The 115,343-nt window shown below is 59.5% G+C and carries 96 protein-coding genes, 1 tRNA gene, 1 pseudogene and 2 riboswitches (1 of these 100 running past the window's edge); of the genes and pseudogenes, 54 read left to right on the top strand and 44 right to left on the bottom strand.

Annotation, left to right across the window (positions count from 1 at the left end):
- Positions 1 to 30 precede the first annotated feature (30 nt).
- Together ACM6I5_RS08535 and ACM6I5_RS08540 are read right to left on the bottom strand one after the other, a co-directional pair.
- On the bottom strand, positions 31 to 462 hold the full coding sequence (locus ACM6I5_RS08535) for a hypothetical protein (protein WP_414883584.1): 432 nt from the start codon (positions 460 to 462) through the stop codon (positions 31 to 33).
- 171 nt (positions 463 to 633) lie between these two features.
- Positions 634 to 993, bottom strand: a complete 360-nt coding sequence (locus ACM6I5_RS08540; RefSeq protein ID WP_338012303.1) for a DUF6555 family protein — start codon at positions 991 to 993, stop codon at positions 634 to 636.
- A 51-nt stretch (positions 994 to 1,044) separates the two neighbouring features.
- Here ACM6I5_RS08540 and ACM6I5_RS08545 point away from each other — a divergent pair, with 51 nt between their 5' ends.
- Both ACM6I5_RS08545 and ACM6I5_RS08550 read left to right on the top strand, forming a co-directional pair.
- Positions 1,045 to 1,440, top strand: coding sequence for a hypothetical protein (locus ACM6I5_RS08545; RefSeq protein WP_017339260.1), 396 nt, complete (start codon positions 1,045 to 1,047; stop codon positions 1,438 to 1,440).
- A 150-nt stretch (positions 1,441 to 1,590) separates the two neighbouring features.
- Positions 1,591 to 3,591, top strand: a complete 2,001-nt coding sequence (locus ACM6I5_RS08550) for a peptidase U32 family protein (protein WP_414883585.1) — start codon at positions 1,591 to 1,593, stop codon at positions 3,589 to 3,591.
- A 75-nt stretch (positions 3,592 to 3,666) separates the two neighbouring features.
- On the opposite strand, the gene ACM6I5_RS08555 is transcribed toward ACM6I5_RS08550, so the two are convergent.
- Positions 3,667 to 5,346, bottom strand: coding sequence for a methyl-accepting chemotaxis protein (locus tag ACM6I5_RS08555; RefSeq protein ID WP_414883947.1), 1,680 nt, complete (start codon positions 5,344 to 5,346; stop codon positions 3,667 to 3,669).
- 424 nt (positions 5,347 to 5,770) lie between these two features.
- Here ACM6I5_RS08555 and ACM6I5_RS08560 point away from each other — a divergent pair, with 424 nt between their 5' ends.
- The 8 genes from ACM6I5_RS08560 (at position 5,771) to ACM6I5_RS08595 (ending at position 14,229) form a co-directional block, all read left to right on the top strand.
- Positions 5,771 to 6,982 (top strand): MFS transporter, encoded by a 1,212-nt coding sequence (locus ACM6I5_RS08560; RefSeq protein ID WP_031318982.1) that lies wholly within the window; start codon positions 5,771 to 5,773, stop codon positions 6,980 to 6,982.
- Between the two features lie 25 nt (positions 6,983 to 7,007).
- A complete protein-coding gene (locus ACM6I5_RS08565; protein ID WP_414883586.1) occupies positions 7,008 to 7,925 on the top strand; it encodes a LysR substrate-binding domain-containing protein in 918 nt (305 codons plus the stop codon).
- A gap of 80 nt (positions 7,926 to 8,005) precedes the next feature.
- Positions 8,006 to 8,713 (top strand): TetR/AcrR family transcriptional regulator, encoded by a 708-nt coding sequence (locus ACM6I5_RS08570; RefSeq protein WP_017339255.1) that lies wholly within the window; start codon positions 8,006 to 8,008, stop codon positions 8,711 to 8,713.
- Between the two features lie 307 nt (positions 8,714 to 9,020).
- Positions 9,021 to 9,503: a VOC family protein gene (locus ACM6I5_RS08575; RefSeq protein WP_414879809.1), complete on the top strand. Its 483-nt coding sequence runs from the start codon at positions 9,021 to 9,023 to the stop codon at positions 9,501 to 9,503.
- On the top strand, positions 9,500 to 10,720 hold the full coding sequence (locus tag ACM6I5_RS08580; protein WP_414879808.1) for an FAD binding domain-containing protein: 1,221 nt from the start codon (positions 9,500 to 9,502) through the stop codon (positions 10,718 to 10,720). The genes ACM6I5_RS08575 and ACM6I5_RS08580 overlap by 4 nt, the downstream gene beginning before the upstream one ends.
- A gap of 31 nt (positions 10,721 to 10,751) precedes the next feature.
- Positions 10,752 to 11,114, top strand: a complete 363-nt coding sequence (locus ACM6I5_RS08585) for a DUF485 domain-containing protein (RefSeq protein ID WP_017339252.1) — start codon at positions 10,752 to 10,754, stop codon at positions 11,112 to 11,114.
- A complete protein-coding gene (locus ACM6I5_RS08590; protein WP_017339251.1) occupies positions 11,111 to 12,766 on the top strand; it encodes a cation acetate symporter in 1,656 nt (551 codons plus the stop codon). Before ACM6I5_RS08585 ends, ACM6I5_RS08590 begins: the two co-directional genes overlap by 4 nt.
- 125 nt (positions 12,767 to 12,891) lie before the next feature.
- Positions 12,892 to 14,229, top strand: a complete 1,338-nt coding sequence (locus tag ACM6I5_RS08595; protein ID WP_414883587.1) for an OprD family porin — start codon at positions 12,892 to 12,894, stop codon at positions 14,227 to 14,229.
- A 233-nt stretch (positions 14,230 to 14,462) separates the two neighbouring features.
- Here ACM6I5_RS08595 and ACM6I5_RS08600 read toward each other — a convergent pair whose 3' ends face one another.
- Genes ACM6I5_RS08600 through ACM6I5_RS08610 form a run of 3 tightly spaced genes read right to left on the bottom strand, consistent with a single transcriptional unit; the run spans position 14,463 to position 18,450 of the window.
- Entirely contained in the window at positions 14,463 to 16,718 is a 2,256-nt protein-coding gene (locus ACM6I5_RS08600; protein ID WP_414883588.1) for a molybdopterin cofactor-binding domain-containing protein, read from the bottom strand.
- Positions 16,715 to 17,179 (bottom strand): (2Fe-2S)-binding protein, encoded by a 465-nt coding sequence (locus ACM6I5_RS08605; RefSeq protein WP_414883589.1) that lies wholly within the window; start codon positions 17,177 to 17,179, stop codon positions 16,715 to 16,717. The genes ACM6I5_RS08600 and ACM6I5_RS08605 overlap by 4 nt, the downstream gene beginning before the upstream one ends.
- Entirely contained in the window at positions 17,176 to 18,450 is a 1,275-nt protein-coding gene (locus ACM6I5_RS08610) for a c-type cytochrome (RefSeq protein ID WP_414883590.1), read from the bottom strand. Before ACM6I5_RS08610 ends, ACM6I5_RS08605 begins: the two co-directional genes overlap by 4 nt.
- A 240-nt stretch (positions 18,451 to 18,690) precedes the next feature.
- Between ACM6I5_RS08610 and ACM6I5_RS08615 the strand changes: the two genes are divergently transcribed.
- The 5 genes from ACM6I5_RS08615 to ACM6I5_RS08635 all read left to right on the top strand — a co-directional run bounded on the left by ACM6I5_RS08615 (position 18,691) and on the right by ACM6I5_RS08635 (position 23,713).
- Positions 18,691 to 19,608, top strand: coding sequence for a LysR family transcriptional regulator (locus tag ACM6I5_RS08615; RefSeq protein WP_414883591.1), 918 nt, complete (start codon positions 18,691 to 18,693; stop codon positions 19,606 to 19,608).
- 112 nt (positions 19,609 to 19,720) lie between these two features.
- Positions 19,721 to 20,365: a DsbA family oxidoreductase gene (locus ACM6I5_RS08620; protein WP_414883592.1), complete on the top strand. Its 645-nt coding sequence runs from the start codon at positions 19,721 to 19,723 to the stop codon at positions 20,363 to 20,365.
- 38 nt (positions 20,366 to 20,403) lie between these two features.
- A complete protein-coding gene (locus tag ACM6I5_RS08625) occupies positions 20,404 to 21,516 on the top strand; it encodes an alkene reductase (RefSeq protein ID WP_414879801.1) in 1,113 nt (370 codons plus the stop codon).
- 38 nt (positions 21,517 to 21,554) lie between these two features.
- Positions 21,555 to 22,691, top strand: a complete 1,137-nt coding sequence (locus tag ACM6I5_RS08630) for an FAD binding domain-containing protein (protein ID WP_414883593.1) — start codon at positions 21,555 to 21,557, stop codon at positions 22,689 to 22,691.
- A 122-nt stretch (positions 22,692 to 22,813) separates the two neighbouring features.
- The gene (locus ACM6I5_RS08635) at positions 22,814 to 23,713 is read left to right on the top strand and encodes a LysR family transcriptional regulator (protein ID WP_017339242.1); all 900 of its coding nucleotides are present in this window, start codon (positions 22,814 to 22,816) and stop codon (positions 23,711 to 23,713) included.
- Between the two features lie 30 nt (positions 23,714 to 23,743).
- Here the strand turns inward: ACM6I5_RS08635 and ACM6I5_RS08640 are convergent, their stop codons facing one another.
- Positions 23,744 to 25,171 carry an aldehyde dehydrogenase family protein gene (locus ACM6I5_RS08640; RefSeq protein WP_414883594.1) on the bottom strand — a complete coding sequence of 476 codons (1,428 nt, stop codon included), beginning with the start codon at positions 25,169 to 25,171 and terminating at the stop codon, positions 23,744 to 23,746.
- A 109-nt stretch (positions 25,172 to 25,280) separates the two neighbouring features.
- Between ACM6I5_RS08640 and ACM6I5_RS08645 the strand changes: the two genes are divergently transcribed.
- The gene (locus tag ACM6I5_RS08645) at positions 25,281 to 26,183 is read left to right on the top strand and encodes a LysR family transcriptional regulator (RefSeq protein WP_414883595.1); all 903 of its coding nucleotides are present in this window, start codon (positions 25,281 to 25,283) and stop codon (positions 26,181 to 26,183) included.
- 180 nt (positions 26,184 to 26,363) lie between these two features.
- Here ACM6I5_RS08645 and ACM6I5_RS08650 read toward each other — a convergent pair.
- Positions 26,364 to 26,789 (bottom strand): annotated as a pseudogene (locus ACM6I5_RS08650) (ABC transporter substrate-binding protein); the annotation flags it as partial.
- A 169-nt stretch (positions 26,790 to 26,958) separates the two neighbouring features.
- Here ACM6I5_RS08650 and ACM6I5_RS08655 point away from each other — a divergent pair.
- Positions 26,959 to 29,085 carry a TonB-dependent siderophore receptor gene (locus ACM6I5_RS08655; protein WP_414883596.1) on the top strand — a complete coding sequence of 709 codons (2,127 nt, stop codon included), beginning with the start codon at positions 26,959 to 26,961 and terminating at the stop codon, positions 29,083 to 29,085.
- A 272-nt stretch (positions 29,086 to 29,357) separates the two neighbouring features.
- On the opposite strand, the gene ACM6I5_RS08660 is transcribed toward ACM6I5_RS08655, so the two are convergent.
- Positions 29,358 to 29,445: transfer RNA gene (locus ACM6I5_RS08660), tRNA-Ser, on the bottom strand.
- Positions 29,446 to 29,568: 123 nt separating this feature from the next.
- Here ACM6I5_RS08660 and ACM6I5_RS08665 point away from each other — a divergent pair.
- Positions 29,569 to 30,240, top strand: coding sequence for a Bax inhibitor-1/YccA family protein (locus ACM6I5_RS08665; RefSeq protein WP_414883597.1), 672 nt, complete (start codon positions 29,569 to 29,571; stop codon positions 30,238 to 30,240).
- Between the two features lie 65 nt (positions 30,241 to 30,305).
- Here the strand turns inward: ACM6I5_RS08665 and ACM6I5_RS08670 are convergent, their stop codons facing one another.
- The gene (locus ACM6I5_RS08670; RefSeq protein ID WP_008028095.1) at positions 30,306 to 30,743 is read right to left on the bottom strand and encodes an Lrp/AsnC family transcriptional regulator; all 438 of its coding nucleotides are present in this window, start codon (positions 30,741 to 30,743) and stop codon (positions 30,306 to 30,308) included.
- Between the two features lie 135 nt (positions 30,744 to 30,878).
- Here ACM6I5_RS08670 and ACM6I5_RS08675 point away from each other — a divergent pair, with 135 nt between their 5' ends.
- Positions 30,879 to 31,769, top strand: a complete 891-nt coding sequence (locus ACM6I5_RS08675) for a DMT family transporter (protein WP_414883598.1) — start codon at positions 30,879 to 30,881, stop codon at positions 31,767 to 31,769.
- Between the two features lie 3 nt (positions 31,770 to 31,772).
- On the opposite strand, the gene ACM6I5_RS08680 is transcribed toward ACM6I5_RS08675, so the two are convergent.
- The 4 genes from ACM6I5_RS08680 to ACM6I5_RS08695 all read right to left on the bottom strand — a co-directional run bounded on the left by ACM6I5_RS08680 (position 31,773) and on the right by ACM6I5_RS08695 (position 38,000).
- On the bottom strand, positions 31,773 to 33,008 hold the full coding sequence (locus tag ACM6I5_RS08680; protein WP_414883599.1) for a hypothetical protein: 1,236 nt from the start codon (positions 33,006 to 33,008) through the stop codon (positions 31,773 to 31,775).
- Between the two features lie 91 nt (positions 33,009 to 33,099).
- Complete coding sequence (locus ACM6I5_RS08685; RefSeq protein ID WP_414883600.1) at positions 33,100 to 35,103, bottom strand: hypothetical protein; 2,004 nt, start codon at positions 35,101 to 35,103, stop codon at positions 33,100 to 33,102.
- A gap of 183 nt (positions 35,104 to 35,286) precedes the next feature.
- On the bottom strand, positions 35,287 to 36,330 hold the full coding sequence (locus ACM6I5_RS08690) for an FUSC family protein (RefSeq protein WP_414883948.1): 1,044 nt from the start codon (positions 36,328 to 36,330) through the stop codon (positions 35,287 to 35,289).
- Positions 36,331 to 36,374: 44 nt separating this feature from the next.
- Positions 36,375 to 38,000: an NADP-dependent glyceraldehyde-3-phosphate dehydrogenase gene (locus ACM6I5_RS08695; protein ID WP_017339205.1), complete on the bottom strand. Its 1,626-nt coding sequence runs from the start codon at positions 37,998 to 38,000 to the stop codon at positions 36,375 to 36,377.
- A gap of 186 nt (positions 38,001 to 38,186) precedes the next feature.
- On the opposite strand from ACM6I5_RS08695, the gene ACM6I5_RS08700 reads away from it, so the two are divergent.
- The 6 genes from ACM6I5_RS08700 (at position 38,187) to ACM6I5_RS08725 (ending at position 45,868) form a co-directional block, all read left to right on the top strand.
- Positions 38,187 to 39,074, top strand: coding sequence for a Dyp-type peroxidase (locus ACM6I5_RS08700; protein ID WP_414883601.1), 888 nt, complete (start codon positions 38,187 to 38,189; stop codon positions 39,072 to 39,074).
- Between the two features lie 16 nt (positions 39,075 to 39,090).
- Positions 39,091 to 40,059 (top strand): Gfo/Idh/MocA family protein, encoded by a 969-nt coding sequence (locus tag ACM6I5_RS08705; protein ID WP_414883602.1) that lies wholly within the window; start codon positions 39,091 to 39,093, stop codon positions 40,057 to 40,059.
- Between the two features lie 77 nt (positions 40,060 to 40,136).
- Entirely contained in the window at positions 40,137 to 40,754 is a 618-nt protein-coding gene (gene lexA, locus ACM6I5_RS08710) for a transcriptional repressor LexA (RefSeq protein ID WP_017339202.1), read from the top strand.
- Complete coding sequence (imuA, locus tag ACM6I5_RS08715; protein WP_414883603.1) at positions 40,754 to 41,371, top strand: translesion DNA synthesis-associated protein ImuA; 618 nt, start codon at positions 40,754 to 40,756, stop codon at positions 41,369 to 41,371. Before lexA ends, imuA begins: the two co-directional genes overlap by 1 nt.
- 7 nt (positions 41,372 to 41,378) lie before the next feature.
- Positions 41,379 to 42,794, top strand: a complete 1,416-nt coding sequence (locus tag ACM6I5_RS08720; protein ID WP_414883604.1) for a Y-family DNA polymerase — start codon at positions 41,379 to 41,381, stop codon at positions 42,792 to 42,794.
- Positions 42,770 to 45,868, top strand: a complete 3,099-nt coding sequence (locus ACM6I5_RS08725; protein WP_414883605.1) for an error-prone DNA polymerase — start codon at positions 42,770 to 42,772, stop codon at positions 45,866 to 45,868. Before ACM6I5_RS08720 ends, ACM6I5_RS08725 begins: the two co-directional genes overlap by 25 nt.
- A gap of 225 nt (positions 45,869 to 46,093) precedes the next feature.
- Here the strand turns inward: ACM6I5_RS08725 and ACM6I5_RS08730 are convergent, their stop codons facing one another.
- From ACM6I5_RS08730 to ACM6I5_RS08760, 7 genes are all read right to left on the bottom strand, one after another.
- On the bottom strand, positions 46,094 to 46,756 hold the full coding sequence (locus ACM6I5_RS08730) for a flavin reductase family protein (RefSeq protein ID WP_017339198.1): 663 nt from the start codon (positions 46,754 to 46,756) through the stop codon (positions 46,094 to 46,096).
- Positions 46,757 to 46,768: 12 nt separating this feature from the next.
- Positions 46,769 to 48,256: an amidohydrolase family protein gene (locus ACM6I5_RS08735; protein ID WP_414883606.1), complete on the bottom strand. Its 1,488-nt coding sequence runs from the start codon at positions 48,254 to 48,256 to the stop codon at positions 46,769 to 46,771.
- Positions 48,253 to 49,449 carry an amidohydrolase family protein gene (locus ACM6I5_RS08740; protein ID WP_414883607.1) on the bottom strand — a complete coding sequence of 399 codons (1,197 nt, stop codon included), beginning with the start codon at positions 49,447 to 49,449 and terminating at the stop codon, positions 48,253 to 48,255. Before ACM6I5_RS08740 ends, ACM6I5_RS08735 begins: the two co-directional genes overlap by 4 nt.
- A gap of 132 nt (positions 49,450 to 49,581) precedes the next feature.
- Positions 49,582 to 50,634, bottom strand: coding sequence for an extracellular solute-binding protein (locus tag ACM6I5_RS08745; protein WP_414883608.1), 1,053 nt, complete (start codon positions 50,632 to 50,634; stop codon positions 49,582 to 49,584).
- Positions 50,635 to 50,651: 17 nt separating this feature from the next.
- The gene (locus ACM6I5_RS08750; protein WP_017339194.1) at positions 50,652 to 51,440 is read right to left on the bottom strand and encodes an ABC transporter permease; all 789 of its coding nucleotides are present in this window, start codon (positions 51,438 to 51,440) and stop codon (positions 50,652 to 50,654) included.
- Entirely contained in the window at positions 51,437 to 52,354 is a 918-nt protein-coding gene (locus ACM6I5_RS08755; protein ID WP_017339193.1) for an ABC transporter permease, read from the bottom strand. Before ACM6I5_RS08755 ends, ACM6I5_RS08750 begins: the two co-directional genes overlap by 4 nt.
- 1 nt (position 52,355) lies before the next feature.
- Positions 52,356 to 53,441, bottom strand: a complete 1,086-nt coding sequence (locus ACM6I5_RS08760) for an ABC transporter ATP-binding protein (RefSeq protein ID WP_414883609.1) — start codon at positions 53,439 to 53,441, stop codon at positions 52,356 to 52,358.
- A 141-nt stretch (positions 53,442 to 53,582) separates the two neighbouring features.
- On the opposite strand from ACM6I5_RS08760, the gene ACM6I5_RS08765 reads away from it, so the two are divergent.
- The 3 genes from ACM6I5_RS08765 (at position 53,583) to uvrA (ending at position 59,308) form a co-directional block, all read left to right on the top strand.
- Positions 53,583 to 54,272, top strand: a complete 690-nt coding sequence (locus ACM6I5_RS08765; RefSeq protein WP_010460977.1) for a GntR family transcriptional regulator — start codon at positions 53,583 to 53,585, stop codon at positions 54,270 to 54,272.
- 142 nt (positions 54,273 to 54,414) lie between these two features.
- Positions 54,415 to 56,526, top strand: a complete 2,112-nt coding sequence (locus tag ACM6I5_RS08770) for an ATP-binding protein (RefSeq protein WP_414883610.1) — start codon at positions 54,415 to 54,417, stop codon at positions 56,524 to 56,526.
- Between the two features lie 145 nt (positions 56,527 to 56,671).
- Positions 56,672 to 59,308, top strand: coding sequence for an excinuclease ABC subunit UvrA (gene uvrA, locus ACM6I5_RS08775; RefSeq protein ID WP_414883611.1), 2,637 nt, complete (start codon positions 56,672 to 56,674; stop codon positions 59,306 to 59,308).
- Positions 59,309 to 59,389: 81 nt separating this feature from the next.
- On the opposite strand, the gene ACM6I5_RS08780 is transcribed toward uvrA, so the two are convergent.
- The 6 genes from ACM6I5_RS08780 to ACM6I5_RS08805 are packed head-to-tail and all read right to left on the bottom strand — an operon-like array spanning position 59,390 to position 64,817.
- Positions 59,390 to 61,333 carry a response regulator gene (locus ACM6I5_RS08780; protein ID WP_414879779.1) on the bottom strand — a complete coding sequence of 648 codons (1,944 nt, stop codon included), beginning with the start codon at positions 61,331 to 61,333 and terminating at the stop codon, positions 59,390 to 59,392.
- The gene (locus tag ACM6I5_RS08785; RefSeq protein WP_414879778.1) at positions 61,323 to 62,198 is read right to left on the bottom strand and encodes a sensor histidine kinase; all 876 of its coding nucleotides are present in this window, start codon (positions 62,196 to 62,198) and stop codon (positions 61,323 to 61,325) included. Before ACM6I5_RS08785 ends, ACM6I5_RS08780 begins: the two co-directional genes overlap by 11 nt.
- Positions 62,191 to 63,201, bottom strand: coding sequence for an ATP-binding protein (locus tag ACM6I5_RS08790; protein ID WP_414879868.1), 1,011 nt, complete (start codon positions 63,199 to 63,201; stop codon positions 62,191 to 62,193). Before ACM6I5_RS08790 ends, ACM6I5_RS08785 begins: the two co-directional genes overlap by 8 nt.
- A complete protein-coding gene (locus ACM6I5_RS08795) occupies positions 63,198 to 63,602 on the bottom strand; it encodes an anti-sigma regulatory factor (protein WP_253428672.1) in 405 nt (134 codons plus the stop codon). Before ACM6I5_RS08795 ends, ACM6I5_RS08790 begins: the two co-directional genes overlap by 4 nt.
- On the bottom strand, positions 63,599 to 63,961 hold the full coding sequence (locus ACM6I5_RS08800; protein ID WP_253428671.1) for an STAS domain-containing protein: 363 nt from the start codon (positions 63,959 to 63,961) through the stop codon (positions 63,599 to 63,601). The genes ACM6I5_RS08795 and ACM6I5_RS08800 overlap by 4 nt, the downstream gene beginning before the upstream one ends.
- A gap of 4 nt (positions 63,962 to 63,965) precedes the next feature.
- Complete coding sequence (locus tag ACM6I5_RS08805; RefSeq protein ID WP_414879777.1) at positions 63,966 to 64,817, bottom strand: STAS domain-containing protein; 852 nt, start codon at positions 64,815 to 64,817, stop codon at positions 63,966 to 63,968.
- 201 nt (positions 64,818 to 65,018) lie between these two features.
- Between ACM6I5_RS08805 and ACM6I5_RS08810 the strand changes: the two genes are divergently transcribed.
- Complete coding sequence (locus tag ACM6I5_RS08810) at positions 65,019 to 65,207, top strand: hypothetical protein (protein ID WP_017339189.1); 189 nt, start codon at positions 65,019 to 65,021, stop codon at positions 65,205 to 65,207.
- A 69-nt stretch (positions 65,208 to 65,276) separates the two neighbouring features.
- Here ACM6I5_RS08810 and ACM6I5_RS08815 read toward each other — a convergent pair whose 3' ends face one another.
- Positions 65,277 to 65,798 carry a DUF4142 domain-containing protein gene (locus ACM6I5_RS08815; RefSeq protein ID WP_414879776.1) on the bottom strand — a complete coding sequence of 174 codons (522 nt, stop codon included), beginning with the start codon at positions 65,796 to 65,798 and terminating at the stop codon, positions 65,277 to 65,279.
- Positions 65,799 to 66,014: 216 nt separating this feature from the next.
- Here ACM6I5_RS08815 and ACM6I5_RS08820 point away from each other — a divergent pair, with 216 nt between their 5' ends.
- Both ACM6I5_RS08820 and ACM6I5_RS08825 read left to right on the top strand, forming a co-directional pair.
- On the top strand, positions 66,015 to 66,257 hold the full coding sequence (locus ACM6I5_RS08820) for a DUF465 domain-containing protein (RefSeq protein ID WP_017339187.1): 243 nt from the start codon (positions 66,015 to 66,017) through the stop codon (positions 66,255 to 66,257).
- Positions 66,258 to 66,366: 109 nt separating this feature from the next.
- Positions 66,367 to 66,609: a hypothetical protein gene (locus ACM6I5_RS08825; RefSeq protein WP_414883612.1), complete on the top strand. Its 243-nt coding sequence runs from the start codon at positions 66,367 to 66,369 to the stop codon at positions 66,607 to 66,609.
- A 50-nt stretch (positions 66,610 to 66,659) separates the two neighbouring features.
- On the opposite strand, the gene ACM6I5_RS08830 is transcribed toward ACM6I5_RS08825, so the two are convergent.
- The 6 genes from ACM6I5_RS08830 to ACM6I5_RS08855 all read right to left on the bottom strand — a co-directional run bounded on the left by ACM6I5_RS08830 (position 66,660) and on the right by ACM6I5_RS08855 (position 73,261).
- Entirely contained in the window at positions 66,660 to 67,748 is a 1,089-nt protein-coding gene (locus tag ACM6I5_RS08830) for an SMP-30/gluconolactonase/LRE family protein (protein WP_414883613.1), read from the bottom strand.
- On the bottom strand, positions 67,745 to 68,890 hold the full coding sequence (locus ACM6I5_RS08835) for a sterol desaturase/SRPBCC family protein (protein ID WP_052909696.1): 1,146 nt from the start codon (positions 68,888 to 68,890) through the stop codon (positions 67,745 to 67,747). Before ACM6I5_RS08835 ends, ACM6I5_RS08830 begins: the two co-directional genes overlap by 4 nt.
- 106 nt (positions 68,891 to 68,996) lie before the next feature.
- Positions 68,997 to 69,860: a LysR family transcriptional regulator gene (locus ACM6I5_RS08840; protein ID WP_017339183.1), complete on the bottom strand. Its 864-nt coding sequence runs from the start codon at positions 69,858 to 69,860 to the stop codon at positions 68,997 to 68,999.
- 170 nt (positions 69,861 to 70,030) lie between these two features.
- Positions 70,031 to 71,878: an amidohydrolase gene (locus ACM6I5_RS08845; RefSeq protein WP_414883949.1), complete on the bottom strand. Its 1,848-nt coding sequence runs from the start codon at positions 71,876 to 71,878 to the stop codon at positions 70,031 to 70,033.
- 293 nt (positions 71,879 to 72,171) lie between these two features.
- Positions 72,172 to 72,486: an SCP2 sterol-binding domain-containing protein gene (locus tag ACM6I5_RS08850; RefSeq protein WP_414879774.1), complete on the bottom strand. Its 315-nt coding sequence runs from the start codon at positions 72,484 to 72,486 to the stop codon at positions 72,172 to 72,174.
- Between the two features lie 64 nt (positions 72,487 to 72,550).
- Positions 72,551 to 73,261: a histidine phosphatase family protein gene (locus ACM6I5_RS08855; RefSeq protein WP_017339180.1), complete on the bottom strand. Its 711-nt coding sequence runs from the start codon at positions 73,259 to 73,261 to the stop codon at positions 72,551 to 72,553.
- Between the two features lie 202 nt (positions 73,262 to 73,463).
- On the opposite strand from ACM6I5_RS08855, the gene sohB reads away from it, so the two are divergent.
- The 3 genes from sohB to ACM6I5_RS08870 all read left to right on the top strand — a co-directional run bounded on the left by sohB (position 73,464) and on the right by ACM6I5_RS08870 (position 78,821).
- Entirely contained in the window at positions 73,464 to 74,486 is a 1,023-nt protein-coding gene (gene sohB, locus ACM6I5_RS08860; protein ID WP_414883614.1) for a protease SohB, read from the top strand.
- 133 nt (positions 74,487 to 74,619) lie between these two features.
- Positions 74,620 to 75,009 (top strand): hypothetical protein, encoded by a 390-nt coding sequence (locus ACM6I5_RS08865; RefSeq protein WP_414883615.1) that lies wholly within the window; start codon positions 74,620 to 74,622, stop codon positions 75,007 to 75,009.
- A complete protein-coding gene (locus ACM6I5_RS08870; RefSeq protein WP_414883616.1) occupies positions 75,006 to 78,821 on the top strand; it encodes a dermonecrotic toxin domain-containing protein in 3,816 nt (1,271 codons plus the stop codon). The genes ACM6I5_RS08865 and ACM6I5_RS08870 overlap by 4 nt, the downstream gene beginning before the upstream one ends.
- Before the next feature lie 54 nt (positions 78,822 to 78,875).
- Here ACM6I5_RS08870 and ACM6I5_RS08875 read toward each other — a convergent pair whose 3' ends face one another.
- Positions 78,876 to 79,370: a DUF934 domain-containing protein gene (locus ACM6I5_RS08875; RefSeq protein ID WP_017339176.1), complete on the bottom strand. Its 495-nt coding sequence runs from the start codon at positions 79,368 to 79,370 to the stop codon at positions 78,876 to 78,878.
- Positions 79,354 to 81,012, bottom strand: coding sequence for a nitrite/sulfite reductase (locus ACM6I5_RS08880; protein ID WP_414879771.1), 1,659 nt, complete (start codon positions 81,010 to 81,012; stop codon positions 79,354 to 79,356). Before ACM6I5_RS08880 ends, ACM6I5_RS08875 begins: the two co-directional genes overlap by 17 nt.
- Positions 81,013 to 81,536: 524 nt before the next feature.
- Here ACM6I5_RS08880 and ACM6I5_RS08885 point away from each other — a divergent pair.
- Positions 81,537 to 82,610, top strand: a complete 1,074-nt coding sequence (locus tag ACM6I5_RS08885) for an ABC transporter substrate-binding protein (RefSeq protein ID WP_414883617.1) — start codon at positions 81,537 to 81,539, stop codon at positions 82,608 to 82,610.
- On the opposite strand, the gene ACM6I5_RS08890 is transcribed toward ACM6I5_RS08885, so the two are convergent.
- A complete protein-coding gene (locus tag ACM6I5_RS08890; RefSeq protein WP_017339173.1) occupies positions 82,607 to 82,825 on the bottom strand; it encodes a DUF2970 domain-containing protein in 219 nt (72 codons plus the stop codon). The two genes, ACM6I5_RS08885 and ACM6I5_RS08890, sit on opposite strands and share 4 nt — an antisense overlap.
- Positions 82,826 to 82,939: 114 nt before the next feature.
- Positions 82,940 to 86,650 carry a methionine synthase gene (gene metH / locus ACM6I5_RS08895; protein ID WP_414883618.1) on the bottom strand — a complete coding sequence of 1,237 codons (3,711 nt, stop codon included), beginning with the start codon at positions 86,648 to 86,650 and terminating at the stop codon, positions 82,940 to 82,942.
- A 156-nt stretch (positions 86,651 to 86,806) separates the two neighbouring features.
- Between metH and ACM6I5_RS08900 the strand changes: the two genes are divergently transcribed.
- The 3 genes from ACM6I5_RS08900 to nfuA all read left to right on the top strand — a co-directional run bounded on the left by ACM6I5_RS08900 (position 86,807) and on the right by nfuA (position 90,875).
- Positions 86,807 to 89,104 carry a fatty acid cis/trans isomerase gene (locus ACM6I5_RS08900; RefSeq protein WP_414883619.1) on the top strand — a complete coding sequence of 766 codons (2,298 nt, stop codon included), beginning with the start codon at positions 86,807 to 86,809 and terminating at the stop codon, positions 89,102 to 89,104.
- 94 nt (positions 89,105 to 89,198) lie between these two features.
- A complete protein-coding gene (locus ACM6I5_RS08905; RefSeq protein WP_414883620.1) occupies positions 89,199 to 90,233 on the top strand; it encodes an acyltransferase family protein in 1,035 nt (344 codons plus the stop codon).
- Between the two features lie 57 nt (positions 90,234 to 90,290).
- Positions 90,291 to 90,875 carry a Fe-S biogenesis protein NfuA gene (gene nfuA, locus ACM6I5_RS08910; protein WP_017339169.1) on the top strand — a complete coding sequence of 195 codons (585 nt, stop codon included), beginning with the start codon at positions 90,291 to 90,293 and terminating at the stop codon, positions 90,873 to 90,875.
- 201 nt (positions 90,876 to 91,076) lie between these two features.
- Here the strand turns inward: nfuA and cobM are convergent, their stop codons facing one another.
- The 4 genes from cobM to ACM6I5_RS08930 form a co-directional block, all read right to left on the bottom strand.
- Entirely contained in the window at positions 91,077 to 91,823 is a 747-nt protein-coding gene (gene cobM, locus ACM6I5_RS08915) for a precorrin-4 C(11)-methyltransferase (protein ID WP_414883621.1), read from the bottom strand.
- An 83-nt stretch (positions 91,824 to 91,906) separates the two neighbouring features.
- Positions 91,907 to 92,320 (bottom strand): cobalamin biosynthesis protein, encoded by a 414-nt coding sequence (locus ACM6I5_RS08920; RefSeq protein WP_017339167.1) that lies wholly within the window; start codon positions 92,318 to 92,320, stop codon positions 91,907 to 91,909.
- Complete coding sequence (locus ACM6I5_RS08925; protein WP_017339166.1) at positions 92,317 to 93,021, bottom strand: CbtA family protein; 705 nt, start codon at positions 93,019 to 93,021, stop codon at positions 92,317 to 92,319. The genes ACM6I5_RS08920 and ACM6I5_RS08925 overlap by 4 nt, the downstream gene beginning before the upstream one ends.
- 11 nt (positions 93,022 to 93,032) lie before the next feature.
- Positions 93,033 to 93,236 carry a CbtB domain-containing protein gene (locus tag ACM6I5_RS08930; protein ID WP_414879766.1) on the bottom strand — a complete coding sequence of 68 codons (204 nt, stop codon included), beginning with the start codon at positions 93,234 to 93,236 and terminating at the stop codon, positions 93,033 to 93,035.
- 119 nt (positions 93,237 to 93,355) lie between these two features.
- A riboswitch (cobalamin riboswitch) is annotated at positions 93,356 to 93,584 on the bottom strand.
- Between the two features lie 241 nt (positions 93,585 to 93,825).
- Positions 93,826 to 94,039, top strand: a riboswitch (cobalamin riboswitch).
- Positions 94,040 to 94,140: 101 nt separating this feature from the next.
- Between ACM6I5_RS08930 and cobW the strand changes: the two genes are divergently transcribed.
- From cobW to ACM6I5_RS08955, 5 genes are all read left to right on the top strand, one after another.
- Complete coding sequence (cobW, locus tag ACM6I5_RS08935) at positions 94,141 to 95,202, top strand: cobalamin biosynthesis protein CobW (protein WP_414879765.1); 1,062 nt, start codon at positions 94,141 to 94,143, stop codon at positions 95,200 to 95,202.
- A gap of 3 nt (positions 95,203 to 95,205) precedes the next feature.
- The gene (gene cobN, locus ACM6I5_RS08940; protein ID WP_414883622.1) at positions 95,206 to 99,099 is read left to right on the top strand and encodes a cobaltochelatase subunit CobN; all 3,894 of its coding nucleotides are present in this window, start codon (positions 95,206 to 95,208) and stop codon (positions 99,097 to 99,099) included.
- Positions 99,100 to 99,279: 180 nt separating this feature from the next.
- Positions 99,280 to 100,281, top strand: coding sequence for an ATP-binding protein (locus ACM6I5_RS08945; RefSeq protein WP_414883623.1), 1,002 nt, complete (start codon positions 99,280 to 99,282; stop codon positions 100,279 to 100,281).
- A complete protein-coding gene (locus tag ACM6I5_RS08950; RefSeq protein WP_414883624.1) occupies positions 100,206 to 100,946 on the top strand; it encodes a vWA domain-containing protein in 741 nt (246 codons plus the stop codon). Before ACM6I5_RS08945 ends, ACM6I5_RS08950 begins: the two co-directional genes overlap by 76 nt.
- Before the next feature lie 152 nt (positions 100,947 to 101,098).
- Positions 101,099 to 102,745, top strand: coding sequence for a phospholipase D-like domain-containing protein (locus ACM6I5_RS08955; RefSeq protein ID WP_017339160.1), 1,647 nt, complete (start codon positions 101,099 to 101,101; stop codon positions 102,743 to 102,745).
- 81 nt (positions 102,746 to 102,826) lie between these two features.
- Here ACM6I5_RS08955 and ACM6I5_RS08960 read toward each other — a convergent pair whose 3' ends face one another.
- Positions 102,827 to 104,050 carry an NADH:flavin oxidoreductase/NADH oxidase family protein gene (locus ACM6I5_RS08960; protein ID WP_414883625.1) on the bottom strand — a complete coding sequence of 408 codons (1,224 nt, stop codon included), beginning with the start codon at positions 104,048 to 104,050 and terminating at the stop codon, positions 102,827 to 102,829.
- Positions 104,051 to 104,127: 77 nt separating this feature from the next.
- On the opposite strand from ACM6I5_RS08960, the gene ACM6I5_RS08965 reads away from it, so the two are divergent.
- Positions 104,128 to 104,538, top strand: a complete 411-nt coding sequence (locus ACM6I5_RS08965) for a MerR family transcriptional regulator (RefSeq protein WP_414883626.1) — start codon at positions 104,128 to 104,130, stop codon at positions 104,536 to 104,538.
- Here ACM6I5_RS08965 and ACM6I5_RS08970 read toward each other — a convergent pair.
- Positions 104,522 to 106,063: an MFS transporter gene (locus ACM6I5_RS08970; protein WP_414883627.1), complete on the bottom strand. Its 1,542-nt coding sequence runs from the start codon at positions 106,061 to 106,063 to the stop codon at positions 104,522 to 104,524. The two genes, ACM6I5_RS08965 and ACM6I5_RS08970, sit on opposite strands and share 17 nt — an antisense overlap.
- A 165-nt stretch (positions 106,064 to 106,228) precedes the next feature.
- Here ACM6I5_RS08970 and ACM6I5_RS08975 point away from each other — a divergent pair, with 165 nt between their 5' ends.
- The 10 genes from ACM6I5_RS08975 to ACM6I5_RS09020 form a co-directional block, all read left to right on the top strand.
- Entirely contained in the window at positions 106,229 to 107,095 is an 867-nt protein-coding gene (locus ACM6I5_RS08975; protein WP_017339156.1) for a LysR family transcriptional regulator, read from the top strand.
- A gap of 315 nt (positions 107,096 to 107,410) precedes the next feature.
- The gene (locus ACM6I5_RS08980) at positions 107,411 to 108,970 is read left to right on the top strand and encodes a TerC family protein (RefSeq protein WP_017339155.1); all 1,560 of its coding nucleotides are present in this window, start codon (positions 107,411 to 107,413) and stop codon (positions 108,968 to 108,970) included.
- 433 nt (positions 108,971 to 109,403) lie between these two features.
- The gene (locus ACM6I5_RS08985; RefSeq protein ID WP_017339154.1) at positions 109,404 to 110,252 is read left to right on the top strand and encodes a transporter substrate-binding domain-containing protein; all 849 of its coding nucleotides are present in this window, start codon (positions 109,404 to 109,406) and stop codon (positions 110,250 to 110,252) included.
- A 52-nt stretch (positions 110,253 to 110,304) separates the two neighbouring features.
- Positions 110,305 to 110,967, top strand: a complete 663-nt coding sequence (locus tag ACM6I5_RS08990) for an amino acid ABC transporter permease (protein WP_017339153.1) — start codon at positions 110,305 to 110,307, stop codon at positions 110,965 to 110,967.
- A gap of 8 nt (positions 110,968 to 110,975) precedes the next feature.
- Positions 110,976 to 111,638 (top strand): amino acid ABC transporter permease, encoded by a 663-nt coding sequence (locus ACM6I5_RS08995; RefSeq protein ID WP_017339152.1) that lies wholly within the window; start codon positions 110,976 to 110,978, stop codon positions 111,636 to 111,638.
- A complete protein-coding gene (locus tag ACM6I5_RS09000; RefSeq protein ID WP_414883628.1) occupies positions 111,635 to 112,432 on the top strand; it encodes an amino acid ABC transporter ATP-binding protein in 798 nt (265 codons plus the stop codon). The genes ACM6I5_RS08995 and ACM6I5_RS09000 overlap by 4 nt, the downstream gene beginning before the upstream one ends.
- Before the next feature lie 26 nt (positions 112,433 to 112,458).
- Positions 112,459 to 112,848 carry a RidA family protein gene (locus tag ACM6I5_RS09005; RefSeq protein ID WP_414883629.1) on the top strand — a complete coding sequence of 130 codons (390 nt, stop codon included), beginning with the start codon at positions 112,459 to 112,461 and terminating at the stop codon, positions 112,846 to 112,848.
- A 170-nt stretch (positions 112,849 to 113,018) separates the two neighbouring features.
- Positions 113,019 to 113,783, top strand: coding sequence for an IclR family transcriptional regulator (locus ACM6I5_RS09010; RefSeq protein WP_017339149.1), 765 nt, complete (start codon positions 113,019 to 113,021; stop codon positions 113,781 to 113,783).
- A 39-nt stretch (positions 113,784 to 113,822) separates the two neighbouring features.
- Positions 113,823 to 115,040, top strand: coding sequence for an amino acid deaminase (locus ACM6I5_RS09015; protein ID WP_414883630.1), 1,218 nt, complete (start codon positions 113,823 to 113,825; stop codon positions 115,038 to 115,040).
- A 128-nt stretch (positions 115,041 to 115,168) separates the two neighbouring features.
- Positions 115,169 to 115,343, top strand: partial view of a sugar kinase gene (locus ACM6I5_RS09020; protein WP_017339147.1) — the beginning only. 761 nt of this gene lie beyond the right edge of the window; the window shows 175 of its 936 coding nt (coding positions 1–175); its start codon is at positions 115,169 to 115,171; the stop codon falls past the right edge of the window.

Raw genomic sequence — 115,343 nt, forward strand, 5'->3', positions numbered from 1 at the left:
CTCCCACAGTTGTTTTGTACGCAGCAACTTTCAGGGTTTACGTTCGATAATGGTTCGCGCGGGCTCATTGCGACAAATCAGTTGATCCCGGTAATGGTCACAAATCGCTTTCAGCACATCAGCCGCGCAGGCCCCGCTTATCCTTCTATCAATGGCAAAACTCGCCACGTCTCCTTTCAGTTGAATATCCACCCCTGACACTGTCTCCAGTCGCTGTTTGATCTCCCCAAGCGTCCAGGGCTTATCCTTGAAAATAATACTGTCGGCCGGATAGTGGTTATTCAGCCACCCATAGATGCCGCCCAATACAGCGAAGCAAGTCAGCAGGCACAGCAGGGAAGGCGGCAACTTCAAGTGGACTTTGGCATAGATGATTTCCGTGAGCGCTTGCCAGAGTTTCAGGTGAAAGGACAAACCAAGGCCCACAAGCAGCAAGATCGCGGCAGCGATCATCGCCACCATCAAACCCGTCCGGTCAAGGTCCGATAATTCTGCGCCCAGGCGCGGAATCCCAGATAGAAAGGCATGGTATTTACCTTTTATGGGGTGGGGGAAAACGTGGTGATTCGAGCGTAGCGGGCAGTTGTGATTTTTTTTCTTTCGGGTCTGGAATTCGCATATCGCTAGGCGTAATTACGGCAACTCTTCCCATTTGACGTGCGTCAAACCGGACTTTTCAGCGTGTCCGCGCAGTTGCGCACCATTTTGCTGAGCCACGTCTTCCCCATACAAAAGGCCCACGCCCGCGTGCAGACACGCGTAGTACCACGCATCTTCATCGGTCATGTGTACGTCCGGCTGGACGAACATTCGGCGCGAGCCATTCAAACAGTAAGTGATTTCAAAATGCCGAGAGCGCATCAGCCATTTCTCCAGGTGATGCGGCTCCGACATTAGTGGCTTAGTGCCAGTTCCCTTTCTTTTTCGGGCTTCTTCCCGTTTCTGCCAAACGCGGAGGTTTTTTGTTCTGAAAATAAACATTCCCGTCGTCATTGCCTAAGCTTCATCTACCGCCTCCATGCCCGAGTCATCCTGAGGTGCAACATGAACCGAAAGACGCTGTACTGCTTGGTCATCGCCATTGCCTTGGGCGGTTGCGCCTCCAAGCCAGAACCCGTCATCAAGCCCGTCACCCCGACAGCCGTGGCACTTGACGATGCTCAGATCCACAGCACGCTGATCGGCCACAAACTGAACAATATCGGCAAGGCCGGATTGCCCTATTCATTGAGCTTCAATGCAGATGGCACCGAAATTTTTGCGCTTGAGGGATATCCTCCAGAAACAGAACGCTGGACAACCAAGGACGGCGTGATTTGTTTTACATCCCCCAAAATCCGCAAAGAGTGCTATCGACTGATGAAGGACAATGACGATTACTGGCTGGTGTATCCGGTTTCCGGAAAGGTGCACTATCACTACACCTTGACGCCCCAGTAGTTGAATTTCGGTTAAAGGATAAGAACGCTGGATGATTGATGGCGTATGGGCTCTATTGCCAGCGGTCATCACTCGGTAGGCCACGGGTGCCGGTCGAGTGTTTCGCCGCTACAATGCGTGCCTCGACCGTGACAAACCAGATAAAAAAACATGTCTCTACCTAAACATCACCTGGAGCTGCTCAGTCCCGCCCGTGACGTGAGCATCGCCCGCGAAGCCATCCTGCATGGTGCCGACGCCGTGTATATCGGTGGCCCAAGCTTCGGCGCCCGCCACAACGCCTGCAATGAGGTGAGTGAAATCGCCGGGCTGGTGGAATTCGCCCGTCGCTACCACGCCCGGGTGTTCACCACCCTCAACACGATCCTGCATGACAATGAACTGGAGCCGGCCCGCAAGCTGATCCACGAACTGTACGATGCCGGTGTCGATGCGTTGATCGTCCAGGACCTGGGCGTGATGGAGCTGGATATCCCGCCGATCGAGCTGCACGCCAGCACCCAGACCGACATCCGCACCCTGGCGCGAGCCAAGTTCCTTGACCAGGCGGGCTTCTCCCAACTGGTACTCGCCCGCGAGCTTAACCTGCAAGAGATTCGCGCCATCGCCGACGAGACCGACGCGGCGATCGAGTTCTTCATTCATGGCGCGCTGTGCGTGGCGTTCTCCGGCCAGTGCAATATTTCCCACGCACAGAACGGCCGTAGTGCCAACCGTGGCGACTGCTCCCAGGCCTGCCGTTTGCCGTACACCCTCAAGGACGACCAGGGCCGCGTCGTTGCCTATGAAAAACACCTGCTGTCGATGAAGGACAACAACCAGAGCGCCAACATCCGCGCGTTGGTGGAAGCCGGCGTTCGCTCGTTCAAGATCGAAGGGCGCTACAAGGACATGGGGTATGTGAAGAACATCACGGCCTACTACCGCCAGCGCCTGGACGATGTTCTCGAAGACCGCCCGGACCTGGCCCGCGCTTCCAGTGGCCGCACGGCGCACTTCTTCGTGCCCGACCCGGACAAGACCTTCCACCGTGGCAGCACCGACTACTTCGTCAGCGAGCGCAAGATCGACATCGGCGCCTTCGATTCACCGACCTTCACCGGCTTGCCGGTGGGCGTGGTGGAGAAGGTTGGCAAGCGCGACTTGCAGGTGGTGACCTTCGAACCGTTGTCCAACGGCGATGGCCTCAATGTGCAGATCAAGCGCGAGGTGGTGGGATTCCGCGCCAATATCGCGGAGCCCAGGGGAGAGTTCGACGAAGAGGGCCAGAAGCGCTATCGCTACCGCGTCGAGCCCAACGAGATGCCGGAAGGCATGTACAAGCTGCGGCCCAACCATCCACTGAGCCGCAACCTGGACCATAACTGGCAGCAAGCCTTGCAGAAGACGTCTGCCGAACGTCGTATCGGCCTGACCTGGGTCGCACGGCTGGACGAACAGCGCCTGCAACTCACCGCCACCAGCGAGGAGGGCGTCAGCGCCAGCGTTTCCCTGGACGGCCCGTTCGGTCTGGCCAACAAGCCGGAGCAGGCCCTGGAGCAACTGCGTGACCTGCTCGGTCAACTGGGCACCACCGACTACCACGCCACCGCCATTGAACTGGATGCGCCCCAGGCGTTTTTTGTCCCCAATTCGCAGCTCAAGGCCTTGCGCCGCGAAGTGATCGAAGCATTGACCGCGGCCCGCCTGCTGGCCCACCCACGGGGAGGCCGCAAGGACGAAACCAACCCGCCGCCGGTGTACCCGGAATCGCACCTGTCGTTCCTGGCCAACGTCTACAACCAGAAGGCCCGCGACTTCTATCACCGACATGGCGTGAAGCTGATCGACGCGGCCTTCGAGGCCCACGAGGAAACCGGCGAAGTGCCGGTGATGATCACCAAGCACTGCCTGCGTTTCTCCTTCAACCTTTGCCCCAAGCAAGCCAAAGGCGTCACCGGTGTGCGCACCAAGGTCGCGCCAATGCAACTGGTGCACGGTGACGAGGTGCTGACGCTGAAGTTCGACTGTAAGCCTTGCGAGATGCACGTCATCGGCAAGATCAAGGGACACATCCTCGATCTGCCGCAACCGGGCAGCGTCATGGAACCGATCGTCGGTCACATCAGCCCCGAAGACCTGCTCAAGACCATCCCTCGCGCGCCCCACTGAGCGTGACAGGCGAGCGTGCAGTTGTCCTGTTGCGCTCGCCTGATCGACCCGATTGCGTGTATGGCAGGCCAGAATCTAAATACGAAACTGGCCAACCAGACGACCCAGTCGACTCCCCAGATCCGTGAGACTTCTGGAGGTTTGTGCGCCATTCTTGGCGTCCCCGGCGACTACGTCAGCCGCCTGTGAGATGTGACTCATACTGCGGTTTACTTCTTCGGCCACGGCGTTTTGCTCTTCGGACGCGCTGGCGATCTGAGCGTTCATGTCATTGATGGTGTCGATCAGTTGGCTGATGGCGTCCAGCGACATTCCCGCCCGGTTTGCCAGCTCCCCCGTTGTCCGGCCTGTTTCGCTGGAGCGGCCCATTGTGATCATGGCGCCTTGAGTACCTTTTTGCAGCAGGCTGATCATCCCATGGATTTCCTGAGTGCTTTTCTGCGTACGGCTGGCCAGGGCCCTGACTTCGTCAGCGACCACCGCAAAACCACGACCCGCATCGCCGGCCCGCGCTGCTTCAATGGCGGCGTTCAAAGCCAATAGATTGGTTTGCTCCGCGATAGAACGAATGACGTCAACGACACCGGCTATCGACTGCACATCCTTGTTCAGGCTGTCCAGGGACGCGCTGCTTTGGCCGATTTCCTCAATCAACGAATGAATGCTTTCGATGCTCCTGTTGACGACATCCCTTGCCTGCCCACCCACATCGCTGGTTTCCCGTGCTGCGAGCGAAGCACTTTGGGCACTGACGGAAACCTGATGCGCAGCCGTGGACATTTCATGTATGGCTGTCGCCACATGATCGGTCTCCTGGCGCTGACGATCCATGGCCTGCTCTGACCGTTGTGCCTGGGCCGACATCTCTTCGACCAGTGCAGTCAATTGCCCGGTCATCTCAGCGATCTGACGTACAAGGCTATGAATTTTTTCCACAAACAAGTTGAACGAGTGAGCCAAATCGCCCAGCTCATCGTTGCTCGAAACGGGCAAGCGGTGTGTGAGGTCGCCATCTCCAGCGGCGATGTCGTCCAGTTTCTTCTTGATGGCCAGCACAGGTCTCACAATGCTGTTGCCTAGCCAAATGCCAATCAGCGCCACGAATAGCAGCACGCAAACGGCAAGGAAAAGGATGTACGTGGTGTGTTGGCCGATTCGCTTATAACGCTCGCTGGCGATGGCCTGCACCTGAACCTCAAGATCGTCCAGGTTCACCTGGGTACCCACGATCAGGTCCCATTTATCCAGGTAAACGGTGTAGCCGAGCTTGGGTGTAGGTTTCGGGCTGCTGGGTGTTTGCCATTGATAGCGGAAAAAATGAGTGCCCGTCCTGGCCGCTTCAACCAGCCCCCGAATGACGTATACGCCGTCGGCATCTTTGCTATCGACAAAGCTCTTGCCGATATCGGTGTTCAGATTGACGGAGAACACGCGAACAGACGAAGAGTCGTAGCCGTAAAAGTAGTTTTGTTTATCAAAACTCAGCGTACGCAGAATCTTGACGGCCTGATCCCGAGCGTTGGAATCCCCATATCCGGAAGCGTCGTAGATCGGCTGAATCGATGCCTGGGCAATTTCCATATAGTGCTTGAGCGAAGTTTTTCGCTCATTGATCAAGAGGTCGCGCGTCTGCTCGACTTCTTCGGATGCCAGCTTTTGCAAAACCCAAAAGGTGATACCGCTGATCACTGCAGCCAGCAAAAGGCCAGGGATGATCGTCAGAAGAATGATTTTGCTGCGAAGACTTAGCATCACGATGAGTTTCACCTCACTCAAGAGATTTTATTGTTTTCCACCCCTTTTTATTTCGGCCAAGGCTGGCTAAACGTCGCGTAAAAGGCGGGGGTGTTTTTGGGTTGAAGCCGTTGGGTCTGGAGAGACTGAAAGGTCTCCCGTCGTCAAAAAATTATTAATGATCGATCGATCAATAGTAGTCTACGCTCATCCCGAACGGCTTGTCGATGGTCGGTAAACGGCGGTGGAAGAACCTGTCGTGTCATTGACCCAAGAGGAAACGTTGACCAGGCCCGGGGTCTTTTGCGCTTGACGCAACATGACGTTGCGTCCTGCCCATATTCTCTGGAGGGGGAGTGCCGCCTATTTTGTTGACCTGACAAACATCAATGCGAGTGATCTCTCCTTGGAGAGTCACCGCTGTCGAATCTCAGGAGTTTATGGAATGGGCGCTTCTACAAGTAGTACAGCAACGACGATACAAAAAACTTCAATGACCAGAGGGCTGGTGCTTCTGTTCGCGTTTTGTTGCGGAGCCATCGTGGCCAACATCTATTACGCACAACCGATCATCAGCTTGATCGCCCCGGATATCGGCATGTCGAATGGCAGCGCGAGCTTTATTGTTTCGCTGACTCAGATTGGCTATGCACTCGGATTGTTTTTCCTGGTGCCCTTGGCGGACCTGGTAGAAAACCGCCGACTGATGATCGCGACGATCGTGATTACGATCTTCAGCCTGGTCGCCGCCGGTCTGGCCAAGCAGCCGAGCGTGTTTCTTGTCGTCTCGGCACTCATCGGTTTCAGCTCGGTCTCCGTGCAAATGCTTATCCCGTTGGCTGCGCATCTGGCTCCGGAAGAATCTCGCGGCCGGGTGGTTGGCGGGATCATGGGGGGCTTGCTGCTGGGGATTCTGCTTGCGCGGCCGCTGTCGAGCCTGGTGGCTGATCATTTCGGCTGGCGAGCCGTGTTTATCGGGGCGGCTGCCTTGATGCTCATCATCTCCATCGTGATCGCCATGACCATGCCCAAGTGGCAGCCGGCCCATCGGGCGTCGTACGGTCAACTGCTGATGTCCCTTGGGCAACTGTTTTGCCGCGAGCCGGTATTGCGTCAGCGTGCGCTTTATCAGGGGCTGATGTTTGCGGCGTTCAGTTTGTTCTGGACTGCGGTGCCGCTGGTATTGAGCCGTGAGTTTGGCCTCACGCAAAGTCAGATCGCGATGTTCTCCCTGGTTGGCGCCATCGGTGCAGTCGCCGCGCCTATAAGCGGTCGACTCGCTGATGCCGGACACACTCGACGTGCCTCACAGTTGGCCATGGTGTTGGGCGTTGTGAGCTTCCTACCGGCCTTCATCAATCCCCTTTACGGTGTGATTGGTTTGGCGGTTACCGGTATCGCGCTGGATTTTGCGGTGCAGATGAACATGGTGCTGGGCCAACGAGCCGTCTACGCCCTGGGCACGGCGAACAGAGGTCGTCTGAATGCGTTGTACATGATCAGTATCTTCATTGGCGGCGCAATCGGTTCCTCGGTGGCCAGTTCGCTTTATGAACACGCCAGCTGGTTGGCTGTTGCAGCGGTGGGTAGCGCTTTGTCACTGATCGCTCTGGTCGCCTTTTCGATGGTTTCTCGTCGAGCCGGGCAGGCTCAATAAGACTCCGCAGCAGTCAAGGAGCGTCATGGACAAGTTGCTCGCGCTGAAGATGTTCGTCCAGGCTGTGGACTCGAAGGGCTTTTCTTCTGCCGCTCGGCAGTTGGGCCTGGCGACGTCTTCCGTGACCCGGATGATCGATGGGCTGGAGGCGGAACTGGGGGCGGTTTTGCTTAACCGCTCCACGCGTCAGATATCGTTGTCAGATGCCGGGGCCGCTTACTACTTGAAAGCGCGGGAGGTATTGAGCGCAGTAGCCGAAGCGGATGCTTCAGTCACTGACCGTGGGGAAGTGCCCGCAGGGCATCTTCGTATTTCCGTCCCGGTGGCGTTTGGACGTCGTCTGATTGCGCCTCATATCGCCTCGTTTTTGAAGCGTTACCCGCAACTCGTGCTGGACATGACGCTGTCTGACGACATTGTCGAATTGCTGGGCGAGCGCGTCGATCTGTCGATCCGATTGGGCTCGGCAGCAGCGATGGATGGTGTCGTCAGTCGTCCCGTCGGCCATTTCAGACGTCGGGTGGTTGCCAATGCTGAGTACCTGAAGACCCGTGGCTTCCCTGAACATCCCATGGACCTCTTGCGGCATGAATGCATGCGCTTCAGTTACGGCCCAAAGCAACAGGTCTGGACTTTCCTGAACGACGGTGAAGAGACTCGGGTACCCGTGGAGGGGCGCTTTAAAAGCAACAATGCGGAGGTTTTGCGGGAGGTCGCGCTGGCGGGCGGCGGGGTGGCTTTGTTACCTGACTGGCTCGTCGATGATGATATTGGGGGTGGTCAATTGACGTCGTTGTTCGAGTCATTTGTTGTCAATCCGAACGATGCGAGTTCGGCCATCTCTGCGCTGTATCTCCCCAATCATCGTGGCTCCCGGCGCGTCAATGCGTTTATCGATTTCATCAGCGAATTGCTGGGGCCTGAAGGCTTGTCGCAGAGCTGATTGCGCCTGATAAATCGGGTTCATAGCCAGCGCATTCTTTTGTTTTGTATGATGCCTCGATGAAGCTCTAGTGAGGCGTTATGCAAGACTCAAAAAATGTGGACGAGAAAGAGCCTGGAAAATCAGCCGACTCCGAAGGCCTCGTCAAGTCGACGACTCGACGCCTTTCGCCAGAGGTCAGGGAAAAGCAGATTGTGCAGAAAGCCATCGAGCATTTTGCAACGTGCGGATTCTCGGGGAGTACCCGTGAGCTGGCGCGACAACTTGACGTTACCCAACCCTTGCTCTATCGATATTTTCCTAGCAAAGAGGCCTTGATAGACCGTGTCTACGAGGAGGTCTATCAGTGGGATACCGAGTGGGAGGCGATCATCAAGGATCGTTCGGAACCCCTGCAGCCTCGCCTGGTTCGTTTCTATACTTCATACGCAAGCGTGATTCTGCGGCGAGAATGGATTCGTATCTTCGTATTCGCCGGGCTGACACGTGAAGGCATCAACGATCGGTATCTGGCTAAATTGCGTGAGCGCGTCTTCATTCCTGTCATTGCAGAAATTCGCCATGCTCATGGATTGGCGCCGTCCTCAGGTGAAACGATCAATGAAAAAGAGCTTGAGCTGATCTGGAGTTTGCATGCCAGCATTTTCTATATCGGCGTGCGCAAATGGATTTACGATCTTCCAGTGACTGAGGACATTGATGCGCAGATCGAGCAGATGGTCGATGCGTTCCTTAACGGCAGTCCCCACGTCCTGCAGCAACTCGATAACGACCTCGGCGAGAATTGATCGGCTTCGATCCGAATGAATTGTTCCCCTTTTCCTGCCCCCTGATCTCCTGCTTCGACCCTCTTTTTTGTCGACCACTCATCACCTGTTTCAGCCTTCAGCTGAGCGGGTGGTGAGGGTCGTTATCGCGTCTGTTTGCCTTGCAAAAGCCCTTTCCCAACGCCTGAAGCGTGTTCTCTTTCAGCGACGCCGCGACGTCGTTCCGGTCAGTCCTGCGAAAATTTGATCCTCCAGCTATTGCCTTCAATTTCGTCAGGTCGTATTGTTTATCAAGTGATAAATAAATACAAAAACAGTTGGAGGCACCATGCACGTCCTGAAGCTCGCTCATTACTCGATCCGGTCGTTCGACCTGGAGAGGTCCAGTCGATTCTATGAAAGGGTGCTCGGTTTCAAGCCTGGCTACCGGCCGCCGTTCGATTTTCCTGGCGTCTGGTTGTACATGGGAGGGGATGAGGAAGACTTTGGCACCGTCCACATCATCGGGATTGATCCCTCCAACCCCGAAGGTCTGAAGAAGTACCTCGGTGACAAGGACATCCCGCTGACCGGCACTGGGACCGTCGACCACATTGCGTTTCTGGTAACCGGCCTGGTTGAGTTCTGGAACGTCTTCAAGACCGAGGGCATTGCCTGGCGTGATCGCACCGTTCCGAGCCTCGGCCTGCATCAGGTGTTCATCGAAGACCCGTCTGGCGTCACCATCGAGCTCAACTTCCCGGCCTCCGAAATTGAAGCAGTCGGTTCTTACACCGCCCATGCGGCAGCGACTGCGGGAGTACGCTCATGATCGATTCATTGAACAAACCCCGCGCCATTGTCGTGGGCGGCTCGCTGGGTGGTCTGTTTGCAGCCAATATGCTGTTGCGCAAAGGTTGGGATGTCGAGGTCTTCGAACGCGTTCCGGATGAGCTTGCCGGGCGTGGCGCAGGCATCGTTACACACCCTGAATTGTTTGAAGCGATGGCCGCAGCGGGAATTCCCCTCGATGCATCCGTAGGTATCGATGTGCGTTCACGGGTCACGCTGGCCCAGGACGGTGATGTCGTACTTGAGAACGTGCTCCCACAGACGTTGACCGCCTGGGGGAAGATGTATCAGGTGCTTCGCGCCGCATTTCCGGACTCGCTGTATCGCTGCGGTGGTAGCGTCGTCTCCGTTGAAAGCACTGAAACTCATGCCAGCGTCACATTGGCTGATGGTACGACTCACCAGGCAGACGTCGTTATCGCGGCGGATGGATTTCGTTCGACGATTCGCCAGCATTTTTTACCTGACGTGCACCTGCAATATGCCGGCTATATCGCCTGGCGTGGGTTAGTGGATGAAAGTGTCCTGTCTGACTCTGCCCACGCAGCCCTGTTCGATAAATTCGCGTTTTGTTTGCCTCCGCACGAACAGATCCTGGGGTATCCCGTTGCCGGGCATTCCAACAGCACCCGTGTCGGGGAGCGTCGTTACAACTTTGTGTGGTACCGCACCAGCGACAATGACGATTTGCGCGATTTGCTGAGGGATGAAAGCGGCAAGCAATTTGAAGGCGGTATCCCTCCGGCGCTGATACGCCGTGACGTGCTCGACACTATGTACGAATCCGCAGAGACCTTACTTGCCCCGCAGTTTGCGGAAGTCGTAAAGAAAGCGGCTCAGCCGTTATTCCAGCCGATTTACGATCTGGAAGTACCGAAAATGAATTTCGGACGTGTCGCTTTACTGGGCGACGCGGCATTTGTGGCGCGTCCCCATTGCGGGATGGGTGTTACCAAGGCGGCCGGTGATGCCTTGGCAATCGTCGAAGCACTTGAGCGACATGCATCCGTGGAAGAGGCATTGGCGGACTACAGCGAGCAACGCTGTCGTTTCGGGGCATCGATTGTTCAACATGCCAGGCATCTTGGTGCCTACATGCAGGCGCAACTGAAGAGTGAAGAAGAGCGCGAAATGGCTGAGTTATACCGGACTCCAGAAGCCGTGATGCGTGAGACCGCAGTGCCGGTGAAGTTTTAATTCAGCCACACGTCCTTTGCAGGAGACAACCATGGAACATGCATATCCGCGAGACGGTGGCCCGGCCATGTCCGCTAATCAGGTTGATGACACACTTCAAAACCCGATTCTCGAAAATCCGCAGTTTCGTGCGCTGGTAAAGCAGCGACGAATATTTTCGTGGAGCATGACGGCGCTTATGCTGGCGGTCTATTTCGGCTTCATTCTTTCTCTGGCCTTTATACCTGCCCGTTTGGGTACACCTATCGTCGAAGGGCAACCGATGACCTGGGGTGTGCCGATTGGCTTTGGAATGCTCGCCTTCACGATTGTTCTTGTTGCTGTCTATGTATGGCGCACTAACACCTGCTACGACCCTGAAATAAAAACAATCATCAGGAGCTTCAACAAATGAAGCGTCTACTCATTGCAATCTCCGCCGTCCTTGCTTCGGTAGCGGTCTATGCGGCCGATGTCCCTGCCGCCGCACAAAAACATAATCCGATTGCCATCGGCATGTTTTTAGCGTTTGTCATTTTCACTCTGTTTGTCACGCGATGGGCTGCACGTAAAAACAATAGCGTTGCCGATCACTATGCAGCAGGTGGGAAAATTACCGGCTTCCAAAATGGTTGGGCAATCGCTGGAGACTACATGTCTGCGGCGTCTTTGCTGGGCATCTCCGCGTTGGTTTTTACCAGTGGTTTTGATGGACTGATCTACTCGATCGGGTTCCTTGCCAGCTGGCCGATCATTCTGTTCCTGATTGCAGAGCCATTGCGAAACCTGGGGCGTTACACCCTGGCGGACGTACTGTCCTATCGGCTGAAACAACGACCCATACGTGCTTTTTCGGCGTCCAGTTCGATCGTTATCGTTCTGCTTTACCTGGTTTCTCAGCTGGTAGGCGCCGGAAAACTGGTGGAGTTACTGTTCGGCTTCGATTACACCGCGGCAGTACTTCTCGTGGGTACGCTGATGGTTATCTATGTGTTCTTTGGCGGGATGCTGGCGACCACCTGGATTCAGATCATCAAGGCAGTCTTGCTGCTGACCGGCTGTGTCTTCATGGCGTTCATGGTGTTATCCGAATTCGGATTCAGCCTGAACCAGCTGTTCACGCAAGCGACTGAGGTTCATCCCTCCCATGTAGCAATCATGAGCCCAGGCGGTCTGATTACCGACCCGGTGTCTGCCATTTCCCTGGGACTGGCATTAGTCTTCGGCACGGCAGGTCTTCCACACATTCTCATGCGGTTCTTCACCGTCGGTAACGTCAAGGCTGCGCGCCAAAGTATTCTTTATGCCACGGGTCTTGTCGGCATAGGGTACGCACTGATCGTCATTATCGGCTTCGGCACCATCGCCCTGGTTGCCAGTAATCCTGCCTATCACGATGCATCAGGCGCAATAGTGGGCGGCGTGAATATGGTTGCGATACACCTCGCACACAACGTCGGCGGAAATGTCTTCCTGGGGTTCATGTGTGCAGTATCGTTCTCGACGATATTGGCAGTCGTGGCGGGGTTGACCCTTGCCGGCTCTTCTGCGGTTTCTCATGATCTCTATGCGCATGCCTTGCGCCGTGGCACCGCCACTGACCGTGAAGAAATGCGTGTCTCTCGTGTGACAACCATCGTTTTAGGGGTGTTGTCGATTCTCCTGGCGATTGCTTTTGAAAAACAGAACATCGCCTTTATTGTGAGCCTGACGTTCTCCATCGCCGCCAGTTCCAATTTCCCAGTGCTGTTGTTGTCGATTTACTGGAAGGGCCTGACGACACGCGGCGCTGTGATTGGCGGATCGCTGGGGCTGGTATCGGCAATCACCCTGTGCATTCTCAGTCCGACGGTTTGGGTCAAGATCCTGCATCATCAGCAAGCCTGGTTCCCGTATGAATACCCGGCCCTGTTCTCAATGGCTGTCGCATTTATCGGCATTTTCTGGTTCTCCATCACCGATCGTTCCGCCAGTGCTGTCAGTGAGCGCAATCGATTTGAAAATCAGTTGGTGGATTCTGAATTGGGTACGCCGGCGACATGGAAGGCGCAGTTGAACGCTGATTAATTCGGGTTATTAACATTCACATTAAATAGTTGCTGCATGAACGTGCAGGACTTGTGAATAACTACGCCTGAAAAACACTGAAAAGTTTGTACAAAAACAATAAATCTCAACTTGGGTGCGAACCAATGAAGTGTACTTTGACTGTTGCAGCAGCCCTGTGTGTATTGGCGCAGCAAGCCCATGCGGCGGGCTTCATCGAAGATAGTAAAGCTGCGCTCAAACTGCGTAACTTCTATATCAATAGCGATTACCGAGACTCAGCAACACCCGCTCAGAAAGCAGCCAACCAGAGTTATCAAGCGGAGTGGGGCCAGGCCTTTCAGCTCGAATTCATCTCGGGTTACACCCCGGGGCCGGTAGGTTTCGGAGTGGATGCGCTGGGCATGTTGGGCGTCAAGCTGGATTCAAGCGCCGGCAAGCATGGCAATCCGATGGGCACGAACTACGGTGGCATCGTGTTTCCGAGTGACGGCGATCATGCGGTTGACGATGTCTCCAACCTGGGCCTGACCGGTAAAATGAAAATATCCAAGACCGAGCTGAAGCTTGGAACGCTGGTGCCGAAACTGCCGGTGATCTTCAGCAATGACGGACGTTTGTTGCCGCAAACCTGGCAAGGGACCCAAGTGACTTCGGCCGATATCAAAGACCTGACCTTGGTGGGCGGGCAAATTGATAAGGTGAAGGGGCGCAACTCCAGTAACAACGAAAACATGTCCATCGCCGGTGCTAATAATGCTGTTACCGGTCGTTTCAGTAATAAGTTCATCTACGCAGGTGGCGATTACAAACTGACTAAAGATCTGACCTTGCAGTACTATTACGGCAATCTGGAAGATTTTTACACGCAGAACTTTCTCGGGCTCATTCACAACTGGGCGATAGGTCCTGGCGTACTGACCAGTGATCTTCGCTACTTTAATAGTAAAAGTGATGGTGCAAACGGCCATGATCCTGCGTATTTCACGACAGGTTACTACGGCGGTAATACCTTGAAGGGTGAAGTCGACAATAATTTGTACAGTGGGTTATTTACCTATGCGGTTGCGGGTCACACCTTTGGCGCAGGTTATGAAGTAAGTAATGGTAAAAGTGACTTTCCGTATTTAAACCAGGGTGACGGCCCGACCACCTATACCATCACGGAGATGCAGGTTCAGAAATTCGTACGTGCAGGCGAGAGGTCATGGCAAGCCCGTTACTCTTATGACTTTGCAACACTGGGCTTGCCAGGTGCGACGGCGGGTGTTGTGTATGTTAAAGGCGATGGTATCGATACCGTTGCCTCCAGCAATTCCAGTGAATGGGAGCGTGATATTACGCTGGCCTACGTCGTGCAATCGGGCCCCCTCAAAGGTTTGGGTGTCATGTGGAAAAATGCAATGGTGCGAAACAATATCCCGAACACCCGCCAGCAAGATGAGAACCGCGTGATTATAAATTACCAATTGGCATTGTTTTAATGAATCAGGTTGCTCACTTCAGAGCGGTGATGTCCGGAACTTTAAAACTCGGCGGGCCCGTGCGGTTTATGGCTGGCTGCCGCAACTGACAGGCAGCACTTTAACGAGTGTTGCGTGTACATGTCGTTCTCTTCCAACGGCGTGTTTTATTGAAGAGCAACATTTCCCTTGATGGGGGTAGGGCGGAGCAAGTGATCCTTGACCGCCCTTTTTTTATTCTGAAGCTGGATAGATCATGATCCCAGTGCATCCTGCCAGCCACGTCGCGCCAGCGGCAGATCCAGCAAGCGCTTGCCGGTGGCATCACTGATTGCATTGCCCAACGCCGCAGCCATGGGACCCTGGACGATTTCCGCAGCACCAAGAAAAGGCTGGTTCGGCTGATCAATCATGTGGACCTCGACCCGTTGCGGCAACTCGGGGAAACGCATGATCGGATAACCGCTCCAGTCGAAGCTGTGCATGCCAGTGGCGTCATAGAGGATGCTTTCATAGAGCGTCCAGCTGGCGGACTGCACGATGCCGCCCTGGATCTGATTGAGCAGCCCATCGGGGCTGACAATTTGCCCCACATCGACGGCGGTGACGACGCGATCAATCGTTATCTGCCCGGTCTGGCGCTGCACATGCAACTGCACGGCGATCGCACAGTAGCCCATGATGTTTTTATAGCGGGCGAAGGCGAAGCCGATCCCGCTGCCGGGGCCGGTTGCTTTTTGCGGCCAGCGGAACTCACTTGCCACGCGCTCCACCACCGCGCGAGCTCGCGGATCGGTCAAGTGATTCAAACGAAACTGCACCGGATCCACGCTGGCCTGCGCCGCCAGTTCATCGACGGTGCTCTCGATGGCGAACACGTTGATATGGGCACCGAGCGAACGCATGGCCGAGGTCCTGAATGGCATGGTCAGAACGAAGTTCAGATCGACCTTCAGGTTGGGTATCTCATACAACGGAACCGCGTTACGGTCGCCGTCGCCCTCGGGTTGGGCAATCGGGATCGAAGGGGCAGGGGTGAAGGGGCTTGCCAGGAGCCAGGCCGGCAACAGGCGCCCGGCATTGACGATGCGCTCGTTGTGCGGAGTACTCCAGAGTTCGTATTTCCAGTCACGAAGGCGTCCGCTGTCATCCAGTCCTGCTTCCACGTTGGCAAGCATCGCCGAGCTGTAGGGCTCCCAGAGATTTTCCTGTTCGCGCATCCATTGCACCCGAATCGGCTTGCCCGGTAGGGCCATGGCGATCAGCGCAGCATCGGCGGCGGCGTCATCCGCGCCGTTGTGGCCATAGCAACCGGAGCCTTCGGTGTGGATGCAACGCACCTGAGTCGCTGGCAAGCCGACCATTTCGGCGATGCCCGCGCGCAAAGGATAGACACCTTGAGTGTGGGTCCAGACGGTCAGTGTTCCGTCCTTGAACCAGGCCACCGCGCAGGACGGCCCGATTGAACCGTGCATCAGGTACTGTTTGGTGACCCGTGCCTTGTAGGCGTGCGGTGCAGGTTGAGCGAGGTTTCCTTTGGCAATCACCGGGTAGCGCCGTGCAGGCAACTCGGTGAGGAGTTGATGGATGTGTGTCGAGTCGGGCAGCGGATTCCCTTCTGTCCAGCGGGCACTGGCGTAGCCCTCGCGCATGGCTTTGACCGCCAGCCATTCATCCGTGGCGACTACGGCGAGGTAACTGCCGTTGCGGACCAGTTTCACCACGCCGGGGAGTTGCTTGACGGCGGCCTCGTCGATGTCCAGCAACTGGCTGCCGCGCCGGGGTGGACGTATCACACGGGCATGCAGCATATCCGGCAGGCGCATGTCCTGCACATACGCCGCACCGCCGCTGACCTTGGCGGGAATGTCCAGCCGAGGCAGTGACGTGCCTATGAGGGTGAAGCTGTCGGCTGGCTTGAAGGGGGAGTTGGCCGATGCAAAGCGATGCAGTTGAACCCCGACAACCGCTTGCACATAGGTCATGCTGCGGCCTTGCGCATCGTAGATCACGGCGTCCCGCGTGCTCAGGCTATCGACTTTCTGTTGCCATTGTCGTGCCGCAGATTCGAGTAATAGCTGACGTACCTGGGCCGCGGCATTGAACAACGCAGTGCCGCTGTCGACCATCGTATGGCTGCCGGCGGTATAGCCTTCATTGGGCGTCAGCGCGGTGTCTGCAGTGAGAAAACGGATGAGCCCGGGCGACACTTCCAGGCGCTCGGCAGCGATCTGCAGCAGCGCAGTTTTGACGCCGGTGCCCAGCTCCACTTTGCCGGTGTAGACCGTGATGCCATCTTTCGCGTCAATGCGGATCCAGGCGTCCAGATAGGGCGTGGCCCGCAGGCTGCCCGGCAGGTCAGGCGCCAGGATTTGCGTGCCCAAGGTGTCCACTTCGGTGTCAGCGAAGGCGCGCGGAATACCGGGAAGCATCGCGAACCCCATCACCAATGCTCCGTTTATCACGAAGGCGCGGCGGCTCAGATTGACGTCTTGCTTTAAGGTTTTCATACCTTGGTTCCCTGCTCGATGAACGACTTGATCGCGGCGAGGATCCGCACATGGGTGCCGCAGCGGCACAAGTTGGGCGCCATGTGGCGACGGATCGTTTCGTCGTCCGGCTGAGGGTTGGTCTCTAACAAAGCCTGTGCCCGTACAATCATCCCCGCGATGCAATAACCGCACTGGGCTGCCTGGACGTCGATAAACGCTTTTTGCAACGGTCCCGGTTGTTCGGCGCTGCCCAGACTCTCCACGGTACGCACTGATTTTCCCGCCAGCGCACCGCACGGTGTCAGGCATGAAAAAACCGGTTTGTCGTTCACCAAGACCGTGCATGCGCCGCATTGACCCAAGCCGCAGCCGTATTTAGCGCCATTGAGCCCCACCTGGTTGCGCAAGGCATACAGCAGCGGCATGTCTTCCGGGATGTCCAGTTCATGAGTCTTGCCGTTGATGTCGAGTGTGATCACGGTTGCTGCTCCTGTGCCCGAATGCTCTTGATAGTGTTCTCCAAGTCCTTCCAGGGCCTGGTCGCGCAGCTCTCGTTGCGCAGATACCGGGCAATTGCAGCCACGTCGGCATCGTCCAGGCTATGGGCGAAGGCCGGCATGTAGTGGCTCGCAGCGGCGGTGGACATCGGAATGCCTTGCAGGATGGTCTGGATCAAATTGCGTGGCGATTCGGCCGTCACTGCCGAAGTGCTGGCCAGAGCAGGTCTTGATTCAATGACACGCATCGGTGCGGCACTGCCGTGGCAGCTTGCACAGGCACCTTCGAACAACGAGGCGCCGGCAAGTGCGACGGCATCGGGCTTGGGCTCAGAGATGCAAGGCGGCAATGGCGCCTCCGAAGAGGTTTTTTTCAGGTCGAGAATGTACTGCGCAATGGCATGGGCATCTTCTGCTGGCATCTGCGCGATGCTCAGGCTGACCGGTAACATCGGGCCTGCCGCTGCGCCATGTCCTTCGGCGACCTCGCCCGTCAGGTAGGCGACCAACTGGTCTTCATTCCAGGGATGTTCCGCCGTGGCCATTCCGCGCAGGGCAGGGGCCGTCCAGCCATCAACGACACCACCGTTGAACAGCTCGCTGCTTTTCTCCCCGCCAATCAGATTCAGCGGCGAATGGCAGGACGAGCAGTGCCCGGCGCCTTCGACCAGATAGCGTCCACGGTTCCAGAGCGCTGAGCGGTCTGGCAGTGGTTGCAGCGGCTCACCATGCAGGAACAACAGGTTCCAGAAAGACACCAGCGGACGGAAGTTCATGGGGAAAATCATGTGGTTTTCAGGGGCGGTGTATTTCACCGGATCCACGCTCATCAGGAAGGCGTAGGCATCCGCGATATCGGCATTGCTCATCTTTCGGTAATGCACATAGGGAAAGGCCGGATAGAGAAAATGGCCGTCGCGCGCGATGCCTTCGCGCATAGCCCGCTCAAAGGCGTCCAGCGACCACTCGCCGATACCGGTTTCCCGGTCCGGGGTGATGTTGGTGGTGAAGAGTGTTCCGAAGGGCGTTATCAGCGGCAAACCACCCGCCATGTAAGCACCCCCTGGTCGCGTGTGGCAGACCGCGCAGTCTCCCGCTTCGACAACGCGTCGGCCCCTGTCCATGGATTCGCGGCCTGCACTCTGATGCTGACTGGCGACGGGAATTTCCGGCCTCCACATCATCCAGAAGGCGAACCCTGTCCCCACGATGCCGATTGCCAGAATGGCACCGATGATCGTCTTGCGCTTCATCGCCTTACCTCGCCTGAGTTAACGACAGATTTTTCAATCCGCCGCTTGCGATTGGCCTACGGCGACTTCTGAAGGGTGAGCTTAGAGAGGGCGGTTGTGATGGAGTACCCCACCAAGGCGCAACGCTACATTGCGCCAGGCGCAACGACGGCAGAATTAACAACAGTTAACTCGCGCAGTCCCAGTCGATGTCCAAAGATAGGTCCTCAAGGAGCGTATCGATGACATTGAAGGAGGTTCATGGACAAGCTGCTCGCGCTGAAAATGTTCGTCCAGTCGGTCGACTCCAAGGGCTTTTCGTCTGCCGCCAGACAACTCAATCTGGCCACCTCTTCAGTGACCCGAATGATCGACAGGCTTGAGGATGACCTCGGTGCCGTGCTGCTTAATCGTACTACCCGGCAAGTCACGTTGACTGATGTCGGTGGTGCTTACTACCTGAAAACCCGGGATATCCTGAACGCCATGGCGGACGCTGACGAGTCGGTGTCGGATCGGGGAGAAGTCCCGGCAGGCGAGTTGCGTATTTCAGTGCCCGTGGCGTTTGGACACCGCCTCATCGCCCCCCACATCTGCGCGCTTTTAGAGCGTTTCCCTATGCTCATCCTGGACATGACACTGTCCGACGACATCGTCGATTTGCTCGCCGAACGCATCGATCTATCGATCCGGTTGGGGTCGCCAGCGGCAATGGAAGCGGTGGTCAGTCGCCGCATCGGCAGCTTTCGACGCCGGGTCGTTGCCAGCGCGGAGTACCTGAATGCGCGAGGATTTCCCGCCCAGCCCATGGGCCTTATGCAACACGACTGCATGTGCTTCAGCTATGGCACGTCGCAACAGGTCTGGACATTTGCCGATAAGGGTCAAGAGACCCGTGTCCCCGTCGATGGGCAATTCAAGAGCAATAATGCCGAGATCTTGCGTGAAGTCGTGCTGGCCGGCAGCGGGGTGGCGCTGTTGCCGGATTGGCTGGTCGACGATGACATTGACAGCGGTCGCCTGACCGCCTTGTTTGACGCATTTGTCGTCAATCCGAACAGTTCGAGTTCGGCGATCTCCGCTCTGTACCTGCCCAATCATCGCGGATCGAAACGTATCAATACGTTCATTGATTTCCTGACCGAATTACTCGGTTCAGACAGCCTTCCCGTGGGGTGATCTCCCCACCTTTGCGTTTTGCGAAACGCTGCGTTGTGCAGCCGATGGATTCTCTGACGGGGTCCGGGCACCTACCTTGGGGGTGTGAAAACATTCAACCATGGAGACCCTCATGAGTGTGCACCCATCCACTATTCACGTGACTTACGACTTCATCTGCCCTTGGTGCTGGATCGGTGAAGAGCATCTGGAACGCGCACTGGCCGCTTCGAATTTTTCAACGGATCGCCAGGTTGTTTTCCTGCCTTATCAGTTGAATCCGGACATGCCTGTTCAGGGCATGGATCGTAAAACCTATCGCTCTGGCAAATTCGGTAGCTGGGCGCGTAGCCAGGCCATGGATGCTCAGGTTACCCACGCCGGCAGGGCTGTCGGTCATGAATTCGATTATGAGCAAATCGAAAAAACCCCCAATACCCTGGCGGGCCATCGCCTGGTATGGCGAGAACAACAGGCGGGCCGAGACGCTTCTTTGCTGGTCAAGGCCATTTTCAAGGCGTACTTCGGCGAAGGGCGGGACATCGGCGACCTCAATGTGCTCGCGGACATCGCTGCCGAAGCAGGGCTGGACCGCGAAGCAGTTGTCGACTTTCTCAACACCGATGAAGGCACTGCTGAAGTGTTGAAACTTGAAGCCATGACCAGGGCATCCGGTGTGCGCTCGGTTCCGAGTATTCAGATCGCAGGCGACACGATCAGTGGCGCTCAGCCCGTCGAAGTAATGATCCAGATACTGAGACGAAACCAGGCGGCTTGAGCCGTTTTTTTCAATCCATAGCCATTCAGGAATTCATCATGACCCATCACTTGTTCAGCCCCATCAAACTCGGCCAACTCTCCCTCGATCACCGCGTCGCCATGGCGCCGCTGACGCGCTCCCGGGCGGGCCAGCCTGGCAACGTACCGACCTCGATGAACGTCGAGTACTACCGTCAGCGGGCCAGCGCGGCGTTGATCATTACCGAGGCTACCCAGATTTCGCAGCAGGGCCAGGGGTACGCCTGGACGCCCGGCATTCATAGCGCCGAGCAGATTCAGGGCTGGAAAGCGGTCAGCGAAGCCGTGCACGCAGAAGGCGGTCGCATTTTCCTGCAGCTCTGGCATGTGGGGAGGGTGTCGCACCCGGTGTTTCAACCCAACGGCGGCTTGCCGGTGGCACCGACCGCGCAGCCGGTGCCGGGCAAGACGTTCATCCTGAATGAAAAGGGCGAGGGGGTTTGGGGTGATGTACCTATTCCCCAGGAACTTGATATTCCGGGCATCGAAGCGATCGTTGCCGATTACCGCAAGGCGGCTCGCAATGCGCTTCTGGCCGGTATGGACGGTGTGGAAATCCATGCAGGTAACGGCTACTTGCTCGATCAATTCATCAACAGCGCCAGCAATCAGCGCAGTGATCGCTACGGTGGAAGCATCGAAAACCGTGCGCGGCTTTTGCTTGAAGTGGTGGAGGCCGTGACCGAAGAAGTCGGTGCCGAACGCGTCGCCGTTCGCCTGACACCGATGGGGCGCTTCATGGGGATGGACGATGACACCCCGGAACAGACCTTCGGCTACATTGCCTCCCGACTCAACCACTGGAATCTCGCCTACCTGCACTTGGTAGAACCGATGATGGTCGGCACCGTGCTCGACGAAAGTAACGATCCACGCTGGGACGCCATCATCAAACAGCTACGCACTGACTTCCACGGCGTACTGATGCTGGCGGGTGGTTACACCGGCGAAACGGCCGAACAGGCCATCGCACAGGGGCGTGCCGACCTGATCGCTTTTGGTCGCCCGTTCATTGCCAACCCCGACTTGCCGGCGCGCCTGCGTGGCCGTAACGAACTCAACCTGGCGGACGGCAGCAGTTTTTTTGGCGGCGACGCCAAGGGCTACATCGACTATCCGGTGTTGGCATAACGCAACGTGGGAATCACCAGGCTACGAGGAGAAAGGTAATGAAGAGTGCAGACGTTCCGAAGGCCCTGGTCATTGGTGGTTCCCTGGGAGGGCTGTTCGCCGCCACGGCGTTGCGTGCGATTGGCTGGCACGTCGATATTTTCGAGCGTTCCCCCGCGGCGATGGACAGCCGTGGCGGAGGCATTGTCCTGCAAGCGGATGTCTTGCAGCATTTTCGCTATTCGGACATCAAACATACCCATGCGCTCGGGGTCCGGTCCCATGATCGCCTGTATCTGGATCGGGCCGGCACCGTCGTGCACAAGGAGTCGATGCCGCAAACCCAGACGTCCTGGAACACGCTGTACAGCGCATTGTTCTCTGCGTTCCCTGCCGAGCACTATCACCGGGGTAAAACGCTGGTTGATCTGGTTCAAAACGAGCAACGCGTGACCGCGATGTTTGAAGATGGCAGCAGTGCCGAGGGCGACGTGTTGATCGGCGCCGATGGGGCAGGGTCGACTGTGCGAAGTCTGGTGTTGCCGGGGGCCGGGTATTCCTATTCAGGCTATGTGGTCTGGCGTGGATTAGTCGATGAAGACGGACTTCCAGACTTCGCCAAGGCACAAATCTACGAGGACTTTGTGTTTCAGCAGGACCCCGAATCGTTGATGCTGGAATACATGGTGCCGGGCCTGAACGGCTCGGTTGATCCCGGCGAGCGACGGTTCAACTGGCTCTGGTATTTGAAGGCTGCGCAGGGCGCAGAATTAGACGCTGTGCTCACCGATAACAAGGGCCATCGGCGTAGCCACTCCATTCCTCCGGGCGCCTTGGCAATGGAGCAGGAGGCTTACATCAGGAAAATGGGTGAGCAGCAGGCGAATCCGGCGTTTCGTGAACTGATTCGCCAGACCAAGGATATTTTCGTGCAGGCAATCCTTGATCTCAACGTCCCTCGAATGGTGTTTGGCCGCGTGCTGTTGACGGGTGACGCTGCTTTTGTGCCGCGCCCTCACACGGCCGGAAGCACGGCCAAGGCGGCCCGCAATGCACTGGCCCTGGCTCAAGCGATCGACGACATAGGCGACATCGACAGAGCCCTTCTGGCCTGGCAGCAACTGCAACTGGCAGAAGGCAAACGCATGGGAGACTGGGGTGTGAGCATGGGCAACCGGATCATGGGCATCAGCTGACCCGTATTGGACATTGAGCATTTCGCTGCGGTGAGTCCCGGGGTTGAGCACAGCCATGCAAGACACCCCGTGCCGGGTCATGCATAGTCATCATTATTACTTTTCGATCATGGACTTCGCTTATGGACAAGTTGCTGGCGCTGAAAATGTTTGTCGAAACGGTCCGCTGTGGGGGGTACTCGGCAGCCGCGCGCAAGCTCGGCATCTCCACTTCGTCAGTGACGCGGCAGGTCGCGGGGCTGGAAAGTGAGTTGGGCGCCAGCCTGCTCAACCGCACCACGCGCAACACGAGTGTCACGGTGGCGGGGCAGAGCTATTTCGACAAGGCAGTGGCGATCCTCGAAGCCATCGATGAAGCCGACGCCGTCGTTGCCGACCGTGGCAGCGAAGCCCAAGGGCGTTTACGGGCCAGCGTTCCAGTGGAATTCGGCCGGCGTATCATCGCTCCCCATTTGAGCCGGCTGCTCGATCGCCATCCCGGCCTGGAGATCAGCCTCTCGCTGAGTGACGAGGTCAGTGACCTGCTCAGCGAGCAGATCGATGTGTCGGTGCGTCTCGGTTCTTCGGTCGTCAGTGATGACATCGTCAGCAAGAAGGTCGGTGATTTCCAGCGTTGGGTGGTGGCGAGTCCCGACTACCTGATGCGCACCGGACTGCCCCATCACCCTCGTGATTTGCTGGAGCATCAATGCTTGCGGTTTGATTACCGCATGGGTCACCACAATTGGACATTCCAGGGCGATGAAGAAATCATCCGCTTGAATGTGCAGGGAAGACTGCAAAGCAACAATGCCGACATCCTGCGGGAGGCCGCATTGGCGGGTGGCGGGGTGACGCTGTTGGCCGATTGGCTGGTGCGTGACGATGTTGGCGCCGGTCGGCTGACTCGCGTGCTGGAGCAGTATGAAGTCAACCCAGGGAGTGCGAGCACCTGCATCAACGCGCTGTATCTGCCCAACCATCGCGGCTCCAGTCGCATCAATGTGTTCATTGAATTTCTGCAGGAAATACTCGCCCCCTGAGCACATTGTCATTGGCGTCAAATCAGCGATTTATGGGGCGGTAAACGTGACCAATGTCTTGGGCTCCAGATACGCGCTCATCCCCCACCGGCCCATTTCCCGCCCAAGGCCTGAATGCTTGAAACCACCGAAGGGGGCACGCGGTTCGTGGGCCAGGGTGTTGATGAGCACACGTCCCGAATCGATCTGAAGGGCGATATTCACACAGCGTTCGTGGCTCTTTCCCAGCACCAGGGCGCTCAGCCCATAGTCCGTATCGTTAGCAATGCTGATCGCATCGGCATCATCCTCGTAGGGGATGATCGTCAGCACGGGGCCGAAGATTTCCTCACGCGCGATGCGCATCCGGTTGTTGGCATCAGTGAAGATCGTCGGTTTCACGAACCATCCGGCGTGCAAGCCTTCCGGGCGACCTTCGCCACCCGCCAGCAACCGCGCGCCTTCTTCCTGGCCGCTACGGATGTAGCGCTGCACCCGTTCCCATTGTTTCTGGCTCACCATTGGGCCAATGTCGGTGTCGGCGTTGCGTGGATCACCCGACTGGATCTGTGAGACGCACGCCTTCGCAACCCTCTCGAACTCTGCCAACCGTCGGCGCGGCACAAGGATGCGAGTGCCCGCGATGCAAGCCTGGCCGCTGTTGAGAAATCCGGCTTGCAGCACCATTGGCATGACCGCCTGGAAATCCGCATCGTCAAGCACCACGGTGGGCGACTTGCCGCCCAGTTCGAGCGTCACGCGCTTCATGGTGTCGGCGCCGGTTCTTACCAGATGCTGACCGACAGCGGACGAACCCGTGAACGAAATCTTGGCAACGTCGGGATGACGGACGATTTCCTCGCCAACCACATCGCCCCGTCCGTTGACGATATTGAATACACCCGGTGGCAGCCCCGCTTCGTGCAACGCCCTGATCACGACCTGTGTCTGCAACGCGCTCATCTCGCTGGGCTTGATGACGGCGGTGCAGCCTGCCGCCAGCGCGGTGGCCAGCTTGTTGCAGATGAAGCCCGCATTGCTGTTCCAGGGCGTGATCAGACCCGTAACGCCCACGGGCGTCAGAATGACCTTGGCCATGCCGACCTGTTCTTCGAAATCGAACGCCTTCAGCGCATCGATCGCTTGCGCAATCACATCCATCGGGTAAGTCGCCATCCAGCGCCCGCGAACCGCAGGCGCGCCGTATTCCATGAGGATGGCTTCCAGCAGTTCTTCCTCCCTTGCCGCCATGGCCCGGTGCATGCGTTCCAGTGCCGCAATGCGCTCCTCCCGACGGGTGCGAGACCAGGTCGGAAATGCGGCCTTGGCGGCTGCGATCGCACGTTGTGCGTCCAGTGCATCGCCCAGCCGAACCTGACCGATGACTTGCTCGGTGCTCGGGTTATGGAGGTCGAACCATTCCTGACCGTGCGGTATGACGAACTCGCCGTTGATGTAGATGTGTTCAATGCGCTGCATGGCGATTCCTCGTTCAAATGAGCCTTTGTGCAGCGAAGTCTATGAGGGGCTTATTGTTCCGATAAGCTATCCTTTGGCTTATGTAGCATCCGCATTTTCAGGACAATCCATGCACAGAACAGGAATGACCGAGCTGGAAGTGGTTCTGGCCGTTGCGCGCCGCAGCAGTTTTCGAGGCGCGGCACAGGAATTGGGCATGTCCACCACCGCCGTGAGCAGCGCAGTGGCCGGCCTGGAAGCGCGCCTGAAAGTGCGCCTGTTCAATCGCTCCACGCGCAGCGTTGCCCTCACCGACATCGGGCGACGCTATGTGGAGCGCATTGCCCCTGCATTGGCGCAGATCAAAAGTGCCGGCGAAGAGGCCAGCGTCGGCCCCGACGAACCCAGCGGCACACTGCGCATCAATGCACCGTATGGCGCGGCCTACCTGCTGCTGGAGCCGCTGCTCAAGCAGTACGCTCAGCGCTATCCCGAGGTGCGCATCGACATCGTCAGTGAGTCAAGCATGGTCGACATCGTCGCCGGGGGCTTCGACGCCGGGATTCGCCTGGCAGAGTCCGTACCGCAAGACATGATTGCTGTGGCGCTGTCAGGTGACATGCGAATGCTCGTGGTGGCTGCGCCTGAGTATCTTGAACACCATGGCGTGCCCGAGCATCCCCGAGACCTACTCACTCACCACAGCATCGGCATGCGCATGGCCCACGGAGGTCTCTACCATTGGGAGCTGGAGCGCGACGGCCAGAAGTTGCAGATGGAGCTGCCGGTGCGCCTTGTGTTCAATGAGTTGCTGGCCATCAAACAGGCCGTGTTGTCGGGCCTTGGCATCGGTTTCATTTCCGAGGGGTTCATCCGGGAAGAACTTGCAAGCGGGGCCCTGGTGCCGGTGCTGATGCCGTGGTGCCCGTCGTTTGGCGGGTTGAGGCTCTACTACTCGGGCCATCGCTTCGTGCCGGCGCGATTGCGCGCACTGATTGATCTGGTGCACGAGTTGCGGCCCAATCCGGTTTGATTCGGGCGACGAGTGCACACTCGAATCCTGAGGATCGCTTCGCGCCAAGTGCTCTTGGCACGAGCCGTATGCGGTAGTTGCTCACGTCTGGATCTGTGCGGTGGGGGCAGATAACGGCCATCCCTACCGTGCGCAAACTCGTGTATGGCGGTCAGTGATCGGATCGTAGACGTCAAAGAGCGCGTCCCCTTTGTTTACCCGTGCCCCCAATGGTTTCAGGAGCGAGACAACCTCTGCGTCGGGGCCTACCAATGCGAAGCCCTGGCCTGCGTCGGTTTTGATAAAGCTTTCATCGATATTGACGATGTCGGCAAGGGTGGCATCCAGGCGTCCGGACGCCAGGTCCTGGAACGCTTCACCTTGGGAGCCTTGGCGCACGACTTCAATACCCGCTGCGGCAAATTTGTCACTGGCATAGCGATCGTAGGTAAAAGCGCGCTGAACGCCTACCCGCTTGCTTTTGAGGTCAACCAGTGGATTGTTAATGACGGTGCCGGCCTTCATCGCCAGTTTGCCGGGGGTGTGATAGTACTTTTTGCTGAAATCGACTGATTTAAGCTGGTCGGGCGTGATCGACATGGAGGAGAGGATCGCGTCGATCTTTTGTTTCAACCTGGTCCTTCCCTTGTCTCAAGGAAGTGATGACTTTATCGATGCTGTTCTCTGCGTGTGAATGGGAATAAGTGTTAATTGCGAATGGTTTTGTATAGCATGCGCGGGAGTTTTTGGCGGTTTCACTCCCTGTATTGGCCTATTCGTAAAGGTTTCTCTCTCCATGCGTCGAACCCTGCTTTCCATTTGTGTGCTGCAAGCGTTGTCGTCTTCCTCATGGGCTGAACAAACGGATGTAGCTCCCTCAACGCTTGAGCTGGACGCAACCGATGTTATCGGTACCGCGAATTACGAAAGGGCGGACGGCCCGGTGCAGGGTTATCGGGCGACGCGCTCGGCCAGCGCCACGCGTACCGACACGTCGATCCATGAAACCCCGCAATCGATCAGTGTGGTCTCGAAGGATGCAGTCGAGGATCTGGACGCCACCCGTTTGCAGGACGCGCTGGACTACGCCGGGGGCGTGGGGCGGGCGAACAATTTCGGTGGGCAGGGCCTGACCACGTTTACCGTTCGTGGCTTCACCACCGGCGAGTTTTACCGCAACGGTTTTCCGATCAACCGCGGCTACCCGAACATGCCGGATGCCAACACCATCGAGCGACTCGAAGTGCTGCGCGGCCCGGCCACCATGCTCTACGGTCGGGGTGATCCTGGCGGCACCTTCAATGTGGTTTCCAAACAGCCGTTGCCCGAGCGCACCGTCACCCTGGGCAGTCAACTCAACGATCAGGGCATGAAGCGCGGCACGCTGGACGCTTCCGGCCCGCTCGACGAAGAGGGGCGCCTGGCCTATCGACTGAACGTAGTGGGCGAGGGCGGCGACACTTTCCGCGATCACGTCGAAAACGAGCGCTACGGTATCACTCCTGTGCTGACGTGGCAGGCAACCGACGCGACCAAGCTCATTTTCGAAGGTGATTTCATGCGTAACAACGCGCCTCTGGATCGAGGCGTTACGCGTTACGGCAAACAGATTGGCACCGCCTCCCGCGACAGTTTTTTTGGGGAAAAAGACGCTGGCAAACTGCACAACGACAACAACATGGCGCAACTGCGTTTCGAACACATGCTCAACGACGACTGGACGCTGGGGGGCGGTTTCCAGTGGCTCGATGGTTCGCTCAAGGGCAACGCGGTCGAGGCCAACGGCATTGCCGATGACGGCCGCACGTTAGGGCGCAACTTCAACTATCGCAAGCTGGAGTGGACCGACAAGGACACCCAACTCAATCTGACCGGCCATTTCGATACCGCTGGTTTGCAGCACACGTTGCTCACCGGTATCGAGTACGAGGATTACGACTACAAGTCGATCATTCAACGCTCCAGCGGAGCTATCGGTGCGTACCCGATCGACATCTTCGATCCGGTGTATGGCCAGCCACGTCCGGCACTCACCCGCACGCCGACTCACGACAAGGAAAACCTCAAGACCTATGCCGCGTTCGTGCAGGATCAAGTGGCATTGACCGACAAATTGAAGGTGCTGGCCGGGGCGCGTTTCGAACGCTTCGAACATGACTACGAAACCTACGTGCCCGGCGGCAAGAGTTGGCAGGCCAGTGACAACGCGGTGACCCCGCGCATCGGCGTGACCTACGACCTGACCGAGACATTGGCGGTCTATGCCGACACTGCGCGCTCTTTCAAACCCAACACCGGCGCAAGCCGCGAGGGCGGCGGGTTTGCGCCGGAGAAGGGCAAGTCTTACGAAATGGGTATCAAGTGGGAAGCGCTGGATCAGCAGATGAGTGTCGATGCGGCGATCTATCAGATCGAGAAACGCAACGTTTTGACCACCGACCCTGTTGATTCGACCTTCAGCGTTGCGGCCGGCGAGGTGCGCAGCCGTGGTTTCGACGTCAACGTTGCCGGCAACCTCACGCCCGAATGGCGCGTGATTGGCGGCTACGCCTATGTCGATGCCGAAGTGACCAAAGACAACGTGCTGCGCTCTGGCACGCGCCTGCTGAACATCCCGAAAAACAGCTTCAGTCTGCTCAATATGTATGAGTTCCAGGACGGCACCCTAAAGGGGTTGGGCTTGGGTACCGGGCTCAAGTACGTCGACGAGCGCGCCGGGCAAACCGCCAACACCGCGTTTTCGATGAGCAGCTATACCGTTGTCGATTTGCTCAGCTTCTACAAGATCAATGACAAGGTGCGGCTCAATCTTGACGTGAAAAACCTGTTTGATCGTGACTATGAAGAAGGCGCATTCGGTAACGTCTATGCCTATCCGGGGGCACCGCGAACAGTACAAGTTGGCATTTCCTACACCTTGTAGCGTGCAGTGCTGGTGCACGCCGAGCCTTCCGCGATAACGCGGGAGATGAAGCAACGTGCGCCAGCGCTAGAGTTCGTTCCGCCCGCATAGACGACAATTGCAGGTTAAGGCGTTTTAGGCCGTGCGCAAATTTGGAGTTGGATTCAATGGCCGCTTGAGCAAGGTTGCGCAAACTGACGAAAAGATGCGAATGATCCAGAGTGGGAGGAGCAAAATTCCCAAATGCCAGAAACGACAAAGCCCTGAATAATCAGGGCTTTGTCGTATAAAGATGGCGGAGGCGATGGGATTCGAACTCATGGACCTGTTACAGTCGACGGTTTTCAAGACCGTTGCCTTAAACCACTCGGCCACACCTCCGTTTGCGTTGCGGGCGCCATAATACCTGAATGAAACACACTGTCAAACTCTCTGCATGGCTTGTTACAGAGCGTCTGTTATGATCTTTGCGACTGAACGTTTCAAACCAACAGGAGTGTCGCCATGCGCGAACAGGATTACGCAGTTAATAACAGCGTGCAGGCTGGGCAGCTAGAGGTTAGCCGCGTCCTGCGCAACACTTACGGCTTACTCGCACTCACCCTCGCATTCAGCGGCGTGATGGCGTTTGTCGCCCAGCAGATGCGCGTCGGCTACCCGAATATCTTCGTGGTGCTGATCGGTTTCTACGGCCTTTTCTTCCTTACCAACAAACTCCGTGATTCGGCGTGGGGCCTGGTGTCGGCGTTTGCCCTGACCGGTTTCATGGGTTTCCTGCTAGGCCCGATCCTCAACCGTTACCTGGGTATGCAGGGCGGCGCGGAAGTGGTGAGCTCGGCGTTCGCGATGACGGCGCTGGTGTTCGGCGGTCTGTCGGCTTACGTGCTGATCACTCGCAAGGACATGAGCTTCCTCGGTGGTTTCATCACCGCCGGTTTCTTCGTGTTGCTGGGTGCAACGCTGGCGAGCCTGTTCTTCCAGATCAGCGGGCTGCAACTGGCGATCAGCGCAGGTTTCGTGCTGTTCTCGTCGGTCTGCATTCTGTTCCAGACCAGCGCCATCATTCATGGCGGCGAGCGTAACTACATCATGGCGACCATCAGCCTGTATGTATCGATCTACAACCTGTTCATCAGCTTGTTGCAGATCTTCGGCATCATGAGCCGCGACGATTAATCGCAAGGCGTGAAATAAAAAACCCGCGAAAGCGGGTTTTTTTTGTCTGCGATTTGAGGAGAGGCTTACGCCATCGGCGGCAACCGTCGCTTGACCGGGGTCTTCTTGACGATCGCGGTGTTGGTTTCGGCGTGGGTATTGAGGCGGTCGAGCAGGGTGTCCAGCTGCTCCATTGAGCGCACATGCAGGCGGGCGATGAAGCAGTCGTCGCCGGTCACCTTGTCGCACTCAGTGAATTCGGGGATGGCCTGGATCTGCCGCTCCACCTCCTGCAACTGGCCCGGCAGCGGGCGGATACGCACGATGGCCTGGAGTTGATAGCCAAAGCATTTGGGATCAATCTCGACGGTGTAACCCTTGAGCACGCCGCGTTCTTCGAGGCGGCGCAAACGCTCGGCGACGCTGGGCGAGGACAGGCCGCTGAGGTTCGCCAGGGCCTTGAGCGAACGCCGCGAGTCTTCCATCAACGCCGTGATCAGCACTTGGTCGATATCATCAGTCATGGCGCAACCTCTGTAAGGCAATTAATCGAAACCGCCTTGATAAAAAAGGCAGACACCGAGTTTAGCCTGCTTTTTGCGCTGGAGAAGCCCCCCAGCGGATTGACATACTTTGGGCTCAAACACAGGAGTCTGATGATGGACAAAACAATTCGTCACGGGTCATTCGAAATGACCGCCGCCATGCTGATTTCCGGGACCATCGGCTGGTTTGTGCTGGTGTCCGGGCAGCCGGTGCTGGACGTGGTGTTCTGGCGTTGTGTGTTCGGCGCCGGCACGTTATTGCTGATCTGCGCGGCATTCGGCTTCCTGCGCCCCGGCATTCTTACCCGCACCACCTTCCTGCTGGCCGTGCTCAGCGGCGTGGCAATTGTCGGTAACTGGGTGCTTTTGTTCGCCTCTTACTCCCGCGCCTCGATTGCCATCGGCACAGCGGTCTATAACGTTCAGCCATTCATGCTGGTCGGATTGGCCGCGCTGTTCCTCAACGAAAAAATCACCCTGCAAAAACTGTTCTGGCTGGGCATTTCGTTTTTGGGGATGCTGGCGATTGTCAGTGCGCATGGTGAACAGGGCGAGGGCGGCAATGATTACCTGATGGGCATCGCGCTGGCGCTGGGCGCTGCTTTCCTTTATGCGATTGCCGCGTTGATCATCAAACGCCTGACCGGTACACCACCGCACCTGATTGCGCTGATTCAGGTCAGCACCGGCGTGTTGTTGCTCGCACCGTTCGCGCACTTTTCCGCGTTGCCCCAAGCACCAAGTGCCTGGGCCAGCCTGGTGACACTCGGCGTTGTTCACACCGGCGTGATGTATGTGTTGCTGTACGGCGCAATCCAGAAGTTGCCGACGGCACTGACCGGCGCGTTGTCGTTCATCTACCCGATTGCGGCGATTTTCGTCGACTGGTTTGCCTTTGGCCATCGCCTGGAAACGCTGCAGTGGATCGGTGTCGCCGCCATTTTGCTGGCCGCTGCGGGTATGCAGCAGGGCTGGAGCCTGAAGTTGCGACGCGTGGCCGCATAGTCATCAGTGTCGAGTGAGCACATCCGCGAAAATACGGTTGATGGTATCCATGCTCTCAGCCGTTACGCGGTAACTTTCATAGTAAGCGCGGGCCCCTAGTCTTTCAAAAACTTCGGACTTTCCACTGTTGGCAATGAATATGCCACTGGCTTCCAACCACCCAGGCGTATTCTGAATACTCTCTGGAGTCATGTTCCATTGTATTGAACAATCTTTTTTGAAAATAAGAAAAGCATCAACTCTTTCGCCCTCCAGCTTTCTGAAAAGCGGCGTAGTGCTGATGTGTTGACTATCCAGGAGTTCTTGGCAAAGGTGTTGTAATTTTTTGCTGGCGTCTATCCAGTCAGGCTCACTAAGATCAAATGTGCTCCACACGGATGGTAGATACCAGTCCATGATCTTCGCCTCTGAAATGTCACTGCTTCGCGGCGTATGTGCAAATATGGGAAGGATGACGTCATCGGGAATGTACTGAAAATGCGCTGTTGTTCTATCGGAACTGCTCTCCAGTGAGTTCTGTACTATGAAATCACCTGGACTACCCCTCTGAGCTAAATAACTAACCATCTCGGTGAAATAGTGTGCATTATTTTGTAATTTGCCATCATCCCGTAAATGGGACTCATGTGAGTAAGTGGATGCGTTGTACTGTTGTAGTTGCAGAATAGGCTCTTTATTGAAGAATACTTCGCTGTCGTCCCTTGATTTGCACTGCAACAAGTTGAGTCTGTGTGCGTCCTCATTGTCACGATGAACCCTGAAATCAGGCGTGATTATTTTTTGATTAATGAAGTATGGATTGGTCGGTTCCTGTTCAATAAAAGGCGACCCATTTAACGTAATGGATGACGGCTTCGGCTCTACTGAGTGTGTATAAAAACGGGAAATCGTAATCTGGTCTGAATGCAGTTTGGTCTGGCGTTCCGTCTTTTGAGTGTCATCAATTCCCAAGCTATCCAGCAGCTGCTGTCTGGGCGCTTGAAGTACTTTCTCTGCGAAAGCCAGTGCCGTTGTTTTACCGAGCAGTTCGATCATGTAAGGTGAAAAAAGATCTGTTTCACTGACCTGAGCGGAGGGGTGGGTCATTTTTTCAATTCCACCACCAGTCCCGCGCACGTCTGCAATATTAATAAACGAACCTTTGTCTTTGCTGTTAGTCAATTGAGCGGTATTCGGCTCTTTGTCTGCAGTGATGGGGTTGAATGTGCAGACCGAAACTTTAGAGTTGCAGTTTATCATCGGGAATCTCTCGGTATGCAATTTCAGCTATTTAATACCACCATGGCTGATTGCTTTTGATGCTTATATTGATAGCGGTGGCGGACCGGTCTTAGCGTGGGATACTGTCATTGAGAAGGCGGTGGGTAACAAAGTGCTGCAATATTCTACATTGCGCATCTTTTACCCTGTTCATTTGGTCAGCGTTCATTTTGATATTGTTTGTGAGCAGTGATTGAGCCGCTTTGTCGAGGTCGTCAATCATGTAATAAATAAAAAGAGAAAGTGTCTGGTGCGTTTCAGGGAGTGACGCTCTTGATGGCAGTTGGTTTGTGTATTCTTTTGCTAGTTCTGCTCGACTTTCAAATAATTGCAAGAGCTGTTTGTCGTGTGGGCGTTCCTTAAGTATTGCAGAGTGATCCCTGTAAAGCTCATGGATGTTTTTCGCAATGTCGATGATTTCATCCATTCGAAGCAGGTAGCTTGGGTGGATATTAAACTGCACCTGCTCCAGATCTCGACGCAAAGGCGCGCAGAAGCCTTCGTTGGTTCTCTCTCGAATCTGGGTACGGGCTGGAAAAGCTCTGTTTTCCGAACAGTCGGGTTTTAACTCGGCATTCTGGTCGAAGTTCATTAGCATCGGGACCATTTGGAAGACGGTTTTTTTCAGGTCGTCGCTGCCTCCTGTCAGGCGAGGAATTTGTTCAATGACTTCTGGGAGATTGTCGTAAGTGTCCATTTGCTTTTTGAATACAGCTTCGTTTACCACGACCGTGCCAGCAGGGCTGAATTTTGCAACTGTTATACTTTCTATGGACTTGATTCGGTTTGCTTTGATGAGTTCATGCAGTTGATTGTTAACAGCCTGCTTTTCAAGAGTCATGTATTCGATGAATTTTTCAGGGTCGCTGTTCTTAAAACCACCCAATACGAAAGTTTGCAAGGGCGTAAGCGTCGTGGCATGGTCTAATTCTTGTGAGGAAAGAAAAGGTTGGCAACGGCCAATACCATGAAATGTCATTAATTCGGCACTTCTGTGCTCGCCTTGATCCAGCCCCTCTTTATTACTGGCTGAACGATGATGCGCGATCATTTCGGTCCGGATTCCGGTCTCGATTGGAGTGTTGTTATGTGGATTCTTGATGACTACATAACGTGCGTCCGAAACATGGCTGATTTCATTTTCCAGTATTTCCATTGTTGGAAATTTTGTCGCTGCTTCAGTGCCGGTAAAACGAATGAATTGGCTGGTGTTGTAAGGGAAGGCTGCGAGGCATTGCTCTTGGTTCGCTTTTAACGTGTCTGTTATACGAGTAGTGATCAGCTTGAACTCGGCAGCATAGTTACTGTTGTCGAAGTGAAACATCCATTCTCTATATTTGCCATCGTCTTTGCTGGCGGGATTGTCCATGAAACGAAAATTTGCAACAGCAGGTATGTCTCCGAGTTGGTACGCCGCTTTAAAAATCTGTAACGGTGTTATTTTTGCATTGAGGCAACGGATGTCAGTAATTTTGGATTTTATGTTCTGGGCAGAGAAGTCAACTTTTGAGTAATCCTCTTTTATGATGGCATGTTCTTCCATTACTTCATCATAGAGTGTCTTGAAGTCTCCGTAAGTTTGTAAATCAATTTCGCATGCCGATAGCCCGAACATCTCCCATTCGCTCAGGATCGATTTGAATGCCTCTTGCAGGTCTTCGTCTATTAATGATAGGAGGTTGCAGCGGAGAATGTTGGTTTGTTCAGCATTTGATACCTGCTTGTAGTCCGTTTTTTCTGCATGGCTCAAACCCTCGATAGGGCGAAAGCGATTCGGAATTGTGCTGGTGGTACTGAACTGCCCCAAAATCGTGGTAGCGATATCAGGTTCTTTTAAAAAATGTGCAGGCTGGCAGTCAGTTATTTTGTTGATGAAGGCTGTGGTTCGATTTTTTAGCTCGGATGCGAAAGCTGGATCAAGGATTACTATCGACTCTGTTACATTGGAAGCTTGAAGTAATTGGCCGGCTATTTTTTCATGTTCGGGCTGATTGTTTTCGTGTTTGGCGTTTGCATTCGCCAACGTAAATGAAGAGGAGGGGGCGTGAGGGCGGAATATGCTATTGCTTGGCAAACTAATTCCTTTTAGTTGAATAATTTAAACCTTCCATAAGCATCAGTTATTCTAATGGTGGGGATTGTTCTGACTATCAAAAAAAGCTTATTGCGTGCAGCGAGGTGTAGTTAATGGCGTCGTCGAACCTTTCTCCGCGACAGCCTGCATTTCGTCAGGCAATCAGGACGCTCTACAACACCTTCAAATATTCCAGCGCGGCGCAGTCTTGGCCAGACGCTGGCGCATCTCGCCAATGTTGCTGGCCAGTTGCCGGATCAACAACCGGTAGCCGTCCAGCGGGTTATAGACCGGTTCGTCAAGGCTTGAATCCGCCGGCAGTTCGGCGGGTCGACTGAGCCGTTGCGACGCGCCGGACTTCAACGCCCGCGCCATCCCCACCAGTTGCACCCGAATCAGCCGATGTTCCGCTTTCAGCGCCGATTGCAGATTCGCCATTGCGGCGGGGTCATTGGTATCCGGTCGAGTGTTACTGAGGATTTCCAGAGTGCTGACGCACATCCGCAAATGTCGCTGAATCGCATCGAGCTCGGTCATGGATATCTTCACTTCCTTGGAGACCGACGGCATCAGCGAACGCAGTTGCACCATCACCGCATTCAATCGATTCATCAACTTCACGTTCTCGTCATCGGTGACGGGCTGGCCATTGATGATCCGCCCGTAAACCGTCGCGCAATCGCGCAGGGCATCGGCCAGGTTGTAACGCCAGGAATAAACCGCGTACAGCGGCAGGGCGAAGGAAAATGCCAGCGCCAGGGCAATGCCGATCAGGATATCCACCCCGCGCCACAGCCCGTCGGTCACCGGGTTATCGCCATGCCCTGCGACGATAAACACGGTGATCGCCGACAGCAGCGCCGTGTAGCCCCCCTTGCCAATGGCGTGGTACGAGAAGAATCCGCAGACCACCGACATCGCAAAATAGGTCAGCCACGGCATCCCGAGCCAGACCTGTTGCGCCACCAACACAAGGCCGACGCCTGCGCCGATCAAGGTGCCGATGGCGCGCTCGGCGGCTTTTTTGCCGATGTTGCCGTGGTGCTGCAAACCGCCGATCACCACCAGCATCGTCACCGACGCCCACTCTCCGTGGGGCAGGTGGATGCCGGTGGTCAGCAGGATCGTCGCCAGCAACCCCAGCGATACGCGCACTGCGTGAATCAGCCTGGCGTGGCGATAGCGCCGGTACGGGTCCAGTAACGGACGCAGTACCCGGCGCAACAGGGGTGGCAGTCTTTGGGTTCTGAAGGTGCTCAGGCTCGTTGTCCTCAGAAGATGTAATCGGTGGTCAGGAAACTCGAACTGCGGCCGCTGATGATCTCGCTGATCAAGTCTTTGTTGGACTCCTGAAACTTGGTCGCGACCAGCGTGCGAATCGAAAACACCCGCAGCGCATCATGTACCGACAACGTCCCTTCGGCGGAATTCTTGCGGCCGTTGAATGGGTAGGTGTCCGGGCCACGCTGGCACTGGGCGTTGAGGTTGATCCGCCCGACCTGGTTGGCGAAGGTGTCCACCAGCCGGCCGACCGCCACCGGGTTGGTGCCGAAGATACTCAGTTGCTGGCCGAAGTCCGACTCCAGGACGTAATCGATGACCGTATCCAGATGCCGGTAAGGCACGATCGGCACCACCGGGCCGAACTGTTCTTCCTGATAGACACGCATCTGCGGCGTCACCGGGAACAACACTGCCGGATAGAAGAAGGAGGCGCGGGCTTCACTGCCATTGGGGTTGACCACGCGAGCGCCTTTGCTCACGGCATCCGCAACCAGCGCGTGCAGATAGTCGACCTTGCCCGACTCCGGCAGCGGCGTCAGGGCCACGCCGCTTTCCCACGGCATGCCCGGTTTGAGGCTCGCGAGTTTGGCATTGAATTTGTCGATGAACGCTTCGACCACGTCTTCGTGGACGAAGAGGATTTTCAGCGCGGTGCAACGCTGGCCATTGAAGGACAAGGACCCGGTGACTGCTTCGTTCACCGCGTTGTCCAGATCCACCTCGGGCAAGACGATGCCGGGGTTCTTCGCATCCAGGCCCAGCGCAGCACGCAAACGATGCGGTTTCGGGTGGAGTTTTTTCAGGTCGCTGGCCGCTTTGTTGGTACCGATAAACGCAAAGATGTCGATCTTGCCGCTGGCCATCAGCGCACTGACCGTTTCGCGGCCGCTGCCGTAGATCACGTTGATCACCCCGGCGGGGAAGCTGTCGCGGAACGCCTCCAGCAGCGGGCGAATCAGCAGCACGCCAAGCTTGGCCGGCTTGAACACCACGGTGTTGCCCATGATCAGCGCCGGAATCAGCGTGGTGAAGGTTTCGTTCAGCGGATAGTTGTAAGGCCCCATGCACAGCGCCACGCCCAGCGGAACGCGGCGGATCTGGCCGAGTGTGTCCTGTTCCAGTTCGAAACGGCTGGAGCGGCGGTCGAGTTCCTTGAGGGCGTTGATGGTGTCGACGATGTAGTCGCAGGTGCGGTCGAACTCTTTTTCCGAATCCTTGAGGTTCTTGCCGATCTCCCACATCAACAACTTGACCACCGCGTCGCGCTGTTCGCGCATACGCCCGAGGAAGGTTTCGACGTGCTGGATGCGTTCGGCCACGCGCATGGTCGGCCACAGGCCCTGGCCCCGGTCATAGGCGCGGACGGCGGCGTCGAGGGCGGTCAGTGCGGTGTCGGCATCGAGCAGCGGTGTGCTGCCGAGGATGACCTGTTCGTCGCCATTTTCACCGGTCAGGTACACCGGGCTGCGGACTTGGGCGAGGGGGCCTGACCAGGTTTTCAGTTCGCCGTCGACCAGGTATTCACGTTGCTCGGTCTGGCCGTCGAGGCGGTATTTTTCCGGGATGTCGCTGGAGTCGGGAAACAGGTTGCCGAGGATGTGTGCTGTGGTCATGTCGCTACTCCATGTGATGTAAGCCATGCGCTGGCGGCTTGCAGTTCAGAATTCACTTCAAGGGTTATACGCCTTATTGACCCGACTTTTTAAGTCCGGATTTCACGAACCAGCGATCTTTTGACCTGAGAACACACAACGGCGAACGCTGCGGGTAAACTTCGCGCTCTTTCTTAAGGAGTTCATATGAGTTACTACCAGCCGGGCATTCTCGCCACCCCAGTACCGCCTCAAGCCCGTCATATGTTCTTCGCGCTGGAATCCGTCGATGCACTGCCGGCCGCGCTCGACAAGCTGGCACAGCTGGTGGACGGGAAATCGGCAGTGGTCGGTTTCGGTGAATCCCTGGTCAAGGCGCTGCACGGGCAGATCGAAGGGCTGCGGCCGTTTCCGGCGCTGACCGGCGTCGGCGTCGACAATCCGTCGACCCAACACGCGTTGTGGTGCTGGTTGCATGGCGTCGACCGTGGCGAATTGCTCAATCGCAGCAATGCCATCGAAGCCGCGCTGGCGCCTGCCCTGCGTCTGGTGCAGATGAACGAAACCTTCCGCCACATGACCGGCCACGACCTGACCGGTTACGAAGACGGCACCGAAAACCCGCACGATGAAGCCGCCGTGGCTGCTGCGCTGGTCGGTGAAGGCGCTGACGGTCTGGTCGGTGGCAGCTTCGCCGCGATCCAGCAATGGCAGCATGACCTCAAAGGCTTCCACGCCATGCCGTCCGATGAGAAGGACAACATCATGGGCCGTCGCTTGAGCGACAACGAAGAAATCGATGACGCGCCGATCTCCGCCCACGTCAAACGCACCGCCCAGGAAAGCTTCGCCCCCGAAGCGTTCGTGGTGCGCCGTTCGATGCCGTGGATCGAAGGGGATCGTGCCGGCCTGATGTTCCTGGCGTTCGGTTTTTCCCTCGATGCCTTCGAAGCGCAACTGCGGCGCATGAGCGGTCTGGAAGACGGCATCACCGACGGTTTGTACCGCATCAGCCGGCCGATTACCGGCGGTTACTACTGGTGCCCGCCGCTCAAGGACGGTCATCTGGACCTGCGCGCACTGCGCATCGGGTAACGATCAAGGAGTGAATATGAACGTGGTGCGCTGGGGCATGATCGGGTGTGGCAGCGTCGCCGAACGCAAGAGTGGGCCGGCCTTCTACAAGGCACCCGGCTCGGCGTTGGTGGCGGTGATGGGGCGGCGACTGGACGCGGTGAGCGATTATGCCGCGCGCCACGGCATCGCCCGGGTCTACACCGACGCTGAAGCGCTGATCAACGATCCCGAGGTGGACGCGGTGTACATCGCCACGCCACCCGACAGTCACCACGCCTATGCCCTGATGGTGGCTGTTGCCGGCAAACATTGCTGCGTCGAGAAACCGATGTCGCTGAATGCCGGGCAGAGCCGTGAAATGCAGAAGGTGTTCGCCGAGGCCGGGCTGCATCTTTTCGTGTCCTACTACCGACGTTCGCTGCCGCGCTTCCAGCAAGTGCGGCAATGGCTGGAGGAGGGGCGGATCGGTGAGGTCCGGCACTTGACCTGGACGCTCACCAAGGCGCCATCGCCTGCTGATCTCGGCGGCGCGGACAACTGGCGCACCGACCCGACGATAGCCGGTGGCGGCTACTTCGCCGACCTCGCCAGTCATGGCTTCGATCTGTTCCAGTACCTGCTCGGCGACATCGTCGAAGTCGCCGGGTTTACCGCGCGGCAGGCTGGATTGTATGCCGCTGAAGACGCCGTCAGCGCCAGTTGGCGGTTTGCGTCGGGGGCGATGGGCATGGGTTGCTGGAACTTTGTCGCGGACCGTCGTGAGGATCGGGTCGAGGTGATTGGCAGCAAGGGGCGGATCAGCTTTTCGGTCTTTGATGAGCACCCGGTGGTACTCGAAGCCGAGGAATCCCTCCGCCTGGACATCGACAATCATCAGCACATCCAGTGGCATCACGTGCTGGGCATGAATGCGCACATTCGTGGCGAAGCGCAGCATCCCGCGGTAGCCGAACAGGCTCTGAAAACCGACTGGGTGATGGACCAGATTCTCAAGCGCGGCTAAAAAAACCAAAGATCGCAGCCTCGTTTCACTCGACAGCTCCTACAGGCCCTTGCCAGGAAAAAGTCAAAAGAGTACAAATGTACTCCATGACGACTTTAACTCCCCGCCGTACCGCCATCCTGACCTTTATCCGTGATCGAATCGCGGAGCACGGTCAGTCCCCGAGCCTCGCTGAAATCAGCGAGGCCTTTGGTTTCGCCTCTCGCAGCGTGGCGCGCAAGCATGTGCTGGCGCTGACCGAAGCCGGTTTCATCGAGGTCAACCCGCATCAGGCCCGGGGCATTCGCTTGCTCGGGCAAGCGGCGCGGCCCGAGTTGCTGGACATTCCGGTTCTCGGCCGGGTGGCGGCGGGTGCGCCGATCGGTGCCGATGCCGAGGTGCACAGTCGGTTGTTGCTTGATCCATCGATTTTTTCGCGGGTGCCGGACTACATGCTGCGGGTCAAGGGCGACTCGATGATCGAGGACGGTATTCTCGACGGCGATCTGGTGGGCGTGCACCGCAATCCCGAGGCCTTTAACGGTCAGATCGTCGTGGCACGGCTCGATGGCGAAGTGACCATCAAGCGTTTCGAGCGGGTCGGCGATTCTGTTCGCCTGTTGCCCCGCAACCCGGCCTACAAGCCGATCATCGTTCATCCCGATCAGGACCTCGCCATCGAAGGGGTGTTCTGCGGTCTGGTGAGGCAAGGGTGATGGGGGCCGTCGTCGCGCTGGACACGTTGTTCAATGGCGGCCAGGTCTGGAAAGGCCGGCCTGCGCCCCCGAGCGTCAGCCCGCAACCCACCGGGCATGCGGCGCTGGATGCGGCGTTGCCCACGGGTGGCTGGCCGGAAGCGGCGCTGACCGAAATCCTCCTGGCCGGGCAGGGCGTTGGCGAATTGCAACTGGTGTGGCCGGCGCTGGCACGGTTGTCGACGGCGGGCGAGCGCATCGTGCTGGTGGCGCCGCCGTACGTGCCGTATCCGCAAGCGTGGCAGAACGCCGGGGTCGATCTGCGCCAGTTGTCGATCATCCAGGCCAGCGAGCGCGATGCGCTGTGGGCGGCGGAACAATGCCTGCGTTCGGGCAGTTGCGGCGTGGTGCTGTGCTGGCCGCACAAGGCTGATGACCGGGCGTTGCGGCGCTTGCAGGTGGCGGCGGAAACCGGCTCCACCCTGGCATTCGCCTACCGCTCGCTCAATGAAGCCATCAACCCTTCACCTGCGGCCCTGCGCATCGCCATCGATGCCAGGCCTGCGCAATTGCGCGTGCTCAAGTGCCGGGGCGGGCTGGCCCGTTCGGCGCCGATTGCCTTCCCCGTGGGGCATTGAGGTTGCCATGCGCTGGGTGTGCATTCTTTTTCCGCAATTGGCGCTGGACGCGGTACTGCGTCAGCGCGCCGACCCCGATGAGCCGCTGGCGCTGCTGACCGGCCCGGCGCAACGTCGGGTGTTGCAGGCGGTCAACGTTTCGGCGCGGGCGCTGGGCTTGCGACCCGGTCAGTCGATGACCGCCGCCCAGGCGTTGAGCAAAGGCTTTGTCACGGCGGAATACGACGCTGCCGAGATCGAACACTGGCAGCAGTTTCTCGCCGCGTGGGCCTACCGCTTCAGTTCCCAGGTCAGCGTGCATTACCCGCGAGCGGTGGTGTTTGAAATCGAGTCCAGCCTGGGGCTGTTCGGGGACTGGCCGCAACTCGAAGCACGATTGCGCGCCGAACTCGGCGAGCTGGGGTTTCGGCACCGGATCGTTGCGGCCCCCAACCCGGTGGCGGCGCGGATTCTGGCCAATGCCTATGACAGTCTGGTGGTGCCCGACGACCAGGCCTTGCAGCATCATCTGGGGCAATTGCCCGTCGACCGGATCGGGCTGGAGACCAGCGTCGCCACGGCGTTGTCGCGCATGGGGTTGCGCACCTTGAGCCAGGTGCAGGCGTTGCCCCGGCACAGTCTGGCCCGGCGTTTCGAGTCTCAGGTGCTCAAACACCTCGATGCCCTGTCTGGCACGCGGCGACTGGCCCTGGCGTTCTACCTGCCACCGGACCGTTTCGATGTGCGCATCGAACTCAATTTTGACGTGCAGTCCCATCAGGCGCTGCTGTTTCCGTTGCGCCGGTTGACCGGCGATCTGTCGGCGTTCCTGTGCGGTCGCGACAGCGGCGTGCAACGTTTCGACCTGCACCTGGAACACGCCGGGTTACCTGACAGCGTGATCAAGGTCGGTCTGCTCAGCGCCGAGCGCGATCCGGCAATGCTCTTCGAATTGGCCCGAGGGCGCCTGGAACAGGTTCAGGTCGAGGCGCCGGTGCGCGGTTTTCGCCTGCGCGCCGAAGACTTGCCGGCCTTCGTTCCCCAGTATCAGGAACTGTTCGACGATCGTCCGCAGCAGTCCTTGCCCTGGGAGCAACTGCGCGAACGCTTGCGCGCGCGGTTGGGGGATGACGCGGTGCAGGGATTGCGGTTCCAGGCCGATCACCGGCCGGAGTGTGCGTGGCAGGCCAGTGCCGACAGCCAGCGTTGCGGGGGTATGTCGGGCGTGCAGCGTCCGGGCTGGTTGTTGACTGAACCACAGGCGGTGCACGAAGGTTCGACGCGTGTCCTCATGGGCCCGGAGCGTATTGAGTCCGGTTGGTGGGACGGCGGCGACGTGCGCCGCGATTACTACCTGATCGAAACCCGTTCCGGCCAGCAGGGCTGGGCCTATCGCGCAGTCGGTGAGGACGGCCCGTTGTGGTTGCAGGGCTGGTTCGCATGAGCATCGGCTATGCCGAGTTGCACTGCCTGTCGAACTTCAGTTTCCAGCGCGGTGCTTCCAGCGCCCTTGAACTCTTTCAGCGGGCAAAAAAACAGGGCTATCAGGCGCTGGCGATCACCGATGAATGCACCCTGGCGGGCATCGTCCGCGCCTGGCAAGCGGCCAGATCCGTGGAACTGCCGCTGATCATCGGCAGCGAAGTGCGTATCGAGAACGGTCCGAAACTGGTGCTGCTGGTGGAGAACCTCGAGGGCTACCAGAACCTGTGCCGGTTGATAACCCGAGCGCGGCGGCGCACGCAGAAAGGTCAGTACCAGGTGCTGCGGGAGGATTTCAGCGAGCCATTGCCGGGACTGCTGGTGTTGTGGGTGCCGGATGCGGTCGATGATTTTCAAAGCGGCCATTGGCTGAAACAGACGTTCGCCGAGCGCCTGTGGCTGGCGGTCCAGCTGCATCGCGGCCAGGACGATAGCCGACGGCTGAACGAGCTGTTGATGCTGGCGCGGGAACTGCGCATCCCGGCAGTGGCCAGCGGCGATGTGCACATGCACACCCGTGGCCGACGCGCCTTGCAGGACACCATGACCGCCATCCGTTATCACGTGCCGGTGGCCGAAGCCGGGTTGCGCCTGCACCCCAATGGCGAGCGGCATCTGCGCAGCCTCGATGCCTTGCAGTCGATCTACCCGCAAGCGTTGCTCGATGAAACGGTGACCATTGCCCGGCGTTGCACCTTTGATCTTGGCCAGTTGCGTTATCAGTATCCGCGCGAACTGGTGCCGGAAGGTCACACCGCCGCGTCCTGGCTGCGCGAGTTGACCGAATGCGGCATTCGCGAGCGCTGGCCCGAAGGCGCGAGCGAGAAGGTGCGCGGGCTGATCGACAAGGAGCTGGGGCTGATCGCCGAGCTGGGGTACGAAAGCTATTTCCTGACCGTGCAGGACATTGTCGCCTTCGCCCGACGCGAGAAAATTCTCTGTCAGGGGCGAGGTTCTGCGGCCAACTCGGCGGTGTGTTTCGCCCTGGGCATCACCGAGATCGACCCGGAGCGCATGAACATGCTGTTTGAGCGCTTTCTCTCGAAGGAGCGCAACGAGCCGCCGGATATTGATGTGGATTTCGAGCACGAACGCCGCGAAGAAGTCTTGCAGTACGTGTTCCAGCGTTATGGCCGGACCCGTGCGGCGCTGACCGCGGTGGTCAGCACCTATCACGCGGCCGGCGCGGTACGCGATGTGGCCAAGGCGTTGGGTTTGCCGCCGGACCAGATCAATGCCCTGGCCGATTGCTGCGGCCACTGGAGTGATGAAACGCCACCCGTGGAGCGCCTGCTTGAAGGGGGCTTCGACCCCGACAGCCCGGTGCTGCGCCGGGTGTTGGGCTTGACGCAACAGCTGATCGGTTTCCCCCGGCACCTGTCCCAGCACCCCGGCGGCTTCGTCATTTCCGAGCAGCCGCTGGACAGCCTCGTGCCGGTGGAAAACGCGGCGATGGCCGAGCGCACTATCATCCAGTGGGACAAGGATGATCTTGATGCGGTCGGGCTGCTCAAAGTGGATATTCTGGCCTTGGGCATGCTCAGCGCGATTCGTCGTTGTTTCGACCTGCTGCGCCGTCATCGCAACCTGGACTTGAGCCTGGCGACGGTGCCCTCCGAAGACCCGCAAACCTACGACATGATCAGCCGTGCCGACACCATCGGCGTGTTCCAGATCGAATCCCGGGCACAAATGTCGATGCTGCCCAGGCTCAAGCCCCGCAAGTTTTATGACCTGGTGATCGAGGTGGCGATCGTTCGCCCGGGACCTATTCAGGGCGGGATGGTGCATCCGTACCTGCGGCGGCGAAACAAGGAAGAGCTCGAAAGCTACCCCTCCGAAGAGTTGAGGGAAGTGTTGAAACGTACTCTCGGTGTGCCGCTGTTTCAGGAGCAGGTCATGCAGATTGCAATTGTCGCCGCCAGCTACAGTCCCGGCGAAGCGGATCAGTTGCGCCGCTCCATGGCGGCCTGGAAACGTCACGGTGGTCTCGAACCGCACAAGGATCGCCTTGCTGCAGGCATGAAGAAAAAAGGCTACACGCCAGAATTCGCCGCGCAGATTTTCGAGCAGATCAAAGGCTTTGGCAGCTATGGATTTCCCGAGTCCCACGCCGCCAGTTTTGCCTTGCTGACCTATGCCAGTTGCTGGTTGAAATGCCACGAACCGGCGGCCTTCGCCTGTGCGCTGATCAACAGCTGGCCCATGGGTTTTTATAGCCCGGACCAGATTCTGCAGGACGCTCGCCGGCATCATTTGCAGATTCGCCCGGTGGACGTGCGCGCCAGCGACTGGGATTGCAGCCTCGAACCGATTATCGGCGCGCAGCCGGCGATTCGCATGGGGCTGCGGATGATCAAGGGTTTTCGCGAAGACGATGCGCGGCGAATCGAAATCGCGAGGTCGAAGGGGGCGTTTATCGACATCGCCGACCTCGGCGAACGGGCGCGGCTCGATGCCCGTGCGCAGGAGCAACTGGCCGATTCCGGCGCGTTGCGAGGGCTGGCCGGTGATCGGCATCGGGCGCGCTGGGAGGTGGCGGGGGTGCAGAAACAATTGGGTTTGTTCGCCGGTTTGCCGAGCCAGGAAGAGGACGCGGTGGTGTTGCCCAAACCCACGGTCGGCGAAGACCTGCTGGCGGATTACAACAGCCTCGGCACCACCCTCGGCCCGCATCCGTTGGCCCTGTTGCGCGGCGAATTGAAAGCCCGGCGTTGCCGCAGTTCGAGGGAGCTGCTGGAGGTCGAGCATGGCCGACCGGTCAGCGTCGCCGGGCTGGTGACCGGTCGCCAACGTCCGGGCACCGCCAGTGGCGTGACCTTCGTCACCCTTGAGGACGAGTTCGGCAACGTCAACGTGGTGGTCTGGCGTGACCTGGCTGATCGGCAACGGCAGGTGTTGGTCGGATCGCAGTTGCTCAAGGTCGATGGGCGCTGGGAGAAGGAAGGCGAGGTGCGGCATTTGATTGCCGGGCGTTTGAGTGATTTGAGTCCGCTACTCGACGGCATCCATGTGCGCAGCCGGGATTTCCACTGACCTGTGGCGAGGGAGAGCTTTTGTGTGAGGGGATTTTGTGGCAAGTGAGCTTTTTTGTGGCGAGGGGATTTATCCCCGTTCGGCTGCGCAGCAGTCGTAAACCCGGTGAGCGCGGTTAATCTGAAACTATTGCGGTAGCTGGTTTTAGGGCTGCTTCGCAGCCCAACGGGGATAAATCCCCTCGCCACAAAAGCTCCGTCGCCACAGGTTTTGTGTGGCGGCTGCTTACTTGGAAACAGGCCAAAACCGCTCGCCACCCCCCGGTGCATCCGTCCACGCCTGCAACGAGCGGGTCGGCAAGTCGAAATAATCCCGGGTACGCGCATACCCATGCCCACCCATCCGCCCGATCGCATCGAGTCCCAGTTGATCGATGTACAGGGTTTTCGGGTCAATCAGTTCGTCTCGCACATGGGCCATCAGCACTTCGCCGAAGATGATCTCCCGAGACTGCCCGATGGACAGCGCCATCATTCGTCGGCACTCCAGTGCCACGGGCGCCTCGCCGATGCGAGGGCATTTCACGGTGGTTCCGGGAATGGCCGTGAGGCCGGCGGCGGTCAGTTCGTCGAAGCCGGGGGCAAAGGGCACGGCGCAGACGTTCATGGCTTCCACCAGCGCATCGCTGACGATGTTGACGGTGAATTCCTGATTGAGCTGGATATTGCGGGTGGTGTCCTTGGGGCTTTGGTCGCCGTAGTTTTCCACGCCCAGTGCGAGGATCGGCGGGTCGGCCGACAGCGCATTGAAGAAGCTGAACGGTGCGGCGTTGATTCGTCCTTCGCCATCAATCGTGGTGACCAGGGCGATAGGGCGAGGCACCACGCTGCCGATCAGTATCTTGTATTTGTCCCGCGCACTCAGGGTGCGGAAGTCGAAGCTTTGCATGGGCAGAAATCTCTAGAGAAGGGGATCCATTGCGCTCAGCGGCGCGTGTGCGCTGTAGTCGTCGGCGAACGGGATGGCCGGTTTGAACAGGGTTTTCCAGTCCGGTTGGCCAAACGCCCGATCGCTGTGGCTGCGCATCAGTGTTTCGAATTGTCGTTGGGCCTGGCGTTGCAGGTCGGGGTAGTCGATGCCTTGAACCTGACCGTCCTGCATCACGCAGCGGCCATCAATGAAACTGGCGATGCAGTCGTCACCGCGCCCGGCCAGCACCAGGTTTTTCAGCGGATCGAACAGCGGCCCCAAATGCAGGCCGCGAAGACTGAACACCGTGATGTCGGCCTTGCACCCCGGCGCCAGTCGGCCGAGATCATCACGCCCCAGCGCCTTGGCCCCGCCGAGGGTGGCGGCGTTGTACATATCCAGCGTGCTGGTCAGCGAACCACCGCCCTCCATCAAACGAGCGATGTTCAACCCCTGACGCATGTTCTCCAGCACATCCGCCGGCCAGGTGTCAGTGCCCAGCGCAAAGTTGATGCCCTTGGCCCGATAGCGCCCGAACGAGTTCAGTGCCTCGCCGTCCCGGGCAAACACCACCGGGCAATGCACCAGGCTCGCGCCGCCATGCACCACCCGTTGCAGGTCTTCATCACCATGGGTGTAGATGCCGTGGGGCAGCAGGCTGCGCGGCGTCAGCAGACCCAACTGCTCCAGCCACGCCAGCGGCGAAACACCGCGCAACTGCTCAACCATCGCCACTTCGCCAAGGCCCTGACAGCAATGCAAACGCATCGGCGCTTTCAGCTCATGGCTCAGCGCGGCGGTGCGATGCAGCAGCGCCGGGGTGCAGGTCTGGACGCGATCCGGCAGCAGCGCGCCACGAATCAGACCATCATGTGAACTGTCAAAATCCTCGAAAAACCGCACCGCCGCGTCGAGCCCGGCCATGCCCCGTGCTTCATCCCAGTGATGCCCAAGGCTTCCATCGGCGCGCCAGTAACTCATGCCGCTCATGTAGCAGGGGCCAAGGTAAGTCCGCAGTCCAAGCTCGGCTGCCACACCGGCCACCGCAGCAAATTCGTCGTAGGTCTCGGCCCACTCGCGGTAGTACATCGAGGTGATCGGCATGGCGGTGGTGATGCCATTTCGGATCAACTGCGTGAAGGCGTAGCGGTACTTGAAGACTTCTTCATCCGCGGTGTAACTCTCCCGTGGACCGGCGGCCAGATAGTCTTCGGACCACATCCGGCCCATGTCGCGCTCATCGCCGTTGTCCAGCGTCAGCACCGTGGAATCGAGGTCGCCGAGTGCATCCAGGTCGATGAAACCGGGGCCGATCAGCGCGTTGCCGTAATCGATCCACTGATCCACCGGCCCCGGGTAATCACGCCCGACAAACACAATCCGCGAGCCTTCGAACACCACTTCGCCGTCGCGCCACAGCACATGCTGCGTGCCGTCGAAACCGACCACGCAGCTGCTTTTCAGGCCAATGCGCTTCACAAACGGCTTTCCAGCAGTCGGCCGCCGGAGGCAATCAGCTCGCCGCGCCGGTAAACCTGGCGCACGGGCCGCGAAACCACCGCTTCACCCAGCGTCTGTACCGGCATCAGCAGGAAGTCCGCCGGTTGACCGGTCTCCACGCCAAAATCTTCACAGCCCAGCGCCAGCGCGCCATTCACGGTCGCCGCTGCAAACGCCGCCGCGAGTTCCTCGTCCTTGTTCAGGTCGAAACGAAACGCCAGCAGCATCGCCCGTTCCAGCATGTCGCCGTTGCCCATGGGTGACCAGGCGTCACGAATACCGTCCGAACCCAGGCACACATTCACCCCGGCCTCGCGCAATGCCAGGAACGGCGGCACCGCGCAATCGGCGGGTGCCGAACTCATCAACGAAATCCCCAGCGCCGCCAGTCGTTCGGCCACCGGTTTGACCTGGCTCCACGGCAGCATTCCGAGGCAATACGCATGGCTGATCATTACCCGTCCATGACGCCCGTAATGCTCGGTGTAATCGGCGATCAGCGCGATTTGCCAAAGCCCCAGTTCACCTTTGTCGTGCAGGTGAATGTCGACACCACGGTCGAATTCGCTGGCCAGTTTGAACACGAAATCGAGCTGGGCGACGGGGTCGTTGTCGATGCCGCAGGGGTCGAGGCCACCGACGTTTTCCACGCCCAGGGCCATGGCTTCGCGCATCAGTCCGGCGGTGCCGGGACGGCTGATCAGACCGGTTTGCGGGAACACCACCAGTTGCAGGTCAATCAGGTCGCGGTAGCGTTCGCGCAGTTGTTGCATGGCTTCGACATGGCGCAAACCGAAGTCCGGGTCGATGTCGACGTGGCAACGCATGATCAGGGAGCCGCGAGCGATGCAGTTTTCCAGCAGGGCGCCGGCGCGTTCGGCGATGGGACTCTTCACGTCACGCAGCACGCGGCGCTCGTTGGTGATGTAATCCTTGAGCGTCGGCCCGGCGCTGTTCGGGCGCCAGGGTTGGCCCCAGAGGGTTTTGTCGAGGTGGACGTGGCTTTCCACCAGGGCCGGGGTGAGCAGTTGGTTCTGGCCGTCGATGTCGGTGGCGGTCAGGGCCGCGGACGATGCCGGGCGGCGCTGTTTAAACAGGCCGTTTTCGATCAGCAGGTCTTCGGCGGTGGAGCCGTAGGGGCGCACGTTGCGCAGCCAGCGGGGTTGGGTCATTTCAAACCTCTGATTCTGTGTTGTGTGTCAGGGCCTCATCGCTGGCAGGCCAGCTCCCACATTGGATCTGCGGCGTTCACAAAACGCCTGTGGGAGCTGGCCTGCCAGCGATGGCCGCGACTCGGTGTTAAGTCAGCCCTTGAGCTTCGACCAGATCCGGTCCTGCAGCGCCCGCGCCTTGTTGCTGCACTCTTTCTCGGGGCGCAGGCGCGAGGCGAACTCGTCGGGCATGTTGATCGCATCCATGACCCGCCATTTGGCGTCGATCAGCTTGTCGCTCTGAATGCCGTTGTCATAGGCGATGGCGTTGGACACGGCGGCGGCGTTTTCCGGTTTCATCATCCAGTCGATGAAGATCTTCGCGTTGCCGGGGTGCGGGGCGCTTTTGGGCACGGCGAAGTTGTCCTGGAACATCGCCAGGCCTTCCTTCGGATACACGTATTTGATCGTGCTCTTCTGCAAGGTGGCGCGGGCGGTGGAGCCATTCCAGTTCTGCATCATGATCACTTCGCCGGAGGCCATGCGGTCGACGGTGTTGTCCGAGCTGTACATCTTCAGGAACGGCTTCTGCTTTTGCAGCAGCTCCAGAATGCGCTTGGCGTCCTGCGGGTTTTCGCTGCACTCGTCGACGTTCAGGTAGTGGCTGGCGGCATTGATCACGCTGCTGGACGTATCGAGGGCGGCGAGTTGCCCCTGCAGTTCCTTGCGCGGTTCGAAGAACTCTTTCCACGAGTCGTCGAGTTTGCCGCCGGGCACGCGTGCGCTGTCATAGGAAAACCCGGTGGTGCCCCACAGGTACGGCGCCGAGAACTTGCGGCCAGGGTCGAAGCTCGGGTCGCGAAACGCTGGTTTGACGTGCTTGAAATTGGGCAGGGTCGACGCGTCGATTTCCAGCAGCAGGTCCTGATTGATCAGGGTGCGCATGATCGACTGCGACGGCACGATCACGTCATACGCCGCGCCGCCGGCCTGCAACTTGGCGAGCAGGGTTTCGTTGCTGTCGTAGCCGTCCATGGTGACCTTGATGCCGGTCTCCTTTTCGAACTTGGCCAGCAAGTCCACGGGGTAGTAATCGGTCCAGTTGTAGAAGAACAGTTCCTTGGGCTCGGCGGCCTGAACGCTGAACGCAGTGAAGCAACTGAGGGCCAGACCGGCGACGCCGTAACGCATGCTTTTTGTTTTCATAAAAGAACGCTCCAGGATTATTGGTTTTTGCCGCGCTGTCCCAGCCAGAAGGCCAGCACCACCAGCACGATGGAAATCACCAGCATCAGGGTCGAGATCGCGTTGATCTCCGGCGTCACGCCGGCCTTGATCGCCGAGAAGATGTACACCGGTAACGTCGTCGAACCGGGACCGGCCACAAAGAAAGTCATGATGAAATCGTCGAGGCTGACCACGAACGCCAGTACCGAACCGGACAACACCGCCGGCCACAACAATGGCAACGTCACCCGGCGGAACACCTGCCATGGGTTGGCGTACAAATCGTTCGCCGCTTCCAGCAGGCTTTTGTCCAGGTCATTCAACCGCGCGCGGATCGGCAGGTAAGCGAAGGGAATGCAGAAGCCGATGTGCGCGATGATCACCGTCAGCAAACCGAGCTTGATCCCCAGCGCCATGAACAGCAGCAACGTGGCCACGGCGGTGACGATCTCCGGGAGGATCAGCGGCAGGTTGATCCCGCCCTCGACCATTTTCTGCCCGTAGAACGGCCGGTAAGTCGCCAGCGCCGCGAGCAGCGCAATGGCCGTGGCGCAAACCGTGGCGATGCTGGCGACGATGATCGAGTTCAGCGCCGCGGTCTGGATCGACGGGTTGGCCAGAATCCGCCCGTACCAGGCGAACGAAAACTCGGTCCATACCGTCGCCGAGCGATTGGCGTTGAAGCTATAAGCAATCAACACCAGGATCGGCACGTACAGATACGCCAGGATCAGCAGGCTGACTTCGCGGGTCAGCGGCAGTTTTTTCAGGTGCAGGGCGATCATGCGGTGGCTCCCCGACGAAGCGTTTTGGCGGCGCTGCGGCTATAAAGGGCGTACAGCACCAGGGACAGCAGCAGAATCCCCAGCAACAGGAACGACAGCGAACTGCCCAGCGGCCAGTTGCGGGCGGTGCCGAACTGTTGCTGGATCAGGTTGCCGATCATCAGCGTCTTGCCGCCGCCGAGAATCGCCGGGGTGATGAAGGCGCCGAGGCTCGGCACGAACACCAGCAACGCACCGGCAATCACGCCGGGCATCGACAGCGGCAGGATGATCCGCTTCAGTGCGTGCCAGCGATTGGCGCCGAGGTCGTAGGCGGCTTCCACCAGACGCCAGTCGAGTTTTTCCAGGGTCGAGTAGATCGGCAGAATCATGAACGGCAGGAAGCTGTAAACCAGCCCGACGCTGACGGCGAAGTCGTTGTAGAGCAGGGTGATGCCGCCCGCCTGCGGGAACAGCGCGTTGAGGCTCTGGGCAACCCAGCCGTGTTCGCGCAGGATGATCAGCCACGCGTAGTTGCGGATCAGCAGGTTGGTCCAGAACGGAATGGTTATCAGCAGGACCATGAGGTTGCGCCGGCGCGGGGTCAGGCTCGACATCCACAACGCCACCGGAAAGCCGAACAGGAAGCACAGCAACGTCGTGCCGCCGGCCTGGAACACCGAGCGCAACAACGCCTGGGCGTAGACCCAGTTCGGTTCCAGTTCACCGTCGAAACCTTCCTGGAAAAACAGCTGCACGTAGCTTTGCAATTGCCAGTCGGCCTGCCAGTCGACACCGCCATACACGTTGCGCGGCAGCAGGCTGATGTAGCCCATGATGCCCAGCGGGATGGCGATCAGCGCGAGCAAGGTCAACACCACCGGGCTGAGCAACAGCGCGCGGTTGAGAGCGGGAGAAGTGCTGCTGACGCTCATCTCAGGCCTCCATCAACAGGCAGGCGTGGGGTGGGAGGTTGACCGCGATGCGATCACCGACCACCCGGCCGCGGTTCAGGCCTTCGTTGTTTTCGCGCAGCATGACCTTGATGTCGTTGTTCAAGCGGCATTGGTAGAGGGTCGCGGTGCCGACATACAACACCGCTTCGATCACGCCGCGCAGGTGATGCGGTTGTTCCGGTTCAACCAGTTGCGAACGCTCCGGGCGGAACGCCAGTTGCACGTTGCTGCCGTCGAAGCCCTGGTCCGGGCAGGGGATTTCCACCGGCATGCCGCTGGGCACGAAAAGTTTTTCGTTCTGCATGCCGCGCTTGAGGTGGCCGGGCAGGAAATTGATGTCGCCGATGAACTGCGCGACGAACTGATGCTGCGGCCGTTCGTAGATATCGTTGGGCGTGCCGATCTGCAGGATCTTGCCGGCGGACATCACGGCAATGCGATCGGACAAGGTCAGGGCTTCTTCCTGATCGTGGGTGACGAAAATGAAGGTGATCCCGGCTTCCTTCTGCACGCGCTTGAGCTCGACCTGCATCTCTTTACGCAGCTTGAGGTCCAGCGCCGACAGGGGTTCATCCAGCAACAGCACTTTGGGCTTCGGCGCCAACGCCCGGGCCAGGGCCACGCGTTGTTGCTGACCGCCGGACAATTCGGCGGGTTTGCGCCTGGCCAGGTGTTGCATCTGCACCAGCGCCAGCATCTCATCGACGCGCTGAGGAATAACCTTGTGATCCAGGCCCTGCATCTCGAGGCCGAAGGCGATATTCTGCGCGACAGTCATGTGCGGAAACAGTGCGTAACTCTGGAAGACGGTGTTGACCCGGCGCTTGAACGGCGGCAAATCATTGACCGGCTCGCCCGCGAGACGAATGTCGCCCTCGCTGACGTGTTCGAAACCGGCGATGGTGCGCAGCAAGGTGGTTTTGCCGCAGCCGGAAGGACCGAGCAGGGTGAAGAATTCGTTGTCGGCAATGTCGACTGAAACGTTGTCGAGGGCGGGAGCCAGCCCCGGATCGTCGGAATACCGCTTGGAAACGTTACGCACTTCGATGGCGATTGGTTGACCCATAATGGTGCAATCCTCTAATTATTGTATGCAATATCTGGATGCAATCTACAAATAACCGGATTAATCTGCTCGTGCAACCCCCTTTTTCAAAGGCTGCTCATTCGCCTGGGGCCGGTTGTTTAGCGCTAAGGGAGTGTTCGAATGACCGACAAAAAACTCGAGACCACGGTTGACCGCGTCTACCAAGGGGTTTACGAGGCGATCAGCAAACGTTCGTTGCGTCCCGGCATGAAGCTCGGCGAGGCGTCGCTGGCCGAACTTTTCAATGTCAGCCGCACGTCGGTTCGTGCCGCGCTCAAGCAATTGGAAGCGGACGGCCTGGTCACCACCGAGCCCAACAAAGGTGCGTCGGTGTCGCTGCCCAGCGACGAAGAGATTCGTTCGTTGTTCGAAACGCGGCGCTTGATAGAGATCGGCATCGTCAGCGAACTCTGTCGCCGGCGTGATACCGCGGTGACCCAGGACCTGCGCGATCACCTGCTGCTGGAGGATGAAGCACACCGCAGTGGCGACCACGAACGGCTGATTCATCTACTCGGCGAATTCCACATCAAACTCGCGCGAAGCCTGAACAACCCGGTTTTGCTGGACTGGTTCCAGAAGCTGATTTCCCGCGCCTCGCTGTACGCCGCCGCGCTGGATGACGACAGCCACGAGGCCTGTCGCGACGATGAGCACCTGCGCCTGATCGAGTACATCGAGGCCGGCAACCAGAGCGCTGCGATCGAACTGACCTGCATGCATTTGAATGGCATCGAGAAGGCGATCCTCGACGTCGCGGCCACCTTGAAAACTGGCTACCATCCGCTCAAGCACCTGATCGAGGTGTAGCCACCCATCTTGAATCTGACGCTCCCACAGGGATCTGTAGCTGCCACGGATTGCCGCAAGAATCAGCTAATCTCTATGAAACCATTGGCAGCCGCGATGCTCGAAACAAACGGGCGCCAATCACAGGACTCAGAATCAGTCGATGCAGTTTCTAGACGATAGCCACGGGTGTGCCGGATGGGACGGCGAAATGGCCGGACGCATCCGCGCGTTCGACTGGAGCGTGACCGAGCTGGGGAGTATCGACACCTGGCCCGCCAGTCTGTGCAGCTCGGTGCAACTGCTACTCGCCTCGCCACTGCCGATGGTGATGCTGTGGGGCCGCCCCGGTTACATGATCTATAACGATGCGTACTCGTCGTTCGCCGGTGGCCGACATCCTTATCTGTTGGGCGCTCCGGTGGAATTGGGCTGGCCGGAAGTCGCCGAGTTCAACCGGCATGTGGTCGATACCTGCCTGGCCGGCGGGACCTTGTCCTATCACAACAAAGAACTGGTGCTGTTGCGCGACGGCGTCCCCGAAGACGTCTGGCTGGATCTCTATTACAGCCCGGTGGCCAATGACGAGGGAACGCCGGCCGGTGTCATGGCGATGGTGGTCGACACCACTGACCATGTGATTTCCGAGCGCCGCCGCCAGGAAGCCGAAGATGCCTACCGCGCCGACAATGAGCGAGTGCGCCTGGCGTTGAATGCCGGTGCCTTGCTCGGCTCGTTCGTCTGGGACATCAAGGGCAATCTGCTCTCCGGCGATGAACGCTTTGCCCGGACCTTTTCCTATCCGGCCGGGCACAACCTCGGCGACTTGCCAACGGACTTTGCTGAAGCGCGGATTCACCCCGACGACCGCAGCTGGGTCAACGAGCAGGTCAATAAATCCGTGACCACCGGCGAGCCCTTCAATGCCGAATATCGTGTAGTGCGCCCCGACGGCAGTTATCTGTGGGTGCAAGCCAGTGGTTGCTGCGAGTTCGATGAGCAAGGCGAACCATTCCGCTTTCCCGGGGTGTTGATCGACATCCACGAACGCAAGACCGCCGAAGAATCCCTGCTCAAGTTCACCCGAAACCTGGAGCAGCGCATCGCCGATGAAGTCGGAGCGCGGCTGGCGGCAGAAGAGCAGCTGCGCCAGTCTCAGAAACTCGAAGCTATCGGCGGACTTACGGGGGGCGTGGCCCATGACTTCAATAACCTGCTGCAGGTGATCGCCGGCAACCTGCACTTGCTGGCACGGCATGAGCCGGACAATGCCAACGTGCAGCGCCGGGTCAGCGCATCGATTGCGGCGGTGGAGCGTGGCTCGAAGCTGTCCTCGCAATTGCTCGCGTTCGCCCGCCGACAGCCGCTGTCGCCAGCGGTGTGCGACCCACGGCAAATCTTCGAAGGCCTCGGCGAGCTGTTACAACGGGCGTTGGGCGAAACCATCCAGATAGATGTGCGCCTGCCCCGAGCGTCCTGGTACATCAACGTCGATCGCAATCAACTGGAAAACGCGATTCTCAATCTGGCCATCAATGCCCGCGACGCCATGCAGGGTGAAGGGACCATCGAACTGAGCGCCGAGAACGTCGCACTCGACCGCCAGTTCTGCGCAGGCAAGGGGATTTCGGCGGGCGATTATGTCCGTGTCGCCGTGGCCGATATGGGCGCCGGCATGTCGCCGCAAGTGCTCGCGCAAGCATTCGAACCGTTTTTCACCACCAAGGCCGATGGCCAGGGCACGGGGTTGGGGCTGAGCATGGTGTTCGGTTTCGTCAAACAGAGTGGCGGGCACATCGAGATGTCCAGCGTCGAGGGGCAGGGCACTCGGGTGCAGCTGTATTTCCCGCGAAGCCTGCGGCCTCTGCTCAGTGATACGGTGCACCATGACACACCGCAACGCGGCGGCCACGAAACCATCCTGGTGGTCGAGGACAATGAAGCGGTGCGCAGCTCGGCAGTGGAGTTGTTGCGTGAAGAAGGTTATCAAGTCCTGACGGCTGCCAACGGCGATGCCGCCATGCAGATGTTGCTGGACGGCCTGGCGGTGGAGCTGATCTTCACCGATGTGGTCATGCCCGGGCTGATCAAAAGTTCGGATCTGGCGGCCTGGGCCAAAGTGCAGACGCCACCGGTGGCCGTGCTGTTCACGTCCGGCCACACCCGTGACATTATTTCGCGCAATCACCAACTCAGCCCCGACACGTATTTGCTGAGCAAACCCTATAGCCCCGAGGCATTGACCCGGATGGTCCGCACGGTCCTCAATGGCTAACCCCGGAACCTGAAGGTGCTGCCGAAGGCTGCGATCTTTCGATCTTAGACGTCGCGCCAAAGAAAAATAAAAAGATCGCAGCCTTCGGCAGCTTCTACATTCTGAATCGCGTCCATCCGCTCGCAAACAACATTCAAGGCACCCCATGACCTCCAAGCGCACCTCCAATCCTCCTTCCGGCATGGTCAGAGTGCGCGGCGCCCGTGAACACAACCTCAAGAACGTTGACGTCGATATCCCGCGTGATGCGCTGGTGGTGTTCACCGGCGTATCCGGCTCCGGGAAGTCGTCCCTGGCCTTTTCGACCCTGTACGCCGAAGCGCAGCGGCGCTATTTCGAGTCCGTGGCGCCGTATGCGCGGCGCCTGATCGATCAGGTCGGTGTGCCGGACGTCGACTCCATCGAAGGCCTGCCACCCGCGGTCGCCTTGCAACAACAGCGGGGCACGCCGAGCACGCGGTCTTCGGTGGGCAGCGTGACCACGTTGTCGAGCCTGATCCGCATGCTGTACTCCCGCGCCGGCAGTTATCCGCCGGGGCAGCCGATGCTGTACGCCGAAGACTTTTCGCCCAACACACCCCAAGGCGCTTGCCCGGAATGTCATGGTTTGGGGCGGGTGTATGAAGTCACCGAAGCCCTGATGGTCCCGGACCCGAGCCTGACCATTCGCCAGCGCGCGGTCGCTTCCTGGCCCACGGCGTGGCAGGGGCAGAACCTGCGGGACATCCTCGTGACCATGGGCTACGACGTCGACAAACCCTGGCGCGACCTGCCGAAAAAGCAGCGCGACTGGATTCTCTTCACCGAAGAAACCCCGACCGTTCCCGTGTATGCCGGGCTCACACCCGAAGAAACCCGAGTCGCCCTCAAGCGCAACATGGAGCCGAGTTACCAGGGCACCTTCACCGGTGCCCGGCGCTACATCCTGCACACCTTCAGTCATTCGCAAAGTGCGCTGATGAAGAAGCGTGTCTCGCAATTCATGCTCGGCAGCCCGTGCCCGGTGTGCGACGGCAAACGGCTCAAACGCGAGGCGTTGTCGGTGACGTTCGCCGGTTACGACATCGGCGAGTTGTCGCAAATGCCGTTGCTGCAAGTGGCTGAAGTGTTGAAGCCGGTGGCGGCGCACAGTTACCTCGAACAGGCCGATGAGGCGGGCGAGGTCTTGACCCACGACCAGACCCGCGAAGCCCGTGAGCAGCGAGTGGCCCACGGCGCCAGTGGCCACGCCAACGCGCCGGATGTGCGCCACACGCCCAACCTGTCGGTGGAAAAACGCCTGGCCGCGCAGCGTATCGCTCAGGATCTGCTGGAGCGGGTCAGCACGCTGACCGATCTGGGGCTCGGTTACCTGGCGCTGGAGCGCAGCACGCCGACGCTGTCGTCCGGTGAGTTGCAACGCTTGCGCCTGGCGACACAACTGGGCTCGCAGCTGTTCGGGGTGATTTACGTGCTGGATGAACCGTCGGCCGGTTTGCACCCGGCGGATGGCGAAGCGCTGTTCGAAGCCTTGCAGCGCCTGAAAGCCGCGGGCAATACCTTGTTTGTAGTCGAGCATGACCTGGAAACCATGCGCCGCGCCGACTGGCTGATCGATGTGGGCCCGGCGGCGGGCGAGCATGGCGGTCGTATCCTGTACAGCGGGCCGCCGCAGGGGCTGGTCGACGTGACGAACTCGCAGACGCGCGCGTACCTGTTCGCCGATCAGGTCCGTCAGCCGCAAACCAGCCGCAAGCCGACCGATTGGCTACGGCTGGAAGGCATCACCCGCAACAACCTGAGTAATCTCAGCGTCGAGTTTCCGCTGGGCTGCTTCACTTCGGTGACCGGCGTTTCGGGGTCCGGTAAATCAAGCCTGGTTAGCCAGGCGCTGCTGGAACTGGTGGGCGCACATCTCGGGCGTGGCGCGAGTGACAGCGAACCCGAGGAACTGAGCCTGGAAGACGATGCACCGCAAGTCAGTGGCGGCCAGGTCAGCGCAGGGCTGGAATCGATCAAGCGTCTGGTGCAAGTCGATCAGAAACCCATCGGCCGCACGCCGCGCTCCAACCTGGCGACCTACACCGGGCTGTTCGACAATGTACGCAAGTTGTACGCCGCGACAGCCGAGGCGCAGGCCAAAGGCTATGACGCCGGCCAGTTCTCCTTCAACGTCGCCAAGGGCCGCTGCCCGACCTGCGAAGGCGAGGGTTTTGTCAGCGTCGAGTTGCTGTTCATGCCCAGCGTCTACGCGCCATGTCCGACTTGCCACGGTGCACGCTACAACCCCGAAACGCTGGCGATTACCTGGCAGGGGTTGAACATTGCCCAGGTGTTGCAGTTGACGGTGGACGAAGCGGTCGAGGTGTTTGTTGAGCAACCGGGCATCCGTCGCTCGCTGGAAGTGCTGCGGGATATCGGTCTGGGTTATCTGCGTCTCGGGCAGCCGGCGACCGAGTTGTCCGGCGGCGAGGCCCAACGGATCAAACTGGCTACCGAACTGCAACGCAACCAGCGCGGCGCAACCCTGTATGTGCTTGATGAGCCCACCACCGGGTTGCATCCGCGGGACGTCGATCGCTTGCTCGAACAACTGAATACGCTGGTGACGGCGGGGCACACGGTGATTGTCGTCGAACATGAAATGCGCGTGGTGGCGCAGAGTGACTGGGTGATCGACATCGGACCGGGGGCAGGGGATCAGGGTGGCAGGATTGTCGTGGCAGGGACGCCGCAGAAAGTCGCCAAGAGCAAAAAAAGCCGGACGGCGCCGTTTTTGGCTCGGTTGCTTGGGGGTGCTTGAGAGATGGGGTGCCTTTGCCGGCCTCATCGCGGGCAATCGGATCGCCGCCCGCCGCTCCAACTTGCCCGCGATGGCGGTCTATCAGGCGCAGTCGAGGGTGCGACGAACCTTGTCCAGCAATTCGCTGATCTGGAACGGTTTGATCAGCATGTCCATGCCATCGCCGAGGAACACCTGGCGATTGAGGGCGTTTTCCGCGTAGCCGGTCATGAACAGGATCGGCAACCCTTCGCGCCAGCCACGGGCGACGTCCGCCAGTTCCCGGCCGTTCATGCGCGGCAGGCCCACGTCCGTCAGCATCAGATTGATGGAAGGGTCGTTTTGCAGGCGTTCCAGTGCACCTTCGATATCGCCGACCTGTGTGCAGCGATAACCGGCATCCACCAGCACTTCGGTCACGAACATGCGCACCGCCGGCATGTCTTCGACAATCAACACATGCTCACCCGAGCCTTGCGGGTCAACGACTGAAGGTTCTTCTTCAACGGTGCCCGGATCAGCCGAGGCAGGCAGCATGATGGTGACTTCGGTGCCGCGTCGCGCCACGCTGCGGATGTGCGCGTCGCCCCCGGATTGCCGGGCGAAACCATAAATACTCGACAGCCCCAGCCCGGTGCCTTGGCCCAGTGGCTTGGTGGTGAAAAACGGGTCGAACACCTTATCGATTACGCTGTGTTCGATGCCGGTCCCGTCGTCGCGCACCGACAGCGCGACATACGCCCCGTCCGCCAGTTTCAGGTCCCCGTGGGAGTACGCCGCGTAGGTGCTGACCCAGATATTGCCGCCTTGGGGCAGCGCATCGCGGGCGTTGATCACCAGATTCAGCACCGCACTTTCCAGTTGAATCGGATCGACCAGCGCAATCGCGGCTTTGGAGGTCAGTTCGAGTTTCAGCGCGATGTGTTCGCCGATGGTGCGCATCAGCAATTCTTCCAGCGAACGGATGTGTTCGTTGATGTCCACCGGCCGTGTATCGAGCGGTTGCTGGCGGGCAAAGGCCAGCAGGCGATGAGTCAGCGAAGCGGCACTGGTGGCCGAGTTCAGCGCCGCTTCGGTGTAAAACCGGACCTTGTCGGTGCGCCCGTCGGCGACGCGTTTCTGGATCAGCTCCAGGCTGGTGATGATGCCGGTCAGCAAGTTATTGAAGTCATGGGCGATGCCACCGGTGAGTTTGCCCAGCGCATCCATCTTCTGCACTTGCAGCAACTGTGCTTCGGTACGCACCCGTTCGGCGATTTCATGTTCCAGCTGCGACGTCGCATCATCCAGCCGGGCCAGATGCGAACGTTCGCGGTGGCGATGTTCGGTGACGTCCTCGACGAACACCAGGCTCAGCTCCGGCGTGCGATAGGGCGAAATCTGCCACTCGGTTTCCCGCAGCTCACCTTCGAAGCGCATGTTCAGCGTGCCTTTCCAGCGCTCGCCAGCGGCCAGGCGCAAGCGCAGTTCGTCGAGGATAAGTTCCTGCTGGTCGGCGAAGCACTCACGCAGGGCGTCCGGGTTGCGATTGTCCTGGATCAGCCGGGCGAACGCGTGATTGCATTCGTGCACCTTGAACTGTGCGTCCAGCACGGCAATGGGCGCCGAGACGTTGACGAAAATGTCGCGAAAACGTGCTTCGCTTTCACGCAGGGCGTTTTCCGTATCGCGGACCCGCAGCAGCGTGCGCAAGGTCGCGAGCAACACGTCCGGGTCTATGGGGTGGATCAGGTAGGCGTCGGCACCGGCGTCCAGACCGGTAATGATATCCCCGGTCTGGATGGACGCGGCGGACACGTGGATCACCGGGAGCAGTGCAGTGGCGGCTTCGGAGCGTAGTTTGCGCACGATGTCGAAACCGCTCATGTCCGGCAGGTTGACGTCGAGGATCAGCGCGTCGATGAACTCGCTGTCGATCAGGGCGAGCCCGTCGCCACCCGTACCCGCTTCGAGCACGACATAGCCATGTCGCTCCAGACGTCGACGCAGGGCGTAGCGCGTGGCAACGTTGTCATCGACGATCAGCAGTCGGATATCACGTTTCATCGGCGGGCTCCATGGCGATGGCCAGCGGGATGATGACAAAGAAGGTCGAACCGACCCCCGGTGTACTCTCGACCCCGACCTCACCACCCAGCAGTGCAGCGAAGCGCTTGCACAAGGACAGACCCAGGCCAGTCCCGCGCAAGCGTTTTTGCAAGGGTGAGTCGACCTGGGAGAAGTCCTCGAACAATGCGCCATGCAGCTCCGCAGCGATACCTATTCCGGTATCCGTCACGGCGAAGCGTACCTGGTCGCTGCCCTCCAGCTGCGCCGAGACGCGGATTTCGCCGCGTGTGGTGAACTTCAACGAGTTGGAAATGAAGTTGCGCAGAATCTGCGCGAGCTTCTTGTCGTCGGTATAAAGCCTTGGCAATCCAACGGGTTCTTCGAAAATCAGGTCCACGGCGCTGGCATCGACAATCGGGCGGAACATGCCGCGCAGCGCGGCGAACAGGTCGAACATGTCGAACCAGGCCGGCGATATGGTGATGCGCCCGGCTTCGATTTTCGCCAGGTCCAGCAGGTCGTCGACCATGTCGCTGAGCTCGCGTGCGGCGTTACTGACGAACGCCACCTGCTTGTGCTGTTCCACGCTCAACGGTCCGTCGAGTTCATCGGTCAACAGGCTGGCAATGCTCAGGATCGAGCCCAGCGGCGTGCGGAACTCATGGCTCATGTACGACAGGAATCGGCTTTTCAGGTCAGAGGCCTGGCGCAACTGTTCAGCCTGGGTGTCGAGTTCGGCGTACAGCGCCAGAACCCCCTGATTGGTCTCGTCCAACTCTTCGCGCAGGGCATTGGCTTCGCCCTGCAATTGCGCGATCAGCGCGGCCTGTTCGTCGATCTGACTCAGGGGTGTCTCAGCCATGGGCTGTCTCCAGAGCAATGACCAATACCGTGACATCGTCCCGTCCACGGCAGAAATCGCGGTGCAGAATGGCCGCGATCACAGCGGGATGGCGGTGCACCAGGCCGGGGTAATCCTGCAGGTTCCAGCGGGACTGCAGACCGTCGCTGTACATGATCAGCAAATGTCCGTTCACGTGGGCATAGTCAAAGGGTTGCGCTTTGCGGTATTGCCCACCGACGATGCCGGGGTGGGAGGCCATACCGCGGGATTTGTCCGGGGCGATCAGGCAGGCGCCGATGTTGCCGATACCGACGAATCTCAGCGCGTTGGCCTCGCCATCGAACTGAGCGATGGCCAACGCGCCGCCACGGGTGCCGGTCATGGCGCTATGGATGTCTTCAAGCAGCAGCAGCGGCGAAGCGAACGGCGACTGGGCGAAGGCTTTTTCGCCGGCGCGGGCGGCACGTTCGGCTTCCTCGCCATGCCCCAGACCGTCGATCACCAGCGCACTGATGCGCGGGCCGTCGAAGGCCAGGTGCCAGACGTCACCGCAGGCCGGATCGCCGTGCAGCGAATGTTGGCTGACGCCCATGCGTCGGTCCGGCGCCTTGTCGCTGCGCGAGTAAAACCGCGTCAACAGCACGGCCCCGCGCGCATCGGCAAATGCGTCGAACACATCGGCCTGGCGCGACACCGCGCCAAGGCCGATGCCCTGGGTACCGTGGGTGGAAAATCCGTCGGCCAGGCACGCCTGCAAATCAAAGCCCTTGGCGCGGTCGATGGCGAGCATTTCGATCCCTGCACCTGACATTCGTGGCACCACCCTCAGGTGTAGCTCGCCTCGGGTGGCGTGCTTGAGAATGTTGCTGGCAAGCTCCGTGGCCACCAGCGCCACTCGTCCGGCATCCGTGGCGTCAAAGCCGTTTTTTTCCGCGAGTTGCTGAGCGCTGCGGCGTGCGTGACCGATCTGGCTGCTGTCTTCGATGATTAATACCTGCGTCATCGAACCGCCGATATTCATGTCCATCGGGTGATCGTTATGCGAGTGCCTTTGCCGGGCGCGGTGTCGAGTTCGAACTCTTCCACCAGCCGCTTGGCACCGGTCAGGCCCAGGCCCAGGCCGCTGCCGGAGGTCCAGCCATCAGTCATTGCCAGCTTGATGTCGGGGATGCCCGGCCCTTCGTCGCGAAAGACCAGGCGCAAACCGGTGCGCGCGTTTTCGTCGAGGATTTGCCAGTCCATGTCACCGCCACCACCATACACCATGGTGTTGCGCGCCAGCTCGCTGACGGCGGTCACCAGTTTGGTCAGGTCGATCAGGCGCATGCCGCATTCGGTGGCCAGCTTGCGCGCCAACTGTCGGGCCAGCACGACGTCTTGTTCAATGTTGATCGGATGAGTGCCGCTGCTGCGCACGGTCATTGCTCGCGTACCCGATCCTGAAGCAGTTTCATTCCGCGCTCGACATTCAACGCGGTGCAGACGCCAGGCAATGTAAGGCCGAGCTCCACCAGGGTGATGGCCACGGCAGGTTGCATGCCGACCAGTACGGTCTGGGCATCCATGATTTTCGATAGCCCGGAAATGGTGCCGATCATCCGGCCGATGAACGAGTCGACCATGTCCAGCGCAGAAATATCGATCAACACGCCCCGGGCGGATGTCCGGCTGATGCGTTCGGACAAATCATCCTGAAGCGTCAGGGCCAACTGGTCGTGCATGTCGACCTGGATGGTCACCAGCAGGAAGTTGCCCATCTGCAAAATCGGAATACGCTCCATCGGCTCAATCTGCCTTGCTGACGGTGATGCCCAGTCGGGTCAGGGCCAGTTTCAGCGCATCGGCCAGGTTGGCTTTGGTGACCACGCCTTGCAGGTCCAGCCCCAGGTGCACGATGGTCTGGGCGATCTGTGGGCGCACGCCGCTGATGATGCAATCGGCACCCATCAGGCGAATGGCGGTCACGGTTTTGAGCAAGTGCTGGGCGACCAGGGTGTCGACGGTCGGCACGCCAGTGATGTCGATAATGGCGATTTCCGACCCGGTGTCGACGATGCGCTGTAACAGCGATTCCATCACAACCTGGGTGCGTTGCGAGTCGAGGGTGCCGATCATCGGCAGCGCCAGTACGCCGTCCCAGAGCTTGACCACCGGGGTCGACAATTCAAGCAGTTCTTCTTGCTGGCGCTTGATCACTGCTTCGCGGGATTTCTGGAACGTGCGGATGGTGTGCATGCCCAGCGCGTCGAGCAGTTCGGAGACTTCCCAGAGCTGTTCGGCCAACAGGGCCGGATTGTCCTGGTAATGATTTTGCAACAGTGCAAACAGAGGGCCTTTTAGCGCAAAGATGAAACTGGCGGTCTGCTGCGAGTCCTGGCCGAGCAGGGCGCGGCTATGGGAGAGCTTTTCCAGAAACTGGCGAATCTCGTCCCAGCCAGGCGCTGCTACATTCTGGCTGTTGCCGTTTTCAAGGCCAGCGACGATCAACTGCAGAAATTCCGAAGTCTCCTGCTTCAGATCCTGTTCTTTGATATTGCGTGTGGCACCACTGGTCTCAAGGCTGTTAGCCCAATCGGCAAGCAGTTGGGCCTGATTTGTTTTCATCGCATTGAGTGTGGTGGTTTGCAGTGCTGCCATGTGCCTTGACTCCCTGGAAGTGTGCGCCGATTCCTCAAAAAACGACCGGTGCAAGTCAGTGACATTTCTCGTATGAAATAGTTGTCTTCCCACGCTGGATATTTTCATCCCGTTCACCGATGGAACGATGCCTGACGTAAAGCTTCGAATTTACAAGGCCGGTGTTTCAGCCGCGCATTGCCAGTGATGAACGAGGTGCATATGACCGATCAACGTGAGCTTGAGGAAAACGCTACAACCGCCGAACCGGAAAGTGCCGATAAAGCGGTTGACCAGAAGAATCGTCACACCGACAACGACAATGAGTTCAGCCCGGGCTTCAAGCCGCATCCGGATCGCCCGAAACCTGGCGAGGAGACGGACGCCGACATCGATACCGACGGCGGCTAGTACCGGCTACTGGCGCAAAAAAAGACCGCCTCCATGGATCATGGAGGCGGTCTTTTTATTTGCTGCGCGTTATTTGCTCGGATGGGCAGCTTGCAGTTTTTTCGCCCCATCCAGGTGCTTTTCCAGGCCCGGCAACATTTTCTGTGCGAAAGCTTTCAGTTCCGTGGCGCCTTTGACTTTGTCGTCGGTCACGGTGTTGGCTTCTTTCTTGAACAGTTCGATGGTGTCTTCGTGCGCCTTGACCTGATTGTTGGCGTACGCGGCGTCGAACGATTCGTCACGCATATCAAGAATCTTTTCCTTGGCCTGCTTCACCAGTGTCGTGGTGTCAGGCACCTCGATGTCGTGTTTCTTCGCGATGGTCGCCAGTTCATCGTTCGCCTTGGAATGATCAGTGATCATCATGTTGGCGAATTCCTTGACGTCGGCCGAGGCGCTTTTTTCCAGGGCGAGCCGGCTGGTTTCGATCTCGGCGATACCGCCGGCGGCGGCCTTGTCGACGAAATCGTTTGAAGTGGCCGCGAACGCCGCGCCCATGCTGGTGCTCAAGGCTACGGCCAAAGTGAGGTGGCGCAGGTTGAATCCGTCCATTGGTTTTCTCCACACAGGTTTTCATGGGCGATCAAGTGATCGTTAATCTGTGGAGGCCGACGGGCGGGAAAAGGTTTAATCGGCCTTGCAAAAGGACGACGAACGGACACCGCTGGTCTGATAGGCGGTCGACAGAACGCGCCAACCGAGGCCATTCTGATAGTTGGTGAGCGCAATCGATCGCGTTTGCCACCGATCAACAAACGGAGGTGTTCCATGCCGGTGCCACACGACCTTTATGCGGATTTGAAACTGTCAAAGGAAGATGTCCAGCAAAAACGCACCAAGGATCCGTTACTGGATTCACTGATCAACAAGTATTCGCAGGCGGACGCCGAGGTGGTAAAGGCTGAAACCGCCCAATCGGATGCGCCCAGTGATGAGGCTCTGAAGAAGCTCAAGGAGAAGCGCTTGCAGTTCAAGGACAAGATCGTCCAACAACTTCAGGCACCGTCCTGACGTGTCGCTTCAGCCACCGACGACCGGTGGCTGAAAAATTGGAACGGTGATAAATCCCGGCACCTCGAATGATCAGAGTCCGACTTTACGGCTCCATGCGAGGTGCCCAATGAATGACCCAAAATTCCCGAGCGAAGAGCAGGGCGGCTACGACCCCATCCCCACCCGTCCCGAGCCCTTGAGCCCCGGGCGCAACACCGTCAACCCTGAAGATGAACCGGGTATCGACGAACTGCCGAACAACGAAGGCGCTATCCCCATGGATCAGGACGACGGCGCCGACCTCGACCCGGAACGCGTGCGTGAAGAAACCGATAATGCGGTGCGCGATGGCGAGATGGATCCGCGTTGATTTGACCTGACACCTGTCCTGTGGGAGCGGGCAAACCCGCGCCCACAGGTTTACTGCAAGGCCTTGCTCAACGGCAACCGCACCATATGTCTGGCCTTCAACGACCCGAAATACAACCACTCCCCATACTCACGCACCGTGGTGATCGGCGAGTAGTTGTCGCGGCTGCCGTCCTGCAGATTGGCAATCACCTTGCCCTCGACATCCAGCCCCAAGGCAAACCCGCGTTTCTCTACCGGTTTGGGCAGGACGGTCATCGCCCGCACGATCATCTTGCGCACGAAGGGATATGCTGCAGTGGCGTCGAGCAGTGCGTTGCGCGGGGCATACAGTGCCACCCAGAAACGGTCCCTGCCATTGAATGCGAGGTTGTCCGGCAGGCCTGGCAGGTTGTCGATAAACAGATCGTGGGTGCCGGCCTTCGGACCGCTGAGCCAGTATCGACTGATGCGATAGGCGCCGGTTTCGTTGACCAGCACAAACGCCTCGTCCGGTCCCAGGGTCACGCCGTTGGCAAACTCCAGTTTGTCCAGCAGGACTGCCGTTTTGCCGGTCTGGAAGTCATAGCGCAGCAAGCGACCATCGCCGCCGTGCTCGATGATCGCCTCGCCGTCGTGGCCGTATCCGAAGCGGCTGGAAGCATCACTGAAATAGGCGTAGTGCCCGGACTTGTCGATGACCACGTCGTCGGTGAACCCGAAGTCCACGCCATTCGCTGCGGTGGACAGGGCGATCAACCGCCCCTGGGCATCCAGCGACAGCAAGCCCTTGATCCCGTCAGCGATTACCAGCAAACCATTGGGGTGACGGGCCAGGCCCAACGGCCGGCCGCCGGTGTCGGCCAGCACTTTGGTGACCTTGCCGTCGAGGCTGGTGCGAATCAGCCTACCGTCATGCAGGCCGGTAATGAGCACGTTGTCCTCCAGCAGCAAGGCTTCCGGCCCGTCGATATCCTCGGCGCCCACACGCTCCACGCCTTTGAGACGTTGATTGTCGGCGTACGGCCCTCTGGTGAGAGACGGCGCCGGTGGCGGCGTCCAGGCCACGGGTTGCACTTTGGTCGGCATCAGCAGCAGGAACGCTGCAATGACCACGATCACCAGCAACACGACACGGCGAAACGCGACGGTTCGACTCACACCGTGACTCCTGCCGGGGCCAGGTGCTTGCGGGCCATTTCGCGCAAGGCCAGCATCGAGGCGGCCGATTCATGATCGATGCGCCGCTTCAGCAATAGACGGTTGGCGATGCGCATCCCAAGGCCGCTGAACTGGTATTCCAGAGTGCGGACAAAACGGGTGCCGTCGCCCTCGGCCTCGCATTCGTAAGTCACTACCAACGACAAGCCATGATCGCCCTGGGCGCGAGCGCTCCAGCGACGACCGGGCAAATACTCGTTCACCGCCCAGCTCAAATGGCCCTCGCGCCCGCCGGCCCGGATGTCTTCTTCGAAGCGTGACCCTGCATGCAGCGGCCCGCCCTGGCCCTTGACCTTGAGCGACGACGGGTGCCACTCCGGCCAACGGGTCACGGTGCTGGCGTAGGCGAGTACGTCAATCGGGTTGCCGGCGATAGTGATCTGATGCTGCATACGGGTCATGGGCGTTCTCGTCGGGTGCAGGTGCGTGGGTTCGGGCTCCCAATACAGGGTGCCGAACAGGTAGTCCGTCAGTGGAAAAACGATGTTGAAGTTGCGTTCCTGCATCAACTCCCGACGGTGATGCAGTTCGTGCAGGCGGCGCATCTGGCGGATCCATGGCCAGCGTGTCACCGGGTTTGAGGGCGGCAGGTGCTCGCAGGCGTGGAACACTTCATAGGTCAGGTAACCGAGGACCAGGCAGCCGCCGACCAGGCCGGCAACGTTGGCATCGAACTGCGCCAGCAGCCACCAGACGGGCAGGGTGATGACGAGCGTATGCACCACGATCAGCCAGGCTGGAAACAGGATCACCCGCCAGTCGCGGGCGCTGTCATACGTCATGTGTCCGGGAGCGAAGAAGCTGTGATGATCACCGGCATGGCGGGCATAGAACATCCGCGCGAAGCTTTTCTTGTGATGCCCGAGGTGACGATGCACGGCGTACACGCCGAAGTTGAAGAACAACAACGTCAGTGGCACGGCGAGCCATTCCAGCGGCAGCACCTGATGCACGGTGTTCCAGAATGCACCGATGGCCAGCAAGCCGAACAGCAGCACAAACCCGCCGTGCAGCCAGGGGTTGTAGCGTGGATGAATGTCCGCGCGATAGCGGCTGCGAAAAGCCTCGGTGGTCTGCCTCACTGCGTTCACCTGTGGTTATTGTTGTCCCAGCAGATTAGACGATCCCGCCGTTTCCGGCGGGCCAAAGCCAGGGGACACAAATGCCATGTTCCGGTGTAAAGCGGACTCAGGTCAGCGGGTTCCAGCGTTGCGACCAGTCATCGTCGGTCTGGATGACTTCGCGCAGCAGGTCGAAGGCGTGTTGCAGGGTGGCCGAGTCACGGTCGCGGGAGTAAACCAGATAGGTCGGGTAGCTGAATTCCGGAGCTTTCGGCACTTGTTCCAGCACACCGCTTTCCAGGTAACTCTGCACCACTCGGGTACGAAAGTAGCCACTGCCGCCGTTTTCCAGAATGTATTGCAAGGCCAGGGGGCCGAGGTTGAAGCTCAGCGCTGCCTTGGCTTTCTCCGGTAACGCGGCATCATGCTGCCGACGGAAGTCCTGCCCCCAGTCGATGTACACGTAGGGATCAGACTTTCCGGCCAGACGAACCAGAATCAGTTTTTCTTCCAGTATCTGCTCGACTTGCAGGCGCGGCCAATATTCGGGCTGATAGACCAGCGCCGCGTCCAGCACCCCCAGTTCCAGTTGACGCAGCAGATTTTCGCCGTCGCGGATCTCCATGCGCAGCGCGTGCCCGGGGATCTTCTCCCGCAGTTCGGCGGCCCAACTGAGCATCAACGGGTTGCACAGACTGACTTCGCCGCCGATGTGCAGTACGTCGTGGTATCCCTCAGGTAATGGCAAGTCCCGGCGCGCGGCTTCCCAGGTTTCGACCAGCTGATTGGCGTAGACCACAAAGGCTTCGCCGTTCGGAGTCAGACGAGCACCGGCGCGGTTACGCACGAACAGCGTGCTGCCCAGCTGGTTTTCGAGTTTCTGTACACGTGCGGTGATCGCAGTCTGGGTGACGTGGAGTTTTTCCGCTGCGGCGGCGAGGCTGCCGTGGCGGACGATTTCCAGAAAGGTACGGGCGAGATCGATGTCCATGGGGAGGCCGGTGCGGGAGATTCGGGCATTGTAAACGGATACACGCGGACTCGTTTGGTGCGCGTTTGTTGGGTTTGTTGAGGGGGTACATATCCGTTACCGCAGCAACGGATATGTACACCGCCGGTGAATTCCCACGAACCGGGAGAAGCGCTCTTCAGCCGTCCAGCTCAAAACGCAAAACACGAACAGCCAAACGCTCCCCAGAATCCCTGAAAGTCACTGACCGGTGCCGAAGACAATCGCGCCCGTTCATGGCTGTGAGCATGCACCGCACAAGCCCCGACGCATTGATGAACCTGTGCTGTCATCGGTGCCAGCGGTCTCCAATGCCCCGGCACATTAACCACCGGTGACCATTCCGGCACCACCGGCACGGGCGGCGGTCCGAGTTTCTCGAACTCGGCGCTGCCATAGACAATCTTGCCGTCGACAATCGTCAGCACCGACTCGATCCATTTGACCGCTTCATCCTCAATATGGAAATAGTCCGCCGACAGCGCAATCAAATCCGCCAGTTGCCCGACCTTGATCTGGCCCTTCTTGCCTTGCTCGGAAGAAAACCAGGCACTGCCGTGGGTGAACAATTCCAGTGCGGTGTCGCGACTCAAACCTTGCGGATACAGCTCCAGACCACCGACGGTGCGGCCACTGACCAGCCAATACATTGAGGTCCAGGGGTTGTAGCTCGACACCCGCGTGGCATCGGTGCCGGCGCCGACAGGAACGCCCTCGGCGAGCATCCGCGCGATCGGTGGCGTGTGCTCGGCGGCCTTGGCGCCGTAGCGGTCTACAAAGTACTCGCCCTGGAAGGCCATGCGGTCCTGGATCGCAATCCCGCCGCCCAAGGCTTTGACCCGCTCGATGTTCTGTGGCGTGATGGTTTCGGCATGATCGAAAAACCATGGCAAACCGTCGAACGGAATATCGCGATTGACCTTCTCGAAGACATCGAGCATGCGGCTGATGGATTCGTTATAGGTGGCGTGCAGACGGAACGGCCAGCGTTGCTCGACGAGGTGGCGAACCACCGGTTCCAGTTCCTGTTCCATGGTTTGCGGCAGGTCCGGACGGGGTTCGAGAAAGTCTTCGAAATCCGCCGCCGAAAACACCAGCATTTCCCCGGCACCGTTGTGCCGCAGGAAATCGTCGCCCTGGCCATAGTGGGAAGTGCTGGTCCAGTTCTTGAAGTCGGTCAGTTCTTCCTTGGGATTCTGGGTGAACAGGTTGTAGGCGATGCGCACCGTCAGCTGTTGGTCCTTGGCCAGTTGCTGAATGACCTGATAGTCGTCCGGGTAATTCTGATAACCGCCGCCGGCGTCGATGGCGCTGGTGACACCGAGGCGATTGAGTTCGCGCATGAATTGCCGGGTCGAGTTGACCTGATACTCCAGCGGCAGTTTCGGTCCCTTGGCCAGCGTCGAGTAAAGAATCATCGCATTGGGGCGGGCGATCAGCATGCCGGTCGGGTCGCCATTGGCGTCGCGCTGGATTTCACCGCCTGGCGGGTTCGGCGTATCGCGGGTGTAGCCGACCACTTTCAAGGCGGCGCGGTTGAGCAGGGCGCGATCGTAGAGGTGCAGCACGAACACCGGTGTGTCTGGTGCTGCCTTGTTCAGTTCATCAATCGTGGGCAGGCGTTTTTCGGCGAACTGGAACTCGTTCCAGCCACCGACGACCCGCACCCATTGCGGCGTGGGTGTACGGTCGGCCTGATCCTTGAGCATGCGCAAGGCATCGACCAGCGACGGCACGCCTTCCCAACGCAATTCGAGGTTGTAGTTCAAACCGCCACGGATCAGGTGCAGATGCGAGTCGTTGAGACCGGGAATCACCGTGCGACCGTGGAGGTCGATGATTTGCGTGCCCGGTCCTTGCAGCGCCATGGCCTGCGCGTCGCTACCGACCACCACGAAGCGCCCGTCCTTGATGGCGACGGCACTGGCCTGGGGTTTCTTGCGATCGACGGTGTGCAGGCGTCCGTTGTACAGAATGAGGTCGGCCGGGGTATCTGGCATGGTTTTACTCCCTGCGAACAGCGGGCTGATCCAGGCACCGACGGCACCTGCCGAAAGGCCTTGCAATACACGTCGGCGGTTGAAACCTTCGTGGTCCTCAGGTGGGGGCATGGCAGTGTTCTCCGCAAAAATGATCGGATTGAACAGCCGATGTCTGACGCATGCGGCCAGAAGGAATATAGACCGCAAATCTGCAGAGGGCGTTTTTCCAAAGGTGAAAAACGACGAATCCCGCCACAAGGGGCGGGATTCGTTTGCAACCAGAGAGGCTCCCGAACGCGGGAACCGCCGTCTTAGCTTGGGAACAGCTCGGACAGTTTCATGGCCAGCATCATGTCGCCTTCAGCGCGCAGCTTGCCGCCCATGAACGCCTGCATGCCGTCGGTCGAACCGTCAACGATGCCTTCCAGGGTTTCGCCGTCCATCACCAGAGTGACCTGGGCGTCCGGGTTTTCGCCTTCTTTCAGCTCGCAGGTGCTGTCCTTGACGATCAGCGAGAAGTTTTGGGTGTCGTCGATGCGGAAACCGAAGACCAGGTCCAGACCGGCAGCAGCGGCTGGGTTGAACTTGGCTTTCATTGCTTGTACGGCATCAGCTACGGAGGTCATGGTTCGATCCTTTCTTGGGTAATTAGAGCTGGGTGATTACAGCCAGGGTCACAATAGTCCGGACTCAGCGAAACGTGATGAGTTCCGGGGCTTTCAACAGCTGCAGGTGCGCATGACTGTTGAAAGAAGCCAGTGCCACCTCGCGACCACGGAATTTCAGTTGGTTGAGCGAGGTGTTGACGATTTGCCAGTTAAGTTCAAAGGCCTGCTTCGCCGGCATTTGCGTAATGAGGTGGAGCAGGGCGGTGATGGTGCCGCCGGAGGTGAACACGGCGATTTTCTGTGTGTTGTCGGCGCTTTCGAGGATCCGGTGCAGGCCGGCCTGCACCCGCTCGACAAAACCCAGCCAGCTTTCAAGGCCCGGGGTGTCATACGTGCCGGCGAGCCAGCGCTCGATGATCAGAGCGAAAATACGCTGGAATTCGGCACGGTTTTGCGCAGCGTTGCGCAGGATTTCCAGCGCTTCGGGTTCGTCGTCGAGCATGGCCGGCAGCAGCGCACGGATCACCGCATCGGCATCGAATTCATTGAAGGCAGAATCGGTTTCCACGATCGGTGCCGGCAAGCCTGCGGCAGCGAACTGTTCCAGCGCACTGCTGGCAGTATGCTGCTGGCGGCGCAGGTCGCCCGAGAGGCAGCGATCAAAGCGGATACCCAGCCCGGCGAGATGCTGGCCGAGGACTTCTGCCTGGCGAACACCGGTCGGCGACAGGACGTCATAGTCGTCTGCACCAAAGGAGGCCTGGCCATGTCGAATCAAATAGATACTGCCCACGTCCGCGTCATCCCGGTACGTTGAAGGTTTGGCGAGGTTATGAGGATGAGGGTGAGCTGTCAATGAAAAAACATACGCTTGTTTGAAATGCCCGTTACAGCCTGTTGCCAGAGGTTTCACGGCTGGCCGGCGGGCCGGCGCATGGGTATGCTGATGCTATCCCGCGCGCGTTAATGCAGCGCTTTGTATTGAAGGAGTCCCTGTGGAGTTTCTGTCCGAATATGCCAGTTTCCTGGCTAAAACCGTGACACTGGTGATCGCCATTCTGGTGGTCCTGGCCAGTTTCGCGTCGTTGCGCAGTAAAGGTCGACGCAAGTCGGCCGGCCAGTTGCAAGTCAGCAAACTCAATGATTTCTACAAAGGGCTGCGCGAGCGCCTGGAGCAGACCTTGCTCGACAAGGACCAGCTCAAGGCCTTGCGCAAGGTCGAAGCGAAAACCGAGAAAAAACAAAAGAAGAAGCCCGAGGCAAAATCCCGGGTGTTCGTGCTGGATTTCGATGGCGACATCAAGGCCTCGGCTACCGAGAGCCTGCGCCATGAAATCACCGCGCTGTTGACCCTGGCCACGCCAAAGGATGAAGTCGTGCTGCGTCTGGAGAGCGGTGGCGGCATGGTCCACAGCTACGGCCTGGCGTCTTCGCAACTGGCGCGCATTCGTGATGCCGGCGTGCCACTGACCGTGTGCATCGACAAGGTTGCGGCCAGCGGCGGCTACATGATGGCGTGTATCGGCGAGAAGATTATCAGCGCCCCGTTCGCCATCCTCGGCTCGATCGGGGTGGTGGCGCAGTTGCCAAACGTCAATCGCCTGCTGAGAAAGCATGACATCGACTTTGAAGTCCTCACCGCCGGCGAATACAAGCGGACCCTGACCGTATTTGGCGAAAACACCGAAAAGGGCCGTGAGAAATTTCAGGAAGACCTGGACGTCACCCATCAGCTGTTCAAGAACTTCGTGTCCCGCTATCGCCCGCAACTGGCCATCGACGAAGTGGCCACCGGCGAAATCTGGCTCGGCGTTGCCGCGCTCGACAAGCAGCTGGTTGACGAACTCAAGACCAGCGATGAGTACCTTGCCGAACGGGCGAAAAAATCCGAGCTTTATCACCTGCACTATGCCGAACGCAAAAGCCTGCAGGAACGCATCGGCATGGCGGCCAGCGGTTCGGTCGATCGCGTATTGCTGAACTGGTGGAGCCGGTTGACTCAGCAACGTTTCTGGTAACACATGCTAATAATGGTCTCTTTCATTGTCTCGCAGTGAAAGGGGCCGTTTTTTTTGTGGCGGTATATATGTAGCACTTTTTAAGAAAATCGCTCGATAGGCTAGCGTTCCTAGTTAATTTCGAGTGGTTACAATGTCATCTCTGCCCGCGAACCCAAACATTCCTGTATTAACTCCAGATCAACAGGGTGTTTTTTTCGATTTGATTAAAAACAATGCCCCTGGCTGGCTGTTGACTGCTTCAAGTCAGCTGCGACGTGAACGCTATGAAAGTCTGATCACCAATCCTTCAAGGAGTGAACTCGGCGACATTCTGAAGGGGTACCAGGTCTCGAAGGCCGTCAAGGTGGAGGGGCAGGCGGAACTCTCGCGCGCGGTGGCCACGGAACGTCTGAATGCCATTTTTGACAACTTCAAAAATGAGCGTCGGGCATTGCTCAGGCAACTCACTGGCGCGGCATTGACACGCCATCCCGCGGCGCCTGTCCCGAGTTCCAGCGCCCATTCGGGGGCGTCCCGATGAACGATTTCACTCACGATCCTGCCGACGGCCAGACGCCGTCGGCAATGCCAGGATGGCGTGCCGAACTGAAAGCCGGTATCGATCTCGCCTTGCCACAATCCCCGGGCCAGTTTGGCGAACGCTTGATCAAGGAAAAGTGGGGGGCGGGCATCGATCCGCAGACGGCCTTGCTGGTCACGCTCGATTACAACTACAAGGGTCATCCTGCAGAAAACGGTATCGAGCAGGGGCGGGTGGCGAGCTCCCGGTCGCTGCTGCAAACGTTGCTGTCCAACTACCAGACTGTGGGGGACGGCCGTTTCGCCGAAACCGCGTTCGGCTTGTACACGCCACCGGATAACGGACCCGCCGTACGCATCGTGGAAAATGCCGATGAGTTTGCCGATCACGGCAGCGGCAATCACCAGACGTATGAAGGTGTTTATCGTCGAACCGCACCGCAAGTCTACGGGCCGCCGACACAGATCAATCTCAGGCCAGCCGAGTTCAAGAAGTGGGTCTGGGAACTGGAATTGAAGGGCTTGTACGAAGCGTATCTCGGTCAAGCCTGGCCGGCCGATGACGTCATTCTCGCACCCAAACCTTATGCGTTGAGAACGTCGGTCAAAGCGGCGTTCGTCATGGCGGCCTGGTTGCAACTTCACGAACAGCGCCTGTCGCCAAAAGGCCTGAGGCTTGCGATGCAAGCGGCAGGTTTGCCGCCGGATCAGCCATGGGAAACGCTGACCATCGAGCAACTGCAAGCACCGACTCTCGCTCCTTCAGCCGTCAGGGCCGGGCGGTTGAAGCTCTACCGTTACACCGCGACAGATATCTGGGCCTTCCGTGACACCGCCAGTGCCAGAGTGCTGTTGTTCATCCCCGGCAATTCTTCCCCGCTGCACGAATTCGCCGACGCGACTCAACTGCACCAATGGATTGCCGCACAAGGCCGGGTGAATGAAACGAAACAGGCTTTGGCCGCCCACTTTGCCGAGGATGATCGCGAGGACGGTACGTTTCATGCCGGTGTCCTGACGGCGCTGGATGGCATGGCGTTGTATCCGGCGAAACACTGGCTGACGAACAATGCCGGCTTTTTCAACAACGACGGCTACTGGGATCCGGGCGAGTACATCGGCTACGACGATCCTGCATCCGCCACCGATGCGTTTGCCCACTGCGTGCTGACGATGAAGCAGGCCGCCCGGGCCACTGTCCAAAGCATCCGTGACGATGCCCAGGTCAATCGTGGCAATCTAAGTGCAGTCGTTGAACCGCTTGTGCAATGGGTCAACCGGTTCGGGCCACTGGCGTTGTTCGTTCCGGGAGGCGAGGGGATACTGGCGCTGGCCGGACTTATTGACGCGGGCTACGGCATTGATCAGGTGGCCAATGGCACAACTTCACGCGATCGCTCAGAGGGCGTGACGCGCACTGTTTTTGGCTTGCTCAATGCGTTGCCGGTAGGCGCGGAGGTGGCGCTGAAAGGTGAAACGGCCATCGTCGATTCAGCAGCGGAAGAACTCAGGCCTGAGTCGGAAGTGGCCGTTGCCCCGACGCCCGATCCGGTGAGCGTGACGCCAGCGAGCCGCGTCGAGCTCATTCGCGCCATCGGCCCCTCGGTGGCGCCTTTCAGTGATGAAGTGCTGGCACAGATCGGCAAGGTCAGCGCGATTGACGACGATATGCTGCGGTTGATGCAGGCTGGCCGCTCGCCGACGCCCTTGCTGGCGGACACCATCAGTCGCTTCAGGATCGATCACGATCTCGGCCCGGTCGGGGAGGCTGCGCAATTCAGTCAGCGTTACGAAGCACTCCAGCGTTCGGAGCACGAATGGGTCCGTCTGTTCCAGCAGCAGTACCCGGACCTGCCAACAGCCGCGATTGAGCAAATGCTTGACCGCTACGGCGTGGACATCCAACAGACACCCGTCGTGGCCGAGGCCAGGCAGCTTTTCGCACGCCTGGACGGCAAGGCACGGGAATACCAACAACATGTGCGGCTCAATCGCGCCTATGAAGGCTTTTATCTGCGGGCGGTTGCGAATGCCGACACGGACACGCTGGCCTTGCACTCCCTGAAAAACCTGCCCGGCTGGCCGCAAGATTTGCGAATCGAGGTCCTCGACGGTTCGTCCACCGGCCGGGTTCTTGACCGTTGCGGGCCCCTTGATGCCACCCATTACCGAAGCGTCATCAAGGCAGGCAACGGTTACCTACGGCAGGGTCGGCCAACGGATTTCTATGACGCGATCCTCGGCGTGCTGTCGGACGAGGAACGCTCGGTGTTGCATCTCACATCACGGAATCCGGCCAGCGAGTTGCGGCTAAGCCTCAGCGATTGTGCATTGTCCCGAGCCGAAACCCTGCTCGGTTTGCAAAGGCTCGATTCAGGGCTGACCTTCGAACGCCAGGGGTTGCGCGGTGGAGGCTACCCGTCGACGCCTCAGGGTGAAGCCATGGCATTGCAAGCCACCCGATTACAGATCAAGGATATTTACCCGGACTTCACCGATGCTGAGGTGGATCAGGTCATACAGCGCGAAGGCGTCTCGGTACAGGCGTATATCGATCGGCTGAATCTGCAATTCCAACAACTCAACACCGAGTTGAATGGCTGGGTCGAGCAAACGGTGCAAGACATTGCCGACATGGACATTCCCATGCTGGCCATGGGCGATGAAGAGGCGGCGGGTATGAACCCTGCCCAAATTGCCGTGCACAATGCCCACTTCCTGCAAATGGCCTTGCACGAGGAACAGACAGTCAGGACGGAGCTCGCCGTGGAACTTGCCGCCATTTGGCAAAAGCGCGCGCCGAACCGCCGTGTCAGGCTCGATCTCGCCTTCGAGGACTATCACCGACTACCCACCCTGAGCGTGCGGCTTGATGATGTGGTCGAATTGTCGATGCAAGGCTTCCATCTGACCGAGGAGGACAGTCTGAACGGCTTTCTCGAGAGCTTCCCGAATCTCGAGGTGTTGAATCTGGAAAACGTCGACTTGCGTCATTTCCTGGTGGACGGCCAGGAAGGGAATGCCTTGCCGCCTGCTCTGTGCCAGTTGAGAAACCTGTCCTCACTCAATCTGCGCGCCACCCAGCTGGTATTCAGTGAACGCGCTGCTTCACAACTGACTGAGCTGAAAAGCTTGCAAAGCCTCGACCTGAGCGACAACCCGTTGGGTGTACCGCCGATGGTGCTGGGCTTGAACAATCTGCGCCAACTCAACCTGCGCAATACCCGCATCAGCCATTGCCCGGTCGGGATCATGGATGAGCCATACCTGACGTCCCTGGATTTGCGCGATAACCAGATCACGCGCATCCCCCAAGCGGTGCTGAACCAGGCAATCGCCAGGGATCGGGTGCTGCTGTGGAACAACCCGTTGAGCGATGAAGACACCTTGCAGCGGCTGGTCGCGCATCGAGAACAAACGGGGATCAACCTGTGGTTGAGTGCACAGGGTGCTGACTATGCGAATCCGTTGGCCTGGTTGAACGGGATTGAACCAGGGCTGCGCGAGGCCAGGATGCAGGTCTGGCTGCGACTGGCGCTCAAGCCGGGTGGTGGGCGGTTTCTAGGGACCATGAACACGTTGACCCTCACCCCGGATTTTCGGGTCAATTACCTGGATCTTCAGGCACGGGTATGGCGGCTGTTGAGTGAAGCGGATGCTTCGGATGAATTGTGGGGCCGATTGACCTTGAATCCACTGATGCCGGCGGGCGCGTTCGATAACCCGTTTGCGGTGTTCACCACACTGGAAAACCGTGCGCAGATTTACCGGGACTGGGTGGCTTTGGGGCGACCGATTCCGATCGAGCGATAGCAGATGGGTGGAGCCGATAAAGCCCTGATCCCATTGGACCAGGGCTTTATGTGGTCAGCGGCGACGGAACAACGGCAGCGGTTCGTCGGTGGCGGCCTGATAGGTCACCGAGAAGTCCTTGAGACCTTCCAGGGCTTCGTACGGATCTTTGTCGGCACGAATCGCAAAGGCGTCAAAACCACAGCGATGCATGTAAAACAGCTGGTCGCGCAACACATCGCCAATCGCCCGCAGTTCACCTTTGAAACCGTAACGGTCACGCAGCAGGCGGGCGTTGGAGTAGTTGCGGCCATCAGTGAAGGCCGGGAAGTTCAAGGCGATGACCTGGAAGTTCGCGACGTCTTCACCGATCTCTTCGGCTTCTTCATCGGCATCCAGCCATACACCCAGGCCGCCATCACGGGCCTTGAGCATGCGGCTGTGCTCGCGCCACAGTTGCAACGGGACGATCAGGTCGTCGCAGTTGCTGATCTCGTCGATGTTGAAGTCCTTTGGCAACAGGTGCCAGGTTTCGTCGACGACTTCGTTGTTCTTAATGATTCGCTGCATAGACGCGTTCCTTGAAGAGGTCGATGCCAATACGCTGGTAGGTGTCGATGAAACGCTCGTCTTCGGTACGTTGTTCGATGTACACGTCGATCAGCTTTTCGATCACGTCAGGCATGGCTTCCTGGGCAAAGGACGGGCCGAGGATCTTGCCCAGGCTCGCATCGCGGCTGGCGCTGCCGCCGAGGGATACCTGGTAGAACTCTTCGCCTTTCTTGTCCACCCCGAGGATGCCGATGTGGCCGACGTGGTGGTGACCACAGGCGTTCATGCAGCCGGAGATGTTCAGGTCGAGTTCGCCGATGTCGAACAGATAATCCAGGTCGTCGAAACGGCGCTGGATCGATTCGGCGATCGGGATCGATTTGGCGTTGGCCAGCGAGCAGAAATCGCCGCCAGGGCAGCAGATGATGTCGGTCAGCAACCCGATGTTCGGCGTGGCGAAACCTTGCTCGCGCAATTCGCCCCACATGGCGAACAACTGGCTCTGTTCAACGTCGGCCAGAATGATGTTCTGCTCGTGGGAGGTGCGCAGTTGACCGAAACTGTAACGATCGGCCAGGTCGGACACGGCGTCGAGCTGCTTGTCGGTGATGTCGCCCGGCGCAACGCCGGTCGGCTTCAGGGACAGGGTCACGGCCACATAACCCGGCTTCTTGTGCGCCAGGGTATTGCGGGTACGCCAGCGAGCGAAGCCCGGGTGTTGCTTGTCGAGTTCGGCGAGTTCGGCGGTCTGGTTGTCCAGTGCCTTGTAGTCCGGGTCGACGAAGTGTTTGGCGACGCGATGCACTTCGGCTTCGGTCAGCGTGGTCTGGCCACCGCGAAGGTGTTCCATTTCGGCATCGACTTTCTGTGCGAAGACTTCAGGCGTCAGGGCCTTGACCAGAATCTTGATCCGCGCCTTGTACTTGTTGTCGCGACGGCCATAGCGGTTGTACACACGCAGGATGGCGTCGAGGTAGCTCAACAGGTCTTGCCACGGCAGGAATTCATTGATGAACGCGCCAACCACCGGGGTGCGGCCCAGGCCACCGCCGACCAGCACACGGAAGCCCAGTTCGCCCGCGGCGTTGTGTACCGGCTCAAGGCCGATGTCATGGACTTCGATGGCGGCACGGTCGGAAGTCGAACCGTTGATCGCGATCTTGAATTTACGCGGCAGGTAAGCGAATTCCGGGTGGAATGTCGTCCATTGGCGAACGATCTCGCACCATGGGCGCGGGTCGATCAGCTCATCGGCAGCGACGCCGGCGAACTGGTCGGTGGTGACGTTGCGCAGGCAGTTGCCGCTGGTCTGGATCGCGTGCATCTGCACGGTGGCCAGCTCAGCCAGGATGTCCGGGATGTCTTCCAGCGCCGGCCAGTTGAACTGCACGTTCTGGCGGGTACTGATGTGGGCATAGCCCTTGTCGTAGTCGCGGGCAATCTTCGCCATCATTCGCGTCTGGCGCGAAGTCAGCTGGCCGTAAGGCACCGCCACCCGCAACATCGGGGCGAAACGCTGGATATAAAGCCCGTTTTGCAAGCGCAGAGGGCGGAATTCTTCTTCGCTCAGCTCGCCTGCCAGATAGCGTCGGGTCTGATCACGGAACTGCTTGACGCGGTCCTCGATGATCCGCTGATCGTACTCGTCGTATACGTACATATAAGTCCTGTTCTCAGGCTTGGGCCGGTCGGATCCAGTGGCGATTTTCGCTTGCTGACATCTCCGATACTGCCTCGGCAATTCTGCGCGCACGGCCGCGCACTCCCTACGGAGCCGGGGCAAGATACCAGTTTGGAGTTATGCGCAAAAGTGATGTTTGAGTATATGCAAAGAACCAAAACGACTAACGAGAACCGTTATTGATAAACCCGTATTTGTGGTGTGGGCAATCCTCGTCTTTACTGTGGTCGAGTCTTTATGCAATCACCGATAAAACCGACAAGAGGCGATGCAATGAGCAACCCTACCAAAGCTTCAAAGCCTGACAGTACGGTCGATGCGTGGGCCATTCTGTTTCTGATCATTCTGGTCGTAGGCACCGCGGTATTCTGGGTCAGCCATCAATAACCGACCCCGTCCGGGCCCGACGCTGACGATTGTCGGACAAAAACCGGAATAAACGCCGTTTTACGGAGGTTCGCTGGCTATAATGCGCAGCGAATTTCCGGGGGCTCGGACGATCAATGCTGAAGTTTTTCTGCACCTTCCTGCTGATGCTGGGCGCGGCTTGCGGCCCTGCTGCGCGTGCGGAATCGGTGTTGTTCCTGAATCCGGGAAAGGTGGATGAAGCCTTCTGGGTCAGTTATTCGCAATTCATGCAGGCAGCCGCCACGGATCTGGGTATTGATCTGCGCATTCTCTACTCCCGGCGCATGCCGGAGCTCGCGCTGGCGCAAGCCCGTCAAGCGTTGCAAGGCCCCGATCGTCCTGACTATCTGGTGTTCGTCAACGAACAGTACGTTGCCCCGCAAATCCTGCGCCTGGCTCAGGGCAGCGGGGTGAAGCTGTTTATGGTCAACGCGTCGCTGACGGCCAATCAACTGAGCCTGTTGGGTGAGCGCCCTGATCGGCTGGGCAGCCTGGTGCCCAACGATGAAGAGGGCGGCTACCTGATGCTCAAGGAGCTGATCCGCCAGCATCCGCCCGTGGCGCCCGGTGAGGTGATCGAGTTGCTGGCGTTCTCCGGCCTGAAGATCACGCCATCGGCGCAGCTGCGCGAGCAAGGCATGATGCGCGCGTTGGCCGAGCATCCCGAGGTGCGTTTGCGGCAACTGGTGTACAGCGGCTGGACTCGGGACCGTGCGTATGAACAGGCGAAATTGCTGTTTCGGCGCTATCCGAAGGTGTCGCTGGTGTGGTCCGCCAATGACGAAATGGCGTTTGGCGCCATGCAGGCGTATTCAGAGACCGGCGGCGTACCCGGGAAGGGCGCGTTGTTCAGCGCGGTCAACACCTCTACCGCCGCGTTGAAAGCGAAAGTGGATGGACGATTGAGCGTCCTGTTGGGCGGTCATTTCACCCTGGGTGGCTGGGCTCTGGTGGAATTGCATGACCTCGATCGGGGCGTGGACATCAGCCAGTACGGCGGCTGTGATCGCCAGATTCCATTGCTGCAACTGGTCGACAGGGCAACCGCCAGGCGAATGCTGGCCATGGGCGACTCGCCGGATTACGGCGTGGACTTCCGTCGCCTGTCGGCCAAGGGACGGCCGACGTCCTATCGCTATCCGTTCAGCCTGCAAACCCTGATGCGCTAAACCCCTGCCAGCAACAGCACCAGCTGCACGATGCCGTAGAGCGCCAAGGCGAACACCGTCGTGAACAGAATCCCCAGAATCACAAAATGACTGGGCTTGCCGTGGGTGAAATCCCGGGCCCGGTTCTTCCCGCTCTGCACCCCGAACGCCGCCGCCATGACACTGTGCAGCATCTGCCAGAGCGTGGGCGGCTTGTTGTCGACTGGATCGTCCATAAACCCCTCGTCACGAATGTGTGAAGAGTAAGCATAGACAATCCGCGGCCAGCACAAAGCAAATGTGGAAGCGGTTTCTCGACCGGCCACGGAATTGTGGCCGGGAGACTGATCCTAGTTGTCGTAACCGAGGTTCGGCGCCAACCAACGTTCGGTCACGCTCAACTCCTGGCCTTTGCGCGAGGTGTAGCTCTGCACCTGATCCTTGTCGACCTTGCCCACGGCGAAGTATTGCGCCTGCGGGTGAGCGAAGTACCAGCCGCTGACCGCCGCCGCCGGGAACATTGCGTAGTGCTCGGTGAGGAACACGCCGCTGCGGCCGGCCTGCATCTCGCTGGCTTCAGGGTCGAGCAAGGCGAACAGGGTGCTTTTCTCGGTGTGATCCGGGCAGGCCGGATAGCCGGGAGCAGGGCGGATGCCGGTGTATTGCTCTTTGATCAGCGCCTCGTTGTCGAGCGTCTCGTCCTTGGCGTAACCCCAATAATCCTTGCGGACCTGTTGGTGCAACCACTCGGCGCACGCCTCGGCCAAGCGGTCGGCCAAGGCCTTGACCATGATCGAGTTGTAATCGTCACCCGCGTCCTGATAAGCCTTGGCCACTTCTTCGGCGCCGATGCCAGCGGTGGTGATAAAGCCACCCACGTAGTCGGTGATTTCACTGTCCTTCGGCGCCACGAAGTCGGCCAGGGAGAAGTTCGGCTTGCCGTCGGTCTTGATGATCTGCTGACGCAGGTGATGCAGCTTGGCCAAGGGCTTGCCGTCATCGCCGTAGACTTCGATGTCGTCGTCACGCACCTGGTTGGCTGGCCAGAAACCGAACACCGCACGGGCGCTGATCAGTTTCTCGTCGATCAGCTTGGCGAGCATTTCCTGGGCATCGGCGTACAGCGCCGTAGCGGCTTCACCGACCACTTCGTCCTGGAGGATGCGCGGGAACTTGCCGGCCAGGTCCCAGGAGATGAAGAACGGCGTCCAGTCGATGTATTCGGCCAGGACTTTCAGGTCGATGTTGTCCAGCACTTTGGAACCGGTGAACGTCGGTTTGACCGGCGCATAGGTGCTCCAGTCGAACTGCGGCTTCTTGGCGATGGCGGCCGCATAGCTCAGGCGTTCGGTACGGGCACTGCGGTTGGCGGTGCGCTCGCGAACGTCGATGTATTCCAGGCGGGTCTTCTCGACGAACGCCGGTTTCAATTCCTTGGACAGCAACTGCGTCGCTACACCGACGGCGCGGGAGGCGTCGGTGACGTAAATCACCGCGTCGTTGCTGTACTTCGGCTCGATCTTCACCGCCGTGTGTGCCTTGGAGGTGGTCGCGCCGCCGATCATCAGCGGCAGGTGGAAGTCCTGGCGCTGCATCTCGCGGGCCACGTGGACCATTTCATCCAGCGAAGGGGTGATCAGGCCGGACAGGCCGATGATGTCGCATTTCTGCTCCTTGGCCACTTGCAGGATCTTCTCCGCCGGCACCATCACGCCGAGGTCGACGATGTCATAGCCGTTACAGCCCAGCACCACGCCCACGATGTTCTTGCCGATGTCGTGCACGTCGCCTTTCACCGTGGCCATGAGGATCTTGCCCTTGGCTTCCGGCTTGTCGCCTTTTTCCAGTTCGATGAACGGGATCAAGTGGGCCACGGCCTGCTTCATCACACGGGCGGATTTCACCACCTGCGGCAGGAACATTTTGCCGGCGCCGAACAGGTCACCGACGATGTTCATGCCGGACATCAGCGGGCCTTCGATTACCTCGATCGGGCGCGCGAACGACTGGCGCGATTCTTCGGTGTCTTCGACGATGTGCGTGGTGATGCCCTTGACCAGTGCGTGCTCCAGACGCTTGTTGACGTCCCAGCCGCGCCACTCTTCGGTCTCGGCTTCCTTGACGCTGCCGTCGCCCTTGTACTTGTCGGCGATGGCGAGGAGGGCGTCGGTGCCTTCCGGGGTGCGGTTGAGGATCACGTCTTCGACGGCGTCGCGCAGTTCCACCGGGATCTGGTCGTAGATCTCCAGCTGGCCGGCGTTGACGATGCCCATGGTCAGGCCGTTGCGGATCGCATACAGCAGGAACACCGAGTGGATCGCCTCACGCACCGGGTTGTTGCCACGGAACGAGAAGGACACGTTGGACACGCCACCCGAGGTCAGCGCATACGGCAGTTCGTCGCGGATGTAGGCACAGGCGTTGATGAAGTCCACGGCGTAGTTGTTGTGTTCTTCGATACCGGTGGCCACGGCGAAGATGTTCGGGTCGAAGATGATGTCTTCCGGCGGGAAGCCGACTTCGTTGACCAGAATGTCGTAGGAGCGTTTGCAGATCTCTTTCTTGCGCGCTTCGGTGTCGGCCTGGCCGGCTTCGTCGAAGGCCATTACGACCACGGCGGCGCCGTAGCGCTTGCACAGTTTGGCGTGATGAATGAACTGCTCGACGCCTTCCTTCATGCTGATCGAGTTGACGATGCCCTTGCCCTGGATGCACTTCAGGCCGGCTTCGATCACTTCCCACTTCGAGGAGTCGATCATGATCGGCACGCGGGAAATGTCCGGTTCACCGGCAATCAGATTGAGGAAGGTCACCATGGCCTTCTTCGAATCGAGCATCCCCTCGTCCATGTTGATGTCGATGATCTGCGCGCCGGCTTCAACCTGCTGCAGGGCGACTTCCAGGGCTTCGGTGTAGTTGTCTTCACGGATCAGTCGGGCGAACTTGGCCGAGCCGGTGATGTTGGTGCGCTCACCAACGTTGACGAACAACGAGCTGCGATCGATGGTGAACGGCTCCAGGCCCGAGAGGCGGCAGGCCTTCGGAATGTCCGGGATTTCACGCGGTGCATAACCGGCGACGGCTTTGGCGATGGCTTCGATGTGGCCCGGCGTGGTGCCGCAGCAGCCGCCGACGATGTTGAGGAAGCCGCTTTGGGCGAATTCTTCGATGACCTTGGCCGTTTGCGACGGCAGTTCGTCGTACTCGCCGAATTCGTTAGGCAGGCCGGCGTTCGGGTGCGCGGAGACGTGGGTGCCGGCCTTGTTCGACAGCTCTTCGAGGTACGGGCGCAGTTCGCTGGCGCCGAGTGCGCAGTTCAGGCCGACGGAAATCGGTTTGGCGTGGGCCACGGAGTTCCAGAAGGCTTCGGTGGTCTGGCCCGACAGGGTGCGGCCGGAAGCGTCGGTGATGGTGCCGGAGATCATGATCGGCAGTTCAACGCCCAACGCTTCGAACACCCCTTGCACGGCGAAGATCGCGGCTTTGGCGTTCAGGGTGTCGAAGATGGTTTCGATCAGGATCAGGTCGGCGCCGCCTTCGATCAGGCCTTTGGTGGCCTCGGTGTAGTTCTCCACCAGCTCATCGAAGGTCACGTTGCGGTAACCGGGGTTGTTCACGTCTGGCGACAGCGAGCAGGTGCGGCTGGTCGGGCCGAGCACGCCAGCGACGAAGCGCGGCTTGTCCGGGTTCTCGAGGGTTTTCGCATCGGCGATCTTGCGCGCCAGGCGAGCGCCTTCTACGTTCAGTTCGTAGGCCAGTTCTTCCATGCCGTAATCGGCCATGGAAATCCGGGTGGCGTTGAAGGTGTTGGTTTCCAGAATGTCCGCGCCGGCATCCAGGTAGGCTTTCTCGATACCACCGATCACGTCCGGGCGCGTCAGCACCAACAGGTCGTTGTTGCCTTTGACATCGCTCGGCCAGTCGGCAAAGCGTTTGCCACGGTAATCCTGCTCCTCGAGCTTGTAGCTCTGGATCATCGTGCCCATACCGCCATCGAGAATCAGGATGCGCTCTTTAAGGGCGTGCTTGAGAGCTTGAAGGCGAATACTGCGATCGGACATTTGGACTACTCGGAAAGGCCATGACGAAGGGCCGGAATCATAGCAAACCTGTGCGCTTTTAGAGCATGTTCGGTTTTTGCATGAATATCGTTCATGTTGGTGTGGGCGCTGTCTCGGTAGAATCGCGGCGTTTTTTCAAGGATCGGGAACAGAGACATGTCGTATCGCGTCGTCATCAGCAGTGTATTGCTGGTTTTAAGCTGGGGCGCCATGGCGCAGGATCCGGCAATTTCTGCTGCCATTTCCTACAGTCGCGACATCCAACCGATCTTCACCGAAAAGTGCGTGGCCTGCCATGCCTGCAATGACGCCCCCTGTCAGCTCAATCTGGGCAGTGGCGAAGGTGCTGCGCGCGGCGCGTCGAAAGTCTCGGTCTACGACGGCGAACGCAGCCAGGCTGCCGCACCGACCCGGTTGTTTTATGACGCGTTCGGCCAACACGCCTGGCAGCAAAAAGGCTTCTACCCGGTGCTCGACGCCCAGGGCAGCCAGGCCGCATTGATGGCGCGCATGCTGGAATTGGGTCACAAGACGCCTCTGACGCCCAACGCCAAATTGCCGGAAGACATCGTCCTGGGTCTGAACCGGGAAAACATATGCGCGATGCCGGCCGAATTCGGCGGTTACGTCAGCGCTCATCCGAAGGAAGGCATGCCGCTGGCGGTCACTGGCTTGACCGATCAGCAGTACCAGACCCTGCAACGCTGGCTGGCCTCGGGCGCGCCGATCGATGAGCAAGGCTTGGTGCCGTCGACGAAAGAAGCCTTGCAGGTGGTGCAATGGGAAAACCTACTCAACTCGCCGGGCGCCCGCCAGAGCCTGGTGGGACGCTGGTTGTTCGAACACTGGTTCCTCGCCCACCTTTACTTCAAGGACGGCGAGCCGGGGCATTTCTTTCAGTGGGTACGTTCGCGCACGCCGACCGGCCAGCCGATTGACCTGATCAACACGCGCCGCCCGAATGACGATCCGGGCACGCAGGTGTATTACCGCTTGCGGTCGGTGCAGGGCGTGATCGTGCAGAAGACCCACATCACTTATCCGCTGAGCGCGGCGAAGATGGCGCGGATCAAAAGCCTGTTCTACAGCGGCAACTGGCAGGTCTACGCCTTGCCGGGTTACGGGCCGGAGCGCCGGGCCAACCCGTTCACCACGTTCGAAGCGATACCGGCGCAGGCGCGTTATCAGTTCATGCTCGATAACGCCGAGTACTTCGTGCGCACGTTTATCCGCGGGCCTGTGTGCCGCGGCCAGATTGCCACCGATGTGATTCGCGATAACTTCTGGGCGCTGTTCCAGGCGCCGGAACACGATCTCTACATCACCGACCCGAACTACCGCGGGCAAGCCACGCCATTGCTGGCGATGCCGGGGCAGAACGACGACGTCGGCAGTGTCCTGAGCCTGTGGCATGACTACCGCGACAAGCGCAACGAGTACGAGGCGCTGCGTCGCGACAGCTACGCCGATGCGCCGGCGCCGAGCTGGTCGACCTTGTGGGCTGGCAACGACAACGCGCTGCTGACCATCTTCCGTCATTTCGACAGCGCATCGGTGAACAAGGGCCTGATCGGTGACGTGCCGCAAACCATGTGGTTGTTCGATTTCCCACTGTTGGAGCGCACGTATTATCAGTTGGCGGTCAACTTCGACGTGTTCGGCAACGTCTCCCATCAAGCACAGACCCGCCTGTATTTCGACCTGATCCGCAACGGCGCCGAGCAGAATTTCCTGCGCCTGATGCCCGCCGATTCCCGGGACGACTTTCTCGACGACTGGTACCAGAGCGGCGGCAAATTCAAGATGTGGCTGGACTATGAAGCCATCGACAACGACAAGCCGACGGCGCTGAAACTCGACGAGAAAGACCCGAAGCGCGACTTTGCGATGCAGTTGCTGGCTCGCTATGGCGAGCTCAACGCCCAGCCCGATCCGATCAACCGCTGCGACGGCGCGTATTGCTCGCGACCGAACATTGACCCGGCGTTACAGAGCGCCGAGCAGGCCTTGAGTCGCCTGGCGTCGCGTCCGGCAGCGGGCCTGAAGGTCATCGATCAACTGCCGGAAGCAACGATGTTGCGTATCGAGTCCAGGAGCGGCAAGCGCGAGGTCTACAGCCTGTTGCGCAACCGCGCGCACAGCAATGTGGCGTTCCTGTTGGGGGAATCGCTGCGGTATCAACCGGGGCTCGACACGCTCACCATTTTCCCCGGCGTACTCAGCAGTTACCCGAACTTCATGTTCAATATTCCGGCCGAGCAAGTGCCAGCGTTTGTAGAGGCGATGGAAAACGCCAAAGACGCCAACCGTTTCGAGAAAATCGTCGAGCGCTGGGGAATTCGCCGCAGCCATCCGCAGTTCTGGTTTTACTTCCATGACTTGAGCAAGTACGTCCACGAAACCGACCCGGTGGAAGAGGGCGTGCTGGACATGAACCGCTACGAGAATCTTTGATCGACTTTTGACAGATGCCTGATGTCCCAATCTGAAGGCGCCGTAGAAACCCTGTGGGAGCGGTGGATGGCGTGACGGAACGGGAGGGCGGTCAATGTTGATTTCAGTACAGGCACTGCGCGCGCTCGCGGCCTGGACGGTGGTTTGTCACCATTTCATGCAGATTTTCTTCGACTTCAAGGCCCGTGGTCCGATCGGTCAGATGTTCATCGACAAGGGCGCGGTGGGCGTCGATGTCTTCTTCGTTATCAGTGGCCTGGTGATATTCCTCTCCACCGAGGGCAAGTCGCTGCCGCCGGGGCGGTTTCTGCTGTATCGGCTGTTTCGCATCGTGCCGGCGTATTGGCTGTACACGGTGCTGATGGCGCTGGTCGTGGTATTCGCACGACCGGTGCTACCGGATCAGACGGTCGACTGGTCGCATTTCCTTCTGTCGTTGCTGTTCATTCCTACGGAAAATCCCGGCGGATACGGGATATATCCGACGCTCAATGTCGGCTGGACCCTTAACTACGAAATGCTCTTCTACCTGCTGTTTGCCTGGGCGTTGCTGTTCCGTTTGCAGGCACGGTTGCTGATCGTCGCGGCGCTGCTGTTTGCGGTGTGTCAGGCGTGGACTGGCTATGGCTGGATCAGCGAGTTTTACCGCTCGGACATCGTTTATGAGTTTCTGCTGGGGATTGCCATCGGCATGATCTACCGCCGTGGCTGGATCAAGCCCGCGCTATGGCTGCCATTGCTGGGGATCGGCGCTGCGCTGCTGGCGATTTATTACCTGGCGCCGCAGCCGCGGTTTTTTGCCTGGGGCCTGCCGAGCGCATTGCTGGTGATGGCGTGCATGGCGCTGGAGCGCTTTTTCGAGAACAGTCGGGTGTTCAAACTGCTCGGCGATTGTTCCTACTCGGTGTACCTGATGCACGTGTTGGTGCTGTCTGCCGGAGGATTTGTCGCACAGCGTTATGGCGTAAACCCCTACGTGATGTTCGCCGTTTGCGTCGCGACCATTGGCCTGGCGTCGTGGGCAAGTTACGAATGGGTGGAAAAAAGCAGCTATCGGTGGCTTAAAGCGAGGATTGACGGCGAAACGTCTGATCGGGGCGAACTGGCGCTTTCCCGACAAAAATACTAGGACTTTGTACGGCGCGATGATTGGCGTAAACTGCGCCCAAGCCTGCGAGGAGTTTCCATGACCGCTATTACCATCACCGACGCCGCACACGATTACCTGGCTGATCTGCTCTCCAAGCAGAACACCCCGGGCATCGGCATCCGCGTCTTTATCACACAGCCTGGCACCCAGTACGCCGAGACCTGCATTGCCTACTGCAAGCCGGGCGAAGAAAAACCCGAAGACACTGCGCTGGGGCTGAAAAGCTTCACCGCTTACATCGACTCGTTCAGCGAAGCTTTCCTGGACGATGCGGTGGTCGACTACGCCACCGACCGCATGGGCGGCCAGCTGACCATCAAGGCGCCAAACGCCAAAGTCCCGATGGTCAATGCCGACAGCCCGGTCAACGAGCGCATCAACTATTACCTGCAAACCGAGATCAACCCGGGGCTCGCCAGTCACGGCGGTCAGGTCAGCCTGATCGATGTGGTCGACGACGGCATCGCCGTGTTGAAGTTCGGCGGCGGTTGTCAGGGCTGCGGCCAGGCAGACGTCACCCTTCGCGAAGGCATCGAGCGCACCTTGCTCGAGCGCGTTCCCGAGCTCAAGGGTGTGCGTGACGTGACCGACCATACGCAGAAAGAAAACGCCTACTACTAAGGTGTTCGCTGCAAACATAAAAAACGGCGCCCCGTGAGCGCCGTTTTTTATGGGTGATCGGTTACCTGTGGCGAGGGGATTTATCCCCGTTCGGTGGCGAAGCCGCCGCCAAACCAGCTTGCGGGGTGTGTCTGAAAGGATGATGGGGGCGCTTCGCGTCCCAACGGGGATAAATCCCCTCGCCACAGGGTTTGGTTTGGCTCAAGGTCTATAGAGATGTGCATGTCCGGCCCGGTAAAGCGATGACTCACTGAAGTGATCGCTACCCAACACCCGGCCCACCAGAATCAGCGCTGTACGCCGAAACCCCTTCGCCTCAACCTTCCCGGCAATGTCCGCAATCGTCCCCACCACCCAGTCCTGGTCCGGCCAGGTCGCCCGGTGAATTACCGCAATCGGACAGTCAGCGCCGTAATGCGGCAGCAATTCAACCAGGATTTTCTCCAGATGATTGACCCCAAGATGGATCGCCATGGTCGCCCCATGTTGCGCCAGACTGCCGAGCTCTTCACCTGCGGGCATCGCCGTCTTGTCGGCGTAGCGAGTCAGAATCACGCTCTGTGACACGTCCGGCAACGTTAGCTCCGCACTCAAAAGCGCTGCACAGGCCGCCGTGGCCGTGACACCAGGAATGATTTCAAACGGAATATCGAGCTCACGCAGGTAGCGAATCTGTTCGCCGATCGCGCCATAAAGGCTTGGGTCGCCAGAATGCACACGCGCCACATCCTGGCCATTGGCATGGGCAGTCTTGATCAGTTCGATGATCTGTTCCAGGTGCAGTTCGGCGCTGTTGACCACCTGTTCGGCATTATGGCCTTCCAGTACGGCGGCAGGCACCAGGGAGCCGGCGTAGATGATCACCGGGCAACTGCGGATCAGCCTCTGGCCTTTGACGGTGATCAGTTCCGGGTCGCCGGGACCTGCGCCAATGAAGTAGACGGTCATCGTCGTTTCCTGTCAGAAAAAGGGCCTGGGCAAGGCTTCAGATGAAGATTGCTCATGATCGAAGGCGGGGATTATCGAGGATTTTACGCGGCGCACGCCAATGCCAGGGTGGCCTGGGCGTATTTTTGTCGCGAGATCAGCAGTTTTGCCGGTGCCTGAGCCAGTTGTTCAGCGAGGGCGAGGGCGGCGCTTTCGGCTACGCCATAGCAGCCAGTGCGCTCAAAAGCGATGTCCGAGCGGTGGCTGAGTTGTGGTTGATAACCGGCCAGTTGCTCACTGCTGAAATACATCAAGGGCAGCGCGAGTTGTGCGGCGAGCTCGATCAGGCCAGGTTCGTCGCGCTTCAGGTCGATGCTGGCCAGGGCCTTGATCTGGTGAAGTCCGATTTGATGCGCCTGTAACGCCTGATCGAGTAACGCCCGCAGCGTGCTGACAGGGCAGCCGCGCTGGCAGCCCAGGCCGACCACTAAAGTCGGCGCTGTGCTGGTCTGCGTCATGCGTGGTATTGGCCATCGCTTTTGCGGCGGAACAACCAGGCACTGATCAGGCCCAGGGCCAGCCAGAACGCCACGTTGGTCAGCTGCGAAGCGATTTTGAACTGGGCTTCCAGGGCTTCCGGCGCGAGCATCGAGTGCACTTCCGGTTGCGGGGCGCCAATGACGTGGGGAACGGCGAGAATCGCCACGCCCAGTACCTTCATCAGCCAGTGACGGCTGAACACGATCAGCGCGATGCCGACGGCGGTCGACGCTGCCGTGCCGATCCACCAGATTTGCCGTTGTGCCAGGTCCGCCGCGGCAGTGCCCGGCAGTTCCGGTGGCAGGCCGAGTGTCGGCGCCAGTACAAACGTCGCGTAACCGGCCAGGCCCCAGAGCAGGCCCTGGGAGGTTTTGGTCGGCGCACGCAAGGTGTAGAGGCCGGCGAGCATCAGGGCGAAACCTACGGCTACCACCAGGTTGCCGCCGGTCGTCGACAGCACGCGCTGCCAGCCGTCTTCCGGTTCCCAGGCTTCGGCATCGTGGGCGTGAGCGGCGGTGCCAGCGGCGTGCTCATGAACTTCAACAGCGGCCGGCTCGGATTGTTCGTAAGTCTCGGCCTGCAAAATCAGCGGTGCGACCCAGAAGCTTTGCAGCAGGGTCAGCAACAGGGCGGCCAGCAGCCCGGTGAAGCCTGCGGTTTGCGCGATACGCTTGATCATGTCGACAGGTCTCAATGGCACGGGAAGGCGGAGCTGTGACGGGTATCGTGCGCGGCATTGTGCACGGCTTCGATGTGCGAGAAACCGGCGAAATACACGAGGCACGCGCCAAGGATCGATGCGCATACGGCAGCGGTCAGGCGTTGGGTCAGGGTCGTGGTGGTGCTGGCGGTGCTCTTATCGCTGTTGCTGCCGGTGCTGCTGATGATCGACATGGCGCTTCCCTCTGGTCTGTCAGCGGGTGAATAGAGCGCATGGAAGACCCCTGCGAATCGGGCTCGCAGAGGTTCAAACAGCGCCCGCCCACCGCGGGTTTGTTATTCAGTGAACGTAATCGTCACTTTGTGTTGCGGGCCGGTCTCCGGGCTCGCGAGGGGCTTTGGCATCAGCCGAAACCTGCAAGCGTCACCTTCCCATGCCGAACTGCTGGCACAGTGGATCTGACGCTTCGCTCGCTTACCGTTGCGGGGGCAGCACCGGACTGACATGGCTTTGAGTAAAGCACATGATTCACCGGTTTCCCGTTTCACCCTGTGAAGGGCACCCGTAACAAGGCGTGTAGGAGAGCATGGGCGGGGGTTGGGCGTCAATTGGCAAGGGTTCTCAACTCGGGGGCAAGGGCAAGGAGTGTTACCTGTGGCGAGGGGATTTATCCCCGTTCGGCGGCGAAGCCGTCGCAAAACCTGCTTGCGGGGTATGCCTGAAGGAATGCAGGGGGCCGCTTCGCAGCCCAACGGGGATAAATCCCCTCGCCACAGGGGATTGCAATCAACTGACGGACATTGACCCGCCCACACACCATGCGTAGCCTTGCGCTTTCGAGGTTCTTCGGCGTTTGCCGAAGCTAAGAAGGGAACGCGGTCGATGCCGCGGCTGCCCCCGCAACTGTGAACGGTGATGTTCGCTGCCACGCCACTGCACGCTCCAGCCCTGGAGCCCGCGGGAAGGCGCAGCAAACGCCAGTCTAGCGACAGGCACACCGTCAGCCAGGAGACCTGCCTCGAAACGAATTCTCACTACAACCGGGCGGGGTGATCCGGTGGCGAAATCTTCCGCGCGCCTGCCTGTGCAGCCGCGGTCGTCGTCCCGTATGCCCGCCACCTTGCCAAAGGGCATCCGATGAAAACACTGGCCAAACTCCCCGTCACCATCGTTACCGGCTTCCTCGGCTCGGGCAAAACCACTTTGCTGCGGCACATGCTCGACAACGCTCAGGGCCGCCGCATCGCGGTGATCGTCAACGAGTTCGGCGAACTGGGCATCGACGGCGAAATCCTCAAGCAATGCTCGATCGGTTGCACCGAAGAAGAAGCCAACGGCCGGGTCTATGAGCTGGCCAACGGCTGCCTGTGCTGCACCGTCCAGGAAGAATTCTTCCCGGTGATGCGCGAACTGGTTGCCCGTCGCGGCGACCTCGACCACATCCTGATCGAAACCTCCGGCCTGGCCCTGCCAAAGCCTTTGGTGCAAGCCTTCCAGTGGCCGGAAATCCGCAGCGCCTGCACGGTTGACGCGGTGATCACCGTCGTTGATAGCCCGGCCGTTGCCGCCGGCACGTTCGCGGCCTTCCCGGACCAGGTCGACGCCCAGCGTAAACTCGACCCGAACCTGGACCACGAATCGCCCCTGCACGAGTTGTTCGCCGACCAACTGGCCAGCGCCGACCTGGTGATTCTCAACAAGGCCGACCTGATCAGCCCCGAAGACCTGGCTCGCGTGCGCCTTGAAGTCGCCGAAGAACTGCCGCCCGCGGTGAAAGTCATCGAAGCCAGCAGCGGTCGCCTGCCACTGGACGTGCTGATCGGCCTCGGCGCCGGTTCCGAAGAGCACATCGACGGCCGTCACAGCCATCATGATCACCACCATGAAGGCGAAGATGATCACGATCACGACGCGTTCGACTCCATTTCCATCGAGCTGCCACAAGCCGACGAAAGCCTGCTGATGGACGCGCTGACCCAACTGGTGGTCAAGCACGGCATCCTGCGGGTCAAGGGTTTCGCCGCCATCCCGAACAAACCGATGCGTCTGCTGATCCAGGGCGTGGGCACGCGTTTCGACAAGCACTTCGACCGTCAGTGGGGCGCCGACGAAGCGCGCACCACGCGTCTGGTGTTGATCGGTCAGGAGCTGGACGCCGGGCAACTCGAAGCGCAATTGCGCGCTGCGCTCAGCGTTTAACCCATGCACCTGCTCAGGACCCAGCCCGGCGGTTTCGTGTCGGACGACAACATTGCCGACCTTGGACAAACCCCCGCCGAGCTGGTGATCCTGTGCAGCGGCGATTCCAGCCTGGCGTTGCTCGCCGAAGCGGCGCAGCAGTTGCCGGACGATTACCCGAGTGTGCGTCTGGCCAACCCGATGCAGGTGCAGAACCACGCCTCGGTCGACTTGTATGTCGATGAAGTACTGCGCCACGCCAAGGTGATTCTGATTTCGTTGCACGGCGGCATTGCCTATTGGCGTTACGGCGTCGAGCGTCTGGTCGAGCTTTCGCAGCGCGGCGTGCAGCTGATTCTGGTGCCCGGCGATGATCGCCCGGACCCGGAACTCAGCGACCTGAGCACGGTGAAACCTGAGGACCGTGATCGACTCTGGCATTACCTGCGCCAGGGCGGCATGGCCAACGCCCTCGATCTGTTTCGCTGCCTGGCCAATCGCTGGCTGGACCGCGACTATGCGTGGGCCGAGCCACAAACCCTGCCGCGTACGGCGATCTACCACCCGCAAAAAAGCCCCGCCACATTGAGTGATTGGCAGGCTGACTGGCAAACCGGTCAGCCGGTGGCAGCGGTGCTGTTTTACCGCTCGCATTTGCAGGCGGCGAACACTGCGTTCATTGATATTTTCTGCCAGCGTTTGCAAGCGGCGGGGTTAAATCCCTTGCCGATTGCCGTGGCCAGTTTGAAGGAGCCCGGCTGCCTGACGGTGGTCGAGGACTGGCTGGATGAAGTCGAAGCAGGGGTGATTCTCAACACCACCGGTTTCGCCCAGTCCAGCCCCGAAGCCCCGCACTTGCGACCGTTTCGCCGCAACATCCCGGTGATCCAGGCGATCTGCGCCCAGGACAACGAACCCGGTTGGCGAGCCAGCGAACAGGGCCTCGGCCCGCGGGATCTGGCGATGCACATCGCGCTGCCGGAACTGGACGGACGGATCATCAGCCGCCCGATCAGCTTCAAGGACCTGGCGTGGCGCAGCGAGCGCAGTCAGTCCGATGTGGTGTGCTACCGGCCACAACCGGAGCGCATGGATTTTGTCGCCGAACTGGCGCGGCGCTGGATCGATCTGGCGCGGGTGCCGAACAGTGAAAAACGCATCGCCCTGATCCTCGCAAATTACCCGACCCGTGACGGGCGCATTGGCAATGGCGTCGGCCTCGATACACCTGCTGCCGCATTGAATATCCTCCGTGCGTTGCACGCACAAGGTTATCCGCTGCCTGTTGAATTGCCGGACAGCGGCACCGCGTTGATCCAGCAATTGCTTGGCGGTGTCAGCAACGATCTCGACACCCTCGACCAGCGTCCGTGTCATCAAAGCCTGGCGCTGGACGACTACAACTCGATGTTCGACGCCTTGCCCGAGGCCAATCGCCAGGCCGTGCTGGAACGCTGGGGCACGCCCGAAAGCGATCCGATGTTCCGCGGCGGACGGATGATGATCGCCGGGCTGCGTTTAGGCCTGACCTTCATCGGCATTCAACCGGCGCGCGGTTATCAGGTCGATCCGAGCGCGGTCTATCACGACCCGGACCTGGTGCCGCCCCACGGCTACCTGGCGTTCTATTTCTGGTTGCGCAACACCTATGGCGCTCACGGCGTGATCCACGTCGGCAAGCACGGCAACCTCGAATGGCTGCCGGGCAAAGGCGTGGGGCTGTCGGAGAACTGCTGGCCGGACGCGTTGCTCGGGCCGCTGCCGAACATCTACCCGTTTATCGTCAACGATCCGGGCGAGGGCGCCCAGGCCAAGCGTCGCACACAAGCGGTGATCATCGATCACCTGATGCCACCGCTGACCCGTGCCGAGACCTACGGCCCGCTGCGCAACCTTGAGTTGCTGGCCGACGAATATTACGAAGCGCAATTGCTGGATCCGCGTCGCGCCCGCGAATTGCAGCGCGACATCCTGCAACTGGTGCGCGACACGCACATCGACCGCGAGCTGCAGCTGGACGAGAAGCTCGACAGCGATGCTGACGCGGCAATCTGGTTGCCGCGCCTCGACACCTACCTGTGCGATTTGAAGGAGTCGCAGATCCGTGACGGCCTGCACATCTTTGGCGAGTCGCCTTCCGGGCGTTTGCGCATTGATACGTTGTTGGCGTTGTTACGCATTCCTCGTGGCGATGGCCGTGGGGCGCAATCAAGTCTGTTGCGGGCGTTGGCCAAGGCTTTCGAGTTGGGTTTCGATCCGCTGGATTGTGCATTGGCCGAGCCGTGGGCCGGGCCTCGGCCGGATGCCTTGTCAGCGATCAGCGATGAACTTTGGCGTACAGCAGGCGATACCCGCGAACGCCTGGAACTGTTCGCCGCGCAACTGATCGAGCACACCCTGAATACCGACCCCGAACCCCGCGAGAACGAGCCTCTGTGGCGAGGGAGCTTGCTCCCGTTGGTTCGCGAAGCGGACCCAAAAAATGAGACTGCTGCGCAGTCCAGCGGGAGCAAGCTTCCTCGCCACACAAGCCTGTTCACCAAGAAGGCGGGTTGGGATGAGGTCAACGCCATCCTCGACAACCTGCACGAAGTGGTCGCACCTCGACTCGACGCCTGCGGCCCGGCTGAAATGCGCGGTCTGCTTGACGCCCTCGGCGGTCGTTTTGTTCCGGCCGGCCCTAGCGGCGCGCCGAGTCGCGGTCGCCTGGATGTGCTGCCGACCGGGCGCAATTTCTATTCAGTGGACGTGCGCAACCTGCCGACCACCACCGCGTGGCGCATCGGTTTCCAGTCGGCGAACCTGATTCTTGAGCGACACTTGCAGGATCACGGTGATCACCTGCGTCAGCTCGGCCTGTCGGTCTGGGGCACTGCGACCATGCGCACCGGCGGCGATGACATCGCCCAAGCCATGGCGCTGATGGGCGTGCGCCCGGTCTGGGCGACGGGCAGTCAGCGCGTCGATGATTTCGAGATTCTGCCGCTGAGCTTGCTGGACCGTCCGCGGGTCGACGTGACCTTGCGTGTGTCCGGTTTCTTCCGTGATGCGTTTGCCAATCTGATCCGTCTGTTCGACGCCGCTGTGCAAGCGGTCGCCGCGCTGGATGAGCCGGAGGATCTTAATCCATTGGCTGCCAAGGTCCGCGCCGAGCGTGAAACGCTGCTGCAATCAGGGCTCGATGAGGAGGCGGCCAGGCGTCAGGCCGGTTGGCGCATCTTCGGCGCGAAACCCGGTGCCTACGGCGCGGGTGTGCAAGGCGCCATCGACGGTCGGTTGTGGCAAAGCCGCGATGACCTGGCCGAGGTGTACCTGAACTGGGGCGGTTATGCTTACGGCGGTTCCGACGAAGGCACTGCCGCCCGCGACCAGTTCGTTCAACGCCTGAGCCAGGTTCAGGCCGTGCTGCAAAACCAGGACAACCGTGAGCATGACTTGCTCGATTCCAACGACTATTACCAGTTCCAGGGCGGCATGCTCGCCGCCGTGGAAAGCCTGAGCGGCGAAGCGGCGGCCAGTTACCATGGCGATCACAGCCAGCCGGACTTGCCGAAGATTCGCACGTTGAAGGAAGAACTGAACCGGGTGATCCGCTCGCGGGCGGCCAACCCGAAGTGGATCGACGGCGTGAAGCGTCACGGTTACAAAGGCGCGTTTGAATTGGCGGCGACGGTCGATAACCTGTTTGCCTTCGACGCGACGACGCAGCTGATTGACGATCACCAGTACGCGTTGCTGGCCGATGCTTATTTGCTGGACCCGGCGACGCGGGATTTTGTTCGCGAACATAATCCGCATGCCTTGCGCGACATGACCGAACGCATGCTGGAAGCACAGCAGCGCGGGATGTGGAAAGAGCCGGGCACATACCGCGAGGCGCTGGAGAATGTGTTGCTGGACATAGAAGAAGACACTTGATGCAAACCGTGAACCCTGTGGCGAGGGAGCTTGCTCCCGGCGGGCTGCGCAGCAGTCCCAACACCTGAAAGCACAATCTGTCAGGCACAGCGCATTCTCAGGTTTTACGACTGCTTTGCAGCCGAGCGGGAGCAAGCGCCCTCTCCACAAAACATAGCCGACCATGACCGAGTATTGAAGATGACCGACACCCCGCATTTCCCGCTCTCCGCCGTGGTCGGCGCCGACGACTTGAAACTTGCCCTGTACCTCACCGCCATCGACCCGAAAATCGGCGGCGTGCTGATCGAAGGTCCGCGCGGCATGGCTAAATCCACCCTGGCCCGCGGTCTCGCGGACCTGCTCGCCAGCGGTCAATTCGTCACCTTGCCGCTCGGTGCCACGGAAGAACGCCTGGTCGGCACCCTCGACCTCGACGCGGCCCTGAGCGAAGGTCGCGCACAGTTTTCTCCCGGCGTGTTGGCCAAGGCTGACGGCGGAGTGCTGTACGTCGATGAAGTCAATCTGCTGCCCGATCACCTTGTGGACCTGCTGCTTGACGTCGCCGCCAGCGGCACCAACCTGATCGAGCGCGATGGCATTTCCCATCGGCATTCAGCGAAGTTCGTGCTGATTGGCACGATGAACCCGGAAGAGGGTGAGCTGCGGCCGCAATTGCTCGACCGCTTTGGCTTGAACGTGGCGCTCGGTGGCCATACCGCACCGGCCCAACGGGGCCAGATCATCCGCCGGCGTCTGGATTTCGACAGCGATCCGCAACGGTTCTGCGCCGAATGGGAGAGCCAGCAGCAGTCGCTGCGTGAGCGTTGTGAGCGCGCGCGCCGCACGCTGGCGAGCATCCCCCTCGACGATGAAGCGCTGGCACAGATTACCGAGCGTTGTTTCGCCGCCGGTGTCGATGGCCTGCGCGCCGATCTGGTCTGGCTGCGCGCCGCCCGCGCCCATGCGGCGTGGCGGGGGGCGAGCGCCATTGCCGAAGACGATATCGACGCGGTGGCCGAATTTGCCTTGCGTCACCGTCGTCGCGAACAATCGCAGCCACCAGCGCCGCAGCAGGCCCAGCAACCCTCACCACAACATTCCAGCCCGAGTGAAGGCCAGGGCCAATGGGGCGAAATGCCTGCCCAGGCGCTGCCGATCGGTGCCCGACGCGACGTGCCGAGCTGGCCAAAAAAGCCCTAGGCATTCGCCCTCGATCTGATGCGGGGGCGAATGCCAGACCCCGCGCCGGACCGCTGGCCAACGGCAAACAGGGCAAGCGTCAGGCTGCGCACAGCGGCTCGATCAACTGGCCCGGCACCTTGCTCAATGGCCGCCCTCGACAACGCCAGGATGTGCTGTTTCATGTGCGCACCCGTTCGGCCCACGAGTTGTGGCTGGTGATCGTCGACGCCTCGGCCTCGACACGCCGCCACCAGGCATTGAGCGATGCCAAGGGTTTGCTGGCACAACTGTTCGACGACGCTTACCGCCAGCGCGCGCGACTCGCGTTGTTGACGGCCAGCGGTCATGCACCCACGTGGCAAGTGCAGGGGTTGAAAGCTTCCAGCGGTTTACACGGTTGGCTCGATGGCCTCGGCGCGGGCGGTGGCACGCCGTTGCTGGCGGCGCTCGGCGAGGCGGGGCGATGGCTCGCGGCACGGCAAAAACGCTTTCCGGCGGAACAGCAGCGGTGGTTGCTGGTGACGGATGGGCGGTTGAAGGATTGGTCGGGGTTGCCGGCGCTAGAGTGCCCAGGGCTTCTGATCGACATTGAGCGCGGGCCGATTCGGTTGGGGCGGGCGCAGCAGTTGGCGGCAGAGTTACAGGCAGATTATCGGCATATCGACGATTTGCTTTCAGGCTGAGTATTGTGTTGCCGCCACAGGGGATCGGTGAACACCGCAGATCTCTGTGGGAGCGAGCCTGCTCGCGATAGGGTCGCCTCGGTATCGGATAATCCCGACCAATGCGCAGCGCTGTCCTATGCTCTGAACGCCGCCATTCACAGGAGTGAAGCATGCGTGTTCTCGCCACAAACAGTCAGGACGATTTTCGCGTCAAGGCCTACGCCGGCACCAACGGCGTGCTGCTGGCCATGGACCTGGCCGAATCCCGTCGCACAGGCTTGCTGGGTTTTGCCATCGAAAAACAGCAGGGCAGCAAGCCCTGGTTGTTCCTGTTCAACAGCCTGACGTTTCCCGGCAAGACTCATACGTTCCCGCAGTTTCACGCCACCCCGAGCGATCTCGCGCCGTTGCAGAAATTTCGCTGGGCCGATTACGCGGTCAATCCGGGCATGACGATCCATTACCGGATTCACCTGGCGTACGGCAGCGCTGACGCACCGCAGCTGGGCGAGTTCCTGGAAGTGACCGTCACGTCCGACAATGGCCTGCCGCAGCATCAAAGTGTCATCTTCAACCGCGCGGTGGCCGCCAGTCAGGCGTTCCAGCGCAAGTTTCCCGACCTTGACGCGCTGATCAGTGCCAACAAAAACCTGCCCATCGAGGCCTGGCCCGACGCCCCTCGGCAATGGCTGGAAAATGGTCTGCTCGGGCGCTTGCTGGGATTCATCGAGCGGGCGGTGGATGATCGGTGGGCGCTGGACATCGCCATTTACGAGTACGAGTTGCAGGTGATCGTCGATGCCGTCAACGCGGCGTTCGAGCGAGGCGTGCGGGTTCGTGTTCTGTATCACGCGCAACCCGACGATGACGACACCGCCATCAACGAAGCCAGCCTGGAAAAAATCCCGGCGGCCAACAAGCGCGGGCGAATCACCCACAACATCTTCCACAACAAATTCATGGTGCTGAGCCGGGTCGATGCAGCCGGGCAGCTTCAGCCCGAAGCGGTGCTCTGTGGCAGCACCAATTTCACACCCAATGGCGTTTATCGCCAGGCGAACGTGGTGCATGTGCTGGACGATGCCAGCGTCAGCGCCAGTTATCTGCGGACCTTCGAGCAGGTCTGGGCGACACCGGCCGACGTCGGCGCCACCCGGCAATGGATCACGCAACACAACCCGATGGGCCCACAGCAGCCGTTGTTCGCCGGCTTCTCCCCGCGCTCGGGTCAAGGCGATTTGCGTGAGTTCGTCGAGATCATCACCGCCGCGAAAAAGGACGTGTTGTTCGTCACTGCGTTCGCCTTGCCCGACGACATCCTCAACGCCTTGCTCGGCCAGCCCCACGACGACATTTTGCGTTACGGCCTGCAAAACACCGCCAGCCGCATTACCGGTTTCCACGCCGACCGCAGCGCCGAGTTCGCCGCTACCGCGCTGCTCAACACCGGGCTGGAAGGCTGGCTTCGCGAGAACATGAAAGGCCAGAAGGGTAACCTGCTGGTGCACACCAAAGCCGTGGTCACTGACTTCACCAGCGACGCGCCGACGATCATCAGCGGCAGCCACAACCTCAGTGCTGCGGCCAGCAATGGCAACGACGAAAACTACCTGATCGTTCGTGGCGATACCGACCTGGCTGATCGTTACGGTTTGGAGTTGCTGCGGTTCTACGAGCATTACCGCTTTCGCTATTTCGCCAGGAAGCTTGCGCTGAAGCAGGTCCATCCGCTGACGGCGGATGACAGCTGGACCCATGACTATTACGTCGCGGGGGATTTGCGGCAGCTCTCGCGACTGCGTTTCTCCGGCCGATAGGGTCGACGCGATCTCCCGGCGTCAGCGATACCAGACAGTCCCTATCAACTCGATCACTTCATCCTTTGAACCCACCTTCGATTATTTGCCCATCGCCTGCCGGTACTGCCGCGTACGGCGGCTGATGTACAAGCGGTCGAGGATCAGCGCCCAGACCGCCGACACTGCAGGTCGCGGCGTGCGTCCGCGGCTCAATCGATGGAGCTGGAATTTCACCACGGCCATGCTCGCCAGCGCCGCTAACGGCTTGCGTTTCCAGCGGATCGGCGGCAGTTGCGGATGGCTGTCCTGGCCTTCGCGCCAGTGTTTGACCAACTGCGGTTCGAGGGCCAGCGCCGTGCCGATGCCGGCCATGGCGATGCCGCTGTCGAGCACCTGTTCGACGATCGCCAGGCGTCGAATGCCGCCCGTCACCATCACTGGCATGCGCGCCACGCTGGCCAGTTCGCCGGCCATCTCCAGAAAGTACGCTTCCCGCGCCAGGGTCCGGCCATCGCGCGCCTCGCCTTGCATGGCCGGGGCTTCGTAGCTGCCGCCCGACAACTCCAACAAATCGATCTGCAAATCGTTGAGCCACTGAATCACTTGTCGGGCGTCTTCGGCATCGAATCCGCCGCGCTGGAAGTCGGCGGAGTTGAGCTTCACCGCGACACAAAACTGCGGTGACACGGATTGGCGAACGGCGCGGACAACGTCCAGCAGCAGACGCGCGCGATTTTTCAGGGAGCCGCCCCAACAGTCAGTTCGACGGTTAGTCAGCGGCGACAGGAACTGACTGAGCAGGTAACCGTGTGCCGCATGAATCTGCACGCCGGTGAACCCGGCTTTTTCAGCAAGTGCAGCGCTGGTGGCGAAGCGTGTGATCACCTCGGCGATATCGTCTTCGGACATCGGTTTGGGTTCGGCAAACATCCTGGAAAATGAACCAAGATCCAGCGCTACCGCCGAGGGCGCCCACGCTTGCTGGCCGAGGTTGGCCATGGTCTGGCGCCCCGGATGGTTGAGCTGCATCCAGAAGTGTGCACCACCGGAACGGCCAATTGTTGCCCATTGGCGAAAGCGTTCCATGTCGCGATCATCTTCCAGCACCACGCCACCGGGGCCGGTCATCGCACGACGATCGATCATCACGTTACCGGTCAGCAACAATCCGGCTTCGCCCCCGGCCCAGGCCTGATACAACCGAAACAGCGCATCGGACGGCGCCTGTCCGGTATCGGCAAGGTTCTCTTCCATTGCCGCTTTGGCAATGCGATTGCCGATGGTCTGGCCGTTGGGCAAATTCAACGCTTGGAAGGGCGACATGCTTGACTCCTCATCAGTGAAGAGCAGAGGCTAAGCTTAAAGTTAACTTTAATGTCAAGCAGGCAAATGAGGCTGAGATGAAGATTGGTGAATTGGCGCAGTTAAGCGGGTTTAACCCGTCGCGCATTCGGTTTTACGAAGCCCAGGGCCTGATCCAGAAAGTGGAACGCCGGGCGAACGGCTACCGGCATTATCCCGAGCAGGTTTTGCAAACGCTGTATCTCATCCAGTGCGCGCAGCAGGCCGGGTTCAGTCTGGAAGAGTTGAAACAGTTGATGCCGGACACCGCGACCGGGGAATTCAAGCACGACGAACTGATGGCGGGTCTCCAGCGCAAAGTCGAGCAGATTGAAGAAATGCAGCGGCACCTGGCGCAGAGCAAGGCAAAGCTGTTGGCGGTGATCGACGATATTCAGGCGAAACCCGACGGCATGGGCTGCGACGCCAATGCCGTACGGGTGCTGGCTTCATTCAAGCATTCGCGTTAATGGCGGTGGCCGATGGCGCGGGGATCGGATTGCGCATCAGCGTGCCCACCACCAGCGCTCCCAGCAATGCCAGTAAGCCGGCGATCAACAGCAAGAGACTGAAGCCGCCGACGAACGCCTGCCGGGCCAGCGGTTCGACGAGGCTGCGCGCGGTTTCCGGCAGCAGGCCCAGCGCCGCCGTCATGTCGCCGGCCACCACCCGCGAGGCGATGCCCTGGGTCTGGTCGAGCCATTGCGTCCCCTGTGCCGACAGACTGGCGCGCAGCAATTGCTCGGTATGACTGGACAGTAACGCTCCGTATACGCCGATAGCCAGCACGATTGCGCTGAAGCGCATGGTGGTGCTCATGCCCGACGCCATGCCGGTGCGCTCCCGCGGCACGCAGGCCATGATGTTTTTCTGTGTATCGCCATTGAGCAGCCCGGCACCGGCGCCCGTCACGGCAATGGCCAGGGCGAAGGGCAGGTATCCGCCGCTGCTGACCGCCCAGGCGCTCAGCAGGTTGCCACTGCCGACCAGGGTCAGACCGGTGGCCATCAACGTCGCCGGGGCAAAACGGCTGGCCAGGCGCACGCCGATACGCGGGCAAACCAGCATGGTCAGTGCAAACGGCAACATCCCCAGCCCTGAAGCGATGGCCGAGAAACCCAGGCCGTTCTGCAGATAAAACGGCAGCAACGTCATCATCACCTGGGCGCAGCCGGCATAGGCAAACATGCCCAGCAGCGCACCGATGAAGCGTGGGTGCTTGAACAATTGCAGGTCAACCATCGGCCGCTGCTGCATCCGCTCGATCACGACGAACAACCCCAACAACAGCGCGCCGCCGATCATTCGGGTGTAGGTGGTCGGGTTGTTCCAACCGATCCGGTTGGCCTCGATCAGGCCCCAGATCAGGCACAGCAGACTGGCACTGAACGCCAGGCTGCCCCAGGGATCGAGGCGTGCGGATTGGGGATCGCGAGATTCCGGCACCGCGCGCCAGACCATCAGCATCAGGAACAGGCCCACTGGCAAATTGAGGTAGAAAATCCAGCGCCAGCCGATGTATTCGGTAATCAGCCCGCCAATGGTCGGCGCAGCGGTCATTGCCACGCCCATGCACGCGCCCCAGAACGCCCAGGCTTTCGCCCGCTCAACCTCATCGTGAAAGGTGTGGCCGATGGAGGCGAGCGCCGAGGTCAGCAACAATGCCGCACCGACGCCTTTGACCGCCCGGGCGATGTCGAGGAACAACGCCGTGGGTGCCGCGCCGCAACCGATGGACGCGAGAATGAACAAGCCCAGGCCACAGAGCAGGGTTTTCTGCCGACCGAAGCGGTCGGCGATGCTGCCTGCCGGTAACAGCAGGGCTGCGAAAGCGAGCATGTAGGCGCTGACCACCCATTCGATGTCGGCAAAGTTCGCACCCAGGTCCCGGGCAATGGTGGGCAGGGTGACGGCGACGATGTTGGTGTCGAGGACGATCAGCGAGCAGACGCCGGAAGCCGTCAACAACGTCAGACGCGGACTGACGCGGCTCATGATGTGATTGCCTTTTGGGCAAGGCCATTGATCGCGGAAGCGCTAAGGGGTTTGACGTACATGGCATGGGCTCTCTACTGTGATTGCACCACGAGCTTATCGCGACCGTTTGCTGTCATTGTTAGCCGGAAAACGGGACTTCATTACCTTTGAGCTAATGCACCGATGGATATACGGCATTTCCGCTATTTTCTGGCCGTTGCCCGGCAAGGCAACTTCACGCGCGCCGCCGAACAGCTCGGTATCGCACCGCCGACCCTGACTCGGCAAATCCAGGACATGGAGAACGAACTCGGCACGCGCCTGTTCGTGCGCCAGACACGGGAAGTCAGCCTGACCGAAGCCGGCGCTGCGCTGGTGATCGAAGCTGAAGCGACGGTGCGGCAATTCGAATACGCCCAGCAAAATGCCCAGCGCGCCGGACGCGGGGATATAGGCCATATCGAACTGGGTTACGTGGCCTCGGCGGTGTACTCGGGATTGCTGCAAAAGCAGGTGCAGGCTTTCAGTCGCGAGTGTCCGGACGTCAGCCTGAATGTGCGCGAAAGCCCCATGGTGTCGTTGCCGACGATGGTGCTCGAAGGGCGATTCGACATCGGTTATGTCCGCTCACCCATGACCTTGCCCGAGGGTCTGGACGCCATCCGCCTCGACGCGGAAGGCTTTGTGCTGGCGCTGTCGAGCGAATCCTGGTTGTGCCGTTTGACCGAGATCGGCCCGGAGCATCTGCAGGCCGAGACGTTCATCCTGCCGGAACAGATCAGCGGGACCTTGCAAGTCGCTGCCGAGGGCGGGTTTGCACCGAAACTGGGCGCGCAACCGGGCGGGCTGGTGGCAGTGCTGGCGCTGGTGTCGCTGGGGCAGGGCGTGGCGGTGGTGCCGGAGTCGGTGGTCGGGCATGTCGGTTTGCCTGGCGTGCTGTACCGGTCGATCAAAGGGTGTGAGGCGAGCTCGTGGTTGTCGTTGATTCATCGACGGTTCGAGAAATCAGCGGCGGTGGTGCGGTACATCGAGCGGGTGAAAAACCGCTGAAAGCAACAGCTTCGCGAGCAATCTGTCGGACATTGGAAATCCGGAGGTGTACAGATTTTGTAATGATTTCCGGCTGTAGGAAAAGTCGCTTTCACCTGTACGCTCGAATGCCTTTTTCCTTTCAGGATTTGCATGAACACCCTTTTGGAGCCTCCCGGTTATCCTTCTTCTTCGCGCCACCGCGCGCGTTTGACACGCGTGAAACACCCGGTCTTTCGATTTCAGAACACCCTTGCCATTGCAACTCCACGGCCTCTGCGCCGCGCTTTGCCGTGTCCGGCATTCTGAATTCACTGAAGAGATCGAGACGTTTTTATGGAATGGATAGCTGATCCCACCGCGTGGCTGGGCCTGCTGACGTTGATCGTGCTGGAGCTGGTGCTCGGCATCGACAACCTGGTGTTTATCGCGATCCTCGCGGACAAACTGCCCCCCGAGCAACGCGACCGTGCGCGAATCATCGGTTTGTCACTGGCGCTGCTGATGCGCCTGGGCCTGCTGGCGAGTATTTCCTGGCTGGTGACCCTGACCCAGCCGCTGTTCGAAGTGTTCGACAAGAGCTTCTCCGGTCGTGACCTGATCATGTTGTTCGGTGGTGTGTTCCTGTTGTTCAAAGCGACCATGGAATTGCACGAGCGACTCGAAGGTCATGTTGGCGAACGCTCATCCAGCACGGCTTACGCGCAGTTCTGGCCGATCGTCGCGCAGATCGTGGTGCTCGACGCGGTGTTCTCCCTCGACGCGGTGATTACCGCGGTGGGCATGGTCGATGAACTGGCGGTAATGATGATCGCGGTGATCATCTCCATTGGCCTGATGATCGTCGCCAGCAAGCCGCTGACGCGTTTCGTCAACGCACACCCGACGGTCATCATGCTGTGTCTGGGCTTCCTGATGATGATCGGTTTCGCGTTGACCGCTGAAGGCTTGGGCTTCCACATTCCGAAGGGCTACTTGTACGCGGCCATTGGTTTCTCGATCCTGATCGAAATTTTCAACCAGATCGCCCGGGCCCGGCGCAAGAAGTCCATGCAGGGCCTGCGACCCATGCGTGAGCGTACGGCCCACGCCGTGCTGCGTTTGTTGGGCGGTCGCAAGTTGGCGGCGGAAGAGGTGGGCGAGGAGATCTCCGATCTGCTGGACAACGGCGAAGCACCGAGCGAGGAGCTGTTCGATCGCCGCGAGCGCGTGATGATCAGCGGTGTCTTGCAACTGGCCGAGCGTCCGATCCGCACGCTGATGACCGTGCGCGCCGATGTCGATCACATCGACCTGTCCGACGACGCGGAAGCCATCCGTGCACGGCTGATGCATTCGTCCTACTCGCGCCTGCCGCTGATTCGCGATGGTGCGGTGGATGAGCCGCTGGGCTTCGTGCACAAGAAGGAATTGCTCAAGGAATACCTGTCCGGCAACGAGCCAAACCTCGAGCACCTGGCGCGCAAGACCCTCAATTTGCTTGACAGCTATTCGATCCTCAACGCTCTGGAACAGATGCGCAAAGCCTCGACTCACATTGCCTTTGTGGTCAATGAATTCGGTGACTTCGTCGGCGTGCTGACCATGACCGACATTCTCGAATCGATTGCCGGTGAGTTGCCCGATGCCAGCGAAATCGAAGGTCCGGATGTGGTCGAGGAGAAAGGCGGATTCGTGGTCAGCGGCGCGCTGAACCTGGCGCGGGTGCGTCAGCGGACCGGGTTTGCTGCCGAACCTACCGACGACTATCAGACCCTCGCCGGGTTGGTGGTGAGTCTGTTGGATCGGCTGCCGATGATTGGCGACAGCCATGAGTGGGAAGGCTGGCATTTGACAGTGGTGGCGGTTGAAGAGCGGCGGGTGACACGGGTTCGGCTGTTGCGGATCGGCCAGTAGTTTTTCTTTGGGTTTAAGGGCCTCATCGTCGGAACGCCGCCCGGAACAGACTCGCTCCCACAGGTATTGTATTACCCCTGAGGGAGGGGGCTTGGTCCGGGCGGCGTTCTGACGATGACAGTCTGATACCCGACCTGAAGTTCGCGCATATACAGATTCTGACAAAGCCTGCTCAATGAGCTTTGCTTTATTTTGATTCGCTGAACGTCAACTGTGGTGCAAATACCCGTCTTCTGTAGCCAACGGTAGCGCTACGCCATCGTCTCGTTTCGTAACGCATTTTCCCCGAAAAATCCCATCCCACTGATTCAAAACACTTTTCAATCTCCCCTACATTCCTGTCACAACCTGTGGCACACTTTCTGCTGTCTATTCCGTTGTTACATACCAAGTTCCGGTATAGCGGAATAAACATCATCCTGGAGTGCTTGCCATGCATCGCCGACCTTCCTTGTTTAAAGCGTGTGTTTTTCTCTTTGCGGCTTCGGCTGCTGCCGTGGGCGTTGCCCAGGCGGCGGACAGCAAGCTCGACAGTGTGCTGGCCCGCGGGAAACTGATCGTGGGTACGGGCAGTACCAACGCGCCGTGGCATTTCCAGGGAGCGGATGGCAAGTTGCAGGGTTTTGATATCGATATCGGGCGGATGGTCGCCAAAGGGTTGTTCAACGACCCGAGCAAGGTCGAGTTTGTGGTGCAGTCATCCGATGCGCGGATTCCCAACCTGTTGACCGACAAGGTCGACATGAGCTGCCAGTTCATCACCGTGACCGCCAGCCGTGCGCAACAGGTCGCCTTCACGTTGCCGTACTACCGCGAAGGTGTCGGCCTGCTGTTGCCGGCGAACAGCAAGTACAAGGAAATCGAAGACCTCAAGGCGGCCAATGACAGCGTGACCGTAGCAGTGCTGCAGAACGTGTACGCCGAAGAGCTGGTGCATCAGGCGCTGCCCAAAGCCAAGGTCGATCAGTACGACAGCGTGGACCTGATGTATCAGGCCGTGAACTCCGGCCGTGCCGACGCCGCCGCCACCGATCAGTCGTCGGTGAAATACCTGATGGTGCAGAACCCCGGCCGCTATCGCAGCCCGTCCTACGCCTGGAGCCCGCAAACCTACGCCTGTGCCGTAAAGCGTGGCGATCAGGACTGGCTGAACTTCGTCAACACCACCCTGCATGAAGCCATGACCGGCGTTGAGTTCCCGACTTACGCGGCGTCCTTCAAACAGTGGTTCGGTGTCGATCTGCCTACTCCAGCCATCGGTTTCCCTGTCGAATTCAAATGATCCCGTGAGAGCGGGGCGGTGATGAATCGCCCCGTTCAAGGTACTGCTGACCATGAACTATCAGTTGAACTTTGCCGCCGTGTGGCGCGATTTCGACACCTTGCTGGCGGGGCTCGGTCTGGGCCTTGAGCTGGCGCTGGTGTCGATCGCCATCGGCTGCGTGATCGGCCTGCTGATGGCGTTTGCCTTGCTGTCAAAGCATCGCGCGTTGCGGGTGCTGGCATCGGTGTATGTGACGGTGATCCGCAATACGCCGATTCTGGTGTTGATTCTGTTGATTTACTTCGCCTTGCCGAGTCTCGGCATTCGTCTGGACAAGATCCCGTCGTTCATCATCACCCTGTCGCTGTACGCCGGGGCTTACCTGACCGAAGTGTTCCGTGGCGGCTTGTTGAGCATTCCCAAGGGGCAGCGCGAAGCCGGGTTGGCGATCGGTCTGGGCGAGTGGCAGGTCAAGGCCTACGTCACCGTCCCGGTGATGCTGCGCAATGTGTTGCCGGCGCTGTCGAACAACTTCATTTCGCTGTTCAAGGACACCTCGCTGGCGGCGGCGATTGCCGTGCCGGAGCTGACCTATTACGCGCGCAAGATCAATGTCGAGAGCTACCGGGTGATTGAAACCTGGATGGTCACTACAGCGCTCTATGTTGCGGCCTGTTACCTCATTGCCATGATGCTGCGTTACCTCGAGCAGCGTCTGGCGATCCGCCGATAGGAGGCCCCATGTACGAATCACCCAGTTGGTTGCATGAATTGTGGGTTGCCCGCGAAGTGTTGTGGCAAGGCTTTCTCACCAGCGTGCAGGTGTCTGCCCTGGCGATTTTGCTGGGCACGATGGTCGGCATTGTCACGGGGCTGGTGCTGACCTACGGCAAGTTCTGGATGCGCGCGCCGTTCCGTTTCTACGTGGACATCATTCGCGGCACGCCGGTGTTTGTGCTGGTGCTGGCCTGCTTCTACATGGCGCCGGCGCTGGGCTGGCAGATCAGCGCGTTTCAGGCCGGTGCCTTGGGGTTGACGCTGTTCTGCGGTTCCCACGTCGCCGAGATTGTGCGCGGTGCGCTGCAAGCGTTGCCGAGCGGACAGATGGAAGCGAGCAAGGCGATTGGCCTGACGTTTTTCCAATCCCTCGGCTATGTGCTGTTGCCCCAGGCGTTGCGGCAGATCCTGCCGACCTGGGTCAACTCGTCCACCGAGATCGTCAAGGCCTCGACGCTGTTGTCGGTGATCGGCGTCGCCGAGTTGCTGCTCAGCACCCAGCAGATCATCGCCCGGACGTTCATGACCCTAGAGTTTTACCTGTTCGCCGGATTTCTGTTTTTCGTCATCAACTACGCCATCGAATTACTCGGCCGGCACATTGAAAAGCGGGTGGCCTTGCCATGACTCAACCTCAAGTTTCGAACGCTCAAAACGGGCAGCCCCTGCTGGACATTCGCGGGCTGCACAAAAAGTATGGCCAGCTGGAAGTGCTCAAGGGCGTAGACCTGACCCTGCAGCGCGGCAACGTGGTCACGCTGATCGGTTCCAGCGGTTCGGGCAAGACCACGCTGCTGCGCTGCGTGAACATGCTCGAAGAGTTTCAGGGCGGGCAGATCATGCTCGATGGCGAGTCCATCGGTTATGACGAGGTCAACGGCAAGCGCGTACGGCACGCGGAAAAAGTCATTGCCCGGCATCGCGCCATGACCGGCATGGCGTTCCAGCAATTCAATCTGTTCCCGCACCTGACAGCCTTGCAGAACGTCACCCTCGGTCTGCTCAAGGTCAAGAAACTGCACAAGGACGAGGCCGTGGCCCTGGCGGAAAAGTGGCTGGAGCGGGTCGGCCTGCTGGAGCGACGTGATCATTATCCCGGTCAGTTGTCTGGCGGTCAGCAACAGCGTGTGGCGATTGCCCGGGCGATCGCGATGAACCCGAGCCTGATGCTGTTCGACGAAGTCACCTCGGCCCTCGACCCGGAGCTGGTGGGCGAAGTGTTGAGCGTGATCAAGGGGCTCGCCGAAGACGGCATGACCATGCTGTTGGTAACCCACGAAATGCGTTTCGCCTTCGAGGTTTCGGACAAGATCGTTTTCATGAATCAGGGGCGGATCGAAGAGCAGGGGCCACCCAAGGAGCTGTTCGAACGCCCGCAATCGCCGCGTCTTGCCGAGTTTCTGAAAAACACTCGGTTCTAAACCCCTTTCAATCAGGAGAAACACTCATGAGCATTACTCGTTACGGCACCGGCAGCACCGCCGCTGGCGGCCAGCCTCGCCCTTTCGCCCGTGCCGTTGAAGCCGATGGTTGGCTGCACGTGTCCGGGCAAGTGCCGGCGCTGGATGGCGAGATCATTGTGGGCGGCATCGTCGAGCAGACTCACCAGACCATGAAGAACCTGATCGCGATTCTGGAAGAGGCCGGTTATGGCCTGAAAGATGTGGTGCGTGCGGGCGTGTGGCTGGAGGATCCGCGGGATTTCACCAGTTTCAACAAGGTCTTCTCCGAGTACTTCAAACCCGAACACGCTCCGGCCCGTGCCTGTGTGCAGGCGAACATGATGGTGGATTGCAAAGTCGAGATCGACTGCATCGCGTACAAGAAAAAGGCCTGAACCGAGTCGCGCCCATCGCTGGCAGGCCAGCTCCCACAGGATTCTATGGGCTGCCACAGATTGCAGACACACTCTCCATCCCTGTGGGAGCTGGCCTGCCAGCGATGGCGTCCTAACAGTCGCCACCGCACTCTGGTTAAACTCCCGGCACTTTAATGGGAACCACTGAAATGACCGAAGACACCATCAAGCGCCGGGCTCGCGGTCTGGACCGGGCGTTCGATATCCTCGATTTCCTCAAGGAAATCGGCCAGCCCCTGCGTCCGAATGAAATCGCCAGCGGCATCGGCAGCCCGAAATCCACGGTCTACGAACTGGTGGCCTCGCTGCTGGAACGGCGGATTCTCGAGCCTGTGGGCAAGGACGGTCACGTCTACCTCGGCCGTCAGCTGTATTTTCTCGGCCAGGCGCATTTGCGCCACTTCGACCTGACCCGCGAGGCCGACCACGCCTTGCAGGAGATCGTCAGCCAGACCCATGAAACCGCGCAGATGTGCCTGCTCAACGGGCGCAAGTACACGGTGGCATTGATGAAAGAGGGCGAGCGGCATTTCCGCATTTCCTCGGACATCGGCGAGAACGCCCCAATCCCGTGGACCGCATCCGGACGCCTGTTGCTGGCGCACCTGAGTGACGAGGAAATCATCGACCTGATCGATCACGACGACTTCATCCTGCCCAACGGCGAGCGCCTGCCGCTGGAGCAGTTTCTCGGTGAAATCCGTCAGGCCGGAATCGACGGGTTTTTCTCGTTCGACAGCGTCGCCGACACCTTTACCCATTGCTTCGCCGCCCCGGTCAAAGACCCGAACGGCGTGGCCATTGCTACCTTGTGCATCGTCGCCCCGCGGGCCGATGCCAAGACACATTACAACGACTATCGCCGGGTGTTGATCGACAACGCCAACCGCCTGGCCCGTCGCATTAACGAATAACAGCGGCTGCCTGCGGCCGCGAATGTAAGGAGTTCGACCATGTCTACTGCCCAAAATACTGCCGCCGTGGAAAAGGGTTTCGCCCAGACCGGTGCCCACCTGGTGCGCGACGTCAGCCTGCCAGCGCTGGTGCTGCATCGCGAGGCGCTGGAACACAACATTCGCTGGATGCAGGCGTTCGTCAGCAATAGCGGCGCCGAACTCGCGCCCCATGGCAAGACCAGCATGACCCCGGCACTGTTTCGCCGCCAACTGGACGCCGGCGCCTGGGGCATCACCCTGGCCAGCGCCACGCAAACCCGTGCGGCGTATGCCCATGGCGTCCGTCGGGTGCTGATGGCGAACCAACTGGTCGGTACGCCGAACATGGCGCTGATCGCTGATTTGCTGGCGGACCCGACGTTCGATTTCCATTGCATGGTCGATCACCCGGACAACGTCGCGGACCTCGGCGCGTATTTCGCTTCGCGCGGCGTACGCCTCAACGTGATGATCGAGTACGGCGTGGTCGGCGGTCGTTGTGGCTGCCGTACGGAAGAGGAAGTGCTCGCGCTGGCCAAAGCCATCAACGCCCAACCGGCATTGGCGTTGACCGGCATTGAAGGCTATGAAGGCGTGATCCATGGTGATCATGCCGTCACCGGCATCCGTGAGTTTGCGGCGTCGTTGGTGCGTCTGGCGGTGCAGTTGCAGGACAGTGGCGCGTTCGCCATTGCCAAGCCGATCATCACCGCGTCGGGTTCAGCCTGGTACGACCTGATTGCCGAATCCTTCGAAACGCAGAACGCCGCCGGCCGTTTCCTCAGCGTATTGCGCCCCGGCAGCTACGTGGCGCACGACCATGGCATCTATAAAGAAGCGCAATGCTGCGTGCTCGACCGCCGCAGCGATTTGCACGAAGGCCTGCGTCCGGCGCTGGAAGTCTGGGCTCACGTGCAGTCGTTGCCGGAGCCGGGTTTTGCGGTGATCGCTCTGGGCAAGCGCGATGTGGCCTACGACGCCGGTCTGCCGGTGCCGTTGCTGCGTTACAAGGCCGGTGCGGTGCCGGCGAAGGGCGACGATGTCAGCGCCTGCAAGGTGACGGCGGTAATGGACCAGCATGCGTTCATGACGGTGGCGCCAGGTGTTGAGTTGCGGGTGGGCGATATCATTTCGTTCGGGACTTCGCACCCGTGCCTGACGTTCGACAAGTGGCGGACCGGGTGTCTGGTGGATGAGCAGTTGAATGTCATCGAAACCATGGAAACCTGTTTCTAAGGTTCGGAACCGAGGAGCGGCTATCGCGAGCAGGCGCTCCCACAATGGAATGCGTTCCCCCTGTGGGAGCGAGCCTGCTCGCGATAGGGCCATCCCAGACAACATAGAAACACCAGAGATTCGAAAACATGAACACCATCAACACCCTCGGCCCCAACGCCCCGCGTATCGCCCTGATCGGCGAATGCATGATCGAGCTGCAGCAACGTGCCGACGGCAGTCTGCAACAGAGCTTCGGCGGCGATACCTTGAACACCGCGGTCTACCTGTCCCGCGAACTGGGCGATGGTGGTGCGGTGGATT

The sequence above is a fragment of the Pseudomonas sp. IT-P171 genome (assembly GCF_949767765.1).
In the GTDB taxonomy this organism is placed as follows: domain Bacteria; phylum Pseudomonadota; class Gammaproteobacteria; order Pseudomonadales; family Pseudomonadaceae; genus Aquipseudomonas; species Aquipseudomonas fluorescens_B.

Excerpts from the sequence above, each read along its gene's own strand:
- ACM6I5_RS08535 (WP_414883584.1), bottom strand. The coding sequence starts at position 462 with ATGGTGGCGATGATCGCTGCCGCGATCTTGCTGCTTGTGGGCCTTGGT.
- ACM6I5_RS08540 (WP_338012303.1), bottom strand. The coding sequence starts at position 993 with ATGACGACGGGAATGTTTATTTTCAGAACAAAAAACCTCCGCGTTTGG.
- ACM6I5_RS08545 (WP_017339260.1), top strand. The coding sequence starts at position 1,045 with ATGAACCGAAAGACGCTGTACTGCTTGGTCATCGCCATTGCCTTGGGC.
- ACM6I5_RS08550 (WP_414883585.1), top strand. The coding sequence starts at position 1,591 with ATGTCTCTACCTAAACATCACCTGGAGCTGCTCAGTCCCGCCCGTGAC.
- ACM6I5_RS08560 (WP_031318982.1), top strand. The coding sequence starts at position 5,771 with ATGGGCGCTTCTACAAGTAGTACAGCAACGACGATACAAAAAACTTCA.
- ACM6I5_RS08565 (WP_414883586.1), top strand. The coding sequence starts at position 7,008 with ATGGACAAGTTGCTCGCGCTGAAGATGTTCGTCCAGGCTGTGGACTCG.
- ACM6I5_RS08570 (WP_017339255.1), top strand. The coding sequence starts at position 8,006 with ATGCAAGACTCAAAAAATGTGGACGAGAAAGAGCCTGGAAAATCAGCC.
- ACM6I5_RS08575 (WP_414879809.1), top strand. The coding sequence starts at position 9,021 with ATGCACGTCCTGAAGCTCGCTCATTACTCGATCCGGTCGTTCGACCTG.
- ACM6I5_RS08580 (WP_414879808.1), top strand. The coding sequence starts at position 9,500 with ATGATCGATTCATTGAACAAACCCCGCGCCATTGTCGTGGGCGGCTCG.
- ACM6I5_RS08585 (WP_017339252.1), top strand. The coding sequence starts at position 10,752 with ATGGAACATGCATATCCGCGAGACGGTGGCCCGGCCATGTCCGCTAAT.
- ACM6I5_RS08590 (WP_017339251.1), top strand. The coding sequence starts at position 11,111 with ATGAAGCGTCTACTCATTGCAATCTCCGCCGTCCTTGCTTCGGTAGCG.
- ACM6I5_RS08595 (WP_414883587.1), top strand. The coding sequence starts at position 12,892 with ATGAAGTGTACTTTGACTGTTGCAGCAGCCCTGTGTGTATTGGCGCAG.
- ACM6I5_RS08600 (WP_414883588.1), bottom strand. The coding sequence starts at position 16,718 with ATGAAAACCTTAAAGCAAGACGTCAATCTGAGCCGCCGCGCCTTCGTG.
- ACM6I5_RS08610 (WP_414883590.1), bottom strand. The coding sequence starts at position 18,450 with ATGAAGCGCAAGACGATCATCGGTGCCATTCTGGCAATCGGCATCGTG.
- ACM6I5_RS08615 (WP_414883591.1), top strand. The coding sequence starts at position 18,691 with ATGGACAAGCTGCTCGCGCTGAAAATGTTCGTCCAGTCGGTCGACTCC.
- ACM6I5_RS08620 (WP_414883592.1), top strand. The coding sequence starts at position 19,721 with ATGAGTGTGCACCCATCCACTATTCACGTGACTTACGACTTCATCTGC.
- ACM6I5_RS08625 (WP_414879801.1), top strand. The coding sequence starts at position 20,404 with ATGACCCATCACTTGTTCAGCCCCATCAAACTCGGCCAACTCTCCCTC.
- ACM6I5_RS08630 (WP_414883593.1), top strand. The coding sequence starts at position 21,555 with ATGAAGAGTGCAGACGTTCCGAAGGCCCTGGTCATTGGTGGTTCCCTG.
- ACM6I5_RS08635 (WP_017339242.1), top strand. The coding sequence starts at position 22,814 with ATGGACAAGTTGCTGGCGCTGAAAATGTTTGTCGAAACGGTCCGCTGT.
- ACM6I5_RS08640 (WP_414883594.1), bottom strand. The coding sequence starts at position 25,171 with ATGCAGCGCATTGAACACATCTACATCAACGGCGAGTTCGTCATACCG.
- ACM6I5_RS08645 (WP_414883595.1), top strand. The coding sequence starts at position 25,281 with ATGCACAGAACAGGAATGACCGAGCTGGAAGTGGTTCTGGCCGTTGCG.
- ACM6I5_RS08655 (WP_414883596.1), top strand. The coding sequence starts at position 26,959 with ATGCGTCGAACCCTGCTTTCCATTTGTGTGCTGCAAGCGTTGTCGTCT.
- ACM6I5_RS08665 (WP_414883597.1), top strand. The coding sequence starts at position 29,569 with ATGCGCGAACAGGATTACGCAGTTAATAACAGCGTGCAGGCTGGGCAG.
- ACM6I5_RS08670 (WP_008028095.1), bottom strand. The coding sequence starts at position 30,743 with ATGACTGATGATATCGACCAAGTGCTGATCACGGCGTTGATGGAAGAC.
- ACM6I5_RS08675 (WP_414883598.1), top strand. The coding sequence starts at position 30,879 with ATGGACAAAACAATTCGTCACGGGTCATTCGAAATGACCGCCGCCATG.
- ACM6I5_RS08680 (WP_414883599.1), bottom strand. The coding sequence starts at position 33,008 with ATGATAAACTGCAACTCTAAAGTTTCGGTCTGCACATTCAACCCCATC.
- ACM6I5_RS08695 (WP_017339205.1), bottom strand. The coding sequence starts at position 38,000 with ATGACCACAGCACACATCCTCGGCAACCTGTTTCCCGACTCCAGCGAC.
- ACM6I5_RS08700 (WP_414883601.1), top strand. The coding sequence starts at position 38,187 with ATGAGTTACTACCAGCCGGGCATTCTCGCCACCCCAGTACCGCCTCAA.
- ACM6I5_RS08705 (WP_414883602.1), top strand. The coding sequence starts at position 39,091 with ATGAACGTGGTGCGCTGGGGCATGATCGGGTGTGGCAGCGTCGCCGAA.
- lexA (WP_017339202.1), top strand. The coding sequence starts at position 40,137 with ATGTACTCCATGACGACTTTAACTCCCCGCCGTACCGCCATCCTGACC.
- imuA (WP_414883603.1), top strand. The coding sequence starts at position 40,754 with ATGGGGGCCGTCGTCGCGCTGGACACGTTGTTCAATGGCGGCCAGGTC.
- ACM6I5_RS08720 (WP_414883604.1), top strand. The coding sequence starts at position 41,379 with ATGCGCTGGGTGTGCATTCTTTTTCCGCAATTGGCGCTGGACGCGGTA.
- ACM6I5_RS08730 (WP_017339198.1), bottom strand. The coding sequence starts at position 46,756 with ATGCAAAGCTTCGACTTCCGCACCCTGAGTGCGCGGGACAAATACAAG.
- ACM6I5_RS08740 (WP_414883607.1), bottom strand. The coding sequence starts at position 49,449 with ATGACCCAACCCCGCTGGCTGCGCAACGTGCGCCCCTACGGCTCCACC.
- ACM6I5_RS08745 (WP_414883608.1), bottom strand. The coding sequence starts at position 50,634 with ATGAAAACAAAAAGCATGCGTTACGGCGTCGCCGGTCTGGCCCTCAGT.
- ACM6I5_RS08750 (WP_017339194.1), bottom strand. The coding sequence starts at position 51,440 with ATGATCGCCCTGCACCTGAAAAAACTGCCGCTGACCCGCGAAGTCAGC.
- ACM6I5_RS08755 (WP_017339193.1), bottom strand. The coding sequence starts at position 52,354 with ATGAGCGTCAGCAGCACTTCTCCCGCTCTCAACCGCGCGCTGTTGCTC.
- ACM6I5_RS08760 (WP_414883609.1), bottom strand. The coding sequence starts at position 53,441 with ATGGGTCAACCAATCGCCATCGAAGTGCGTAACGTTTCCAAGCGGTAT.
- ACM6I5_RS08765 (WP_010460977.1), top strand. The coding sequence starts at position 53,583 with ATGACCGACAAAAAACTCGAGACCACGGTTGACCGCGTCTACCAAGGG.
- ACM6I5_RS08770 (WP_414883610.1), top strand. The coding sequence starts at position 54,415 with ATGCAGTTTCTAGACGATAGCCACGGGTGTGCCGGATGGGACGGCGAA.
- uvrA (WP_414883611.1), top strand. The coding sequence starts at position 56,672 with ATGACCTCCAAGCGCACCTCCAATCCTCCTTCCGGCATGGTCAGAGTG.
- ACM6I5_RS08780 (WP_414879779.1), bottom strand. The coding sequence starts at position 61,333 with ATGAAACGTGATATCCGACTGCTGATCGTCGATGACAACGTTGCCACG.
- ACM6I5_RS08785 (WP_414879778.1), bottom strand. The coding sequence starts at position 62,198 with ATGGCTGAGACACCCCTGAGTCAGATCGACGAACAGGCCGCGCTGATC.
- ACM6I5_RS08790 (WP_414879868.1), bottom strand. The coding sequence starts at position 63,201 with ATGAATATCGGCGGTTCGATGACGCAGGTATTAATCATCGAAGACAGC.
- ACM6I5_RS08795 (WP_253428672.1), bottom strand. The coding sequence starts at position 63,602 with ATGACCGTGCGCAGCAGCGGCACTCATCCGATCAACATTGAACAAGAC.
- ACM6I5_RS08800 (WP_253428671.1), bottom strand. The coding sequence starts at position 63,961 with ATGGAGCGTATTCCGATTTTGCAGATGGGCAACTTCCTGCTGGTGACC.
- ACM6I5_RS08805 (WP_414879777.1), bottom strand. The coding sequence starts at position 64,817 with ATGGCAGCACTGCAAACCACCACACTCAATGCGATGAAAACAAATCAG.
- ACM6I5_RS08810 (WP_017339189.1), top strand. The coding sequence starts at position 65,019 with ATGACCGATCAACGTGAGCTTGAGGAAAACGCTACAACCGCCGAACCG.
- ACM6I5_RS08815 (WP_414879776.1), bottom strand. The coding sequence starts at position 65,798 with ATGGACGGATTCAACCTGCGCCACCTCACTTTGGCCGTAGCCTTGAGC.
- ACM6I5_RS08820 (WP_017339187.1), top strand. The coding sequence starts at position 66,015 with ATGCCGGTGCCACACGACCTTTATGCGGATTTGAAACTGTCAAAGGAA.
- ACM6I5_RS08825 (WP_414883612.1), top strand. The coding sequence starts at position 66,367 with ATGAATGACCCAAAATTCCCGAGCGAAGAGCAGGGCGGCTACGACCCC.
- ACM6I5_RS08840 (WP_017339183.1), bottom strand. The coding sequence starts at position 69,860 with ATGGACATCGATCTCGCCCGTACCTTTCTGGAAATCGTCCGCCACGGC.
- ACM6I5_RS08845 (WP_414883949.1), bottom strand. The coding sequence starts at position 71,878 with ATGCCAGATACCCCGGCCGACCTCATTCTGTACAACGGACGCCTGCAC.
- ACM6I5_RS08850 (WP_414879774.1), bottom strand. The coding sequence starts at position 72,486 with ATGACCTCCGTAGCTGATGCCGTACAAGCAATGAAAGCCAAGTTCAAC.
- ACM6I5_RS08865 (WP_414883615.1), top strand. The coding sequence starts at position 74,620 with ATGTCATCTCTGCCCGCGAACCCAAACATTCCTGTATTAACTCCAGAT.
- ACM6I5_RS08870 (WP_414883616.1), top strand. The coding sequence starts at position 75,006 with ATGAACGATTTCACTCACGATCCTGCCGACGGCCAGACGCCGTCGGCA.
- ACM6I5_RS08875 (WP_017339176.1), bottom strand. The coding sequence starts at position 79,370 with ATGCAGCGAATCATTAAGAACAACGAAGTCGTCGACGAAACCTGGCAC.
- ACM6I5_RS08880 (WP_414879771.1), bottom strand. The coding sequence starts at position 81,012 with ATGTACGTATACGACGAGTACGATCAGCGGATCATCGAGGACCGCGTC.
- ACM6I5_RS08885 (WP_414883617.1), top strand. The coding sequence starts at position 81,537 with ATGCTGAAGTTTTTCTGCACCTTCCTGCTGATGCTGGGCGCGGCTTGC.
- ACM6I5_RS08890 (WP_017339173.1), bottom strand. The coding sequence starts at position 82,825 with ATGGACGATCCAGTCGACAACAAGCCGCCCACGCTCTGGCAGATGCTG.
- metH (WP_414883618.1), bottom strand. The coding sequence starts at position 86,650 with ATGTCCGATCGCAGTATTCGCCTTCAAGCTCTCAAGCACGCCCTTAAA.
- ACM6I5_RS08900 (WP_414883619.1), top strand. The coding sequence starts at position 86,807 with ATGTCGTATCGCGTCGTCATCAGCAGTGTATTGCTGGTTTTAAGCTGG.
- ACM6I5_RS08905 (WP_414883620.1), top strand. The coding sequence starts at position 89,199 with ATGTTGATTTCAGTACAGGCACTGCGCGCGCTCGCGGCCTGGACGGTG.
- nfuA (WP_017339169.1), top strand. The coding sequence starts at position 90,291 with ATGACCGCTATTACCATCACCGACGCCGCACACGATTACCTGGCTGAT.
- cobM (WP_414883621.1), bottom strand. The coding sequence starts at position 91,823 with ATGACCGTCTACTTCATTGGCGCAGGTCCCGGCGACCCGGAACTGATC.
- ACM6I5_RS08920 (WP_017339167.1), bottom strand. The coding sequence starts at position 92,320 with ATGACGCAGACCAGCACAGCGCCGACTTTAGTGGTCGGCCTGGGCTGC.
- ACM6I5_RS08925 (WP_017339166.1), bottom strand. The coding sequence starts at position 93,021 with ATGATCAAGCGTATCGCGCAAACCGCAGGCTTCACCGGGCTGCTGGCC.
- ACM6I5_RS08930 (WP_414879766.1), bottom strand. The coding sequence starts at position 93,236 with ATGTCGATCATCAGCAGCACCGGCAGCAACAGCGATAAGAGCACCGCC.
- cobW (WP_414879765.1), top strand. The coding sequence starts at position 94,141 with ATGAAAACACTGGCCAAACTCCCCGTCACCATCGTTACCGGCTTCCTC.
- cobN (WP_414883622.1), top strand. The coding sequence starts at position 95,206 with ATGCACCTGCTCAGGACCCAGCCCGGCGGTTTCGTGTCGGACGACAAC.
- ACM6I5_RS08945 (WP_414883623.1), top strand. The coding sequence starts at position 99,280 with ATGACCGACACCCCGCATTTCCCGCTCTCCGCCGTGGTCGGCGCCGAC.
- ACM6I5_RS08950 (WP_414883624.1), top strand. The coding sequence starts at position 100,206 with ATGGGGCGAAATGCCTGCCCAGGCGCTGCCGATCGGTGCCCGACGCGA.
- ACM6I5_RS08955 (WP_017339160.1), top strand. The coding sequence starts at position 101,099 with ATGCGTGTTCTCGCCACAAACAGTCAGGACGATTTTCGCGTCAAGGCC.
- ACM6I5_RS08960 (WP_414883625.1), bottom strand. The coding sequence starts at position 104,050 with ATGTCGCCCTTCCAAGCGTTGAATTTGCCCAACGGCCAGACCATCGGC.
- ACM6I5_RS08965 (WP_414883626.1), top strand. The coding sequence starts at position 104,128 with ATGAAGATTGGTGAATTGGCGCAGTTAAGCGGGTTTAACCCGTCGCGC.
- ACM6I5_RS08970 (WP_414883627.1), bottom strand. The coding sequence starts at position 106,063 with ATGAGCCGCGTCAGTCCGCGTCTGACGTTGTTGACGGCTTCCGGCGTC.
- ACM6I5_RS08975 (WP_017339156.1), top strand. The coding sequence starts at position 106,229 with ATGGATATACGGCATTTCCGCTATTTTCTGGCCGTTGCCCGGCAAGGC.
- ACM6I5_RS08980 (WP_017339155.1), top strand. The coding sequence starts at position 107,411 with ATGGAATGGATAGCTGATCCCACCGCGTGGCTGGGCCTGCTGACGTTG.
- ACM6I5_RS08985 (WP_017339154.1), top strand. The coding sequence starts at position 109,404 with ATGCATCGCCGACCTTCCTTGTTTAAAGCGTGTGTTTTTCTCTTTGCG.
- ACM6I5_RS08990 (WP_017339153.1), top strand. The coding sequence starts at position 110,305 with ATGAACTATCAGTTGAACTTTGCCGCCGTGTGGCGCGATTTCGACACC.
- ACM6I5_RS08995 (WP_017339152.1), top strand. The coding sequence starts at position 110,976 with ATGTACGAATCACCCAGTTGGTTGCATGAATTGTGGGTTGCCCGCGAA.
- ACM6I5_RS09000 (WP_414883628.1), top strand. The coding sequence starts at position 111,635 with ATGACTCAACCTCAAGTTTCGAACGCTCAAAACGGGCAGCCCCTGCTG.
- ACM6I5_RS09005 (WP_414883629.1), top strand. The coding sequence starts at position 112,459 with ATGAGCATTACTCGTTACGGCACCGGCAGCACCGCCGCTGGCGGCCAG.
- ACM6I5_RS09010 (WP_017339149.1), top strand. The coding sequence starts at position 113,019 with ATGACCGAAGACACCATCAAGCGCCGGGCTCGCGGTCTGGACCGGGCG.
- ACM6I5_RS09015 (WP_414883630.1), top strand. The coding sequence starts at position 113,823 with ATGTCTACTGCCCAAAATACTGCCGCCGTGGAAAAGGGTTTCGCCCAG.